At 71.0% G+C, this 112,980-nt stretch carries 110 protein-coding genes and 1 tRNA gene (1 of these 111 only partly in view); 63 read left to right on the forward strand and 48 right to left on the reverse strand.

The genetic code is table 11. The features are described 5' to 3' along the window. Positions 1-74: 74 nt before the first annotated feature. Entirely contained in the window at positions 75-503 is a 429-nt protein-coding gene (locus RWK90_RS13030) for an HIT family protein (protein ID WP_314038050.1), read from the forward strand. Positions 504-528: 25 nt separating this feature from the next. Here the strand turns inward: RWK90_RS13030 and RWK90_RS13035 are convergent, their stop codons facing one another. The 3 genes from RWK90_RS13035 to RWK90_RS13045 form a co-directional block, all read right to left on the reverse strand. After that, on the reverse strand, positions 529-921 hold the full coding sequence (locus tag RWK90_RS13035; RefSeq protein WP_314038051.1) for a nuclear transport factor 2 family protein: 393 nt from the start codon (positions 919-921) through the stop codon (positions 529-531). Positions 922-955: 34 nt separating this feature from the next. Then, complete coding sequence (locus tag RWK90_RS13040) at positions 956-1,333, reverse strand: nuclear transport factor 2 family protein (RefSeq protein WP_314038052.1); 378 nt, start codon at positions 1,331-1,333, stop codon at positions 956-958. 60 nt (positions 1,334-1,393) lie between these two features. Beyond that, a tRNA-Thr gene (locus RWK90_RS13045) sits at positions 1,394-1,466 on the reverse strand. Positions 1,467-1,544: 78 nt separating this feature from the next. Between RWK90_RS13045 and RWK90_RS13050 the strand changes: the two genes are divergently transcribed. From RWK90_RS13050 to RWK90_RS13060, 3 genes are all read left to right on the forward strand, one after another. Beyond that, entirely contained in the window at positions 1,545-2,927 is a 1,383-nt protein-coding gene (locus tag RWK90_RS13050) for a threonine/serine exporter family protein (protein ID WP_314038053.1), read from the forward strand. 69 nt (positions 2,928-2,996) lie between these two features. Then, positions 2,997-3,179 carry a hypothetical protein gene (locus RWK90_RS13055; RefSeq protein WP_314038054.1) on the forward strand — a complete coding sequence of 61 codons (183 nt, stop codon included), beginning with the start codon at positions 2,997-2,999 and terminating at the stop codon, positions 3,177-3,179. Positions 3,180-3,213: 34 nt separating this feature from the next. Beyond that, complete coding sequence (locus tag RWK90_RS13060; protein WP_314038055.1) at positions 3,214-4,662, forward strand: trehalose-6-phosphate synthase; 1,449 nt, start codon at positions 3,214-3,216, stop codon at positions 4,660-4,662. Between the two features lie 37 nt (positions 4,663-4,699). Here the strand turns inward: RWK90_RS13060 and RWK90_RS13065 are convergent, their stop codons facing one another. The 12 genes from RWK90_RS13065 to RWK90_RS13120 all read right to left on the reverse strand — a co-directional run bounded on the left by RWK90_RS13065 (position 4,700) and on the right by RWK90_RS13120 (position 16,360). Beyond that, positions 4,700-5,458, reverse strand: a complete 759-nt coding sequence (locus tag RWK90_RS13065) for a hypothetical protein (RefSeq protein ID WP_314038056.1) — start codon at positions 5,456-5,458, stop codon at positions 4,700-4,702. After that, complete coding sequence (locus RWK90_RS13070; RefSeq protein ID WP_314038057.1) at positions 5,455-5,997, reverse strand: hypothetical protein; 543 nt, start codon at positions 5,995-5,997, stop codon at positions 5,455-5,457. Before RWK90_RS13070 ends, RWK90_RS13065 begins: the two co-directional genes overlap by 4 nt. Continuing rightward, the gene (locus RWK90_RS13075) at positions 5,997-7,415 is read right to left on the reverse strand and encodes an MlaD family protein (RefSeq protein ID WP_314038058.1); all 1,419 of its coding nucleotides are present in this window, start codon (positions 7,413-7,415) and stop codon (positions 5,997-5,999) included. The genes RWK90_RS13070 and RWK90_RS13075 overlap by 1 nt, the downstream gene beginning before the upstream one ends. Further along, positions 7,412-8,668, reverse strand: a complete 1,257-nt coding sequence (locus RWK90_RS13080; protein ID WP_314038059.1) for an MCE family protein — start codon at positions 8,666-8,668, stop codon at positions 7,412-7,414. Before RWK90_RS13080 ends, RWK90_RS13075 begins: the two co-directional genes overlap by 4 nt. Then, positions 8,668-9,933, reverse strand: a complete 1,266-nt coding sequence (locus tag RWK90_RS13085) for an MCE family protein (RefSeq protein WP_314038060.1) — start codon at positions 9,931-9,933, stop codon at positions 8,668-8,670. The genes RWK90_RS13080 and RWK90_RS13085 overlap by 1 nt, the downstream gene beginning before the upstream one ends. After that, complete coding sequence (locus tag RWK90_RS13090; RefSeq protein ID WP_314038061.1) at positions 9,930-11,078, reverse strand: MCE family protein; 1,149 nt, start codon at positions 11,076-11,078, stop codon at positions 9,930-9,932. Before RWK90_RS13090 ends, RWK90_RS13085 begins: the two co-directional genes overlap by 4 nt. Further along, complete coding sequence (locus RWK90_RS13095) at positions 11,071-12,126, reverse strand: MCE family protein (RefSeq protein WP_314038062.1); 1,056 nt, start codon at positions 12,124-12,126, stop codon at positions 11,071-11,073. The genes RWK90_RS13090 and RWK90_RS13095 overlap by 8 nt, the downstream gene beginning before the upstream one ends. Next, positions 12,123-13,361, reverse strand: a complete 1,239-nt coding sequence (locus tag RWK90_RS13100; protein ID WP_314038063.1) for an MCE family protein — start codon at positions 13,359-13,361, stop codon at positions 12,123-12,125. The genes RWK90_RS13095 and RWK90_RS13100 overlap by 4 nt, the downstream gene beginning before the upstream one ends. A gap of 9 nt (positions 13,362-13,370) precedes the next feature. Beyond that, entirely contained in the window at positions 13,371-14,222 is an 852-nt protein-coding gene (locus RWK90_RS13105) for an ABC transporter permease (RefSeq protein WP_314038064.1), read from the reverse strand. A 1-nt stretch (position 14,223) separates the two neighbouring features. Continuing rightward, positions 14,224-14,988: an ABC transporter permease gene (locus RWK90_RS13110; protein WP_314038065.1), complete on the reverse strand. Its 765-nt coding sequence runs from the start codon at positions 14,986-14,988 to the stop codon at positions 14,224-14,226. Between the two features lie 252 nt (positions 14,989-15,240). Beyond that, a complete protein-coding gene (locus tag RWK90_RS13115; protein ID WP_314038066.1) occupies positions 15,241-16,158 on the reverse strand; it encodes a 3-oxoacyl-ACP reductase in 918 nt (305 codons plus the stop codon). Between the two features lie 7 nt (positions 16,159-16,165). Continuing rightward, positions 16,166-16,360 carry a ferredoxin gene (locus RWK90_RS13120; protein ID WP_314038067.1) on the reverse strand — a complete coding sequence of 65 codons (195 nt, stop codon included), beginning with the start codon at positions 16,358-16,360 and terminating at the stop codon, positions 16,166-16,168. A gap of 207 nt (positions 16,361-16,567) precedes the next feature. On the opposite strand from RWK90_RS13120, the gene RWK90_RS13125 reads away from it, so the two are divergent. The 4 genes from RWK90_RS13125 to RWK90_RS13140 are packed head-to-tail and all read left to right on the forward strand — an operon-like array spanning position 16,568 to position 21,350. Beyond that, positions 16,568-17,836 carry an acyl-CoA dehydrogenase family protein gene (locus tag RWK90_RS13125; protein WP_314038068.1) on the forward strand — a complete coding sequence of 423 codons (1,269 nt, stop codon included), beginning with the start codon at positions 16,568-16,570 and terminating at the stop codon, positions 17,834-17,836. A gap of 1 nt (position 17,837) precedes the next feature. Continuing rightward, the gene (locus RWK90_RS13130) at positions 17,838-18,914 is read left to right on the forward strand and encodes an acyl-CoA dehydrogenase (protein ID WP_314038069.1); all 1,077 of its coding nucleotides are present in this window, start codon (positions 17,838-17,840) and stop codon (positions 18,912-18,914) included. Continuing rightward, positions 18,911-20,590, forward strand: a complete 1,680-nt coding sequence (locus RWK90_RS13135) for an AMP-binding protein (protein WP_314038070.1) — start codon at positions 18,911-18,913, stop codon at positions 20,588-20,590. Before RWK90_RS13130 ends, RWK90_RS13135 begins: the two co-directional genes overlap by 4 nt. Positions 20,591-20,612: 22 nt before the next feature. After that, positions 20,613-21,350: a hemolysin III family protein gene (locus tag RWK90_RS13140; protein ID WP_314038071.1), complete on the forward strand. Its 738-nt coding sequence runs from the start codon at positions 20,613-20,615 to the stop codon at positions 21,348-21,350. A gap of 143 nt (positions 21,351-21,493) precedes the next feature. Here the strand turns inward: RWK90_RS13140 and RWK90_RS13145 are convergent, their stop codons facing one another. Both RWK90_RS13145 and RWK90_RS13150 read right to left on the reverse strand, forming a co-directional pair. Further along, entirely contained in the window at positions 21,494-22,600 is a 1,107-nt protein-coding gene (locus RWK90_RS13145) for a nitronate monooxygenase family protein (RefSeq protein WP_314038219.1), read from the reverse strand. Between the two features lie 2 nt (positions 22,601-22,602). Next, positions 22,603-24,240, reverse strand: coding sequence for an acyl-CoA synthetase (locus RWK90_RS13150; protein WP_314038072.1), 1,638 nt, complete (start codon positions 24,238-24,240; stop codon positions 22,603-22,605). A gap of 80 nt (positions 24,241-24,320) precedes the next feature. Between RWK90_RS13150 and RWK90_RS13155 the strand changes: the two genes are divergently transcribed. The 5 genes from RWK90_RS13155 to RWK90_RS13175 all read left to right on the forward strand — a co-directional run bounded on the left by RWK90_RS13155 (position 24,321) and on the right by RWK90_RS13175 (position 29,824). Beyond that, the gene (locus tag RWK90_RS13155; RefSeq protein ID WP_314038073.1) at positions 24,321-25,127 is read left to right on the forward strand and encodes a crotonase/enoyl-CoA hydratase family protein; all 807 of its coding nucleotides are present in this window, start codon (positions 24,321-24,323) and stop codon (positions 25,125-25,127) included. A gap of 63 nt (positions 25,128-25,190) precedes the next feature. Beyond that, positions 25,191-25,568, forward strand: a complete 378-nt coding sequence (locus tag RWK90_RS13160; protein WP_314038074.1) for a response regulator — start codon at positions 25,191-25,193, stop codon at positions 25,566-25,568. A gap of 19 nt (positions 25,569-25,587) precedes the next feature. Further along, a complete protein-coding gene (locus RWK90_RS13165; protein WP_314038075.1) occupies positions 25,588-26,847 on the forward strand; it encodes a HEAT repeat domain-containing protein in 1,260 nt (419 codons plus the stop codon). Then, the gene (locus tag RWK90_RS13170) at positions 26,844-28,286 is read left to right on the forward strand and encodes a glycosyltransferase family 2 protein (RefSeq protein ID WP_314038076.1); all 1,443 of its coding nucleotides are present in this window, start codon (positions 26,844-26,846) and stop codon (positions 28,284-28,286) included. Before RWK90_RS13165 ends, RWK90_RS13170 begins: the two co-directional genes overlap by 4 nt. Continuing rightward, complete coding sequence (locus RWK90_RS13175; protein ID WP_314038077.1) at positions 28,283-29,824, forward strand: HAMP domain-containing sensor histidine kinase; 1,542 nt, start codon at positions 28,283-28,285, stop codon at positions 29,822-29,824. The genes RWK90_RS13170 and RWK90_RS13175 overlap by 4 nt, the downstream gene beginning before the upstream one ends. 13 nt (positions 29,825-29,837) lie before the next feature. On the opposite strand, the gene RWK90_RS13180 is transcribed toward RWK90_RS13175, so the two are convergent. The 3 genes from RWK90_RS13180 to RWK90_RS13190 form a co-directional block, all read right to left on the reverse strand. Next, a complete protein-coding gene (locus tag RWK90_RS13180; RefSeq protein ID WP_314038078.1) occupies positions 29,838-31,298 on the reverse strand; it encodes an aldehyde dehydrogenase family protein in 1,461 nt (486 codons plus the stop codon). 37 nt (positions 31,299-31,335) lie between these two features. Continuing rightward, positions 31,336-32,940 (reverse strand): acyl-CoA synthetase, encoded by a 1,605-nt coding sequence (locus RWK90_RS13185; protein WP_314038079.1) that lies wholly within the window; start codon positions 32,938-32,940, stop codon positions 31,336-31,338. Between the two features lie 113 nt (positions 32,941-33,053). Beyond that, entirely contained in the window at positions 33,054-34,088 is a 1,035-nt protein-coding gene (locus tag RWK90_RS13190) for an LLM class F420-dependent oxidoreductase (protein WP_314038080.1), read from the reverse strand. Positions 34,089-34,192: 104 nt separating this feature from the next. Between RWK90_RS13190 and RWK90_RS13195 the strand changes: the two genes are divergently transcribed. Genes RWK90_RS13195 through RWK90_RS13215 form a run of 5 tightly spaced genes read left to right on the forward strand, consistent with a single transcriptional unit; the run spans position 34,193 to position 38,937 of the window. Further along, positions 34,193-35,224: an OB-fold domain-containing protein gene (locus RWK90_RS13195; RefSeq protein ID WP_314038081.1), complete on the forward strand. Its 1,032-nt coding sequence runs from the start codon at positions 34,193-34,195 to the stop codon at positions 35,222-35,224. Between the two features lie 12 nt (positions 35,225-35,236). Then, positions 35,237-36,298 (forward strand): thiolase domain-containing protein, encoded by a 1,062-nt coding sequence (locus tag RWK90_RS13200; protein WP_314038082.1) that lies wholly within the window; start codon positions 35,237-35,239, stop codon positions 36,296-36,298. Further along, entirely contained in the window at positions 36,295-37,515 is a 1,221-nt protein-coding gene (locus RWK90_RS13205; RefSeq protein WP_314038083.1) for a thiolase domain-containing protein, read from the forward strand. The genes RWK90_RS13200 and RWK90_RS13205 overlap by 4 nt, the downstream gene beginning before the upstream one ends. Further along, the gene (locus RWK90_RS13210) at positions 37,512-38,030 is read left to right on the forward strand and encodes a nuclear transport factor 2 family protein (RefSeq protein ID WP_314038084.1); all 519 of its coding nucleotides are present in this window, start codon (positions 37,512-37,514) and stop codon (positions 38,028-38,030) included. Before RWK90_RS13205 ends, RWK90_RS13210 begins: the two co-directional genes overlap by 4 nt. A 1-nt stretch (position 38,031) precedes the next feature. Further along, positions 38,032-38,937, forward strand: coding sequence for a TIGR03619 family F420-dependent LLM class oxidoreductase (locus tag RWK90_RS13215; protein WP_314038085.1), 906 nt, complete (start codon positions 38,032-38,034; stop codon positions 38,935-38,937). 21 nt (positions 38,938-38,958) lie between these two features. Here the strand turns inward: RWK90_RS13215 and RWK90_RS13220 are convergent, their stop codons facing one another. Both RWK90_RS13220 and RWK90_RS13225 read right to left on the reverse strand, forming a co-directional pair. Then, a complete protein-coding gene (locus tag RWK90_RS13220; RefSeq protein ID WP_314038086.1) occupies positions 38,959-39,981 on the reverse strand; it encodes an alpha/beta hydrolase in 1,023 nt (340 codons plus the stop codon). Positions 39,982-40,180: 199 nt separating this feature from the next. Then, positions 40,181-41,425, reverse strand: a complete 1,245-nt coding sequence (locus RWK90_RS13225; RefSeq protein WP_314038087.1) for a cytochrome P450 — start codon at positions 41,423-41,425, stop codon at positions 40,181-40,183. A gap of 268 nt (positions 41,426-41,693) precedes the next feature. Between RWK90_RS13225 and RWK90_RS13230 the strand changes: the two genes are divergently transcribed. From RWK90_RS13230 to RWK90_RS13245, 4 genes are all read left to right on the forward strand, one after another. Then, positions 41,694-42,860: a steroid 3-ketoacyl-CoA thiolase gene (locus tag RWK90_RS13230; protein ID WP_314038088.1), complete on the forward strand. Its 1,167-nt coding sequence runs from the start codon at positions 41,694-41,696 to the stop codon at positions 42,858-42,860. Position 42,861: 1 nt separating this feature from the next. Then, positions 42,862-43,446, forward strand: coding sequence for a GNAT family N-acetyltransferase (locus RWK90_RS13235; protein ID WP_314038089.1), 585 nt, complete (start codon positions 42,862-42,864; stop codon positions 43,444-43,446). Beyond that, positions 43,443-43,946: a nitroreductase family deazaflavin-dependent oxidoreductase gene (locus RWK90_RS13240; RefSeq protein WP_396230340.1), complete on the forward strand. Its 504-nt coding sequence runs from the start codon at positions 43,443-43,445 to the stop codon at positions 43,944-43,946. The genes RWK90_RS13235 and RWK90_RS13240 overlap by 4 nt, the downstream gene beginning before the upstream one ends. Positions 43,947-44,224: 278 nt before the next feature. Then, positions 44,225-46,567 carry a hypothetical protein gene (locus RWK90_RS13245; RefSeq protein ID WP_314038090.1) on the forward strand — a complete coding sequence of 781 codons (2,343 nt, stop codon included), beginning with the start codon at positions 44,225-44,227 and terminating at the stop codon, positions 46,565-46,567. A gap of 101 nt (positions 46,568-46,668) precedes the next feature. Here RWK90_RS13245 and RWK90_RS13250 read toward each other — a convergent pair whose 3' ends face one another. Continuing rightward, on the reverse strand, positions 46,669-47,586 hold the full coding sequence (locus RWK90_RS13250; protein WP_314038091.1) for an SDR family oxidoreductase: 918 nt from the start codon (positions 47,584-47,586) through the stop codon (positions 46,669-46,671). Between the two features lie 57 nt (positions 47,587-47,643). After that, entirely contained in the window at positions 47,644-48,417 is a 774-nt protein-coding gene (locus tag RWK90_RS13255; protein WP_314038092.1) for an SDR family oxidoreductase, read from the reverse strand. 77 nt (positions 48,418-48,494) lie between these two features. Here RWK90_RS13255 and RWK90_RS13260 point away from each other — a divergent pair, with 77 nt between their 5' ends. The 6 genes from RWK90_RS13260 to RWK90_RS13285 all read left to right on the forward strand — a co-directional run bounded on the left by RWK90_RS13260 (position 48,495) and on the right by RWK90_RS13285 (position 53,545). Further along, the gene (locus RWK90_RS13260) at positions 48,495-49,289 is read left to right on the forward strand and encodes an enoyl-CoA hydratase family protein (RefSeq protein WP_314038093.1); all 795 of its coding nucleotides are present in this window, start codon (positions 48,495-48,497) and stop codon (positions 49,287-49,289) included. Between the two features lie 68 nt (positions 49,290-49,357). Further along, positions 49,358-50,215 carry a CoA transferase subunit A gene (locus RWK90_RS13265; RefSeq protein WP_396230344.1) on the forward strand — a complete coding sequence of 286 codons (858 nt, stop codon included), beginning with the start codon at positions 49,358-49,360 and terminating at the stop codon, positions 50,213-50,215. Then, positions 50,215-50,985, forward strand: a complete 771-nt coding sequence (locus tag RWK90_RS13270) for a CoA-transferase subunit beta (RefSeq protein ID WP_108846657.1) — start codon at positions 50,215-50,217, stop codon at positions 50,983-50,985. The genes RWK90_RS13265 and RWK90_RS13270 overlap by 1 nt, the downstream gene beginning before the upstream one ends. Further along, positions 50,982-52,064 carry a nitronate monooxygenase gene (locus RWK90_RS13275; RefSeq protein ID WP_314038095.1) on the forward strand — a complete coding sequence of 361 codons (1,083 nt, stop codon included), beginning with the start codon at positions 50,982-50,984 and terminating at the stop codon, positions 52,062-52,064. The genes RWK90_RS13270 and RWK90_RS13275 overlap by 4 nt, the downstream gene beginning before the upstream one ends. Before the next feature lie 163 nt (positions 52,065-52,227). Then, on the forward strand, positions 52,228-52,833 hold the full coding sequence (locus RWK90_RS13280; RefSeq protein ID WP_314038096.1) for a hypothetical protein: 606 nt from the start codon (positions 52,228-52,230) through the stop codon (positions 52,831-52,833). A gap of 154 nt (positions 52,834-52,987) precedes the next feature. After that, complete coding sequence (locus RWK90_RS13285; RefSeq protein ID WP_314038097.1) at positions 52,988-53,545, forward strand: hypothetical protein; 558 nt, start codon at positions 52,988-52,990, stop codon at positions 53,543-53,545. A gap of 84 nt (positions 53,546-53,629) precedes the next feature. On the opposite strand, the gene RWK90_RS13290 is transcribed toward RWK90_RS13285, so the two are convergent. From RWK90_RS13290 to RWK90_RS13305, 4 genes are all read right to left on the reverse strand, one after another. Further along, positions 53,630-54,799 carry an acetyl-CoA C-acetyltransferase gene (locus RWK90_RS13290; protein ID WP_314038098.1) on the reverse strand — a complete coding sequence of 390 codons (1,170 nt, stop codon included), beginning with the start codon at positions 54,797-54,799 and terminating at the stop codon, positions 53,630-53,632. A gap of 27 nt (positions 54,800-54,826) precedes the next feature. Then, on the reverse strand, positions 54,827-55,408 hold the full coding sequence (locus RWK90_RS13295) for a TetR/AcrR family transcriptional regulator (protein ID WP_314038099.1): 582 nt from the start codon (positions 55,406-55,408) through the stop codon (positions 54,827-54,829). Positions 55,409-55,549: 141 nt separating this feature from the next. Beyond that, complete coding sequence (locus tag RWK90_RS13300; RefSeq protein WP_314038100.1) at positions 55,550-55,720, reverse strand: hypothetical protein; 171 nt, start codon at positions 55,718-55,720, stop codon at positions 55,550-55,552. 18 nt (positions 55,721-55,738) lie between these two features. Next, on the reverse strand, positions 55,739-55,930 hold the full coding sequence (locus tag RWK90_RS13305; protein WP_314038101.1) for a hypothetical protein: 192 nt from the start codon (positions 55,928-55,930) through the stop codon (positions 55,739-55,741). Positions 55,931-56,055: 125 nt separating this feature from the next. Between RWK90_RS13305 and RWK90_RS13310 the strand changes: the two genes are divergently transcribed. After that, positions 56,056-56,850: a hypothetical protein gene (locus RWK90_RS13310; protein ID WP_314038102.1), complete on the forward strand. Its 795-nt coding sequence runs from the start codon at positions 56,056-56,058 to the stop codon at positions 56,848-56,850. A 48-nt stretch (positions 56,851-56,898) separates the two neighbouring features. On the opposite strand, the gene RWK90_RS13315 is transcribed toward RWK90_RS13310, so the two are convergent. Both RWK90_RS13315 and RWK90_RS13320 read right to left on the reverse strand, forming a co-directional pair. Beyond that, positions 56,899-57,705 carry an SDR family oxidoreductase gene (locus RWK90_RS13315; RefSeq protein WP_314038103.1) on the reverse strand — a complete coding sequence of 269 codons (807 nt, stop codon included), beginning with the start codon at positions 57,703-57,705 and terminating at the stop codon, positions 56,899-56,901. Then, a complete protein-coding gene (locus tag RWK90_RS13320; RefSeq protein WP_314038104.1) occupies positions 57,702-58,949 on the reverse strand; it encodes an acyl-CoA dehydrogenase family protein in 1,248 nt (415 codons plus the stop codon). The genes RWK90_RS13315 and RWK90_RS13320 overlap by 4 nt, the downstream gene beginning before the upstream one ends. 77 nt (positions 58,950-59,026) lie before the next feature. Between RWK90_RS13320 and RWK90_RS13325 the strand changes: the two genes are divergently transcribed. The 8 genes from RWK90_RS13325 to RWK90_RS13360 all read left to right on the forward strand — a co-directional run bounded on the left by RWK90_RS13325 (position 59,027) and on the right by RWK90_RS13360 (position 67,660). After that, complete coding sequence (locus tag RWK90_RS13325) at positions 59,027-59,881, forward strand: mycofactocin-coupled SDR family oxidoreductase (protein ID WP_314038105.1); 855 nt, start codon at positions 59,027-59,029, stop codon at positions 59,879-59,881. A 95-nt stretch (positions 59,882-59,976) separates the two neighbouring features. Continuing rightward, positions 59,977-61,632, forward strand: a complete 1,656-nt coding sequence (locus tag RWK90_RS13330; RefSeq protein WP_314038106.1) for a FadD3 family acyl-CoA ligase — start codon at positions 59,977-59,979, stop codon at positions 61,630-61,632. Continuing rightward, complete coding sequence (locus tag RWK90_RS13335; protein ID WP_314038107.1) at positions 61,629-62,426, forward strand: SDR family oxidoreductase; 798 nt, start codon at positions 61,629-61,631, stop codon at positions 62,424-62,426. Before RWK90_RS13330 ends, RWK90_RS13335 begins: the two co-directional genes overlap by 4 nt. A gap of 79 nt (positions 62,427-62,505) precedes the next feature. After that, a complete protein-coding gene (locus tag RWK90_RS13340; RefSeq protein ID WP_314038108.1) occupies positions 62,506-63,447 on the forward strand; it encodes an enoyl-CoA hydratase in 942 nt (313 codons plus the stop codon). Positions 63,448-63,451: 4 nt separating this feature from the next. Then, positions 63,452-64,621, forward strand: coding sequence for an acyl-CoA dehydrogenase family protein (locus RWK90_RS13345; RefSeq protein ID WP_314038109.1), 1,170 nt, complete (start codon positions 63,452-63,454; stop codon positions 64,619-64,621). Positions 64,622-64,638: 17 nt separating this feature from the next. Then, positions 64,639-65,655 (forward strand): acyl-CoA dehydrogenase family protein, encoded by a 1,017-nt coding sequence (locus RWK90_RS13350; RefSeq protein WP_314038110.1) that lies wholly within the window; start codon positions 64,639-64,641, stop codon positions 65,653-65,655. Next, complete coding sequence (locus tag RWK90_RS13355; RefSeq protein ID WP_314038111.1) at positions 65,652-66,815, forward strand: acyl-CoA dehydrogenase family protein; 1,164 nt, start codon at positions 65,652-65,654, stop codon at positions 66,813-66,815. The genes RWK90_RS13350 and RWK90_RS13355 overlap by 4 nt, the downstream gene beginning before the upstream one ends. A 23-nt stretch (positions 66,816-66,838) precedes the next feature. Then, entirely contained in the window at positions 66,839-67,660 is an 822-nt protein-coding gene (locus RWK90_RS13360; RefSeq protein WP_314038112.1) for an inositol monophosphatase family protein, read from the forward strand. A 22-nt stretch (positions 67,661-67,682) separates the two neighbouring features. Here RWK90_RS13360 and RWK90_RS13365 read toward each other — a convergent pair whose 3' ends face one another. The 5 genes from RWK90_RS13365 to hsaA all read right to left on the reverse strand — a co-directional run bounded on the left by RWK90_RS13365 (position 67,683) and on the right by hsaA (position 72,862). Beyond that, on the reverse strand, positions 67,683-68,876 hold the full coding sequence (locus tag RWK90_RS13365; RefSeq protein WP_314038113.1) for a sulfotransferase: 1,194 nt from the start codon (positions 68,874-68,876) through the stop codon (positions 67,683-67,685). Further along, positions 68,873-70,060 carry a hypothetical protein gene (locus RWK90_RS13370; protein WP_314038114.1) on the reverse strand — a complete coding sequence of 396 codons (1,188 nt, stop codon included), beginning with the start codon at positions 70,058-70,060 and terminating at the stop codon, positions 68,873-68,875. Before RWK90_RS13370 ends, RWK90_RS13365 begins: the two co-directional genes overlap by 4 nt. Before the next feature lie 10 nt (positions 70,061-70,070). Further along, a complete protein-coding gene (hsaB, locus tag RWK90_RS13375; protein WP_063972982.1) occupies positions 70,071-70,655 on the reverse strand; it encodes a 3-hydroxy-9,10-secoandrosta-1,3,5(10)-triene-9,17-dione monooxygenase reductase subunit in 585 nt (194 codons plus the stop codon). A 94-nt stretch (positions 70,656-70,749) separates the two neighbouring features. Further along, entirely contained in the window at positions 70,750-71,652 is a 903-nt protein-coding gene (gene hsaC, locus RWK90_RS13380) for an iron-dependent extradiol dioxygenase HsaC (RefSeq protein WP_314038115.1), read from the reverse strand. A gap of 34 nt (positions 71,653-71,686) precedes the next feature. Continuing rightward, on the reverse strand, positions 71,687-72,862 hold the full coding sequence (gene hsaA / locus RWK90_RS13385) for a 3-hydroxy-9,10-secoandrosta-1,3,5(10)-triene-9,17-dione monooxygenase oxygenase subunit (RefSeq protein WP_063972984.1): 1,176 nt from the start codon (positions 72,860-72,862) through the stop codon (positions 71,687-71,689). Positions 72,863-73,051: 189 nt separating this feature from the next. On the opposite strand from hsaA, the gene RWK90_RS13390 reads away from it, so the two are divergent. The 14 genes from RWK90_RS13390 to RWK90_RS13455 all read left to right on the forward strand — a co-directional run bounded on the left by RWK90_RS13390 (position 73,052) and on the right by RWK90_RS13455 (position 86,229). Next, entirely contained in the window at positions 73,052-74,275 is a 1,224-nt protein-coding gene (locus RWK90_RS13390; RefSeq protein WP_096906053.1) for a Rieske 2Fe-2S domain-containing protein, read from the forward strand. Beyond that, positions 74,275-74,670, forward strand: coding sequence for a hypothetical protein (locus RWK90_RS13395; protein WP_096907350.1), 396 nt, complete (start codon positions 74,275-74,277; stop codon positions 74,668-74,670). Before RWK90_RS13390 ends, RWK90_RS13395 begins: the two co-directional genes overlap by 1 nt. 117 nt (positions 74,671-74,787) lie before the next feature. Continuing rightward, positions 74,788-75,849, forward strand: a complete 1,062-nt coding sequence (locus RWK90_RS13400) for a ferredoxin--NADP reductase (protein ID WP_314038116.1) — start codon at positions 74,788-74,790, stop codon at positions 75,847-75,849. Positions 75,850-76,052: 203 nt separating this feature from the next. Then, a complete protein-coding gene (locus tag RWK90_RS13405) occupies positions 76,053-77,213 on the forward strand; it encodes an acyl-CoA dehydrogenase family protein (protein ID WP_096906055.1) in 1,161 nt (386 codons plus the stop codon). A 47-nt stretch (positions 77,214-77,260) separates the two neighbouring features. Then, on the forward strand, positions 77,261-78,052 hold the full coding sequence (locus RWK90_RS13410) for an enoyl-CoA hydratase-related protein (RefSeq protein WP_185951201.1): 792 nt from the start codon (positions 77,261-77,263) through the stop codon (positions 78,050-78,052). A 33-nt stretch (positions 78,053-78,085) separates the two neighbouring features. After that, positions 78,086-78,820 (forward strand): SDR family NAD(P)-dependent oxidoreductase, encoded by a 735-nt coding sequence (locus tag RWK90_RS13415; RefSeq protein WP_096906057.1) that lies wholly within the window; start codon positions 78,086-78,088, stop codon positions 78,818-78,820. A gap of 1 nt (position 78,821) precedes the next feature. Beyond that, a complete protein-coding gene (locus tag RWK90_RS13420; RefSeq protein WP_314038117.1) occupies positions 78,822-80,492 on the forward strand; it encodes an AMP-binding protein in 1,671 nt (556 codons plus the stop codon). A 3-nt stretch (positions 80,493-80,495) separates the two neighbouring features. Next, positions 80,496-81,689, forward strand: a complete 1,194-nt coding sequence (locus tag RWK90_RS13425) for an acyl-CoA dehydrogenase family protein (protein ID WP_314038118.1) — start codon at positions 80,496-80,498, stop codon at positions 81,687-81,689. Then, a complete protein-coding gene (locus RWK90_RS13430; protein WP_185951197.1) occupies positions 81,686-82,834 on the forward strand; it encodes an acyl-CoA dehydrogenase family protein in 1,149 nt (382 codons plus the stop codon). Before RWK90_RS13425 ends, RWK90_RS13430 begins: the two co-directional genes overlap by 4 nt. A gap of 86 nt (positions 82,835-82,920) precedes the next feature. After that, a complete protein-coding gene (locus tag RWK90_RS13435; protein ID WP_185951290.1) occupies positions 82,921-83,595 on the forward strand; it encodes a TetR family transcriptional regulator in 675 nt (224 codons plus the stop codon). Then, on the forward strand, positions 83,592-84,383 hold the full coding sequence (locus tag RWK90_RS13440; protein ID WP_314038119.1) for an enoyl-CoA hydratase-related protein: 792 nt from the start codon (positions 83,592-83,594) through the stop codon (positions 84,381-84,383). The genes RWK90_RS13435 and RWK90_RS13440 overlap by 4 nt, the downstream gene beginning before the upstream one ends. 5 nt (positions 84,384-84,388) lie before the next feature. After that, positions 84,389-85,282, forward strand: a complete 894-nt coding sequence (locus RWK90_RS13445) for a 3-hydroxyacyl-CoA dehydrogenase family protein (RefSeq protein ID WP_314038120.1) — start codon at positions 84,389-84,391, stop codon at positions 85,280-85,282. 54 nt (positions 85,283-85,336) lie between these two features. Then, positions 85,337-85,858 carry a flavodoxin domain-containing protein gene (locus RWK90_RS13450; RefSeq protein ID WP_314038121.1) on the forward strand — a complete coding sequence of 174 codons (522 nt, stop codon included), beginning with the start codon at positions 85,337-85,339 and terminating at the stop codon, positions 85,856-85,858. Then, positions 85,855-86,229, forward strand: a complete 375-nt coding sequence (locus RWK90_RS13455; protein WP_096906062.1) for a zinc ribbon domain-containing protein YjdM — start codon at positions 85,855-85,857, stop codon at positions 86,227-86,229. Before RWK90_RS13450 ends, RWK90_RS13455 begins: the two co-directional genes overlap by 4 nt. 60 nt (positions 86,230-86,289) lie before the next feature. Here the strand turns inward: RWK90_RS13455 and dmpG are convergent, their stop codons facing one another. The 3 genes from dmpG to RWK90_RS13470 form a co-directional block, all read right to left on the reverse strand. Next, positions 86,290-87,354 carry a 4-hydroxy-2-oxovalerate aldolase gene (gene dmpG / locus RWK90_RS13460; RefSeq protein WP_063972988.1) on the reverse strand — a complete coding sequence of 355 codons (1,065 nt, stop codon included), beginning with the start codon at positions 87,352-87,354 and terminating at the stop codon, positions 86,290-86,292. 5 nt (positions 87,355-87,359) lie between these two features. After that, positions 87,360-88,277, reverse strand: coding sequence for an acetaldehyde dehydrogenase (acetylating) (locus RWK90_RS13465; RefSeq protein WP_314038122.1), 918 nt, complete (start codon positions 88,275-88,277; stop codon positions 87,360-87,362). Positions 88,278-88,359: 82 nt separating this feature from the next. Beyond that, positions 88,360-89,898: an HNH endonuclease signature motif containing protein gene (locus tag RWK90_RS13470; protein ID WP_314038123.1), complete on the reverse strand. Its 1,539-nt coding sequence runs from the start codon at positions 89,896-89,898 to the stop codon at positions 88,360-88,362. A 130-nt stretch (positions 89,899-90,028) separates the two neighbouring features. Between RWK90_RS13470 and RWK90_RS13475 the strand changes: the two genes are divergently transcribed. Then, entirely contained in the window at positions 90,029-90,787 is a 759-nt protein-coding gene (locus RWK90_RS13475) for an IclR family transcriptional regulator (protein ID WP_314038124.1), read from the forward strand. Here RWK90_RS13475 and RWK90_RS13480 read toward each other — a convergent pair. Next, positions 90,784-91,569, reverse strand: coding sequence for a 2-keto-4-pentenoate hydratase (locus RWK90_RS13480; protein ID WP_314038125.1), 786 nt, complete (start codon positions 91,567-91,569; stop codon positions 90,784-90,786). The two genes, RWK90_RS13475 and RWK90_RS13480, sit on opposite strands and share 4 nt — an antisense overlap. Positions 91,570-91,629: 60 nt before the next feature. On the opposite strand from RWK90_RS13480, the gene kstD reads away from it, so the two are divergent. The 8 genes from kstD (at position 91,630) to RWK90_RS13520 (ending at position 100,132) form a co-directional block, all read left to right on the forward strand. Beyond that, entirely contained in the window at positions 91,630-93,336 is a 1,707-nt protein-coding gene (gene kstD, locus RWK90_RS13485) for a 3-oxosteroid 1-dehydrogenase (RefSeq protein WP_314038126.1), read from the forward strand. A gap of 1 nt (position 93,337) precedes the next feature. After that, complete coding sequence (locus tag RWK90_RS13490) at positions 93,338-94,198, forward strand: MaoC/PaaZ C-terminal domain-containing protein (protein WP_314038127.1); 861 nt, start codon at positions 93,338-93,340, stop codon at positions 94,196-94,198. A 154-nt stretch (positions 94,199-94,352) separates the two neighbouring features. Further along, positions 94,353-94,667 (forward strand): hypothetical protein, encoded by a 315-nt coding sequence (locus tag RWK90_RS13495; RefSeq protein WP_314038128.1) that lies wholly within the window; start codon positions 94,353-94,355, stop codon positions 94,665-94,667. An 11-nt stretch (positions 94,668-94,678) separates the two neighbouring features. After that, positions 94,679-95,137 carry a hypothetical protein gene (locus RWK90_RS13500; RefSeq protein WP_314038129.1) on the forward strand — a complete coding sequence of 153 codons (459 nt, stop codon included), beginning with the start codon at positions 94,679-94,681 and terminating at the stop codon, positions 95,135-95,137. After that, a complete protein-coding gene (locus RWK90_RS13505) occupies positions 95,118-96,665 on the forward strand; it encodes a HAMP domain-containing sensor histidine kinase (RefSeq protein WP_314038130.1) in 1,548 nt (515 codons plus the stop codon). Before RWK90_RS13500 ends, RWK90_RS13505 begins: the two co-directional genes overlap by 20 nt. Further along, complete coding sequence (locus RWK90_RS13510; protein WP_314038131.1) at positions 96,662-97,324, forward strand: response regulator transcription factor; 663 nt, start codon at positions 96,662-96,664, stop codon at positions 97,322-97,324. Before RWK90_RS13505 ends, RWK90_RS13510 begins: the two co-directional genes overlap by 4 nt. Beyond that, positions 97,321-98,850, forward strand: a complete 1,530-nt coding sequence (locus RWK90_RS13515) for an SLC13 family permease (protein ID WP_314038132.1) — start codon at positions 97,321-97,323, stop codon at positions 98,848-98,850. Before RWK90_RS13510 ends, RWK90_RS13515 begins: the two co-directional genes overlap by 4 nt. Before the next feature lie 64 nt (positions 98,851-98,914). Further along, positions 98,915-100,132 carry a glycerate kinase gene (locus tag RWK90_RS13520; RefSeq protein WP_314038221.1) on the forward strand — a complete coding sequence of 406 codons (1,218 nt, stop codon included), beginning with the start codon at positions 98,915-98,917 and terminating at the stop codon, positions 100,130-100,132. Positions 100,133-100,224: 92 nt separating this feature from the next. Here RWK90_RS13520 and RWK90_RS13525 read toward each other — a convergent pair whose 3' ends face one another. Genes RWK90_RS13525 through RWK90_RS13535 form a run of 3 tightly spaced genes read right to left on the reverse strand, consistent with a single transcriptional unit; the run spans position 100,225 to position 101,910 of the window. Beyond that, complete coding sequence (locus RWK90_RS13525) at positions 100,225-101,268, reverse strand: LLM class F420-dependent oxidoreductase (protein WP_314038133.1); 1,044 nt, start codon at positions 101,266-101,268, stop codon at positions 100,225-100,227. 10 nt (positions 101,269-101,278) lie between these two features. After that, complete coding sequence (locus RWK90_RS13530; RefSeq protein WP_314038134.1) at positions 101,279-101,623, reverse strand: hypothetical protein; 345 nt, start codon at positions 101,621-101,623, stop codon at positions 101,279-101,281. Further along, a complete protein-coding gene (locus RWK90_RS13535) occupies positions 101,620-101,910 on the reverse strand; it encodes a hypothetical protein (protein ID WP_314038135.1) in 291 nt (96 codons plus the stop codon). The genes RWK90_RS13530 and RWK90_RS13535 overlap by 4 nt, the downstream gene beginning before the upstream one ends. Before the next feature lie 34 nt (positions 101,911-101,944). Between RWK90_RS13535 and treS the strand changes: the two genes are divergently transcribed. Together treS and RWK90_RS13545 are read left to right on the forward strand one after the other, a co-directional pair. Further along, a complete protein-coding gene (gene treS, locus RWK90_RS13540; RefSeq protein ID WP_314038136.1) occupies positions 101,945-103,759 on the forward strand; it encodes a maltose alpha-D-glucosyltransferase in 1,815 nt (604 codons plus the stop codon). After that, positions 103,756-105,147: a maltokinase N-terminal cap-like domain-containing protein gene (locus RWK90_RS13545; RefSeq protein WP_314038137.1), complete on the forward strand. Its 1,392-nt coding sequence runs from the start codon at positions 103,756-103,758 to the stop codon at positions 105,145-105,147. The genes treS and RWK90_RS13545 overlap by 4 nt, the downstream gene beginning before the upstream one ends. A 55-nt stretch (positions 105,148-105,202) precedes the next feature. Here RWK90_RS13545 and RWK90_RS13550 read toward each other — a convergent pair whose 3' ends face one another. Then, positions 105,203-106,855: an AMP-binding protein gene (locus tag RWK90_RS13550; RefSeq protein WP_314038138.1), complete on the reverse strand. Its 1,653-nt coding sequence runs from the start codon at positions 106,853-106,855 to the stop codon at positions 105,203-105,205. Between the two features lie 186 nt (positions 106,856-107,041). Here RWK90_RS13550 and RWK90_RS13555 point away from each other — a divergent pair, with 186 nt between their 5' ends. Beyond that, the gene (locus tag RWK90_RS13555) at positions 107,042-108,121 is read left to right on the forward strand and encodes an alpha/beta hydrolase (protein ID WP_314038139.1); all 1,080 of its coding nucleotides are present in this window, start codon (positions 107,042-107,044) and stop codon (positions 108,119-108,121) included. Between the two features lie 18 nt (positions 108,122-108,139). Here the strand turns inward: RWK90_RS13555 and RWK90_RS13560 are convergent, their stop codons facing one another. The 5 genes in view from RWK90_RS13560 to RWK90_RS13580 are tightly spaced (at most 53 nt apart) and all read right to left on the reverse strand, a layout consistent with a single transcriptional unit that may run on beyond the window. Continuing rightward, complete coding sequence (locus RWK90_RS13560; RefSeq protein ID WP_314038140.1) at positions 108,140-108,970, reverse strand: oxygenase MpaB family protein; 831 nt, start codon at positions 108,968-108,970, stop codon at positions 108,140-108,142. Positions 108,971-109,023: 53 nt separating this feature from the next. Beyond that, a complete protein-coding gene (locus RWK90_RS13565) occupies positions 109,024-110,196 on the reverse strand; it encodes a lipid-transfer protein (RefSeq protein ID WP_314038141.1) in 1,173 nt (390 codons plus the stop codon). Beyond that, positions 110,193-110,642: a MaoC family dehydratase gene (locus RWK90_RS13570; RefSeq protein WP_396230341.1), complete on the reverse strand. Its 450-nt coding sequence runs from the start codon at positions 110,640-110,642 to the stop codon at positions 110,193-110,195. Before RWK90_RS13570 ends, RWK90_RS13565 begins: the two co-directional genes overlap by 4 nt. Next, positions 110,639-111,727, reverse strand: a complete 1,089-nt coding sequence (locus tag RWK90_RS13575; RefSeq protein ID WP_314038142.1) for a bifunctional MaoC family dehydratase N-terminal/OB-fold nucleic acid binding domain-containing protein — start codon at positions 111,725-111,727, stop codon at positions 110,639-110,641. The genes RWK90_RS13570 and RWK90_RS13575 overlap by 4 nt, the downstream gene beginning before the upstream one ends. 42 nt (positions 111,728-111,769) lie before the next feature. Continuing rightward, positions 111,770-112,980, reverse strand: partial view of an acyl-CoA dehydrogenase family protein gene (locus RWK90_RS13580; protein WP_314038223.1) — the 3' portion only. 10 nt of this gene lie beyond the right edge of the window; 1,211 of the gene's 1,221 nt are visible here — the last part of the coding sequence; its start codon lies off the right edge, out of view; it ends in the stop codon at positions 111,770-111,772.

Here is a 112,980-nt window from a genome sequence, read left to right on the forward strand (position 1 = left end):
CGACATCCCCTATTAGACCACTTGTTACCACTCATCCACCGGATGGCGTCGGCACGGGTCCGTAGGCTGTGGTCATGTCGACGGTTTTCAGCAAGATCATCGCCGGTGAACTACCGGGCCGTTTCGTGTGGAAGGACCCGGAGGTGGTGGCGTTCCTCACGATCGCGCCGGTCGCGCCGGGTCACACCCTCGTCGTGCCGCGGGCGGAGGTCGACAAGTGGACGGACCTCGAACCCGCGCTGCTGGCCCGCCTCAACGAGGTCGCCCAGGCGGTCGGCAGGGCGGTGCTCTCCGGGTTCGGGGCCGAGCGGGCCGGTTACCTCATCGCCGGCTTCGAGGTCCCACACACGCACATCCATGTCTTCCCGGCGAACGACATGTCCGGTTTCGACCTGTCACTGGCGAACCCCGACGCCCCGGCGGAGGAGTCGGACGTCGCGGCTGAGACCCTGCGCCGTGAACTCCGCGAGATGGGCCACGGGGAGTTCGTCCCCGAGGCCTGAGCCCCGGGCGCGGTGCTCCGGGCGATCAGTGACCGAACGCCCGGAGCACCGCCTGCGCGTCCTGATAGTCGGTCCACTCGTGCACGAGCCCGTCCCACACCGTGAAGAACGCGCCCACCTCGACGGTGAGCCGGGTGCCGTTGATCGTCACGTGGGTGGTCCGGTTGATGGCCGCCGTCTCGCCGGCACCCAGCACGTGGTGGATCTGCATCTCGCAGTCCGTGCACACCTCGGCCGTCAGCTGCATGATCTCGAGCAGGCCCTCATGGCCCTCGATCAGGTCCTGCCCCTCGATCCTCAGGAGCAGATCGGGGCTGCTGTACGCGCACGCCGTTTCGTAATCCCTCGCGAAGACGGCCTCGAGGAACGCCCGGGCGACCCGACCGGGTTCCAGCTGCACCGACTGTTCGTTACTCATCCCCGCTCGCTCCCCGCCTGCCGCCGACGCCACGTCAACCGATGACCCGGTCGATCGACTCCATGCTCTTGTAGTCCGACCATCTCGTGACCACCCCGTCCTCGACCTCCACGAAGGAGCACCCGCGGATCTCGATCCCCCCTGAGGGAATGGTGTACAGCTCGAGCCGGCGGAACGCCACCACTTCGCCGACCTCGAGGATCTCCCCCTCGACCGAGACGTCGAGGAACCCGGCCAGTCGCGCGAAGTCGGAGGCGATGTCCCGGATCCCCTCGTGTCCCTCGTACCGACGGACCTGACCGGTGGTGTAGATGATCGACGGGTCGGAGAGTCCGACCGCGGTCTCGACGTCTCCTGAGACCACGGCGGCCATCCATTTGAGGGCCACTTCGCGCGGGGACTGGTCTGTCACGGGGATGCCTCCGGGAGAGGGGGTGGAAGGTGGGGGCATCCTACCCGGAAGGTCCGACAGAGCTGGAGACGAGACTTGAACTCGCAACCGCCCGATTACAAGTCGGGTGCGCTACCAATTGCGCCACTCCAGCGCGGGCCCGACGGCGACGACGGACCCGCTGGACATCCTAACCCGCCCGCCTCCCGGGTCCTTGACTACGGTGTGCAGCGTGGAGACCCGCGACGCACCCGCACCGTTCACCCGCCCCCTGGCGTGGCTGGGCCTGCGCAAGTCCGCCATGGACCTCGCGGTCGAGCCGCCCCTGTCGCCCATGGCCCCCGTCGACCTCGACGACGACGGCGCCGTCACCGACGTGCTCAACCTGGCCCTCGAGATCGGCGGCATCCTGCTGTCCTCGGGTGAGGGTGCCGCCGACACCGTGGCCCAGGCCGAGTCCGTGGCCGCGGCCTTCGGCCTGCCGGGCGCGACGGTCGAGGTCACCTTCACCTCGCTCACCATCGGGGTCAACCGCCGGCGCGGCCGCCCGCCGATCTCCGTGATCCGTGTCGTCAACTACCGGACGGTCGACATGACCCGGGTGACCCGCGTGTCGCGTCTCATCGACCTCATCGTCCGGCGCCAGCTCACCGTCGACCAGGCGACCGCCGAGGTCGACAAGATCGTCACCTCCCCGCACCCGCACTCGTTCCGCGTCGCCGTCCTCGGATGGGCGATGCTGGGGTGTGCGGTCGTCATCCAGCTCGGCGGCAGCCCCCTGGCGGGACTCATCTCCATGGTCTCGACCTTCGCCCTGATGTACGCCAACCGCTTCCTGGACCGCCACCGCCTGCCGTCGTTCTTCCAACAGGTTGTGGGTGGGTTCATCGCCGCCGGGTGGGCCCTGGCCGCCTACGTGGCGCTCAGCGACAACTTCATCGAGATCCAGCCCTCGCAGCTGGTCGCGGCGGGCATCATCGTCCTCCTGGCCGGACTGACCCTGGTCGGCGCGATCGAGGACGCCATCACCGGGTTCCCCGTCACCTCCGCCGGCCGCGGGGTGGAGACGCTGATCATGACCGGCGGCGTCATGGGCGGCATCACGATCGCGCTGGCCGTCTTCGCCCGACTCGGGTTCGCCCCTCCCCCGATCGACCCGTCGATCGCGGGGAACGCCGCGGTCCACGTGGCGGTGTTCGCCGCCGGCGTCGGCGCGGCCGGGTTCGCGGTGGCCAGCTACGCGACCGTGCGCGCCACCTGGCTCGCCGCGGGCGTCGGCTCGATGGGCATGCTCATCTACCAGGCGGTCATCGGCACCGGGCTGGGCGTGATCGTGGGCTCGGCCCTCGCCGCGTGCTTCATGGGCCTGTTCGGCGGCATCCTCGCCCGTATCGCGACCGTTCCCCCGCTGGTCGTCACCATCGCCGGCATCACCCCGTTCCTGCCCGGCCTGTCGGTGTACCGCGGCCTGTCGGCGCTGACCAGTGACCAGACGGGGATCGGCCTGGGCCTGATGTTCCAGGCGCTGGCGATCGCGGTGGCGCTGGCCGCCGGGATCGTGTTCGGTGAGTGGGTGACCCGCAATCTGCGCCGGTCGGCCGCCGCCGACCAGTGACGTAGAATCGGCCGCGGACGACGCCGCCCGGCGGCATCCTCGTCCGTCACCGACCTCAGGAGGACACCGATGGCATCCGCCGCCGCCAGCAAGGAACCCGAACTCGACGATCTCGAGCCGGTCGCCGACGAGACGGCCGACCAGGCCCGACTCGTCGTGGCCTCGTACTCCGCCGACGCGGACGAGTGCCGGATGCTCCTGGACATGCTGGGGATCGGCCCGGAGCCGCAGGTGACGGCGGACGCGGAGTAGGCAGCACACGGCGACTCGAAACGAGGACACGCGGATGACGAGCGGAACCGGGCAGACGTCGACCGGGGCGGGAGCGGACTTCGTCGTCGTCGCCAACCGGCTCCCCGTGGACCTCGTCATCGACCGTGACGGCACCGAGCACTGGAAGGCCAGCCCCGGCGGCCTCGTCACGGCGCTGGAGTCGATCCTCAAGGCCAACGACGGCGCGTGGGTGGGGTGGCCGGGCGTCCCGGACGCCTCCCCCGCCCCGTTCGACGCGGACGGTATCCGCCTGCACTCGGTGACGTTGTCGGCGGGCGACGTCGAGCTGTACTACGAGGGCTTCTCCAATGCCACGCTGTGGCCGCTGTTCCACGACGTGGTGGTGCCGGCCGAGTACCACCGCGAGTGGTGGAACGCCTACCGCGAGGTCAACACGCGGTTCGCCGAGGCCACCGCGGAGGCCGCCGCCGAGGGCGCCACGGTCTGGGTGCAGGACTACCAGCTGCTGCTGGTCCCCGCCCTGTTGCGCGAGATGCGGCCCGACCTGACCATCGGCTTCTTCCTGCACATCCCGTTCCCGCCCGTCGAGCTGTTCATGCAGTTGCCGTGGCGCAACGAGCTCGTCGAGGGCATGCTCGGCGCCGACCTGGTGGGCTTCCACCTGTCGGGCGGGGCGGACAACTTCCGGATCCTCGCCAACCGGCTGCGCGGCTACCCGTCCGCACGGTTGCGCTCCGCGCGCGGCCGGGCCTCCGAGATCCGCGTCGACGACCGCGTGGTGCGGGTCGGCGCATTCCCGATCTCGATCGACTCCGCCTCCGTCGACGCCGCCGCCCGCCACCGCGAGACCCGCGCCCGTGCCGACCGCCTGCGGGACGAGCTCGGGTCACCGAAAGTGCTCCTGCTGGGCGTCGACCGACTGGACTACACCAAGGGCATCGACGTGCGCCTGCGCGCGCTGGAGGAACTGCTGGAGGAGGGCCGCCTGGATCCCGCGGACGTCACCCTGCTGCAGCTGGCCACCCCGAGCCGCGAGCGCGTCGAGCAGTACCAGATCATGCGCTCCCGGATCGAGGAGTCGGTCGGGCGCATCAACGGCTCGTTCGGCGAGATCGGGCACCCGGTGGTGACGTACATCCACCGTCCGGTGCCCAAGTCGGAGCTGACGGCGTTCTACGCGGCGGCCGACGTCATGCTGGTCACGCCGGTGCGCGACGGGATGAACCTGGTGGCCAAGGAGTACGTCGCGGCGTGCACGGACGGTGAGGGCGCCCTGGTGCTCAGCGAGTTCGCCGGCGCGGCCGCGGAGCTGCGTCAGGCGTACCTGTGTAATCCCCACGATCTCGACGGGGTCAAGGACGCCATCATGTCCGCTGTCGAGGACCCGGCCGAGGAACGCCGCCGCCGCATGCGGACACTACGTCGACAGGTCCTGGGCAACGACGTCCACGCGTGGGCGCGTCGGTTCTTCCAGACCCTCGACGCGACCTCCGGCGACTAGCGCCTCCCCGCGACCGTGGCGGCGGGGAGGCGCCCGGTCACAGCGCCTCGAGCTCGGCGAGCCTCCACGTCCCGTCCTGGCGGACCATGTCCACGCTCAGTCGTGACGCCGAGCTCGCGGCCTCGGGGTTGTCCTTGGTGGAGACCATCCGGTTGAGCATCACCAGCACGGTGACGCTGTCCTCGTCCACGACCTCCTGCGGTGCCGCCGCGGCGACCGTGGCGTAGACCGTGGCCTCCTGCTGCTTCGCGGCGGAGGCGACGGTCGGCATGGACTGTTCCACGAACTCGGTCAGGGCCGGGTCGGTGAGGCGGTCGCGCACCGCGGCGAGGTCGGCGTCGACCGTCCGGTGGTCGTAGGTGAACATCTGGGTGGTGATCTCACGCGCCGCGTCGGTTGCCGCGCGGGGCGCGTCCGCGATCTGTTGTTCGGTGGCGGTCGCCTCACGCGCCTCGACGTACTGCCAGGCGGCCAGTCCGGTGACGACGACGAGGAGGGCCGACACCACGGACAAGATCGTGATGCGTGTGCGCCGACGGGCGGGGTCGAGCGGCGGGCGGGTGGCCGCCGGCTCCGGGGCACTCCCCTCTGCGGTGGGGGCGGTACCGGGGTCGGGTGCCGCCTCTGTGGCGGCGGTCCGCGGCATGGCGGACATCCCCTCGAACAGGCCACCGGCGCGGGCGGCCTCGAGGGCGCGTTCGCGGGCGGCGTCGGCCTTGCGCTGCGCACGGGCGGCGCGTTCTGCTTCCCGCTGGGCACGGCGGGCGGCGCGGACGTCTGAGGCGGATTCGCTCATGGGATGAAGTTCACCCCCGAGACCTTCATCTGGCCGTCCTCGTGCCGGTTGACGGTCACGCGGACGCGGTACTGGCGGTCCTGGTCCTCGTCGGACTTCGGATTGCCGATGGTCTGGTCGATGGCCATGATCACCTCGGCGCGGTCGGGATAGGAGTGCTCGACGGCGGCCGCCGTCACGACGCCGTCGGCGACGACGTTCGTGGTCTTGACGACCTCCTCGTAGGAGTCCCGGCGGGGGGCGAACTGCTCGGAGAAGTCGCCCTCGATCAGCCCGACGATCTCGTCCACGTCCTCGGTCAGGGTCTCCTGACGGATGGTCATGAGCTTGGTCATGACGGTCGTGGCGAAGTCACGGTACGAGGCGTCGAGCTCGGCGGCGGACGCGCGGTCGGCGCGGACGGAGGCGGCGGCGTTGCGTTCGCTCACCCACAGTCCCGTGGCGACGATCGCCGCGACGAGGCAGACGGCCGCGATCACCGCGGCCACGGTCAGTCCGGTCCGCCCACCCGTGGTGGGGGTCTGGTCCGGCTGTGGCACTAGGTCACTCCGTTCGTGAGGATGTCGGCGAGGGCGGCGTCAGGGGACAGCCGGTCGGAGGTGCCCACGTTCAGCTGACGATACGTCTTGCCGTCGGCACCCAGGTACTCACCGGTGGCGGGGTCGTACATCGCGGCGGACGTACGGACCTCGCGCTCGCCGGTGTCCGAGGACGGCACCACGTTGTACCCGTTCGGGTTGTTCCCCGGCGGACCGACCTCGCTGGTGTCCGGCGGGTTGATGCCCTCCGGGACGTAGTCGTCGGCCGCGCACTCGGCCGGCGAGGCCGCGCGCCGACCGGGGTACTCCATGCACGGGAGGTTGCGCGCGCCGCGGACGACGGTCTGGGAGTCCTTGGGGACCTTGCAGTAGATGCCGTTGATCAGTGGCGGGACGGACAGGTCCGCCGGCGAGCGACGTTCCTCGGCGGACAGGAAGCCCGTCGTGCACGGCGGCGTCTCGTTGATCTGCAGGTTGAAGTCCACCTTGATCTCGCCGGTGTCCTTGGCCCCGTTGATCGCGGTGATCAGCGAGGAGACGAGCGCCGGGTAGATCACCAGGAGCTGCTCGAGGGAGCGGTTGTAGACCACGCCGACCTCGCCGACGCTGACCAGATTGGCCACGAGCACCGGCATCGTCGGCTGTAGGTCGTTGAGCGCCTTGGTCGCGCGACCCAGCGCATCCGGCCCGCGCTCCATGATCGACGTCAGCTGGGGCTCGTTGGTCCGCAGCTGGTCCGTGATGTCCGCGAGGTTCTTCGTCCAGGCCCGGATCGAGTCCGACGACCGCAGCTGGGAGTCCAGCACGGGTTCGGCGTCGGCGATGAGCTGACGGGTGACGTCGGTGTTGGTCCGAGCCTCCTCGAGCAGGAGCTGCGCCGAGTCGAGGAACCGCTGGAGATCGCGTGCGGAGCCGTTGAACGCGTCGAAGGACTCGGAGATCACCCTCCGCATCTTGGCGTCGTCGATCGAGGCCATGAGCACGGTCGCCTGGTCGAGCACCGGGCCGATCCCCTGCGGCAGGTCGACGCGGTCGGGACCCAGGACGGTGCCGTCGGTCAGCTCGCCGCGCGGGGTCCCGTCGGGAACGAATTCCACGAACTGCTCGCCGACGGCGGAGACGCTGCGGATCTGGGCCCGGACGTTCTCGGGGACGCCGGCACGGGAGTCGAAGTGCAGTTCCGCCACGACCCCCGCGGGCGTGAGGGTCACGGAGTCCACCCTGCCGATGGTGCTACCGAGGTACGAGACGTTGGCGTTCTGGTACAGACCGCCGGTGTCGGGCATCTGCAGCGCGACGTCGGTGCGCTGCCAGCCGAGCGCCCGGGGCAACTGGAGGTAGACGACCGACATGATCGCCAGCGAGACGACCGTGACCACCGCGAACACGGTGAGCTGGATACGGACGAGCCGGGTCATCGGGGGGCCTCCTCGGTCGCGGCGTCGGGACCGCCCTCGACGGGTCCGGCCGCCGCCGGGGCGTCGGCCGCGGGCGCCGACGGATCGCCGGCGGCGTCGGGCGCGGCGTACGGGTCGGCCGCCGGATCCGGCCGGGGGATGTCGAGCGAGAACGGGTCCGCGCTGGCCAGCGGGTTGGGCGCCAGCCCCACGTACCCCTCGAGTCCGGCCATGCGGTTCCCGAACTCGGTGCCCAGCAGGAGCGACTCCGCGAGACGTGGCATCGACGCGTCGGCGTGGATGTAGAGGTTGGCGTAGTCGCCGCGGAGGAAGTTGTCGATACCGGCCTGGGGGAACGGGAACGTGATGAGCGAGCTCATGACCCGTGTCAGGTCGCGGCCGGCGTTGGCCAGCCCCTCGAGCACGGGGGTGATGTCGCGGAGGTTGTCCACGAGATCCTGTCCGCCGCCCGCGTCGACGATCTGGTTGGCCTTGTTGCCGAAGTCCCCGAGGGAGACGAGCGCGGTGGTGAGCTGCTGCTTCTGGTCGTTGATCAGCGACACGGCCTCCGGCATCTGCGCGAGGGCCCTGGCGAGCGTGTCGTTCTGCTCGTCGATCTGCCGGGCCAGCCGGTCCAGTCCCTCCATGGCCGCGATGATGTCCGCCCGCTGGTCGTCGAGCCCGCTGACGGTCGTCTCCAGCTGGGTGATGACCTCCTTGGTGTCCACCTCGCGCCCGTCGAGCGCCGTGTTGAACTCCTTGGCGATGGTCTCGAACTGGGCCAGGCCGCCGTCGGTGAGGACGACCGACAGAGCGGACAGCGTCTGCTCCGTGGTGGGGTACACGCCGGCCCGCTCCAGGGGGATCACGTCCCCGGCGGACAGGGTGCCCTGCTCGTCGCCGTCCGGAGGCGGGAAGAGCTCGAGGTGCTGCGACCCGAGCAGGCTGGTCTGGCCGATCTTCGCGTGCGCGTTGGCGGGGAGCCGGACGTCGCCGTTGAGCGAGACCGTGACGAGGGCGGTGTAGTCCTCCACGCGCATCGCCGTGATCGAGCCGACGTTGACGTCGTTGACCCGGACCGGCGAGTTGCGGGTGATCGTGGTGACGTTGGGCATCTCGATCGTGATCTCGTACGCCCCGTCGCCGTTGCCCTGTGCGCCGGGCAGCGGCAGCGAGTTGAGGCCGTCCCACGAGCAGCCCGCCCCGGTGAGCGCCACGGTCGCGCCGAGGGCCCCCGCGGCGAGAGCACGGGAGCGGAACGTCCTGTGGCTCATCACGCACCCCCCGTCACGAGGAGCGTCTCGGTGAGGTTGTCACCACGGTTGACGACGTTGACCAACGGATCCGGACGGTCGGACACGGGCTGGACCCCCGGCGGGGTCTGGGTGCCCGGCTTCTGGGAGTTCCAGATCTGGTGCGGTTCGGCCGTGGGGGTGATCGGCGGGGTGACGGCCCCGTACGGGTAGTTGGAGGTCAGCGAGTTGAACAGCGGTCCCATGTACTGCGCGCACAGCTCGGCGTCGGACTCGGCGCGGTTGTTGGCCAGGCCCGCGATGGCGCCACAGATGAAGTTGGTCGGGTTCGCCATCTGGTTCATCGCGAGCACCCCGTTGAGCACGCCCTGGTAGGGGCGGTAGATGTTGTAGAAGTTGGCCATCGCGGTCGGCCCCACGTGGAGCACCCCCTCCAGTTCGGCCCGCCGGTCCCGGACGACCTCCGTGGCCCGGCCGAGCTTGTCGACGGCGGTGGTGACCCGGTCCCCGTGGTTCTCGAGGAAGCGGTTGATGTCCATCACCGCAAGGTCGAGGTCGCGCAGGGCGGCGTCGATGTCGTCCGTCTGATCCCCCAGGACCTGCGACACGCTGGCGAGCCGGCCACCGAACGACACGATCTGTTCCTCGCTCTGGGACAGCGCGGTGACGAAGAGTTGCAGGTTCTTGAGCGTGGTGAAAAGGTTCTCCCGGCCGTCGGACAGGATCGACATGGTCTGGGAGACCTCGTTGAGGGCGTCGCGGATCTCCGCACCGTTGCCGTCGAACATCGCGTCCGCCGAGTCCACGAACTCACCCAGCGGGCCGGTCTGCTCGCCGGCCGCCGGGCTGAGCGCGGTGGACAGCTTCATGAGCTGTTCCTTGACGCCGTCCCACTCGACGGGCACCGCTGTGCGTTCGACGGGGATGGTGCCCCCGTCGGCGATCTCCTCGCCGCCGGTGTAAGCGGGGGTGAGCTGGACGAACCGCTCGGCGACGAGCGACTGCGCGACGAGCAGCGCCGTGGCGTCGGCGGGGACGGGAACGTCCCGGTCGACCTTCATCGTCACCTTGGACAGGCCGCCCTCGGTGGTGATGTCCGTGATCCGGCCGACCCGGACCCCCAGGACGCGGACGGTGTCGTCCTCATAGACGCCCCGGGTGGATTCGAAGAACGCGGTGATCGTCTTGGTACGGCCGGTGAGGAACCACACGGCGCCCACGACGACCGCCACGACGGCGAGCAGTGCGACCACCTTGGCGGCGGTGGTGGACAGGAACCGGCTCATCGCGGCAACCTCTTCTCGCCCCAACCGGGGAACTCGTCCATGGTCGTCAGGCCCGGGTAACCGGGCAGCGTCGGCTCGGTGACCAGCCCGGGTTCGGGCTGGACGCGATCGTCGATGAGTGGCATGAGGTCACGCAGGATGGTCTGTTGGTACTGGCCGATGGACAAATTGGACACATACGCGTTGAACCACGGTCCGGAGGCGACGGCCTCGCTGAGCGCCGTGGAGAACGGGATGATCCGGCGCAGACCCAGGTCGATGTCGTCCTTGTTGCGGATGAGCAGGTCGGAGACGTTCTCGAGCTTGTCGAGCGCCGGGCCGAGTTGGGCCTCGTTGTCCTGGACCAGACCCGAGAGCTGGCGTGAGAGCTCGTCGATGTTGACCACGAGCTCGCTCAGCGCGCGACGGCGCAGGTCGAGTTGGACGAACAGGGTGTTCCCGTCGACCATCAGCTGGTTGATCTGGTCACTGCGCCGGCCCAGGACGTCGGTCGTCCCCGCCGCCTTGTCGAGGAGCTCGCGGACCGCCTCGTCACGCTCGTTGAGGGACCGCGACAACCGGGTGATGCCGTCGATCGCGCCCCGGACCTCCGGTGAGGAGCCCTCCATGGTCTCCGCGAGCACGGTCAGCGCCTCGTCGACCTTGTCGGTGTCCATGGCCTCGACGGTGTCGCTGAGGTCGCCCAGTGCGGAGGTGAGCGAATACGGCACGGAGGTGCGCTCGAGGGGGATCGTCCGATCCTCCAACTCGCCGCGCCCGTCGGAGTACACGCCGAGCGCCCGACGCCCGAGTATGGAATCGGTCTTGATCTGCGCGGTCGTGTCGGCCCCGAGGTCGACGTCGGTGTCGATGTCGAAGCGCACGCGGACCCGGTCCCCGTCGAGATCGATCCCACGGACGGTGCCGACCTGCATGCCCGCCACCTGCACCTCGTCGCCCGTGTTCAGACCGGCGGCGTCGGCGACGTACGCGGTCGCCCCGCGCGTGCCGTTGACGTACGGGACGCGGTCGTAGTTGAGGGAGACGCCCATGAGGACGACCACCCCGACGGCGCCCCAGATCCCGGTCTTCACCGGGTCGCGGTCGCGGAACCGCAGCTGACCGCGGGGGGCCGTGGGCGGCGTCATTCCTGTGTTGTCACTCATCGGGGAACGAACACCGTCCCGTCGTCTGCTCGTACTGCGGTAGGTAGAGGGGCTGGCCGCTCGCCGGGTTGGTGATCTCGACGATCACCCCGCAGAGGTAGAACTGGAAGAAGCTGCCGTACACACCGAGCCGACCCATCTTCTCGAAATCGCTCGGCAGGCGGTTCATGACGTTCTCCACGAACGGCTCGTCCTCGTTGATCAGCTGGGCCACCCGGTCGATCTGGGCCACGTCCTCCCGCAGTGCGGGGCGCACGTCGGAGAGCAGGGTCGTCATGTTGGCGCTCGCGTCGTTGAGCCGGTTCACGGACTCGCCGATCTGACCCGAGTTGGCCGACAGCCCGGAGACGAGCTGCTGCAGGTCGTCGACGATCGAGTCGACGTTCTCCTGGTTGTCCGCGACCGTGGTGAGGACCGCGTTGAGGTTCGTGATCACGTCCCCGATCAGTTGGTCACGATCGGCGATGGTCCGGGTGAGCGAGGACGTCGAGGCCAACAGGTCCTGCACGGTGCCGGCCTCGCCCTGGAACACCTTGACGATGGATTCCGAGAGCTGGTTGACCTGCCCCGGGTCGAGCGCGCGGAAGAGCGGCCGGAACCCGCCCAGCAGGGCGTCCAGGTCCAAAGCGGGAGAGGTCTGGGAGATCGGCAGGGCACCGCCCGGTTCGAGCGGGGTCTGGTCCCCCTCCCCCCGCCTCAGCTCGAGGTACCGGTCGCCGGTGAGGTTCTCGTAGCGCACGACCGCCTCGGTGCTGACGTGCACGACCTGGTTCCCGGCGACGGAGAAGCGGACGTCGGCGGTGTTTCCCTCGGCGAGCTCGATCCGGTCGACCTTGCCGACCTCGACACCCGCGATGCGGACCTTGTCCCCGGACTCGAGGCCGGAGACGTCCGCGAACGCGGCGTTGTAGCGCTCGTAGTCCCCCGACCGGAACTCACTGAACACCACGACGAGCGCGGCCAGGACGAGAGCCATGACGGTGGTGAAGATCGAGAGCTTGACGAGTGCGGCCCTGCCTCCACGCGTCGAGGCGCGCGCGGCGCTCACGGGGTCCCCCCGTCCATGCCGAGCATGACCTGCAGCAGGGTCGGCGGGGCGGGCTGGCCGGGCTCGGTGGGCCGCAGCGGGCCGAACAAGGGGGCCGGTCGAGAGGTGAACACGTCGGGCATGCCCTCCACGGGGTTGGATCCGGTGTCGGTGACGACGAACGGTGCGTGGACATCGGGGTCGGGGAACGGCAGCCCGTAGCAGTTGGGGCCGGTGCTGGCGTTCACCTTCGGCAGGTCCTTGGGGTACTCGTACGCGCGGGCTCCCTGCTGGAAGCCGGCCTTGAAGACCAGGCCGGGCTGGTCCTTGCCGCCGAAGGCCGACATCGCACCCTCGACGCCCTGGTTCAGGCCCACGATCAGGCAGGTGACCATGGGCGAGTACTCGTTGAGCAGGCTCGCCGAGGCGCGGAGGTCGGACAGCGTCTTGACGAGTTCGTTCCCGTTCTCCTCAAGCAGCCGCCGGCCGGTCTCGCCGGTTCCGATGGACGTGGCCAGGAGCTGCTCGAACCGGGCCTGGTTGTTGACCACGTTCGCACCCACGTCCGTGCCGGAGTCGAGCAGGCGCATGATGTCCGGCGTGGTGTCCGCGTAGAGGTTGGCCACGCGGGATCCCTTGGCGAGATCGCGCTGCAGGGTCTCGATCTGCGGGTTGATCTCCTCGAGGTACGCGCGCAGGTCGGTGATGGTCCGACCGACCTGCTCCCCGCGGCCGTCCACGGCCCCGGAGACCGCCCCGAGCGTGGCGTTGAGCTTCTCCGGCTCGATCGCCAGGAGGAGGTCGGACAGGTCCTCGAACAGGGTGTTGACCTCGGTGGTGACGCGTGAGGTCTGGACGACCGCGCCCGCCTCCAGGGGCGTGGGATCCGGGGTGGCCGGCGGCTCGAAGTCGACCGACTTCGCGCCGAAGACGGTGTTGGAACCGATCGACACCACGGCGTTGGACGGGATGGCCTCGAGCGCGGCCGGGTCGACCTCGATGTCGATCGTCGCGCCGTCGAACTCCTGCCGGATGTCGGTGACGTTGCCGATCTCGACGCCTCGGGAACGGACCTTGGCGTCCGCCTCCATCACCAGACCGGCGCGATCACTGCGTACGGTCAGCGACACGCGGTCGTCGAACGCGCGCACGAAGAGCAGGAGTGACAGCGCGATCACCGCGACGAGAAAGACCGCGAGGCACGCGCCCGCGATGCGCCTGGGCCCCGTGTCGCTCTGACTCACCGTCCTCGCCATGTGCGTCTCCTATCCCGACAGGTTGAAGTTGCCGTCGCCGCCGTAGATCGCGAGCGACACGAGAAGGGTCACCGTCACCACGGCGATGAGCGAGGTGCGCACCGCGTTGCCCACGGCCGAACCGACGCCGGCCGGGCCGCCCGCCGCGTTGTAGCCGTAGTAGGTGTGGATGAGCATGATCGTGATGGCCATGGCTATGGCCTGGACGAAGGACCACAGGATGTCCGTGGGGATGAGGAACGTCGAGAAGTAGTGGTCGTACACGCCGCCGGACTGACCGTAGATCTCGACCGTCGCGAAGCGACTGGCCAGGAACGACGCGATGACGGCCAGCGAGTACAGCGGCACCACCGCGATCATCCCGGCGACGATGCGGGTCGAGACGAGATACGTGATCGAGTCGATCGCCATGACCTCGAGCGCGTCGATCTCCTCGGAGACCCGCATCGCGCCCAGCTGGGCGGTGGCGCCCGCCCCGATCGTCGCGGCGAGTCCGATGCCGGCGATCACGGGCGCCGCGATACGCACGTTGATGAACGCGGCGAAGAACCCGGTGAGCGCCTCGACGCCCACGTCGGTCAGGGATGAGAAGCCCTGGACGGCGATGACGCCGCCGGTGGCCAGCGTGAGGAACGCGACGATGACGACCGTGCCGCCGATCATCGCCAGCGCCCCCGTACCCATGGCGATCTCGGCGATGAGCCGGAGGGTCTCCTTGGGGTACTGGGTCAGCGCCCGGGGCGTGGCCACGAGGGCGCGCCAGAAGAACAGGGCGTGGTCGCCGAAGTCGTCGAAGCTGTTGACCGCGGAGTTGCGGGCCCGCGACAGACGCGGGAACCGGGCGGTCTCGATCACCACCATGTCACGCCCCCAGGACCTTGACGCCGACCGCCGTGATGACCGTGTTGACCACGAACAGGCACATGAACGCGAAGACGACGGTCTCGTTGACCGCGCTGCCGACCTCCTTCGGCCCGCCGCGGACGTAGAGCCCCTTGTAGCAGGCGACGAGACCGGCCAGCATCCCGAAGACGCCGGCCTTGATCTGCGCGAGGATCAGCTCTCCGAGACCGGTCAGCAGCGTGATGCCGTTGACGAAGGCACCCGGGTTGACGCCCTGCAGCAGGACGGAGAAGAGGAAGCCGCCGAGGATGCCGATCGTGCACACCAGACCGTTCAGCAGGAGCGCGACGAACGTCGAGGCGGCGACGCGGGGCACGACCAGCCTCTTGACCGGGTCGATCCCGAGCACCTCCATCGCATCGATCTCCTCGCGGATGGTGCGCGCGCCGAGGTCGGCGCAGATGGCGGTGGCGCCCGCGCCGGCGACGATCAGCACCGTGACCATCGGCCCGACCTGCGTGACGGCACCCAGAGCGGCGCCGGCGCCGGAGAGGTCGGCGGCGCCGATCTCCCGCAGCAGGATGTTGAGCGTGAAGCTCACGAGGACGGTGAACGGGATGGCCACGAGCACCGTGGCCATGGTGGACACGCGGGCGATGAACCAGGACTGCTCGACGAACTCGCGGCCCTGGCGGACGATCGTGGGGAACGAGACGAACGTGTCGAGGGTCATGGCGAAGAACTCGCCGATCCCCTTGAGAGGTGCGTCGAGGACTTTCGCCATGGGTGTCCCCTCCTGTCTGTCATCCCCTGGGACCACGCCCGAACGGCCCGCTGAACAAGTGACCATTTCGATGTGATCGCGGTTACACAGTAGCTAGAACACGTTCTATCCCGCAAGGGCTTCCTCTACCCCCGACCGGATCCCCTGCCCGCGGCGTGGAGGGAATCTAACACGGTGTGGGGACAGACAGGTCGTCCCCGTCACGATCGCGGAACGATCGTGACGGGGACGGCTGTGAGCTGGGGGTGCGGGTCAGAGCTTCATGATCTCCGCGGCGGAGAAGGACTTGCCCTCGGGCCGCCCTGACCAGTGCGAAGAGATCGCGTCGGCGAATCCGCGACGGTCCCACACGCCACCCTCGGCATCGAACCGCTGCTCGACCACGGGCGCCTCCACGAGGGCCACCATTCCGCCGTATACCACGAACAGCTGGCCGTTCACCTGCGCGGCCGCCGGCGACGCCAGGTAGGAGACCAGGTCGGCGACCCGGTCCGGGGACAGCGGGTCCGGACCCTTGGTCTCATCCCACGCCTCGAAGACCGCCTCGGTCATCCCCGTGCGCCCGCGCGGGGCGATGGCGTTGGCGGTGCAGCCGATGCGCTCGAGCACCCGCGCGGCGGACAGCGTCAGGGCGGTGATCCCCGCCTTGGCCGCGCCGTAGTTCGCCTGGCCCGGAGGGCCGAAGAGGCCCGCCTCGGAGGAGGTGTTGATCAGGCGCCCGAAGACGGGCCCCTCCGCCTTCTTGCTCTCGGCCCGCCAGTGCGCCGCCGCGTTGCGGGTGAGGAGGAAGTGCCCGCGCAGGTGGACCCTGACCACCGCGTCGAAGTCCTCGTCCGACATGTTGAACAGCATCTTGTCGCGGGTGATGCCGGCGTTGTTCACCACGACGTGCAGCCCGCCCAGCTTGAGCGCGGCCGCCACCATGGCGTCCGCGGTCTCCCGCTCGGAGACGTCGCCCACCACGAGCTCCGCCCTGGCGCCCGCCGCCTCGATGTCCGCGATCACCGAGTCGGTGGACTCGGAGGCGCGGATGTCGTTGATGACGACCGCGGCCGCACCCGATCGGGCCAGCTCGACGGCCTCCGCGGCACCGAGACCGGAACCCGACCCGGTCACGACGGCGACCCGCCCGTCCAGCGACAGGTCGGCGTCCAGGGACTGCTGCGTCATAGTGATGTCACTCCTTGATCTCGAGTGCCGCCATCGGGCACTTCTCCACTGCCTTACGGGCCCGCTTCTCGAGCTCGTCCGGCACCTCGTCCACGATGACGCGGACCACCTCGTCGTCGTCGTTCAGTTCGAACACCTTGGGCGCGAGACCGACACACACTGCCTGCCCCTCACAGCGGTTGGGATCGACTTCAATCCGCATACCCGTCCTCCTCAGCCGGTCCGGCAGGCTCGGTGCCGCCGGTCTGATTCGATACTATGTGACCCATAGCACTAGAACGTGTTCCTTCTGAACGTCTGCGGCCGACCCGCCACGGCATCCGGGCGGACCACCGCGGACGCGCTCCCGGTGTTAGCGTGACCCCGAGAATTGGAACACGTTCCACTGCCGACGACGAGTATAGGGCCCATGGACATCACCTACACCCCCGACCAGGAGCGTCTGCGCGGCGAGCTGCGCGAGTACTTCGCCACGCTCATGACCCCGGAGCGGCGCGAGGCGTTCACCTCGACGACCGGAGAGTATGGACACGGCAACGCCTACCGGGAGATCGTGGCCGAGATGGGCCGCGACGGGTGGCTCACGCTGGGCTGGCCCGAGGAGTTCGGCGGGAAGAACCGGCCCATGGTCGAGCAGCTCATCTTCACCGACGAGGCCGCCATCGCGGGGGTACCGGTCCCGTTCCTCACCATCAACTCCGTGGCGCCGACCATCATGGCCTTCGGCTCCGACGAGCAGAAGAACTACTTCCTGCCCCGCATCAGCCGCGGCGAGCTGCACTTCGGCATCGGCTACTCCGAGCCCGACTCCGGCACCGACCTCGCCTCGCTGCGCACCCGGGCCGTGCGCGAGGCCGGCACCGGTGAGCTCGAGGGGCAGGACGTCTACCGCATCAACGGCCAGAAGATGTGGACCTCCCTGGTCGCCTACGCCGACTGGATCTGGCTGGCCGCCCGCACCGATCCGGACGCCCCACGGCACAAGGGCATCTCGATGATCGTCGTGCCCACCGACGCCGAGGGCTTCTCGTGGACCCCGGTCCACACCATGGCCGGCCCCGACACCAGCGCCACCTACTACCAGGACGTGGTGGTCCCCGCGAGCAACCTGGTCGGCCCGGAGCACGGCGGCTGGCCGCTCATGACCAACCAGCTCAACCACGAGCGCGTGGCCCTGACCTCCGCCGGCCCGCTCCAGGCCTCGCTGCGTCAGGTCCTGAACTGGGCGCGCACCACCCGGTCGTCCGAGGTGGGCATGCCCGGTGACGGCATGGTGATCGAGCAGGAGTGGGTCCGCACCCACCTGGCCCGGGTCCACGCCATGGCCGAGTACCTGGCGCTGCGCAACTGGGAGATCGTGTCCGCGGACACCGCCGCCCCGACGCGCATCGCCGCCTCCGCGACCAAGGTGTACGGCACCGAGACCGCGACCGAGGCCTACCGGCTGCTCATGGAGGTCCTCGGCACCTCCGGCTACCAGCGCGCGCACTCCCCCACCGCCGCCCTCCACGGGCGGATCGAGCGACTGCACCGGTCGGCGCTCATCCTCACCTTCGGCGGCGGCACCAACGAGGTGCAGCGCGACATCATCGCCACCGCCGGGCTGGGCCTGCCGCCCGCGCCGCGCGTCGCGCCCGCCGGCACCGCCTCCGCCAGCACCGCCCGGAAGGAGCGCTGACATGGACTTCACCATCGACGACACCACCTCGGAGCTCGCGGCCCTCGTCCGCGGGATGGGCGAGCAGCTGGTCACCGACGAGTCGCTGCGCGAGCTCGACTCCCGCTTCGGACCCGGCACGGAGTCCGGCGGAACGGACGAGGACTCGGCCCGCTTCCACGCCCGGTTCTGGGACGAGCTCGTCCGGGCCGGCGTGCCCGCGGCCCTGGCTCCCGAGCGGCTCGGCGGCGCCGGACTCGGCGTCGTGGGCGAGGCGCTGGTCCTGCGCGAACTCGGCCGCGTGCTCGCCCCCGTCCCCCTCTCCCCCGCGATCCGGGCGGCGCACCTTCTCGATGCGGCCGCGGCGCAGGACGGGGCCGTCGACGTCCCGGCGATCGCCGAGGGTCGGCTCATCGCCGCGGTCGCCGATGCCCGCGGCGACGGCCGAGAGGTCGACTGGGCACCGATCGCCCACACGATCCTGCAGCCCGAGGCCGACCAGCTGATCGTGGCCGCCCGCGCCACCGCCGACGTCGAGAGGACGGTGCCCGTCGACTACTCGTGTGCAGGGGTGGTGACCGGCCTCGCAGCAGCGCCGATCCCGCTGCGCGCCGGCGCCGCGGGGTTCGACGCCCTGCGCCGCCGCGTCCACCTGGCCGCCCACCAGTGGGGCGTGCTCGAGGCCGCCCTCGAGCGCACGGCCGCCTACGCGTCCAACCGGCACCAGTTCGGCCGGCCCATCGGCTCCTTCCAGGCCGTCGCCGCCCGTCTGGCCGACGGCTCGATCGACGTCGACGCCGTGCGACTGTCCACCCTGCGCGCGGCGTACGAACTCGACGCCTGCGCGGGCACGCCGGCTGCGGCGGCCCACGCCGCCGTCGCCTCCGCGCACTTCTGGGCGTGCGAGGCCGGCCACCGCCTGGCCCACAGCGCCGTCCACATCCACGGCGGCGTGGGCCTCGACCGGTCCGAGCCCGCCCACCGCTACTTCCTCGCCGCCAAGGCGAACGAGTTCCGCCTCGGTGGCGCCACCCGGCAACTGCTCGACCTGGGCGACGTGCTGGCCACCGCCGGCGACCCGTGGGAGTACTCCGCATGAGCGCACCCATCCGGACGATCGACGAGATCGCGGCCGAACCGTTCACCTCCGTCGCCGACGCGATCCACGCCCTCGCCGGCATCGCCGACCGCGGCATCTGGGCCGACGGCCGGTTCACGCCCTGGTCGCAGGCCACCGAGGAGATCGCCGTGCGGATCGCGGCGCTGCGGGAACTGCTGACCTCGTCGTCGTCGCACCCCCACCCGCACCCTCCGCACCCGCATCCCCACATCGGCCTCCTCATGGCCGGCACCCCGGAGTACCTCCACCTCCTCGGCGCGGCGGCGTGCTCGGAGCTCGTCGTGGCCGGCCTCAACCCCACGCGGCGCGGCGAGGCCCTGCTGCGCGACGCCACGCTGGCGGACTGCGCGCTCATCCTCACCGACGCGGACAACGAGGCGTTTCTCGACGGCCTCGACCCCGGCGTGCCGGTGGTCAACGTCGACTCGCCCGAGTGGACCGCACTGCTCGCCCGCCACGCGGGCGCCACCCTGCCCGCCCCGGGCACGGTCCCCACCGCCGCCGACGACCTGGTGGCGCTGGTGTTCACCTCCGGCACCAGCGGCGACCCCAAGGCCGTGCGCATCACACAGTCCAAGATCTCGGTACCGGGCCGCATGCTCGCCGAGCGCTTCGAGATGGGGCCCGCCGACTGCGTCTACAGCGCGATGCCGCTGTTCCACTCCAACGCCGTGATGGTGGCCTGGCCGATCGCGCTGTTCGCGCAGTGCTCGCTCGCGCAGCGCCGCCGCTTCACCGCCTCCGGCTGGCTGGACGACGTGCGCCGCTACGGCTGCACCTTCGCCAACTACGTGGGCGCGCCCCTGTCCTACATCCTCGCCACCCCCGAGCGCCCGGACGACGCCGACAACCCGATGCGCGTGGTCTACGGCAACGAGGCCCCCGCCGACGTGCGAAGCGAGTTCACCCGACGCTTCGGTGTGCGCGTGGTGGACGGCTTCGGCTCGAGCGAGGGCGGCCTGTCGATCTCGCGCACGCCCGACACCCCGGACGCCGCGCTCGGTCCACTGCCCTCCGGGGTGCGGATCGTCGACCCCGCCACCGGCGCCGAGTGCCCGCGCGCCCGGTTCGACGCCTCCGGCGTCCTGGCCAATCCCGACGAGGCGATCGGCGAGATGGTCGCCGACGGGCCCGGCCTGTTCGCCGGGTACTGGAACGACCCGGCCGCCGACGCCGAACGGATGCGCGACGGCCGCTTCCACTCCGGTGACCTCGCGTATGTCGACGACGACGGGTACGTCTACTTCGCCGGTCGCTCGGGCGGATGGATGCGCGTGGACGGTGAGAACCTGGCGGCCGCGCCGATCGAACGCGTCCTGCGGCGCCATCCCGATGTGGCCGAGGTCGGCGTGTACGCGGTGCCGGCGGCCCTGGTCCGCGGACCGGCGGCGATCGGCGACGCCGTGGCCGCAGGGATGGTGCTGCGCGACGGCGCCGACGCCGACTCGCTCGCCGACGGGTTCCCCGGGTTCCTCGCCGCCCAGCCCGACCTGGGCCCCAAGCAGCGGCCCTCGCTCCTGCGGGTGACGTCGGCGCTCCCACGGACCGCCAGCTTCAAGTTCCGCGCCCGCGACCTCACCGCGTTGGGCGCCGATCCCGCCGGCGACCGGGTCTGGGTCCGCCCCGACGGCGCGGCGACCTTCACCCCCACCTGACGACCTCGGTAGGTTTCATGGCGTGGACCCCGCCGTGAACACCGACCCCCGCCTCACCACCGACCGGGCCGCGCCCGCGGCTGCCGACGGCGTCCCGCCCGAGGACGACTTCGGCATCTCCGCCCCCGTCCCGCCCAAGCCGCTGCTCCGCGGCTGGATCCACGCGGGCACGCTCCCGGTGGCGATCGCGCTCGGCGTGGTGCTCACCGTCCTGGCGGAGGGCACCGCCCTGACGTGGGCGTGCGCGGTGTTCCTCGCCACCTCCACCCTGCTGTTCGGCATCTCGGCGGTGTACCACCGGTGGAACTGGGGGCCCGGGGCGTCAGCGCTCCTGCGCAGACTGGACCACTCCAACATCTTCCTGCTCATCGCCGGCACCTACACCCCGATGACCGTGGCCGCGCTGGACCCCCCGGCCCGCACCATCCTGCTGGCGGTCGTCTGGTCAGGGGCACTGCTCGGGATCGTGTTCCGCCTGTTCTGGCTCTCCGCGCCCCGATGGCTCTACGTGGTGCTGTACATCGTCCTGGGCTGGACGGCCGTGTGGTTCGCCGGAGACCTCATCGAGGCCAACCTCGCCGCCGTCATCCTCGTGCTGGTCGGCGGGATCGCGTACACCGGCGGGGCGGTCGTCTACGGACTCAAGCGCCCCAACCCCTCGCCCGGGGTCTTCGGGTTCCACGAGATCTTCCACACCTGCACGGTGATCGCGTTCGCGTGCCACTGGGCCGCGATGCTGCTGTTCGTGCTGGGCAGCTGACACCTCCGAGATCCGCTACCCCGAGTCCGGATCCGCTACCCCGGTCGGAGTAGCGGATCCGTAGCGGGAGTAGCGGATCTCGGTGGGAGTGTCTCGGTGGGAGGGCCTTCGCAGGCGGGTCTCGGGGGCGGGTGCGCCCGGGCTCAGCCGAGGGTGCCGCGCAGGCGCTCGACGGCCGCCTCGTACTCGGAGACGATCTGCGACATGGTCTCGGCCACCGGCACGACCCCGTCCAGGGAGCCGATGATCTGACCGGCCGGCATGGCCACGACCTCGGGGTCCTGCGCCTCGGAGATCCGCTGGTGGGCCTCCGCCACGAGGATGTTCTGCAGCGGCATGGGCAGCGGGTCCGGCGCGTCGGCCGCCGCCCACGCCTCGGTCCACTTGCTCTTGAGCAGGCGGGCGGGCTTGCCGGAGTAGATGCGGGTGCGGACGGTGTCGCGACTGGTGGCCGCGACCAGGGCCTTCTGCATCGCCTTGGACCCGCCGTCCTCGGCGTACTCCGCGGCGGTGAGCCAGCGCGAGCCCATCCAGGCGCCCTGGGCACCCATACCGACGACGGCCGCGACCTGCGTGCCGTCACCGATACCGCCGGCGGCCAGGACGGGCGCCCGCCCGTCGAGGGCGCGGACGATCTCGGGCACGAGCACCATCGTCGCGACCTCTCCGGTGTGGCCGCCGGCCTCGCCGCCCTGGGCGATGACGATGTCCACCCCGTTCTCCACGTGGGCGAGGGCGTGCTTGGTGGCGCCGGCCAGCGCGGCGACCTTCATCCCGTTCTCGTGGGCGAGGTCGATGATGTGCTTCGGCGGCGAGCCCAGCGCGTTGGCGATGAGTACCGGGCGGTGCTTGAGCGACATCTCGACATGCGACTGCGCCACGGAGTGCAGCCACCCGATCACGCCGGCGTTCTTGGCGGCGTCGTCGCCCAGCGGCGGGACCCCGAGGTCGTCGAGGACGCGGTTGACGAAGGACTTGTGCTCCTCGGGGATCATCGCGGCGATGTCCTCCGGGCTGCCCTCGGTGGGCACCTTGTTGGGCATCACGATGTCGACGCCGTACGGCTTGCCGTCGGTGTTCTCGTCCATCCAGGTGAGGACCTCGTCGAGCTCGGCGGCGTCGTTGTAGCGCACGCAGCCGAGCACCCCCATCCCGCCGGCGCGGGTGACGGCGGCGGCGACCGCCTTGGACGGGGTGAACGCGAAGATCGGGTACTCGATCCCGAACTCCTCGGTGAGGGAGGTGCGAATGCTCACTTGCTGATCTCCTGGCTGTCATCTGCGGGACGGGACGCGGCGATCTCCGCGGCCCAGCGGTAGTCGGGCTTGCCGGCGGGGTTGCGCTTGACGGACGGCTCGACCCACAACGCGCGCGGGCACTTGTACCGTGCGATCTCCTTGCGCGCGTACTCGTTGAGCTCCTCGATGGGCGGGCACTTGCCGTCCCGGGTGTGCAGTACGGCCGCGACCTTGTGGCCCATCCGGTCGTCGGGCACCCCGATCACCAGCGCGTCGAACACGTCGGGGTGCGTCTTGAGGGCGGCTTCGACCTCCTCCGGGTGCACCTTCTCCCCGCCGGTGTTGATGGACACCGAACCGCGACCGAGCATCGTGACGGTGCCGTCCTCCTCCACGCGCGCGTCGTCGCCGGGGATGGCGTAGCGCCGGCCGTTGAACGTCTTGAACGTCTCGGCGGTCTTGGCCTCGTCCTTGTAGTAGCCCAGGGGGATGTGGCCGGTGCGCGCCACCTTGCCGATGACACCCGACCCGGGCTCGACCTCGTTGCCCTCGGCGTCGAGGACGGTGGTCTCCCCGTCGATCTTCACGCGCGGGCCGCCGGTGTGGGTCTTGCCCTTCTCCGCCAGCGCGATGCCCGAGAACCCGGTCTCCGAGGAGCCGATCGAGTCGGAGATCATGGCGTTGGGAAAGGCGTCCACGAACTGGTCCTTGACGGACGGCGAGAACAGGGCCGCCGAGGAGCCGAGGTAGAACAGCGACGACGCGTCGTACTTCTCCGGGTCCCACGCCTCGATCATGGGCCGCGCCATGGCGTCGCCCGTGATGAACATGAGGTTGATCTTGTGATCCGTCACGGCCTGCCAGACCGCCTCCGGGTCGAACTCCGGGATGAGCACGTTGGTGTGCCCGGCGAACAGCGCCATGAGGATCGCCCACTGCGCCCCGCCGTGGATGAGCGGAGGGAGGGCACATCGGACGAGGACGCCGCCGTCGACCGCCTTGTTCGCCAGCTCCCACTCGTCGGCCACCCGCTCACCGGTGAGGAAGTCGATGCCGCCGCCGAGGACCATGAACACGTCCTCCTGACGCCACATCACGCCCTTGGGCGAGCCCGTGGTCCCGCCGGTGTAGAGCATGTAGATGTCGTCGTTCGAGCGCTCGCCGAAGTCACGCTCGGGAGATTGCGCCGCGAGGGCCTCGTCGTAGTGCGCGACCGAGACCCCCTCCGGCACGGACGGGTCGGGCCCGTCGGTGCCGTCCTCGATGACCAGGCAGTGCCGTACGCCCGGTGTGCGGGGCAGGGTCTGCTCCAGGACGTCCGAGTACCGCCGCTCGTGGATCACCGCGACCGCGTCGGAGTTGTCGAGCAGGTACTCGAGCTCGGCCGACACGTAGCGGAAGTTCACGTTGACCATGACCGCGCGGATCTTGAAGATCGCGACCATGGCCTCGACGGCCTCGATGGTGTTGCGACTGTAGACCGCGACCTTGTCATCCGGCCCCACGCCCACCGACTGGAGGTGGTGCGCGAGCCGGTTGGCCCGCTCCTCCAGCTCCTTGAACGTGAAGGACCGGTCCCCCTGGACCAGGACGAGCCGGTCCGGTACGCGGTCCACGCTGTGCTCTACGAGATCCCCGATGGTGTACGCCATGCGATCAAAGTAGAACGTGTTACCGTCCCGTGGGGCGTGTAACTGTGATCCCGATCAAATTTCTCTCCCAGGAGGACTCCATGACCAGCGTCGACACTCCCGAGGACCAGCACCTGCTCACCGAGCGGCGGGGACACGTCCTGATCGTCACCATGAACCGCCCCGAGGCCCGCAACGCGCTGTCCGGGCCGATGATGCGCGGCATGGAGGCCGCCTGGGACCTCGTCGACTCCGACCCCGACATCCGGGCCTGCATCCTCACCGGCGCCGGCGGCTACTTCTGCGCGGGGGCCGACCTCAAGGCGATGAACAAGGAGGCGCCGGGCGACAAGTTCGCCGGCGGCGGCTGGGACCTCACCCGGCTCCCCGCCCTGCTCAAGGGCCGCCGGCTGAGCAAGCCGCTCATCGCGGCGGTCGAGGGCCCGGCCATCGCCGGCGGCACCGAGATCCTGCAGGGCACCGACATCCGGGTGGCCGGCCGGTCGGCGAAGTTCGGTGTCTCCGAGGCCCGCTGGGGTCTGTACCCCCTCGGTGGCTCGGCCGTGCGGCTGGTCCGACAGATCCCCTACACCGTGGCGATGGACGTCCTCATGACCGGTCGCCACCTGTCGGCCGAGGAGGCCGAGCGGTTCGGGCTCGTCGGTCACGTGGTCGACGACGGCACCGCGCTCGACAAGGCCCTGGAGATCGCCGAGGCGATCGCCGCCAACGGCCCGCTCGCCGTCCAGGGGATGATCGAGACGATCCGACGCACCGAGGGGATGCACGAGGAGGAGGCCTTCCGGGTCGACGCCGAGGTCGGTGGTCGCGTCTTCGCCTCGGCCGACGCCAAGGAGGGCCCGCGCGCCTTCGCGGAGAAGCGGAAGCCCGAGTTCCGGGGAGAGTGACTACCCGCGTTCACATCTGCCTATAAGGTCGACTCGACGGAGGTCGAGGAACGAGGGTGGGCAATGGGTGACGTAGGGCCGCGGGTAGTGATCGCCGACGACGACGAGGACATCCGCGAGCTGGTCGCCTTCAAACTCGGCAACGCCGGGTACGAGGTCCGCACGGCCCGCGACGGGGTCGAGGCGCTCGAGGCGATCACCAGCTTCGCGCCCTCGTTGGCGATCCTCGACGTCATGATGCCCGGCCTGTCCGGGCTCGACGTGCTGCGCCGTATGCGCGACGGAGAGGGGCCGGCGGACTGCCGGGCCCTGCTGCTCACCGCGCGCGCCCGCGACGCCGAGGTGGACGCCGGTTTCGCCGCCGGGGCGGACGACTACGTCATCAAGCCGTTCAGCCCGCGCGAACTGCTCCGCCGCGTCGACGCGTTGCTCGGCCGCTGACGTCACGGGACCCTTCGCCGTGCTCCCCACCTACGAGGACTCCTCGCCCTCCCTGCTCGACGACGTCGCCCCCGAGGTCGCCTCCGGAGTCCTCACCGCGTCCCTGTGGATCCTCGTCGCCGCCGTCGTCGTGCTCATCGTGGTGATGATCTGGGCACACGTCGCCCGCGTCACCCGCGCCCGCCGGGTCGAGCGCATCCTCGCGCCACTGCGCCCGCGCCTGCTCGCCCTCGCCGCCGACGAGGAGCCCACCGGCGACTCCCCCGGGGCACTCGGCCGGTACCGCGAGCGGGTCGTCGACCGGGCCGTCCTCGACCTGTTGGGCAAGGTCCGCGGCGGGGCCGCCACCGCACTGGTCGACGTCCTCGACCGCCACGGCACGGTCGACGGCGCACTGCGCGGCACCCGCTCGTGGTCCGCCACCACCCGCGCGCGCTCGGCACAGATCCTCGGCGCCACCCGCCGCCCCGAACACGCCCCGGTGCTCGCCGGCCTGCTCTCCGACCGCGACCGCGCCGTGCGCGCGACGGCGGCCCGTGCCCTCGGGGTACTCGGTGACGCGACCTACTCCGACGCCGTCCTCCGCGCGGTCCGCGAGGTCCGGGGACTGTCCGGAATCCCCGCGTACGTCGCCGCGGACGCCCTGCTCGTCATGGGCGACGACGTCCGCGAGGCGATACGCCGCGGACTCGACGACGCCGACCCAGGGGTGCGCTACGTCGCCGCGACCGTCGCCGCCCGCGGCGGGATGGCCTCGCTGCTGCCCAGGGTCCTCCAGTTGTTCCGGGGCGACCCCGACGAGCGGGTCCGGGCCGCGGCGACGCGGACCCTCGGGGCGATCGGCGACGCCCGCGTCCTCGACGACCTCGGGCGCGCGCTGGCCGCGGACGAACCCGCGGTCGTCCGACTGGCCGCCGCCACCGCACTCGGCGAACTCGGGGCCCCGGCGGGCGTCCCGCTCCTGCGGCCGGTGCTCGCGGACCGCGACCGCCGACTGGCACAGGTGGCCGCCGGCGCGCTGGCCGCCCTGGGCCGGCCCGGCAGGGACGTCCTCGTCGAGACCCTGCAGCAGGGTCTCGTCCCGTCGGAGGTCTCCGTCCGCAACACCGCGACCACCCCGGCGGCGGATCTCGCCGCCCTCGCCTCGCTCGGCGCCGTCACCGCCATCGGTATCCGCGACCGTCAGCCCCACCTCTACGAGCTGGCCGCCACCGCCGCGCGGCGGGCCGACGAGCCCACCGCGGGAGCCGCCCCACAGGACGAGGAGTCCACGTCGTGATCGAGACCCTCCGGGTGGTGATCGCCACGCTGCTCGACGTGATCGCGTGGCCCATCCTCCTCTACTTCCTGCTCATCAACTCCTCCTACCTGGTGCTCGTCATCGCCGCGGCCGTCGACTTCCGCAGCACGCGACGTCGTCGTCGTCACTCCGGTCGTGTCGAGCGCCTCGGCAGCCACACGGCGCCGGGGGTCACGGTCGTCGTCCCCGCCTACAACGAGGAGGCCGGCGTCGTCGAGGTGACCCGGTCCCTCCTCGGGCTGCGCTACCATCGCCACGAGGTCATCGTCGTCAACGACGGCTCCTCCGACGACACGCTCCGGGTCCTCGTCGAGGCGTTCGACCTGGTCCGCGCGGACCGCGAGGTGCCCTACGAGATCCCCACCCGCCAGGTCCCGCGCGGCATCTACGTCCCCCGCGACGGCTACACCCGCCTCACCGTGATCGACAAGCCCAACTCGGGCCGCTCCGACTCGGTCAACGTCGGCATCAACACCTCCGTCGAGGACCTCATCATCTGCGTCGACGGCGACTCCCTGCTCGACCCCGACGCCCTGCTCATCGTCACCGAACCGTTCGCCGACGACCCGCTGCGCACGGCCGCCACCGGCGGCGTCGTCCGCGTGGCCAACGGGTGCACCATCCGCTCCGGACAGATCGTCGACGTCCGGATGCCCCGCAACCTGCTCGCCCAGATCCAGGCACTCGAGTACCTGCGCTCGTTCTTCCTCGGGCGTTCCGGCTGGTCCAGGCTCGGGGCGCTGATCCTCATCTCCGGCGCCTTCGGCTGCTTCCGGCGCGACCTGCTGGTGGAGGTCGGCGGCCTCGACCCCGACTCGATCGGCGAGGACTTCGAACTCGTCATGCGCATCCACCGCCTGCTGCGGGAGCGCGACCAGGACTACAGGGTGACGTTCGTCCCCGAGCCGGTGTGCTGGACCGAGGTGCCCGAGACACTGCCCGTCCTGCGCAAGCAACGTGCCCGCTGGCACCGCGGCCTGTGGGAGACCCTCGTCAAGCACCGCGTCATGTTCGGCAACCCCCGCTACGGGCGCGCGGGCACGCTGGCGGTCCCGTACTACTGGGCCTTCGAACTGTTCGCCCCGCTCATCGAGGCGGTCGGCCTGGTCCTCATGGTCCTCGGCTTCGCGCTGGGCCTGATCAACCCCACCACGTTCTGGTTGTTCCTCGCCGTGGCGTACGGCTACGCGATCGTCGTGGCACTCGCGGCCGCCGCCGTCGACGAGGTCTACTTCGCCCGCTACCACCGGTTCGGCAGCATGCTCTCGCTCATCAGCTCGGCCGTGCTCGAGAACATCGGCTACCGCCAGCTCCACGTGGTGTGGCGCCTCCGCGGCTGGTGGCAGGCCCTGCGCGGCACCGAGCAGCAGTGGGGCGTCATGACGCGTCGCGGTTTCACCACGGAGACGGCGTCGTGACCGCGCCCGCCCGGCCGCCCCGCAGGGTCTCGCAGATCCTGCGGAGCCGCAGCCGGGACATGTTGGTCCTCGTGGTGGCGGTGGCCCTGCTGGGACCCGTCATGCTGCTGGTCCAGTACTTCTTCTCGCAGCGCACCAGCACCCTGTACACGCCGATCGTCGACACCACGAGCCGACTGGTGATCGATATGCGGTGGGCCCAGTCCGACCTGCGCATGGGCCGGGTCTACGACCTGCCGGGGGCCGCGGACCGGCTGCAGGCGCGGCGCACCGACTCCCAGGCGTCCCTCGACGAACTCCGCCGGCTCATCGGGGACGACTCCGAGTTCGCGCCGGCCCTGCAGGAGCTGTCCACCGCCTCCGACGCGTGGTGGCGGTACGCGAACTCGGTCGTCGGGGGCGGGGCGACCGTTCCCGTCGACACCGACCCCGCCGCGCGGGAGGCCTTCACCGCGGCGCTGGCCGACTTCACGACGATGGTCACGGCCGCGGACACCCTGCACGGCCTCGCCGTGGACAAGCGGACGGAGATCCGGGACCTGCGCACCGCGATCCTCGTGGGGGGGTTCGCGCTGGCGGGTGTGATCATCGTCGCCGCCTCGGTCGCGATCGCCCGCGGCACGCGCCGGACGGCCGAGCTGATCGTCGCGCCCGTGGAGGAGCTCGCCGAGGTCGCGCGCAACGACACGGGGGGTGGTCGGGGCACGCGGGCCGGTACGGACACCGGACCGGCGGAGGTCCGGGCCCTGGCCGCCGCGTTCAACAGCCTGCTCGACACGCGCGACGAGTTCGAGACGACCCGCGACGAGCAGCTCGGCAGACTCCAGGAGCTGGACCGCCAGAAGGACGCCTTCGTGTCCACGGTCAGTCACGAGCTGCGCACTCCCCTGGCCTCGATCGTCGGCTACACTGAGATGCTCTGCGACGGAGACGGCGGGGAGCTGACCGACGCGCAGCACCGCCTGGTCGCCGTGGTCCAGCGCAACGCCGACCGTCTGCGGGGCCTCATCGAGGACCTGCTCACGCTCAGCCGCATCGAGGCGCAGGGACTCGACATCGACCACGACCGCCTCAGCCTCGACGCCGTCGTGGCGAACGTGACCGAGTCGCTGCGCCCCGTGGCCGCACGTGCCGGCCTCACGCTCGTCGAACGACTCGAGCCCGCCGAGGTCATCGGCGACGCTCTCCAACTGGAGCGCGCCGTGACCAACCTCGTGAGCAACGCGATCAAGTTCACCCCCGGGGACGGGACCGTCACCGTGACGGTGGGCGCGGACCAGCACGTCGCGACCGTGACGGTCGCCGACACCGGCATCGGCATCCCGGCCGCCGAACAGGAGCACCTCGGAACCCGGTTCTTCCGGTCGAGTTCCGCGCAGCACCGCTCGATCCCCGGCACCGGTCTCGGGCTGAGCATCGTGCAGGCGATCGCCGAGGGGCACGGTGGCACGCTCGAGTGCGACTCGGTGGAGGACGAGGGCACCACGTTCCGGCTCACGGTCCCCCTGTGGAGCGCCGGCGCCGCCCCGACGGCCTGACGCCCGGGCGGCGCTACAACCCCAGTCGCGTGCGGGCCCGCATCGCCCCGAGGTACGCCGAGGCGAGACGCTTCTTGCCGCGGGTGAACGGCGGCACCACGAGCCCGGAGACGTTGGTGTCGAACGAGTGCAGCGCGACCGCCCGCTCGTGGGTGAAGGTCCGGAACCCGTAGTGGCCGTGGTATCCGCCCATCCCCGAGTTGCCGACCCCTCCGAAGGGGACGGCGGAGGAGGCCATCCCTATCCCGAAGTCGTTGCCGTAGATGCTGCCGGAGCGGGTGCGGTCGGCCACCACCTCGAACCGCTCGTTCCGCTCCCCGTACCAGTACAGGACCAGCGGGCTGGGGCGGTCGTTGACGTACCTGATCGCGTCGGCGAGCGTGTCGTAGCCGAAGACGGTGAGGACGGGGCCGAACACCTCGTCGGAGTCGATCTCCATGTCCGGGGTGACGCCGGTGAGCAGGGTGGGTGCGATCTTGCGGGTCACGGGGTCCGGTAGCCGCTCGGCCGCCGGGGCCGCGTCGCGGCGGTGCGCGCCCTTCGCGACGGCGTCCTCGACGAGCCCGACGATCCGCTCGTAGTTCGAGTCGTTGACGGTGGCGGTGTACTCGGGGTTGCCGACGATGGCGGGAAGGGTGGTGCGCCACTGGTCGAGCACGGTGTCGCAGAACGTGTCGAGACGGTCGCGCGGGACGAACACGTAGTCGGGACACATGCACACCTGCCCGCCGTTGACCAGGCGGGCCGCGGCGATGCTGCGGGCCGCGCGGTCGATGTCGGCGCTCGTGTCGACGAGGACGGGGTTCTTGCCGCCGAGCTCGAGGGTGACGGGCGTGAGGTTCTCGGCGGCGTCCCGGGCGACGGACCGGCCGACGCCCGGTGAGCCGGTGAAGAACAGGTGGTCGTACGCGAGTCGGGAGAAGTCCGAGCCGCGGCCGTGCTCGGGACCGGCGACGGCGAGCTCGTCGACGGCGAAGTACTCGGGCGCGCGGCGGCACAGCACCTCGGTCGTATGCGCGGTGACCGAGGAGGGCCGCATCATCACCCGGTTCCCGGCGCCGAGGGCGGACCCGGCGGGCACGATCGTCAGGTAGAGGGGGAAGTTCCAGGGCCCGATGATGCCCACGACGCCCTTGGGGTCGTGGCGGACCTGTTGGGTGAACCCGACCGCCTCGAGGACCCGGGAGGGGCGGGTGGGTCTCATCCACTTGCGGAGGTGTGCGCGCTGGTGGTCGAGGTCCGGGATGGAGGAGGCGATGTCGGTGAGGGTGGAGAAGGTCTCGGGCCGGGAACCGTAGTCCTCGCGGAGCGCCTCGGTGAGCTCCGCGGCGTTGTCCAGGACGAGCTCCTTGAGCCGCTGGATCCGGTCCCGCCGGATCGCGACGCCCGGCTGGGGGTCGGCGAGGAACGCCTGCTGCTGGCGCTCGAGGATCTGCGCGAGGGTGAGATCGCGGGCGGTGGGAGTGCTGGTCATGTGTCCAGACTAGGGGCCACCGCCCGCGCGCGGGGTGCTACTTCGCGTCCGCCCAGTACGGATCCTTGAGCGTGCGCTTCATGAGCTTGCCGTTGGCCTGCCGGGGCAGTTCGTCCACGACGTCGATCGACCGCGGCATCTTGAACTTGGCGAGTCGACCCGCGAGGTCCTCGAGGATCTGCGCCTTGAGCTCCTCGGACTCGGTGTAGCCCTCGGCGAGCTCGATCACGGCCTTGACCTCCTCGCCCCAGTCGGGGTGCGGGATGCCGAACACGGCGGCGTCGCGCACCGCGTCGTGGCGGGTCATCTCCGACTCGATCTCGGCGGGGTAGATGTTCACACCGCCGGAGATGATCATGTCGTTCTTCCGGTCACAGAGGAACAGGTAACCGTCGGAGTCCACGTAGCCGATGTCGCCCATGGTGAACAGCTCGCCGACGTAGGTCTTGGCGGTCTTCTCGGCGTCCTGGTGGTACTCGAACCTCGAACCGTGCATCTGTAGGTACACGTTGCCGGTCTCGCCGGTGGGCAGCTCGTTGCCGTCGTCGTCGAGGATCTTCAGCGTGGTGGTCTTCCACGGCCGGCCCACGCTGCCGGGCTTGCGGAGCCACTCCTCGCCGGTGATGGTGCAGCCGCCGCCCTCGGTGCCGGCGTAGTACTCGGTGAGCACCGGGCCCCACCACTCGAGCATGGCCTGCTTGACGTGCTTGGGGCAGGGCGCGGCGCCGTGGACGATGGTGCGCAGGCTGGACACGTCGTACTTCGCGCGCACGTCCTCGGGCAGCTCGAGCAGGCGCGAGAACTGGGTGGGGACCATGTGCGACTGGGTGACGCCGTGGGCGTCGATGAGGCGCAGCATCTCCTCGGGGGTCCACTTGTCCATGAGGACGACCGTCTGACCGAGGTTGAGCGAGATGGTGACGAAGTTGAGCACGGCCGTGTGGTACAGCGGCGAGCCGCAGATGTGGACGTTGTCCGGGGCCTCGATGCCGAACCCGGCGAAGAAGTAGTAGTTGGGGACGGTGACCTGGTCGGGCGAGGCGCCGGTGAGCGGGCGGCGGACGCCCTTGGGGCGCCCGGTGGTGCCCGAGGTGTAGAGCATCGGGGCACCGAGGGTCCGCGACGACGGCAAGGGGTCCGATCCCCGGGCCGGGGCGGTCAGCTCGGGGAGCGGACGGAATCCGGGGACGTCACCGATGGCGAAGCAGCGCGCGGGGTCGAGCCCGGCCTCGGCGGCGGCGGCGGTCGCGACGTCGGCGAACCGCTCGTCCGCGATGAACACCGTCGACCCCGAGTTCTCGAGGATGTAGGCCACCTCGGGGCCGGTGAGGTGCCAGTTGGCCGGCGCGACGTAGAGGCCGATCTCGATGGCCGCGTAGTACACCTGCAGGAACTCGATGCTGTTCGGGGCGAGCAGGACGATGCAGTCCCCGGTCTCCAGCCCCAGGTCGCGCAGTCCGCGCGCGTAGCCGTGGGCGGTGTCGGCGAGCTCGCCGTAGGTCACCGCGCGGCCGGCCGCCTCGATGACCGCCGTGCGGTCCGGCTCGGCCTCGGCGATCCGGTAGACGCTGGTCACGTGCTCCCCGGTCCGCGGGTCGGGGACGCCGGCGTCGGACGGGACGGTGGGGGTGGGTGCGCTCATGCCGGTCATGGTAGAACGCGTTCTACGTATGCGACAGGGGTTTCCCCGGGGCCGCGGGCGCGCCGCACGGGCCGCGACCGCGACCCGCGGAACCCGGCGCGCCCGCCGCCGGGTCAGTCGATGAGCTGCGCGATCTGTTCGATCTGCTCGACCGTGCGGGCGGTCACCACGAGCATCGTGATGCCGGCGGCCTCCCACTCCGCGACCTGCGACCGCACCGAGGCCAGATCCCCGATGATCGCGGTGGCCTCGATCATCTCGTCGGGCACGGCGGCCGCGGCCTCCTCCTTGCGCCCGGAGCGGAACAGCTCGGTGATCCGGTCGACCTCGGCGTCGAAGCCCATGCGCCGCAGGGCCTCGGCGTGGAAGTTCTTCTCCTCCGCGCCCATGCCGCCGGCGTAGAGGGCGGTGGTCGGCTTGTACGCGTCGAGCACGGCCCGCCGATCGTCGGTGATGTGCAGCTGGCAGAGGAACGCGACCTCGAAGTCCTCGCGGGTGCGGCGCGCGCCGGGCCGGGCGAAGCCCTCGTCGAGCCACGAGTTGAACTCCCCGGCCGTGCGCGGCGAGGCGAGGAAGCCCAGCCAGCCGTCGGCGACCTCCGCGGCCAGCGCCACGTTCTTCGGCCCCTCGGCCCCCAGCCAGATGGGCACGTCCTCGCGCAACGGGTGGACGATGGACTTCAGCGGCTTGCCGAACCCGGAGGCGTCGGGCCCGGCGTAGGGCAGGGTGTACGCGGGTCCGTCGGAGGTGACGGGCGCCTCGCGGGCCAGCACCTTGCGGACGATGTCGATGTACTCGCGGGTCCGGGCGAGCGGCTTGGCGAACGGTTGCCCGTACCAGCCCTCGACGACCTGCGGTCCCGAGACGCCCAGCCCCAGCGCGAAGCGACCGCCGGATAGGTGGTCCAGGGTCATGGTGCTCATGGCCGTGGCCGTGGGCGTGCGTGCGGACAGCTGGACGACGGCGGTGGAGAGGCGGATGCGCTCGGTGAGCGAGCCGTACCAGGCCAGCGGGGTGAACGCGTCCGATCCCCAGGCCTCCGCGGTGAACACGGTGTCGAAGCCGGCCCTGTCCGCCGCGACCACGAGGTCGGCGTGGTTGGTGGGCGGCTGGGCGCCCCAGTATCCGAGCTGCAAGGCGAATTTCATGGGCCTCAGTGTGGCGCACGGCGCGCCGCGGTGGGTGCGCGCCCGTGGAATCCCGGCTCGGGGAAACCCCCACACCGAGCGGTGGAACGTGTTCTACTTGGCCTGTGACATCCAGAGAGATCGTTGTCGATATCACCCCGCCCGCAGAGCCCGTGCTCTCGGCCGCCCTGGCGCCGTCGTTCGACTACACCAGGTCCACCGGCCCGGTGCTGGGAGCGTTCTTCACCGGCCTGAGGGACGGGCGCCTCGTCGGTAACCGCGATTCCCGCGGCACCGTCCACCTGCCGCCGGTCGAGTACGACCCCCACACGCGCGAGGCCCTCACGGAGACCGTCGAGATCGCCTCGGGTCCCGCGATCGAGGGCGTCGTCGTCGTCTGGTCCTGGGTCGCCTCCCCCACCGACGTCAACCCGCTCGACTCCCCGTTCGCCTGGGCTCTCGTACGGTTCGACGGTGCGGACACGGCCATGCTCCTGCCCCTGGCCGCCGACGGCCCCGGCGCGGTGAGCACCGGCATGCGCGTGCGCCTGCGGTGGGCCGCCGAGCGGACCGGGACGATCCACGACATCGCGTGCGTGGTCCCGGCCGACTCCGCGGGCGACGCGGCCGGGAACGGCGACGGCGACGACGACGAGGCCCCGCGGTCGCACGACGAGCCGGTCACCGGCGTGGTGACGCCGATCGGTCTGTCGGTCACCCACACGGCGGGACCCGCGGAGAGCGAGTTCCTCCGCGCGATCGTGCAGGGACGGATGCTCGGGCGGCGCCGTTCCAACGGCCCCGAGGTCTACGTCCCGCCCCGCGACTACTGTCCGTCGGACGGCGTGGCGATGGGCGAGTACGTCGAGGTCTCCGACGTCGGCACCGTCACCACCTTCGGCATCGTCAACGTGCCGTTCGCGGGGCAGCAGATCACGCCCCCCTACGTCACCGCCTACATCCTGCTCGACGGCTCGGACGTGCCCATCCAGCATCTCGTGCTGGGCTGTGAGGCGTCCGAGGTCCGGATGGGCATGCGCGTGCGCGCGGTCTGGGCGCCCGAGGCCGACCGGCCCGCGTCGATGAAGGCGATCACGCACTTCGAGCCGACCGGCGATCCCGACGCCGACCCCGCCACCTACGCCAAGCACCTGTAGAGGACACCACCCGTGACCCCCAACGCACCCCGGGACGTGGCCGTCGTCGGATTCGCCCACGCCCGCCACACCGAATCCACCTTCGGCACCACCAACGGTGTCGAGATGCTCGCCCCGGTCTTCGCCGAGTGCTACCGGCAGACCGGCCTGGACCGCACCGACATCGACTTCTGGTGCTCCGGCTCGTCGGACTACCTCGCCGGCCGCGCCTTCTCCTTCATCTCCGCGGTCGACTCGATCGGTGCGTTCCCGCCGATCGCCGAGTCGCACGTGGAGATGGACGCCGCCTGGGCGTTCTTCGAGGCCTACCTCAAGATCGCCACCGGCCAGGCCGACACCGCGCTGGTGTACGGCTTCGGCAAGGCCTCGGCCAGCACCGACCTCGACACCGCGCTGGCGCTGCAGCTCGACCCGTACACCGTCGCGCCGCTGTGGCCGGGCCGCCACCACCTCGCGGGCCTGCAGGCCCGCGCCGGCATCGACTCCGGCCGCTGGTCGGAGTCCGACATGGCCGCCGTCGCCGCGCGCGCGACCGGCCGCGAGGTCGCCGACCTGCTCGCCGAGCCGTACGTCGCCGACCCGCTGCGCCGCCACGACTGCCCGCCGGTGACCGACGGCGCCGGCGCGATCATCCTCGCCTCCGGCGACCGGGCCCGCGAGCTGTGCGACACCCCGGCCTACGTGGCCGGCATCGAACACATCGCGGACTCCGCGGAGTTCGGCGCCCGCGACCTCACGGACTCCCCGTCCGCACGAGCCGCCGCCGTCCGCGCGACCGGCGCCTCGGGGGAGCGCCCCGACCTCGGCGGCGTCACCGTCGCCGAGCTGCACACCCAGTACTCGCACCAGGAGCTCATCCTGCGCGCGGCGCTGGGCCTGGCCGACGACGTGGCGGTCACCCCGTCCGGCGGCTCCCTGGTCGCCGACCCGCTGTTCTCCGCGGGCCTCGAGCGCATCGGCTACGCCGCGCACAGCATCTGGGAGGGCCGCTCCGAGCGCGCCCTCGCCCACGCCACCAGTGGTCACCTGCTGCAGCAGAACCTCGTCTGCCTCCTGGAAGGACGCCCCGCATGAGCGCCCCCACCTCCGGAACCCGCTCCGGCACCCACGGCTCCGGCCTGCCCGCCGCCGTCCTCGGCACCGGCCAGACCCACCACGTCGCCCGCCGCACCGACGTCTCCATGGCCGGCCTGTGCCGCGAGGCCATCGACGCCGCCATGGCCGACGCCGGGGTGGGCTGGGACGACATCGACGCGGTGATCGTGGGCAAGGCCCCCGACCTGTTCGAGGGCGTCATGATGCCCGAGCTCATGATGGCCGACGCCCTGGGCGCCGTCGGCAAGCCGCTGCTGCGCGTGCACACCGCCGGTTCCGTCGGCGGTTCCACCGCCGTCGTGGCCGCCTCCCACGTCCAGTCCGGCCGCTACCGCCGGGTCCTGGCCGTGGCGTGGGAGAAGCAGTCCGAGTCCAACGCCATGTGGGCGCTGAGCCTGCCCGTTCCGTTCACCGCACCCGTCGGGGCCGGCGCCGGCGGCTACTTCGCCCCCCACGTGCGCTCCTACATCCGCACCACCGGCGCCCCCGAGCACGTGGGCGCGATGGTCGCGGTCAAGGACCGGCTCAACGGCTCGGTCAACCCGTACGCGCACCTCAAGCAGCCCGACATCACGGTCGACAAGGTGCTCGCCGGGCAGATGCTGTGGGACCCCATCCGCTACGACGAGACCTGCCCGTCCTCGGACGGCGCGTGCGCGATCGTGATCGGGGACGCCGAGGCCGCCGAGGCCGTGGAGGCCACCGGCCGGCAGGTCGCCTGGGTCCACGCCACCTCACTGCGCACCGAGCCGGGCACGTTCTCCGGCCGCAACTACAAGAACCCGCAGGCGGGCCGCGACGCGGCCGCCGCCCTGTGGGCCGAGGCGGGGATCACCAACCCCGCCGAGGAGATCGACGCCGCCGAGATCTACGTGCCGTTCTCCTGGTTCGAGCCCATGTGGCTGGAGAACCTGGGCTTCTGCGCCGAGGGCGAGGGCTGGAGGATGACCGAGTCCGGGGCCACCGGCCGCGACGGCTCCCTGCCCGTCAACCCCTCCGGCGGCGTCCTGTGCTCCAACCCCATCGGCGCCTCCGGCATGCTCCGCTTCGCCGAGGCCGCCCGCCAGGTGATGAACCGTGCCGACGAGCACCAGATCCCCGGTGCCCGCAAGGCCCTCGGCCACGCGTACGGCGGCGGCTCGCAGTACTTCTCCATGTGGGTCGTCGGGACCGACCGTCCGGAGCGCCGCTCGTGAGCAACCCCTACCTGGACGAGACCGGTCAGTACCGGCCTCTGCAGATGAGCGAGGCCGCGCTGGCGAGCCCCGCCTACGCCGCCGCGCGCCGCTCCTGGGCCGCGACCAACACCGGCGACCGCGACGCCTGGATCGCCGGGTGGTCGCCCGAGGGCACCATCGAGGATCCCGTGGGTCCGTCGATGTTCGACGCCGAGGGCCTCGGCCACACCGGCACCGAGCGGCTCCTGGAGTTCTGGGAGAAGGCCGTGGCCACCCCGGACCACATCGAGTTCCGCTTCGACCGCGGGATCGCGGTGGGCGACGAGCTGCTCTGCATCGGTACGATGCGCACCCATATGGGAGAGAGCATCATGGAGATCGACATCGCGGTGGACTACCGCGTCGACTCCGACGGCCGCCTGATCTCCCTGCGCGCGTTCTGGGAGCACGACGTGGCCATGGCCACCGGCCTGCGCCCCCTCACCCACGACGACACGGCGGCCATCGCCGGCGCCCTGCGGAAGGACTCCTGACATGACTCGCGTAGCGGACGTCGACTTCTCCGTCCCGGTGTCCTTCTCCCCCGTCGACCAGTACATCGACCTGGCCCGCGGCGCGGAGGCCGCCGGCTTCGACCGGATCGTCCTGCCCGACTCCCTGTTCCACCCCCGCCGCCAGGACGAGGACTACCCGTACACACCGGACGGGTCCCGGATGTGGGACGAGAACACCCAGTGGGTCGAGCCGCTCATCGCCTCCGCCGCCATGGGCGGGGCCACCTCGACCATCCGGTTCTGCCCGCAGGTCCTCAAGGTCGGCCCGCGCAACCCGCTGCTGCTCACGCGGCAGGTGGCCTCCGTCGCCCTCATGACCGGCAACCGACTGGACCTGGGCGTGGGCATCGGCTGGGATCCCAACGAGTTCGAGTGGTGCGGCGCTCCGTTCAAGGGCCGCGGCAAACGCGTCGACGAGTCCCTGGCGATCATGCGCGAGGGCCTGCGCGGTGAGTGGATGGAGTTCCACGGCGACCACTTCGACTTCGACGAGCTCATCTTCACCCCGGCCCCGTCCGAGCAGGTGCCGTTCTACGTGGGCGGCCACACCGAGATCGCGCTCAAGCGCGCCGCCCGCCTCGGCCAGGGCTGGACCAGCGCGATGATGAAGTTCGACGAGATCGTGGCGACCGTGAACCGCCTGGGCGAGTTGCTCGCCGAGCGCGGCCGCTCGCTGGCCGACCGGGGTGACGGCAAGCCGTTCGCCATCCAGGTGGTGTGTCTGGACCGGTTCGGCTCGAAGGGCTTCGCCGAACTGGCCGAGGCGGGCGTCACCGACATCATCGTCCTGCCGTGGCTCATCGAGGGTCTCGGGTACGACGCCACGGCCGAGCAGAAGATCGAGTCGCTCCACCGCTTCGGCGAGAAGTACGGCCTCACCGGCTGACACCCGGCCCGCGGCGCCGCGTCAGGCGGGCACGTGCGCGGCGATGTCCTCGAGGCAGGCCAGCAGTGCGCGGTGCGTGTCCTCGGTGGCCTCGAGGTGCATGAGGTGCCCGGCCGGGGACGGGATCGCCCGGACCATGCGCACGTCGTCGTGGTAGCGGCCGAGCTTGGTCAGCGGATCGCGGCCGTGGAAGCCCTCGAGGTCGGGGTCGTGCTCGGAATACAGGAAGTAGTAGGGCACCGGGTTCGTCTGCCGTTCGAACTCCTTGCGGGCGTGCCAGCTGACGTCCATCGCGCGGTACCACTGCAGGGGGCCGGCGAACCCGGTGCGCGCGTACTCCGCCTCGTAGACGTCCATCTCCTCCACCGAGAGCCACGGCCACGGCAGGGCCGGGGCTTCGGGCAGGGCGTCGAGGTAGGTCGTCCCCGGCGGCTGCTTCCACACGTCGAGGTAGTGGTAGTCGGCGGACAGCGCCCAGAACACGCGGGTCAGGAATTCGCGTTCGCGGCCGGCGAGGTCGGCCTCGGCGACGCCGGGCTGCGCGAAGTAGTGCAGGTGGAGGAAGTGCTGCGCGGCCATCATCGCCGATCCCTCGAGCGGCGGGACGGAGCCGGCCGTGCTCATGAAGGGGTTCTCCATGCCGATCACGGCACGGACCCGCCCGGGTTCGAGGTGGCACGTGTCGTAGGCGACGCCCGCCCCGAAGTCGAAGCCCACCAGCACGACCCTGTCGGCGCCCTCGGCGTCGCAGACGGCCACCACGTCGTCGACGACCTCCCGGGGCGCGTACGCCTCCACGTCGGTCGGGGCGTCGGATCCGCCCATGCCGCGCAGGTCCGGGGCGATGACCCGCCATCCCGCCGCGGTCAGGACGGGGATGAGGCGGTGCCAGGTGAACCAGAAGTGCGGGAACCCGTGCAGCAGCACGACGGTCCCCGGTGCGTCACCGGCCGCGGCGTCGGGGGTCCCGGCGTCGGCCTCGGGCTCGGCGACGACGTAGTGCAGCCGCACGCCGTCCCGGTCGATGTGGCGATGGTCGGGCATGCGTTCACCTTGCCTGGTCGGGCGGTCGTCGGCGGGGGTTTCGGTCGAGGGCGCCGTCCCCGGGGGTCGACGAAGAGAATCTCGACGACGACGAGGTCGATCCCTCGGACACGTGAGCCCCGGCCCTGCCTCGGCGAGCAGGCGGGACCGGGGCTGCGCGGCCGCCCACGGGGTGGGCGGCCGCGGGTGCGGTCTCAGCTCAGTGCATGACGGGGCACTTGAAGTCGACCTTCCAGTCCTGGATGGCGTTGAGCCATCCGGAGCGCAGGCGCGTCGCGTCGCCCATCGAGGTGATGTCGGGCATGTGGTCGGCGATCGCGTTGAAGATCAGCTCGATCTGGAGCTTCGCGAGGTTCGCGCCGATGCAGTAGTGCGGCCCGTTGCCGCCGAACGTCAGGTGCGGGTTCGGGTCACGGAGGATGTTGAAGCTGAACGGATCTTCGAACACGTCCTCGTCGAAGTTCGCCGAGCCGTACATGATGGCGGCGCGGTCGCCCTTCTTCATGGTGACGCCGCCGATCTCGACGTCCTCGGTGGCGGTGCGCTGGAACGAGCTGATGGGCGAGGCCCAGCGGAGAATCTCGTCGTAGGTGGTCTCCGGCCGTTCCTTCTTGAACAGCTCCCACTGGTCGGGGTTCTCGAGGAACGCGATCATGCCGTGGGTCGTGGCGTTGCGGGTGGTCTCGTTTCCGGCCACCGCCAGCAGCACCACGAACCAGCCGAACTCGTCGGAGGTGAGCTTCTCGCCGTCGAGATCGGCCTGGACGAGCTTGGTGACCAGGTCGTCGCGGGGGTCGACCTCGCGCTTGGCCGCGAGCTCCTGGGCGTAGCTCAGGACCATCGCGTTGGCCATCTGCGACTCCTCGACCTTGCCGGGGACGTCGTAGCTGGTCATCTGGTTGGACCACTCGAAGATCTGGTGGCGGTCCTCCATCGGGATGCCGATGAGCTCCGCGATCGCCTGCAGCGGCAGCTCGGAGGCCACGTCGACGATGAAGTCGCCGCTGCCCTTGGCCGCGGCGGTCTGCACGATGTTCTTGGCCTTCTCCTCGAGGTTCTCGCGCATCTTCTCGATGTTGCGCGGGGTGAAGCCCTTGGAGATGATCCGCCGGTACTTCTTGTGGTCCTCGCCGTCCTGGTTGATGAACAGCAGGCGGGTGAGTTCGACGATCTCCCGCTCGGTCCCGGGCGCGAACCGCGGGATCGCGGTGTTCTCGAAGGTGGAGAAGACCTCGTTGGTGCGGCGCGAGATCTCCTTGACGTCCTCGTGCTTGGTGACGACCCAGTACCCGTCGTCGTCGAATCCGTCGGCTCCGGGCTCCTTCGCGCACCACCAGATCGGCTCGGTACGGCGGAGGTGGGCCCATTCGGGATGCGGGAGCCGCTTCTCGTAGAGCTCCGGATCCGTGAAGTCGAACCCCTCGGGAATGGTGACTGGCTGCACTGGCACTCCTTGACCGCGTCGGTTGCGTCATGTGCTCGTCGAACGGACGACGGGGGCCGTGGCGACCGGTCCCCCGAACGGTGATCTAGAACACGTTACAGGCACCATACTGGAACACGTTCCTTCGTGGGCGTTCGTTCTTTGTTCGCCTCACTTCCCGCGCCATCGCCCGCACCGCGGGACCCCCGCCCGCGAACTCCGGGTCGGATCCTCTGGTCGATGACGTAAACTAGAACCCGTTCTAACGTTGCTTCAGGAGGAGCGCCCCATGGGAAATCCCGTCATCGTCGAGGCCGTCCGCACCCCGATCGGCAAGGCTCGCGGCGCCCTGTCCGGTCTTCACCCCGCGCACCTGCTGGGCGCCTCCCAGAAAGAGGTCATCCGCCGCGCCGGGATCGACGCCTCGCTCGTGGAGCAGGTCGTCGGCGGCTGCGTGTCGCAGGCCGGTGCGCAGGCCAACAACGTCACCCGCGGCGCGTGGCTCGCCTCCGGCCTGCCCTGGCAGACCGCCTGCACCACCATCGACTGCCAGTGCTCGTCCGCCCAGCAGGCCAACCACTTCATCGCCAACCTCATCCACGCGGGTGCGATCGACGTGGGCATCGCCTGCGGCGTGGAGTCGATGAGCTGGATCGCGCTGCGTGCGGCCGTGGGCAACGGTGAGAACGGGATGCCCCGGCCGGACGACTGGGAGCTGGACCTGCCGGACCAGTTCACCGCCGCCGACCGCATCGCCGCCCGCCGTGGCCTGTCCCGGGCCGACCTGGAGGAGCTGGGTGTTCGTTCCCAGGCCAACGCGAAGCGCGCCTGGGAGGAGGGCCGCTTCGATCGTGAGACCTTCGCCGTCGAGGCCCCCGAGCGCCTCAAGGACGGCACCTACACCGGCGAGACGGTGACCGTCACCCGCGACCAGGGCCTCCGCGAGACCACCGCCGAGTCTCTCGCCGGCCTCAAGCCCGTGATGGAGGGCGGCCTGCACACGGCCGGCACCTCCAGCCAGCTCTCCGACGGCTCCGCTGCAGTTCTGCTCATGGACGAGGACGTCGCCCGCGCCCACGGGCTGACCCCGCGTGCGCGCATCGTCCACCAGGCCCTGGTCGGCGGCGAGCCGGAGTACCACCTCGACGGTCCCGTCCAGGCCACCCAGCGGGTCCTCGACCGCTCGGGGATGTCCATCTCCGACTTCGATCTCTTCGAATGCAACGAGGCGTTCGCCTCGGTGCTCCTAAGCTGGGCGCAGGTGCACGGGCCCGACATGGACAAGGTCAACGTCAACGGCGGTGCGATCGCGATCGGCCACCCCGTCGGCAGCACCGGGTCGCGGCTCATCACCACCGCCCTGCACGAGCTCGAGCGCACGGACGGCGAACGCGCCCTCGTCACGATGTGCGCGGGCGGCGCCCAGGCGTCGGCGAGCATCATCGAGAGGATCTGACATGAGCGACGTCATCGAGATGGCGACGAGCCGGCGGCGGGAGATCTTCGCCGCCGTGTCGTCGGCCAGCGGCCCCGAGGACGCGGTGGGGGCGGTCGCGAGCCTGCTGTCCGTCTCCGCCGAGGAGGCGCGGCGGGTGCTCCGGGCCCCCCTCGAGGCGTTCGCCGGTTCCGCGGCCGGTGCGTCCTCCGGCGACGCCGGTCAGGGGTTCGCGCTGCGCCCGTTCACGGAGTCCGACGACCACACCGCGCTGTTCCACTCCCGCTCGTCGGACTCCACGTCCGCGACCGGGGGAAGCTGGGACCAGGACAGGACGGAGCGGGAACTCCGCGACGGCCTTGCCCGCATCGAGGCGGAGTCCGCGATGTGGTTCGTCGCCGTCGACACCGCGCGGGACGCCCTGGTCGGACTGGTCTTCGGTGAGCAGATCGACAACGGTGACGTGGACGTGGCGATCTGGATCCGCCCCGAGGAGCGCAAGAAGGGCTTCGGGATGGCGGCGCTCAAGGAGAGCCGGCGTGAACTCGCGGCGTTCTTCCCGGGCAAGCACGTCATCGTGCGGGCACCCCTGGCCGGTGGCCGGTGAGCGGAGCCGATCCGCGGCCCGAGACGGGCGTCGACGACCCGCGGCGTGGTGCGCCGTGGGTCGTCGGCGTCATCAAGGTGATGTCGCGGGTCAACACGTGGGCCTACCGGGTCTCCGGGGGACGGCTCGGTGGGTCGTGGCGGGTGGGGTCGGCGCTCCGCGCGCCGGTGCCCGTGTGCCTGCTCACCACCACGGGCCGCAAGTCCGGGGAGCCCCGGACCGTCCCACTGCTGCACTTCCCCGACGGCGACCGGGTACTGCTCGTCGCCTCCCAGGGCGGGCTGCCCAAGCACCCGCAGTGGTACCTGAACGTTCTCGCCGACCCGGCCGTCACCGTCCAGGTGGGTCGCCGTAGCCGGGCGATGACGGCGAGGGAGGCCACACCGGCCGAGCGGGCCGAACTCTGGCCGAGGCTCGTCGAGCGTTACGCGGACTTCGCCGACTACCAGGCCAACACGAGCCGGGTCATCCCGGTCCTCATCTGCGAACCCCGCCGTTAGCCACACCACGCGCGACCACCCTCCTGCGGCCGAGGACCTCCGACGAGGTCCTCGGCCGTTCGTCATGCCGTGACCAGTTCGCCTAAGAACACACCCATACTTACAGTGCCCATTACCGCCTCTCCAGCCCCACCTGTCCCACCCGCCCCATATCCTGAGTGAACCCTTGACACATGCTGAGGCTTAAGGGATTCTAATCTCCGGAAACGCACAAGACCTGCGCGTATGCCCGCTCAACGCGCGGCGTCAGCGGGCGACTCTCAGGGGAAGGGTATTTTATGAACAAGTCCACCAAGGTTGCCGCGGTCGCGGCATCCGTGGTGCTGGCCGCGGCCGGCACGAGCGGCGTCGCCAACGCGCAGATCATCGACTCCGCCAGCGTCACCAACATGCTCGGTGAGCTCCTCCAGTCCGGCTCCGCGGGGGGCGGGCTCCCCACCGACTCGGCCGGCCTGAACCCCCTCGGTGGGTCGTCCGACGTCCCCGGCGGACTCATCCCGGGTTCCTCCGAGATCCCCGGCTCGTCAGCTCTCAATCCGCTCGCCGGATCCTCCGACCTGCCCGCGCTCAGCAGCGAGCCCCTCGGCGGGTCTGCCACCGCCCCGGGGTCGACCGAGCTCCTGGGCGGGTCCTCCGATCTGCCCGCGCTCAGCACCGAGCCGCTCGCCGGCTCCGCCCAGCTGCCGGGCCTGGAGGGTTCGCTCAGCAACCTCACCCTGTCCGCCGAGGTCGTCGGTGACATCGGCTCCACAGATATGGCCCCGCTGTCCACGGACCTCTTCCAGACCGGTTCGACCGACATGGCCCCGCGGTCCACCGAGCTGGTCGGTGGCTCCGTCGCGGAGACCCCGCTCGCGCGGTCCGTCGATCTGCTCGACGTGGGCTCGACCGACATGGCCCCGCTGTCCACCGAGCTGGTCGGTGGCTCCGTCGCGGAGACCCCGCTCGCGCTGTCCGTCGATCTGCTCGACGTGGGCTCGACCGACATGGCCCCGCTGTCCACGGACCTCTTCCAGACCGGCTCGACCGACATGGCCCCGCTGTCCACCGAGCTGGTCGGTGGCTCCGTCGCGGAGACCCCGCTCGCGCTGTCCGTCGATCTGCTCGACGTGGGCTCGACCGACATGGCCCCGCTGTCCACGGACCTCTTCCAGACCGGCTCGACCGACATGGCCCCGCTGTCCACCGAGCTGGTCGGTGGCTCGACGGCCAGCACTCCCCTGTCCATGGATCTCATCACCACCGGCTCGACCGCCGAGACCCCGCTCGCCCTGTCGGTGGATCTCATCGGCGGTTCCACGGCCACCACGCCGCTGGTCCTGTCCTTCGATCTCATCAACACCGGCTCCGAGGACATGGCCCCGCTGTCGACCGAGTTGTTCACCGTGGGCTCGGACGAGATGGCGCCGCTGTCCACCGCGCTCCTCGGCGGTTCGGCCGAGCTCGCGCCCGGCGGCTCCGCCGACATGGCCCCGCTGTCGACCGAGCTGTTCACCATCGGCTCGACCGAGATGACCCCGCTGAGCTCCTCGGCGGTTCGGCCGAGCTCGCGCCCGTCGGCTCCGCTGTCCACCGAGCTCCTCGGCGGTTCGGCCGAGCTCGCGCCCGTCGGCTCCGCCGACATGGCCCCGCTGTCGACCGAGCTGTTCACCATCGGCTCGACCGAGATGACCCCGCTGTCGACCGAGCTGTTCACCGTGGGCTCGGACGAGATGGCGCCGCTGTCCACCGAGCTCCTCGGCGGTTCGGCCGAGCTCGCGCCCGTCGGCTCCGCCGACATGGCCCCGCTGTCGACCGAGCTGTTCACCGTGGGCTCGGACGAGATGGCGCCGCTGTCCACCAACCTCCTCGGAGGCTCGTCGGATCTGGCTCCCGTGACCGGGTCCACCGGTATGGGGTCGACGGACATGGCGCCCCTCGTCAGCTCTATCGGCATGGAGCCGCTGTCCACCGAGCTCAACCTGCTGGGTGGCTCCGCCGAGCTGCCGGCCCTGTCGGCCGAGTTCCCGGACGGGTCCACCGAGGGCATCGGCGGCTCCGCCGTGCTCGTCGGCAAGGGCCTGCAGGGCTCGCTGACCAACGGCTCTGCCAACGAGATCACGGAGCCCGTGGGCGGGTCCATCACCGACGGCGGTGCACTGTCGCCGATCATCGGCTCCATCGCCGAGGGCGGCGTGCTGCCCGAGATCGCGGGATCGATCGACGACATCTCCGGCTCGGTCTCGGGCAACGGCGGATCGACCGGGCAGAGCTCGGACACCATCAACGGCTCGGCCGGTGGCGGCGCCGGCGTGCTCCTCGGTTCGGTCCAGGAGCTGACCTCGGTCAACGGGTCGCTCACCGCGTTCACGGGATCGCTGGAGAACGGCTCCACGCAGGGCACCACGTCCACGAACCTCGGGTCCACCCTGGGAACCGCGGCCTCTATGGAATCGGGCGGTAGCCTCCTGCCCGTCCTCGCGGTGACCGCCGTGGCCGGCGGCGGCGCCGCCATCGCCACCGCCGCCGCGACCGGGGGCGTCGCCCTCCCGCCGCTGCCGACCCTCTGCGACCTGCCCTCGGCGCAGGTCGACCAGCTGGCCGCGCTCGGATCCGCGGACGCGCAGCGCTGCGTCAACTGAACCGAGCCGACCTCCCCACCGGAGGCCGGTGACCATACGAAGGAGCCCCGCACCACCACGGTGCGGGGCTCCTCCGTGTCCGGGGCGCTACCGGTTAGGGATCAGCGGGCGCCGTAGACCGGGACCGGCGTGGGCGACTCCGTCAGCAGGCGCGGGACGACCGCCCCGAGCTCAGCCGGATCCCACTTCGCGCCCTTGTCCTCGGACGCCGCGCGCTGCCACCCGTCGCAGACGGTGACCTTGCCGCCCTCGACCTCGAAGACACGGCCGGTCACCTCGGCCGACTCCTCCGAGCCGAGCCACACCACCAGCGGCGAGATGTTGGCCGGGTCCATGACGTCGAACGACCCGTCCTCGGGAGCCGCCATCTGCGCGGCCATGGCCTCGCCGGCCGAGGTCGTCATCCGCGTGCGGGCGGACGGGGCGATCGCGTTGGCGGTGACCCCGTAGCCCTTCATCTCGGCCGCGGTCTGGATGGTCAGCAGCGCGATGCCGGCCTTGGCGGTCGCGTAGTTGCCCTGGCCGACCGACCCGAACAGACCCGCACCCGACGAGGTGTTGATGACGCGAGCCTGACGCGGCCGCCCGGCCTTGGACTCGGCCCGCCAGTACTCGGCGGCGTGACGCAGCGGCGCGTAGTGCCCCTTGAGGTGGACGGTGATGACGTTGTCCCAGTCGCTCTCGCTCATCCCGACGAGCATCTTGTCCCGCAGGAAGCCCGCGTTGTTCACCAACACGTCCAGCCCGCCGAACGTGTCGATCGCCTGCTGGACGAGCTCGCGGGCCCCCTCCCACGAGGAGATGTCGTTGCCGTTGACCACGGCGTCGCCGCCGGCGGCCTTGATCTCCGCCACGACCTGCTCGGCCGGGGACTCCCCGACGTTCGACCCGTCGAGGCCGGCGCCGAGATCGTTGACCACGACCTTGGCTCCCTCGGCCGCGAAGGCGAGCGCGTGCTCCCGGCCGATGCCCCGGCCGGCGCCGGTGACGATGACGACGCGTCCGTCGCAGATTCCCATGTCAGTCTCCTTGTTCAGTGTGCGTGCGGTTGTGGTCGCCCGGCGGAGCCGGAGCGATCAGTGCTTGTTGTCGGCCGTGGACGCCGACAGGAAGGCCGGCTTCTCGCCGCCCCCGTGGACCAGCAGTTCCGCGCCCGTGATGTAAGCGGCGAGCGGCGACGCCAGGAACGCGGCGGCCCGGCCGACGTCCCGCGGCTCGGCCATCCGGCCCATCGGGATCGTCGCGTCGACGGCGGCGACCCCCTCGGCGTCCCCGTAGTGCATCTCGGCCAGCTCGGTCTTGACCGGACCCACCACGACCGAGTTCACCCGGACCGCGGGGGCCCATTCCACGGCGAGGGACTGCGTGAGCGAGTCGACACCCGCCTTCGCCGCGCCGTACGAGGCGGTGCCCGGCGACGGCCGGTGGCCGGAGACGGACGAGATGTTGATGATCGACCCGCCGGTCGGCTGCATCACCCGGTTCGCCTCCTGCGCGACGGTCAGCGCCGACAGGAGGTTCAGGGCCACGATCTTGGCGTGGAAGTTGGCGCTCGCGTCGGCGGCCAGGGCGAACGGTGCGCCGCCGGCGTTGTTGACGACCACGTCGAGTCGGCCGTGGCGCTCGACGATCTCGTCCACCATGGTGCGGACCGCGTCGGCATCGCGGAGGTCGACGGAGTGGAACTCGAGGTCGGCGACATCAGACCCCTCCTCGGCGGGACGACGGGCGCACGTGATGACGACGGCGCCGGCCTCCCGGAAGACAGTGCTGATGCCGGCACCCACGCCGCGTACGCCGCCCGTGACGAGGACGACCTTCCCCGCCAGACCCAGATCGATGTTCGTCATGCGTGCTAGCCTACCAAGCAAGCATTTGGTTAGTCACTGCGCAGTCACGGACGGCGGTGGCGCGCGAAGGGAGCTCCATGGGCATCAACGTCGACAAGGGCGCGGACGGGATAGCCACCGTCACGGTCGACTACCCCCCTGTCAACGCCATCCCCTCGGCGGGATGGTTCGAACTCGGTGAGCAGATCCTCGCCGCGGGGCGCGACCCCGAGGTGCACGTGGTGATCCTGCGGGCCGAGGGCCGCGGGTTCAACGCGGGCGTCGACATCAAGGAGATGCAGGACTTCGAGGGATTCGACCACCTGCTCGCCGCCAACCGCGGCTGCTACGTGGCGTTCAACGCCGTCTACGAGTGCGCGGTCCCCGTGATCGCCGCCGTCAACGGCTTCTGCGTCGGCGGCGGGATCGGCCTGGTGGGCAATGCCGACTGCATCGTCGCCTCCGACGACGCCGTCTTCGGCCTCCCGGAGGTCGACCGGGGCGCGCTCGGCGCCGCCACCCACCTGTCGCGCATGGTGCCCCCGCACATGCTGCGCACCCTGTACTACACCTCCCGCAACGTGACCGCGCAGCAGCTGCACTCGTGGGGCACGGTCTACGACGTCGTGCCGCGCGACCAGCTCGACGCCGCCGCGCGCGACCTGGCGGAGGCCATCGCCGCCAAGGACACCCGGGTGATCCGGGCGGCCAAGGAAGCCATCAACCACATCGACCCGGTCGACGTGAAGTCCTCGTACCGCATGGAGCAGGGCTTCACCTTCGAACTCAACCTCGCCGGCGTGGCCGACGAGCATCGTGACGAGTTCGTCAAGACCGGGAAGAACCTGGACAAGCGAGACAACCGAACCGAGAGGACGGGCGAGAACAAGTGACGACGACCCCCACCCCGCGCGACAAGCGCACCAGTCTCGACGAGGCCGTGTCGCGCCTCGAGAGCGGCATGACCATCGGAATCGGTGGATGGGGCTCGCGGCGTAAGCCGATGGCACTCGTCCGCGCCATCCTGCGGCGTGAGGATCTCACCGACCTCACCGTGGTCACCTATGGCGGCCCGGACCTCGGTCTGCTGTGCTCGGCCGGCAAGGTCTCCAAGGCCTACTACGGCTTCGTGACCCTGGACTCCGCGCCGTTCTACGACCCGTGGTTCGCCAAGCGCCGCACCGAGGGTGCGATCGTGGCCCGCGAGATGGACGAGGGCATGGTCCGCGCCGGCCTCACCGCCGCCGCCCAGCGCCTGCCGTTCCTGCCCACCCGCGCCGGTCTCGGCTCCGACGTCGTCCGCTTCTGGGGCGACGAGCTCAAGACCGTCGACTCGCCCTACCCGGTGGACGGCAAGACCGAGACGCTGGTCGCGATGCCGGCCCTGCGCATGGACGCGGCCCTGATCCACCTCGACAAGGCCGACAAGCACGGCAACGCCGCGTTCACCGGCGCGGACGGGTACTTCGACGACCTCTACGCCATGGCCGCCGACACGGTCCTGCTCGAGGCCGACGAGATCGTCGACTCCGCCGATGAGCTGATGAACGAGGTCGGCCCGCAGCGCATGCTCATCAGCCGGATGTTCGTCGACACTGTCTCCGAGGCCCCCAACGGCGCCCACTTCACGTTCGCCGGCGGCTACGGCCGCGACGAGGCCTTCCAGAAGCACTACGCCGCGTCCGCCAAGGACGAGGACTCGTGGAAGGCGTTCGTCGACGAGTTCCTGTCCGGGTCCGAGGAGGACTACCAGAAGGCCGTCACCGCGTTCGCGGAGAAGGCCGCTGCCGAGAAGGCCGCCGAGAAGGGAGCCAAGTGATGTCCGACGTCACCACCCAGTCCGCCACCAGGGCCGAGTACTGCGCTGTCGCGTGCGCTGAGATCTTCGCCGGCGCCGGCGAGATCTTCGCCTCCCCCATGACGCCGATGGCCACCATCGGCGCGCGTCTGGCCCGGCTCACCACCGAGCCCGACCTGCTCATCACCGACGGCGAGTACCGCTTCCTCGGTCAGACCCCGCCGCTGGGCAAGACCATCGACTTCGAGGGGTACATCCCGTTCCCCCGCGTCTTCGACGTCCTGCAGGCCGGCACCCGCCACGTCGTGATGGGCGCCAACCAGATCGACCGGTTCGGGAACCAGAACCTCTCCGCGTTCGGCGACGACGTGCAGAAGCCGACCCGACAGATGTTCGGACTGCGCGGAGCCCCCGGCAACACGATCAACCACGCCACGAGCTACTGGGTCGGCAAGCACTCCTCGCGAGTGTTCACCGAGAAGGTCGACGTGGTCTGCGGCATCGGCTACGACCGCTACACCGAGGGCGACCCGGCGTTCCGCTACCACCACATCCACCGGGTGGTCTCCAACCTCGGCGTGTTCGACTTCGGCGGTACCGACCACAGCATGCGGGCGCTGAGCCTGCACCCGGGCGTGACCGCCGACGAGGTCGCCGAGAACACCGGCTTCGAGATCGAGGGTCTCGCCGACGCCGCGGTCACCCGCGACCCCTCGGCCGAGGAGTTGCGCATCATCCGCGAGGTGCTGGACCCCCGCGGGTTCCGCGACCGTGAGGTGCCGGCCGCGTGAGCGCCCCGACCATCTCCACCGCCTTCACCGAGCTCGTCGGAGTCGAGTACCCGATCGTCCAGACGGGTATGGGATGGGTCTCCGGACCCGAGCTGACCGCCGCGACCGCCAATGCGGGAGGCCTGGGCATCATCGCCTCGGCGACGATGACCTACGCCGAGCTCGAGGACGCCATCGTGCGGACCAAGAAGCTCACCTCCAAGCCGTTCGGTGTCAATCTCCGGGCGGATGCGGAGGACGCCACCGAGCGGTGCGAGCTCATGATCCGGCACGGGGTGAAGGTCGCGTCGTTCGCCCTCGCGCCCAAGCCGGAACTGATCGCGCGACTCAAGGAGAACGGCCTCGTCGTCGTCCCCTCCATCGGGGCCGCGAAGCACGCCGTCAAGGTCGCCTCCTGGGGCGCCGACGCGGTCATCGTCCAGGGTGGTGAGGGCGGCGGTCACACCGGGCAGGTCGCCACCACCCTCCTGCTCCCCAGCGTGATCGACGCGCTCGGCGGCGCCGGGAACACCTCCATCCCGGTCGTGGCCGGCGGCGGGTTCTTCGACGGCCGCGGCCTCGTCGCCGCACTGTCGTACGGCGCCGCGGGCGTCGCGATGGGCACGCGGTTCCTGCTGACCAGCGACTCGCAGGTGCCGGACGCGGTGAAGAAGCAGTACCTCGAGAAGGGCCTGCAGGACACCGTGGTCTCCACCCGTGTCGACGGCATGCCGCACCGCGTGCTGCGGACCGGCCTGGTCAACGCGCTCGAGTCCGGTAGCCCCCTCAAGGGGCTGACCGCGGCGGTGCAGAACGCCAACAAGTTCAAGTCCATGACGGGCATGAAGTGGCAGCAGCTCGCCAAGGACGGCCTCAACATGAAGAAGGCCTCCGACCGCACGTGGCAGCAGATCGTCATGGCCGCCAACACCCCGATGCTGCTCAAGGCCGGTCTGGTCGAGGGCAACACCGACGCGGGCGTGCTCGCATCCGGGCAGGTCGTGGGAATGATCGACGACCTCCCGAGCTGCGACGAGCTGATCCAGCGGATCATGAATCAGGCCCACGAGCGCCTCGCCGCGCTCCGCGCCCTGGGCTGACTCCCCGTTCGACCGTCCCCACCGACGCACCCGCACGGCCGCACCGGCCGGCGGGTGCGTCCGGCATTTCCGGGAGGACCCTTAACATGAGGTATTCCTTGGGATAACCTGAGAGCTGCCCCGCACGCGCGGGCCCGCTCCCCATCCCCCTCGGAGGAACCCCATGACTTCTGCCCGTACCGCCGTCCGCGCCGCCGCCGTCCTCGGCGCCACCGCCGCCCTGACCGTCGCCGGCGCCGGTGCGGCGTTCGCGACCACCGCCACCCCGGGGAAGGACGGCACCACCGTGTCGGTCACGTTCGCACTCGAGGAGGGCGCGGTGCTCGGCGACTTGTGCGGAGCCGCGCTCGTCGAGCCGCAGGCCGCCGCCGAACTCGCAGGCGCCTTCACCGGGGGCGACCTGGAGGACATCTTCACCAGCCTCGCCTCCCGCGACGGCGTCACGCTTCTCCGCACGGGCGGGCTGGTGAGCACCCCGATTGCCACGCTCACCCCCATCGTCAAAGAGGAGGCTTCCGTCTCCGCCTCCGACGTCCCGGCCGGGCTCTACGCCCTGATCTCGGTGTGCGCCTCCGCTCCCAGCGACCCGTCCATCACCACCCAGATGGTCGGCGACCCCATCGAGGTCATCACCGGAAGCCTCGGCGCCATGAGCTCCGGCGAGGGCGCCGGCCTCGACACCCTGTCCTCCGTCCTCGGCGGCGGCGACACGGAGGGTGCGCTCGACCTGGGCACCCTGTCGTCCGCGCTGGGCGAGACCGAGAACTGATCTCTAGCGCGGCGAACCGCGCACCCCGTCGCCCGGCCGGGCCCGCCCCGGCCGGGCGTCGTCGTCTCAGCTGCTTCTGCGGTGGCACGTAACGCGCCGTAAGGGAATATCGACATAGTGGTCGAGCCCACATCCCCCCACCGAAGGAGCCTCCATGAGTTTCGCCAGGAAGACCGCCGCCGGACTCGCCGCCGTCGGCATGGCCGCGGGCCTCACGGTCGCGGGCGCCGGCGCCGCGAGCGCCGCGGTCCCCGTGCCGCACGTGTTCGGCAACCAGGTCGTCGTGGACATCACCCAGCCGCTGCCGGGCCAGACGTGCCTCGGCATGCTCGTCCCGCCCGCCGCGGGCGCGGACGTGGCCGGCGCGGCCATCGCCGGGGGCGGCGATCTCATGGCGATCATCCGGACCCTCGGCAACCGCGGTGACGTCGTGGCGCTGCGCGGCCCGGGCGTGCCCGGCATCTTCACCCTCCCCATGACGCTGCCCGGTCAGCCGGGCCGGCTCGTCGCGGAGAACGTGCCGTCCAACGTCTACGCCCTCGCCGTGATCTGCCTGAGCAACAACGGCCCGGCCGAGCCGCACCTGTTCCCGGCCGTGGTCGGCGGGCCGCTGGACGCCTTCGCCGGCAGTGCGGGTGGGAGCACCGGGGTCGCGCCCGCTCCCGCCCAGGGCGGCGGCACCACCGGTTCCCTCAACGGCCTCGGTTCCTGACGGACCCGGGCCCGGCCTCGCCGGCGCGACGGAAAAGGGCCCCGCACCAGCCGGTGCGGGGCCCTTCTCCTGTCCGTGGAGCGGTCAGGAGTCCAGACGCTCGATGATGGTGACGTTGGCGGTGCCGCCGCCCTCGCACATGGTCTGCAGGCCGTAGCGGCCGCCCGTGCGCTCGAGCTCGTTGAGCATCGTGGCGAACAGCTTGGCGCCGGTGGCGCCGAGCGGGTGACCCAGGGCGATGCCGCCGCCGTTGGGGTTGACGCGGGCCGGGTCGGCGCCGGTCTCCTTGATCCAGGCCAGGACGACGGGGGCGAACGCCTCGTTGATCTCCACCACGTCGATGTCGTCGATCGTCAGGCCGGTCTTCTCCAGGGCCCACTTGGTGGCGGGGATGGGCGCGGAGAGCATCATCACCGGGTCGTCACCGCGGACGGTGAGGTGGTGGATACGCGCGCGGGGCGTCAGGCCGTACTTCTCCACGGCCTCGGCGGAGGCGAGCAGGCCGGCGGAGGCGCCGTCGCAGATCTGGGAGGCGACCGCGGCGGTGAGCGAGCCGCCCTCCGCCAGCACCGGCAGGGAGGCCATCTTCTCGAGGGTGGTCTCGCGGGTGGTCTCGTCGGCCTCCAGGCCCGCGAGCGGGACGTACTCGTTGGCGAAGCGGCCGGCGGCGATCGCGGCGCGGGCGCGCTCGTGCGACTGCAGGGCCCACTTCTCCATCTCCTCGCGCGAGATGTCCCACTTGTCGGCCATCATCTGGGCGCCGTTGAACTGGGAGATCTCCTGCGAGCCGAAGCGCTCCACCCAGCCGGTGGACCCGGTGAAGGGGTCGTCGAAGCCGTACTCGCGGCCGGCGAGCATGGCGGAGGAGATGGGCAAGGCGCTCATGTTCTGGACACCGCCGAACAGGATCACGTCCTGGGTGCCGGACCAGATGGCCTGGGCGCCGAAGTGGATGGCCTGCTGGCTGGAGCCACACTGGCGGTCGACGGTCGTGCCGGGCACGCCCAGCGGCATCCCGGCGGCGAGCCAGGCGGAGCGGGCGATGTTGCCGGCCTGGGGGCCGATCGTGTCGACGCAGCCGAAGATGACGTCGTCGACGACCTCGGGGTCGATCCCGGTGCGCTCGACGACGGACTTGATCACGTGGGCACCGAGGTCGGCGGGGTGCTGCCCGGACAGGCTCCCGCCGCGCTTGCCGACGGGGGTGCGGACGGCGTCGATCACGTAGGCCTCGCGGCCGGTCACGCTGGTCATGGGTCTCCTCGGGGTGGGTGAGAAAGGTCAGCCGACGGTGAGGCCGTCGAGCACGATGTTGAGGTACTGGTCGGCGATCGCCGCGTGGTCGTTGTCGTCGTCGGGCCGGTACCAGCGGACGGCGACCCACACGGTGTCGCGCAGGAAGCGGTAGGTCAGCCGGACGTCGAGATCGCGGCGGAAGTCGCCGGAGTCCATCCCGCGCCGGAGGACGTCGGTCCACATCTCGCGGAACTCGGTGTTGCGCTCGCGGAGGTAGTCGAACCGCGGGTTGCCGCGGAGGTGTTTGAGCTCGTCCTGGTAGATGGCCACCTCGTCGCGGTCGCGGTGGATGGCCTCGAACGAGGCACGGACCAGCGCTTCCAGGGTCTCGCGGGGGCCGAGGCCGGAGTCGACGATCCTGCGGTACTCGCCGAAGAGCGCGTCGAGGAATCCGCGCAGGATCTCGTCGACGATCGCCTCCTTGGAGGCGAAGTGGTGGTACAGACTCCCCGAGAGGATGCCCGCTGCGTCGGCGATGTCGCGGACGGTGGTCGCGCGCAGGCCGCGTTCGGCGAACAGCCCTGCCGCGATGGACAGGAGCTCCTCACGTCTGGTCGTGCTGGTCATTCCCCCACGATACCAACCAAGCACTTGTTAGGTCGATCTTCGCCCTCGTGGGCCCGTGGCCGACCTCCCTCTGAACCCGCCGGGCCCCCGGGGAGACGCTCTCCCCCGGGGCCCGACGTCGGCGCGTGGGCGCCGGCGACCTCAGGAGTTGAAGCCGAGCGCGATGAACTCGATGGTCGCGACGATCACACCGGGGATGTTGAGCACCCCGGCGACGAACCGGCTGACCGGATCGGTGGGCAGGCCGGCGGTGAGACCGTCGACGGATCCGTCGATCGTCTCGTGGAGCTGGTGAAGGGAGCCGCTGAGCATGGGGGGATCTCCGTCCGGTCAGATGAGGGGGGTGGCGGGGGCGGCGGAGCCGAAGCCCCAGAACAGGTTGGCCAGTCCGTAGAGCAGGGCGGCGGGCAGCTTGAGGACGCCGCCGATCGCGTCTCCGAGGGATCCGGGCGGCACCATGCCGCCGACGGAGCCCCACAGGTCCCCGGCTACCCCCGCGAGCGAACCGCTGATGTCAGGCATTTTTCATCTCCTCTGGTGGACCACGGTGGTCGCGCTCAGCATATCCTCAGGGGTCGCGACGGCCGGGACGACTCCGGCTATCGTTGCGCGCCGCCCGCACGGGCGCCGCCGTTAGACTCCGCCGCATGTCGCCCGCCTCGTCGCCCCGGCCCCGCTCCCCGTTCCCGCGCGCGCTCGCCGCGTCGGGAGCCCTGTGCCTCGCGCTCACGGCGGGTGCGTGCACGATCGACGGCGGCGACGACGACGAGGGCGTCACCACGACCACGTCCGCAGCGGCCGCGCCCGCGGAACCGGCCGGGTCGGCGGACCCGGGATCGGCCCCGCCCGCCGGGTCGGTGGACCAGCTCGTCCTCACCGCCGAGGACGCGCCGGAGTGGAACCTGCAGCCCGTGCCCGCCGATCAGATCGCGGGCGGGCTGGACGCGATCGGCGCGTTGACGGCGGAGGTCCGGGTCGAGCCGGAGCGGTGCGCGGAGGTCAACGCGGACGCGGCGGCGGCCCGGTCCGAGCCGGGGTCGATCGCCATCCAGGGCGGTCAGGTCGGCGAGGTCTCCTACGCGGTGGCGGTGTCGCGGGCGACCGACGGACTGGCCGAGCGGGCACGGCAGGTCGAGGACTGTCCGGTGATGTCGGTGGCGTTCCCGCTGCAGGGCGAGGAGTTGGTGACCGAGACGCGGAACTCGCTGCTCGACGTGGGGGCTCCCGAGGGGGTCGAGGACTTCGCGGCGGTGCTGCAGGACAGCTCCGTGGACATGATGGGGCAGACGGTCTCGACCTCGAACCTCATGATCACCGGGGTCGTCCGGGGACTCGCCGTCTCGGTCACGGCCAGCCACGCGGCGGGCCCGGTCCCGGAGGACGCCCGGGCCACGGCCCTCGAGGTGTTCGCCCGGCAGGCGGACAAGATCAGGGCCGCCTGACGGATCAGGCGGCCCTGGTCACCCGGCCGGATGCGCGGCGGGGTCCCGTCAGGCGCGCTGCGAGGAGATGGAGACGACCTCCCCGGTGAGGTACGTGGTGTAGTCGCTGGCGAGCATGGCGATGGTCGCGGCGACCTCCCACACGTCGGCGGCCCGCCCGAAGGCCTCCTTGGCGGCGAGCTCGTCGAGCAGTTCCGCTGAGGCGGACTTCTCGAGGAACTTGTGGCGCGCGATCGACGGGGCGATGGCGTTGATCCGCACCCCGTAGTCGGCACCCTCGATGGCGGAGCAGCGGGTCAGCGCCATGACGCCGGCCTTGGCCGCGGCGTAGTGGGCCTGCGCCCGCTGCGCGCGCCAGCCCAGCACCGAGGCGTTGTTGACGATCACGCCGTTGTGCTCCGCGTCGCGGAAGTACCGCAGCGCCGCGCGCGTCGCGCGGAAGGTGCCGTTCAGGGTGATGTCGAGGACACGGTCCCAGTCCTCGTCGGTCATGTCGACGAGTTCGGTCTCGCCGCCGAGTCCGGCGTTGTTGATGAGCACGTCGATCCGGCCCAGCTTCTCCGCGGCACCGGCGATCAGCGCGTCGACGTCGGAGGTGGACTGCACGTTGCAGGTGATGGCCTCGAACTGCTGGCCGGGGAACTCGGCGGCGAGCGCGTCGCGGGCCTCGTTCATGCGCCGCTCGTGGAAGTCGGAGACCAGCACGTCGGCGCCCTCGAGCGCGGCGCGGCGGGCGGCCGAGAAGCCGATGCCGGTGCCGGCGGCGGCCGTGACGACGACCTTCTTGCCCTTGAGCAGCCCGTGGCCGGGGGTCTCCTCGGGAACCACTGCGAGGGGGGACTTGTGCTGGGTCATGACGGCCTGGCCTCTCGGGGTAGTCCGAGCACGCGCTCGGAGATGATGTTGCGCTGGATCTCGTTGGATCCGCCGTAGATGGTGTCGGAGCGGGTGAACAGGAAGAGGCGCTGCCACAGCGCGAGCTCCACGTTCTCCGGATCACGCAGGTCGTTGGGGGCGCCCTCGGAGGTGTGGGTGGGCCCGGTGAGCGACTCGGCTCCCTGGACCTGCATGGCGAGTTCGCCGAGGTCGCGGTGCCAGTTGGCCCACAGCAGCTTGGCCGCGGAGGCGTTGCCGCCGGTGGCGTCGCGCTCGGCGAGGGTGCGCAGGGCGTGGGCGCGGATCACCTTGAGGCCGATCCAGGCGCGGGTGATGCGCTCGCGCACGGCGGGCACGTCGGCGCTGCCGTTGGCGCGGGCCATCTCGGTGATCTGCTCGAGTTCGCGGGCGAAGCCGACCTGCTGGCCGAGCGTGGACACGCCGCGCTCGAACTCGAGCAGGGTCATGGCGACCTTCCAGCCCTCGCCCCGCTCCCCCACGATCATCTCGGCGTCGGTGACGGCGTCGTCGAAGAACACCTCGTTGAACTCGGAGGTGCCGGTGAGCTGCTGGATGGGCCGGATCTCCACGCCGGGCTGGTCGAGCGGGACCAGTAGGAAGCTCAGCCCCTTGTGGCGGCTCGTCCCCTCCTCGGTGCGGGCCACCACGAACGCCCACTGGCTCAGGTGCGCGAGCGAGGTCCACACCTTCTGGCCGTTGATGTGCCACTTGCCGTCCTCGCGCAGTTCGGCGGTGGTGGCGACGTTCGCGAGGTCGGAGCCGGCACCCGGCTCGGAGTAGCCCTGGGCCCACAGCTCGGTGACGTCGATGATCCTCGGCAGGAAGCGGTCCTTCTGCTCCTGGGTGCCGTGGGCGATGAGGGTGGGGCCGAGCAGGGTCTCACCGAGGTGGGAGACCCGGGCCGGGGCGTCGGCCTTGGCGTACTCCTCGTGGAAGCGCACCTGTTGACTCAGCGACGCGCCGCGCCCGCCGTACTCGACGGGCCAGCCCACGCAGGTCCAGCCGGCGGCCGCCATGTGCCGCTCCCAGGCCAGGCGCTGGGGGAAGAACTCGTGCTCGCTCCCCGGGCCGCCGACCCCCTTGATCTCGGCGAACTCGCCCACGAGATTGGCGTCCAGCCAGTCGCGGAACTCCGCGGCGAATTCGTCGTCGGTCATCTCCGCCGCGGGCGTGCCCTTCTCGGATGCCGTGCTCTCGGTCATGCCGTCACACTACCAAGCACTTGCTTGGTTCGCCGGAACCGCCCTCCCCTCCGGGCGACGTCGAGTTGGATATCGACATGAGCTCATCCTCCAGTCCCCTCGCGGGCAGAGTCGCGTTCATCACGGGGGCCGCCCGCGCCCAGGGCCGGGCCCATGCCGTCCGGCTCGCCTCGGAGGGCGCCGACGTCGTCGTCGCCGATGTCTGCGCGCCGGTCTCCGCCGCCGCCACCTACCCCGCGCCCACGCCGGACGACCTGGCGGAGACGGTCCGCCTGGTGGAGGCGACGGGTCGCCGCGCGATCTCGGCGGTCCTCGACATCCGGAACCTCGCCGCGCTGCAGGACCTGGTCTCCCGCACGATCGACACCTTCGGCCGGCTGGACGTCCTGGTCGCCAACGCCGCCGTTCTCAGTTGGGGCCGGCTGTGGGAGATGCCGGAGGACGACTGGGACACGGTCATCGGCGTCAACCTCAGCGGCACGTGGCGGACGATCCGCGCGGCCGTGCCCGCGATGATCGAGGCGGGCAACGGGGGCTCGATCATCGTCGTCAGCTCGTCCGCGGGACTCAAGGCCACGCCCGGCAACGGGCACTACTCGGCCTCCAAGGCGGGACTGGTGGCACTGACCAACGCCCTCGCGCTCGAGGTGGGCGAGTACGGCATCCGCGTGAACTCGATCCACCCCTACTCGGTCGACACCCCGATGATCGACCCCGGGGCGATGGGTGAGCTCTTCGGCCGGTTCCCCTCGTTCCTCCACAGTTTCTCTCCGATGCCGCTGAAGGACACCCGAGTGGAGGGTGCGAGCACGCTCTCAGACTTCATGCCGCCCGAGGAGGTCTCCGAGGTGGTCGCCTACCTCGCCGGCGACGGATCGCGGTCCGTCTCCGGCGTCCAGCTCACCGTCGACCGCGGAGCGCTGAAGTACTAGCGACCGCGCCCCGCGGACCGTGCCGGACACCCGTACCAAGCACTTGCTTGGTAGGGTTGCCCGCGCCACACCCGCAGCCCACCGAGGAGTCCGCGATGACCGCCACCGTCGAGACCACGCCAGCCGAGACCCCTCCTGTCGAGAGCACGCCCGCCGCCCTGCGCCGGGCCGCCGAGACGTGGCCGGAGCGCGAGGCGATCGCCGACGTCCAGCCGGGCCAGGACACCCGGTGGACGTGGTCGCAGCTGCTCGACGAGGTGCGCCGGTTCGCCGCGGGGCTCGTCGCGCGCGGGGTCACTCCCGGCGATCGGGTCGTCATCTGGGCGCCCAACACCCGGCACTGGGTGGTCGCGGCGCTGGGCGTGCAGTTCGCGGGCGCCACCATGGTGCCGGCCAACACCCGGTACACCGGCAGCGAGACGCTCGAGATCATCCAGCGCACCGGGGCCGTCGCGGCCGTGGTCGCGGGCGCGTTCCTCGGCTCCGAGCGGATCGCCGACCTCGCCGACGCGGCCGGGGCCGACGGGGCCGACGGGGCCGCCGGGGCCGCCGACCGCCCGCTCGCCGGGGCGACCTCGCTGCGGACGATCGTGCGCATCCCCCTCGACGCCGGCGACACGGTCCCCGTGGGCGCGGGCACCGCCGGGGGCGTGGACGTGGTGGACTTCGACGACCTCCGGGCGCTGGCCACCGCGGAACTGCTCGCCGAGGCGGACGCGCGCGCGGACGCGGTGACGGGCGAGGACGTCGCGGACATCCTGTTCACCTCCGGCACCACGGGCAAGAGCAAGGGCGTCGTCGCCCTGCACCGCCAGACCGTCGCGGGCTCGCGCGCGTGGGGCGGCAACAACGGGCTGACCGATCGGGACGGTTACCTCATCGTCAACCCGTTCTTCCACAGCTTCGGCTACAAGGCCGGCTTCCTGCCGTGCATCCTGTTCGGGGTCACGATCGTCCCGCTGTCGGTGTACTCGACCACGGAGACGATGCGCCTGATCCAGTCCGAGAAGGTCACCGTCCTCACGGGCGCGCCGACGATCTTCCAGACGCTGCTCGACGACCCCGCCCGCGGCGAGTACGACCTGTCGTCGCTGCGCGTGGCCGTCACGGGCGCGTCGGTCGTGCCGGTGGTGCTCGTCGAGCGCATGCAGTCCGACCTGGGCCTGGAGACGGTGATCACCGCGTACGGCCAGACCGAGACGATGGGCTTCATCACCACCACCCGCACGGGCGACGACGACGTCACGGTCTCCACCACGTGCGGTCGGGCCTACCCCGGGATGGAGATCCGCATCGGCGAGCACGGCGAGATCCTCACCCGCGGCGAGATGGTCATGCAGGGCTACCTCGACGATCCGGAGAACACCGCCAAGACCATCGACCCGGACGGCTGGCTGCACACCGGCGACGTCGGCGAGATCGACGCGGCCGGCAACCTGCGCATCACCGACCGGCTCAAGGACATGTACATCAACGGCGGGTTCAACGTGTACCCGGCGGAGATCGAGCAGACGCTCGCGCGCCTGGACGGTGTGGTGGAGTCGGCCGTCATCGGCGTGCCGGACGAGCGGATGGGCGAGGTCGGCAAGGCGTTCCTCGTCCGCCGTGAGGGCTCGGACCTCACCGAGCAGGACGTGTTGGACTTCTGTAGGGAGCACCTGGCGAACTTCAAGCGCCCCCGGTCGGTGGAGTTCGTCGAGTCCCTGCCGCGCAACGCCTCGGGCAAGATCCTCAAGACCGAGTTGCGATGAGCGCCCCGGCGGGTCGGCGCGACGGCGGCGCCGTGGTGGTGACGGGCGCGTCGGGCGGGATCGGGGCGGCCGTCGCCCGACGCCTGGCCGCCGAGTTCCCCGACGCGCCCGTGGTGCTGGGGTACCGCTCGACCGAGCCGGCCGCGCTCGCGGCGGAACTCGCCGCTCAGGGCCCGGGAACGCCCCGGGCCGTGGAGTGCGCGCGCCTGGTCCCCCGCGACGAGGGGGACGACGACGAGGTCGCGCACCTGATCGACGGGATCGCCGCCCGGCACGGCGGAATCCGTGTGGTGGTCCACTGCGCCGGTCCGCACGTGCCCATGGTCCACCTGTCGCGGGTCTCGCCGGCCGAGCTCCGGCGTCAGCTCGACGACGACGCGGGGGGATTCTTCGCGATCGTGCGCCCCGCGCTGGCGCACCTGCGCGCGGTGGCGGGCAACGTCGTCGTCGTCACCACCGCCGCCACCACCCGCTACCCGGTGCGCGACGGCCTGTCCGCGGCTCCCAAGGGCGCGGTCGAGCAGCTCGTGCGGGGCCTGGCGGCCGAGGAGGGGCGCTTCGGGGTGCGCGTGAACTGCGTGGGCCCGGGGATGCTCACCGACGGGATGGCGTCCCGGCTCATCGGCTCGGGCGACCTGGACGAGCGGGCGCTGGAGGTCACCCGGTCCAACATCCCGCTGCGCCGCTTCGGCACGGCGGAGGACATCGCCGAGGCCGTGGCGTTCCTCGCCTCGGACCGCGCGGGGTTCATCTCGGGCCAGAAGCTCGACGTGGACGGCGGATACGGCGTCTGAACGACGGCGGCTACGGGGTTTGACCGGGGTCCGGTACAGTACCAACCAAGCACTTGCTAGGTAAGGAGAGTTGCAGGTCATGACCGATGCACCCATCCCTCCGGTCCTCGGGGTCGACGACCTCGGACCGGACACGCAGCCGGTGGCCTACGAGGTCTCCGACGGCACCGCGTACGTCACGCTCAACCGCCCCGACTTCCGCAACGCGCAGAACTCGGTGATGACGTACTCGCTGGACAACGCGTTCATCAAGGCGGTGGAGGACGACTCCGTCAAGGTGATCGTCCTGCGCGCGGCCGGCAAGCACTTCTCGGCCGGCCACGACATCGGCACGCCCGAACGCGACCACCACGTGCAGTACACCAACCGCGCCGCCATCTGGTGGGAGCACACCACCCGCGGCGGCGGCGACCGACGCATGGCCCGGGAGACCGAGGTCTACGTCCAGATGTGCCGCCGCTGGCGGGAGATCCCCAAGCCGATGATCGCCCAGGTGCACGGCGCCTGCATCGCCGGCGGGCTCATGCTCGCCTGGGTCTGCGACTTCATCGTGGCCGCCGACGACGCCTTCTTCTCCGACCCCGTCGTGAAGATGGGCATCCCCGGCGTCGAGTACTTCGCCCACGCCTTCGTGCTCGGCCCCCGCCGCGCGAAGGAGATCCTCTACACCGGTCGCAGGTTCGGCGCGGCCGAGGCGCTCGAGTGGGGCATGCTCAACCACGTCGTCCCGCGCGACGAGCTGCAGGCCAAGGTCGACGAGATCGCGGGCGAGATCAAGGCGATGCCCGCCTTCGGGCTCACCCTCGCCAAGAAGGTGATCAACACCAACGAAGACCAGATGGGGCTGCAGACCTCGCTGGACACCGCGTTCGGCTGGCACATGTTCGCGCACTCCGCCAACGCCGAGCCGGACGACACCGACTCGTTCTCCGCGTCGCTGGGCGGGATGGACGCCCGCTCCATGCGCGACAGCGCCAACACCGGGACGACGGGCACCGCGTCCGAGAAGAAGGAAGGCTGACACCGTGGATCTGGATCTGGACGCCTCGACGCAGGAGTTCCGCCTCGAGGTCCGGCAGTGGCTGGCCGAGAACGTGCCGTCCGAGCCGCTGCCGCACATGGACACCGCCGAGGGCTTCGAGGCCCACCGCGAGTGGGAGCGGAAGATGGCCGACGCCCGCATGTCGGTCGTCTCCTGGCCGGAAGAGTACGGGGGCCGCGACTGCGGACTGGTGAACTGGGTGGTGTTCGAGGAGGAGTACTTCCGCGCCGGCGCCCCGCTGCGGGTGAGCCAGAACGGCATCTTCCTGCTGGCCCCGACCCTGTTCGACCACGCCTCCCCCGAGCAGCTCGCGCACATCATGCCGCGCATGGCCCGCGCCGACGACATCTGGGCCCAGGCGTGGTCCGAGCCGGAGGCCGGGTCCGACCTGGCGTCGCTGCGCTCCACCGCGAAGAAGGTCGACGGCGGCTGGGTCCTCAACGGCCAGAAGGTGTGGTCGACCCGCGCCTCGTTCGCCGACAAGGGCTTCGGCCTGTTCCGCACCGACCCCGACGAGCCCCGCCACAAGGGCCTGACCTACTTCATGTTCGACCTGCGGTCCGAGGGCGTCACGGTACGCCCGATCGACCAGCTGGACGGGCTGCCCGGGTTCGCGGAACTGTTCCTCGAGGACGTCTTCGTCCCCGACGACCCGGCGAACCCCGCCGAGTCCGGCGTGATCGGCGAGGTCAACCAGGGCTGGAAGGTGGCCATGTCCACCGCCAACAACGAGCGCGGCCTCTCGCTGCGCTCCCCCGGGCGGTTCCTGGCCACCACCGACCGGCTGCTCGAACTGTGGGACTCCCGCGAGGCCGAGCTCGACGACCGCACCCGCGGCGGCCTGGCCGACCGCGTGGTGGACGCGTGGATCGGCTCCCGCGCCTACGAGCTGAGCACATGGAACACGGTCACCAAGCTCACGGGCGGCGCCAACCTCGGCTTCGAGTCCTCGATCAACAAGGTCTTCTGGTCGGACTGGGACATCGCGACCCACGAGACCGCCCTGGACGTCCTCGACACCTCCGGCGAGCTCGCCGGTGAGCAGTGGATGGACGGCTACCTGTTCGCCCTCGCCGGGCCCATATACGCGGGCACCAACGAGGTCCAGAAGAACATCATCGCCGAGCGACTCCTCGGCCTCCCGCGCGGCTGAGAAGGCGGTTTTTCATCATGCAGTTCGCACTCGATCCCGAGATCATCGACTTCGCCGGCAGCATCGACTCGCTGCTGGCCAAGTCCGACATGCCCGCGGTGATCCGCTCGTGGGCCGCCGGTGACACCGCCCCCGGCACCACCGTGTGGGGACGCGTCGCCGAGACCGGCGCCGCCGCCCTGCTCGTCGACGAGGCCGCCGGCGGCGCCGGGGCCACCGCCGTGGAGGCCGTCGCCGCGCTCGAGGTGCTCGGCCGCCACGCGGTGCCGGGCCCCGTGGTGGAGACCGTCATGGTGGCGCCGCGTATCGCCGCGTCGCTCGGTGGCGACTCCGACGCCGGGGACGTGGCCGGGGAGATCGCCGGCGGTGCGCTGGCCTCCGTCGCCGCACCCGGGGTGTCGCCGTTCGCGCCGGACCCCCACGTCGCGCAGTACCTGTGGACGGTCGACGACGACGAGGTGTTCACCGCCTCCGCCGGCGAGACCCGTCGGTCGGTCGACCGGGCCCGCACCGTGGCCACCCCGACCGCGGGGGCCCGCGTCGCGGCGGCGAGCACGACCGACCTGATCAACCACGGCGCCCTCGGCACCGCGGCGCAGCTCCAGGGCCTCGGTCAGGCCATGCTCACGATGAGCGTGGACTACGCCAAGCAGCGCAAGCAGTACGGCAAGCTCATCGGCGAGTACCAGGCGCTCAAGCACCAGCTCGCCGAGGTCGCGATCGCGCTGGAGATGGCCCGCCCGCTGCTGTGGGCCGGCGCCCTGGCGATCGCCGAGAACCCCGGTGACCCGGACGCGGCCGTGCGCGACGTCTCCGCCGCCCGCGTGGCCGTGGCGGACGCCGCCTACCTCTCGGCGCGCACCGCACTGCAGGTCCACGGCGCGATCGGCTACACGCTCGAGCACGACCTGGGCCTGTGGCTGACCAAGACCCGCGCCCTGCAGACCGCGTGGGGCACGCAGAGCTACCACCGCGGCCGGATCCTCGACTCGCTGCGCGCCGGCGCCCCGGCCACCGCGGGGGCCGCCCGATGAGCGCCCCCGCCACCGAGGCGACCGCCTCCCCCGGCGTGGACACCGACGAGCAGTCCGCGCTGCGGCAGTCGGTGGCCTCGCTGCTGGAGAAGAAGTCCGACTCCGCGGCCGTCCGCACGGCGTTCGCGTCCGAGCACGGGTACGACCCCGCGCTCTGGTCCACGTTGGTGGAGCAGATCGGCGCCGCCGCCCTGTCGATCCCCGAGGAGTTCGACGGCGCCGGGGCGACCTGGGTCGAGACCCACCTGGTGTGCGAGGAGCTCGGTCGGCGGCTCACGCCGTCGCCGATGCTGGGATCGGCCGTCCTGTCCGCGCAGGCGCTGCTGGCCGCGGGCGACGCCGGGGCGTCGGCCCGCCTCCTGCCCGGCATCGCCGGCGGCGAGGTCGCGGCGCTGTGCTGGGCCGGCCGGGACGGCTGGGCCACCCCCGGCGTCCGCGCCGAGGGCACGGGCCCGGACTCCGCCACCCTGACGGGCACCGCCCACCACGTGCTGGGGGCGGACACCGCCATCACGTTGCTGGTCGTGGCCGTCACCGGCGACACGGTGGGGCTGTTCGAGCTGCCCGCCTCCGCGGACGGCGTCACCGTCACCCGCGTGCCGGTCATGGACCCCACCCGCACCCTGTCGCGCGTGGAGTTCGACGGCGCCACCGCCACCGCGATCACCACCCGCCCGAGCTTCCTGCCACGCCTGCGCGCGGCGGCGTGGGCGGCGATCTCCGCCGAGCAGGTCGGGGCCGCGCGCGCCGTGCTCGACGCGACGGTGCAGTACACGCAGGAGCGCAAGCAGTTCGGCCGCGTCATCGGCTCGTTCCAGGCGCTCAAGCACCGGATGGCCGACATGTACGTCAAGGTCGAGACCGCCCGGTCGCTGTCCTACTCCGCGGCCGCGCTCGTGGCCGAGGCCCAGGCCCTCGGGGACGGCCCCGCTGCCGACGAGGCCGCCTACGCCGCGGAGATCGAGGCCGCCGCCGCCAAGGTCTACTGCTCGGAGGCCCTGCAGTGGATCTCCGGGGAGTCGATCCAGCTCCACGGCGGCGTCGGCATCACGTGGGAGTACGACGCGCACCTGTACTTCAAGCGCGCCCACGGCACCGCGCAGCTCCTCGGCCAGCCCCACGAGATCCTCTCCGCGCTGGAGGTGGCGGCGGGCCTGTAGGGGCGGCCTCTAGAATCGGCCGCATGACCCCCTTCCCCGCGCACGGACGGACCAACGACCAGCGGTCGGCCGAGGACCTCGCCGCCCAGGCCGGGCGGCTGCTCACCGACCTCAGGTTCTCCCGGGTCGCGCCGGAGGACCTCGGTGCGTTCGCCGAGGGCGAGGCCCGGTCGGTCATCCTCGACCGGCTCGCCGTGGCGCGACCCGACGACCTCGTCTACGGCGAGTGGGACCCCGACTCGCGCGCCCGGCTGGACGCGGATCGCGTGTGGTTCGTCGACCCCCTCGACGGTGTGCGGTCGTACGTCACCGAGGGCCGCCCCGACTGGGCCGTGCACGTGGCGCTGTGGGAGTCCGGTCCCGAGGGCGTGGGCGGGATCACCGCCTGCGCGATCGCCATGCCCGCCTACGGTCGCGTCCTCACCGGTCGCGGCGCCACCACCTACCAGCCCATGTCGATCATCCGCGGGCCGCGGCCCGGCCCGCTGGTACCGCCCCGCGTGGACGACCGGCTGCGGATCGCGGTCTCCGAGACCGAACCCCCCGCGTTCGCGGAGGAGCTCGCCGCGGAGCTGGGCGCGGAGCTCGTCCGTCTCCGGTCCGGCGGCGGCAAGACCGCCACGGTCCTCGAGGGTGAGTGCGACGCGTACATCCACACCAGCGGCCACCACCAGTGGGACTCCGCCGCGACCGTCGGCGTGGTGCAGCAACGCGGCCTGCACGCCAGCGCCCTGGACGGCGGCGAGCTGGTCTACAACGTCGAGCAGATCGAGTACCCCGACCTGCTCGTCTGCACCCGCGAGGTCGCCGACCGCGTGCTCGGGGCGGTCGCCCGGTACCTCTAGCGCGGGATCCCCGCCCGGGGCCTCAGGCGTCGAGACCGCGGTAACCGGCGAACCGCTCGGCGATCAGCTCCTCGCTGAGCCCGTAGTCCGCGAGCGTGTAGCGGTGCGCGGGCGCCCGGTCCCCGGACAGGCTGCGCTCGTTCTCCGCGATCACCGCCGCCCGGACGTCGTCCGACAGGTCCGTGCCCACCGCGGCGTACACGCGCTCGACCACGCCGGCGGGGTCGTCCACGAGTTCGTGGTGGTCCACGTCGACGAACGTCGCCCGCGACGCCGGGTCCGCCTCGTGACATGCGCGGGCGGCGTCGAACGTCTCCACGCCCCGCGCCCACAGGTCCAGCTGTGAGGCGCCGATGTACTCCGGGGTGAACCGCGTGGACCAGTCGGCGGCCGTACGGTGCGCGAGCGAACACATCGACGCCATGGACTTGCGGGGGTCGCGGTGCGTCTGCACGACCACCGCGTCCGGATACACCTCGAGCAGCGCGTCGAGCGTGAACAGGTGGCTGGGGTTCTTGAGCACCCAGCGACGGCCCGGGTCGTTCGCCCCGATGAGCTGGAGGTTCCGCTCGTGTCGCCGGTACGCGGGCACCCAGTCGACCTCGGTCAGCCACCGGGAGTAGCCGTCGAGTCGCGCGAGGCACTCGTACGAGACCGAGGTCAGCGACTGGCGCAGCAGCTGCCAGCACTCCTCGAGGTCGTCGGCGGAGATGTAGTGCACGCCCCCGTAGTCGGGGTTCTCGGCCATGAAGCCGGAGTACAGGTCGCGCAGACCGACGTAGGCGGGGTCGTCCTCCCACGTCTCGCGCGGGGGCCGGGGCTGCGGGACCTCGGTCAGCCACAGCTCGAGCCCCTGGTTGGCGGGGTCCGCGCCCAGGAGCCGGTGCAGCGCCGTGGTGCCGGTCCGGGGCAACCCGGTGACGACGACGGGCCGCTCGATCGCCGCCCGCGCCCCCGCCGGGTCCTTCGCGAGCGCCGCCGTCGACAGCAGCCTGGCGGTGAGGGCGCTCTTGAGGACCGAGCGCCAGTACTTGCTGCCCGCCGGGGTCAGTCCCGCGTCGGAGTGCAGGGAGTCCAGCAGGACGCCCAGCGCCTCGCGGTGCCGGTCCTCGCCGTCGTCGAAGTCCTCGAGCCCCACCGTGCGCGACGCGCTCGCGTGCAGGTCCTCGACCGTGCCCACGTGGACGCGGTCGGCGTCCTGCCCGGCGGTGCTCACGACAGGCCCCGCCGCGCGAACGCCAGCTGGCGCGCCGCGATCCGCTCGCGCCACTGCTCCGCCGTCACCCGCAGCTCGTCGTGACACGGCACCTCCTCGGGCAGCCGGTCGAACGGGACGACCTTCACCGTCGGCCCCAGCTCCGGGCCGATCGCCCCGTCGGTGCGCTGCCAGCGGAACTGCATGATGCCCTCGCGGTGGCCCAGCGTCTCGACCCAGTTGGTCAGGCCCGGATCCCGCTCCGACACCACGAGGTGGATGAGCCCGTCCGAGGTCACCTGCGCCTGGTCGGCCGTGAGGCTGGTCTGGTGGTGCACGTACTCCAGCGACGCGTACCACATGCTGCCCAGCTGGAAGCCCTGGTACGGCACGCCGGCCACCGGCACCGAGATGACGATCGCCTCGTCCGGACCCAGCTCGAAGATCCCCGCCGACGAGTACTGCGTCGTCAACCCACCGGGTGTCCGCCGCGGCTCGTTCAGGGTGTTGCGCGGCTGGTCGCCGAAGAACCAGCCGGGGAACGCCAGCCACGTCCGCAGGCGCCCGACGAGCGCCTCGGCGAGCTTGGCGTAGAACTTCTCCTGCCCCGCGAGCGACACGGGCTCCGGCGCGGTGCCCACCGTGTCGAGCCTGCGGAGGATCGCCGACCCGGCGACCTCCGTGTCCCAGTCCGAGAACACCTCGCGGACGGCGATCATCGACGAGCCGGGGTGCAGCACCACGTAGCCGGGGTCGCCCTCGTCGTCGTCGGACCTCGCCGGCCCCAACCGGAAGCGGTACCGGCCCTCGTCGTCGATCTCCAGGGCCCGGTCGTCGAACGCCGCATGCGACGCGGCGCGCTCGTCGGCCGAGTAGTTCCCCGACATGACCTGGAACGACAGGTCGGCGGTCGTGCCGCGCCGCCCCTCGATCTCGTACTCCGCGCCGTCGGCGAGGTTGGCGTAGAAGTACAGGGTGTCCGGGTTGTCCAGGCCCATCTTGGTGTACGGGCCCGTCGCCTGGAACAGCTGCGGGTGCGTGCGGCCGCGGTGCTGGCCCGTCTCGATCGCGCCGCGGACCGTGCCGAGCAGGTACTCGAGCCCCTCCGCGACATCGGCCTCCGTGCGCACGTGCGGCGCCGTCCGGATGAGCTCCTCCGCCTCCGCCAGCGCCTTCGCCAGCGGGCCCGTCGCGTTCCCCGTCATCGCGTCCGCCTCACAGCCAGGTGTACGAATCGGCGGAGGTGATGAAGTTCTCCAGCTCCAACTGCTCGGGCGTCGGATCCACCACGTCCTCCTCGATGCTGAGGTAGGCACCGCGGTAGAACAGCAGCGGGCGGATGTCCCGCTTCGTCGGGCCGATGTTGTCCACCCGCCCCAGCACGATCCAGTGGTCGCCGCCGTCGAGGACCTGGTCGATCTCGCAATCCAGCCACGCCATGACCCCGTCGATCACCGGCGAGCCCATCGGGCTCGGCGACCAGGCGATCTCGGCGAACTTGTCGTCCCCGCGCCGACCGAACGTCGACGAGACGTCCTCCTGGTCCTCGGAGAGGATGTTGACGACGAACTTGCCCGCCTTCTCGATCCCCTTCCACGACCCGGAGGTCTTCATGGGGCAGAACAGGATGAGTGGCGGCTCCAGGGACAACGCCGAGAACGACTGGCAGGCGAAGCCCACCGGCTTGTCGTCCTCGACCGCGGTGATGACGGTGATGCCCGTGCAGAACTGGCCCAGCGCGTCGCGAAGCTCACGGCTGCTGAAGGACTGCCCCTCCGGGCGTTCGTCGGTGCTGCTCATGGGGGTCGGTCCTTCCTGGACTACAGATCTGTGGGGGTGGGTCGCCGAGGCGACGGCCGGGCCCCGCGGGGGGTACGGGGCCCAGCCTAGGGGGCTACTTGAGTCCGACGGAGAAGTCGTGGCCCCAGAGGCTCACGGCCGTGGACTCGCGGGCGACCCACTTCTCGTCGTCCTCCACCTGCTGACCCTCGCAGCCGTACTCGCAGTCGAAGCCGCCGGGCGTCTTCATGTAGAAGCTCAGCATCTTGTCGTTGACGTGACGCCCCAGCGACGCCGACAGGCGGACCTTCTTGCGCATGGCCCGGTCGAGCGCGAGTCCCACGTCGTCCGCCGTGCCGACCTCCACCATGAGGTGGATGATGCCGGTCGGGTTGGGGAACGGCGTGAACGCCAGGGAGTGGTGCCGCGGGTTGCAGCCGAGGAACCGCAGCCAGGCGGGCTCACCGTCGGCCGGGCGGCCCACGATCTCCGGCGGCAGGCTCATCGAGTCGCGCAGCGAGAAGCCCAGCACGTCGCGGTAGAACTCGAGCGCCGCGGCCTCGTCCGGCGTCGACAGCACGATGTGGCCCGCGCCCTGGTCGCCGGTGACGAACTCGTGCCCGTACGGCGTCGGGATGCGGCGGTGCTGCAGCGCGATGGTGTGGTAGATCTCCAGCGTGAACCCGGCCGGGTCCTTGCAGGTGATGAGCCCGCGCACCTTGCGGTCCCGCTTGACCTCCGCCGGCGCGTCCTCCCACGGCACACCGGCCGCGTCGAGCCGCCGCTTGACGTCCTCGAACTCACCCTCGTTGGCGCATTCCCAGCCCACCGCGGAGAGCTTGTCCTCCTCGCCGGGAACGATGATCCACCGGTGGGGGTGGTCGTCCATGCGGAAGTAGATCGCGTCGGGGTCCTCCCCCGAGCCCACGACGAAGCCCAGCACCTTGGTGCCGTACTCGCGCCAGGCGTCCATGTCCGTCGCGAAGACGCGGACGTACCCGAAATTGCTGATGGTCATCTGTTACCCGTCCCTTCGATCCGCCGACGACGGATCAGACCATCGAGTCCGTGACCTTCTCGCCGAACTCGTTCTGTCCATACATGATGTACGCCTTGGTCGCCTCGTTCGCGGCGTGGACCCTACCCGCGTTGGCGTCACGCCAGAACCGCTGGATCGGCGAGCTCACCTCGAGCGCGCGGGCGCCGGAGTTCTGGAACAGCAGACCGATGGCGTCGATCGCGCGCTGCGTGGCGCGGACCTGGTCGCGACGGGCCCGCGTGCGGATGTCCATGCCCGGGAAGTCCCCGGCCTTGATGAGGTCCTGCTCCTCGCGCACGTTGCGCATGAGCTGCAGCCACGCGGCGTCGATGTCGCCGGCGGCCTCGGCCAGACGGACCTTGGCGAAGGGATCGTCCTTGACCTTGGTCCCGAACGCGGCGCGGACCCGGTCCTGCTGGTGCGACCGGTGCACGTCGTAGCAACCGAACGCCATGCCGACGATCGGCGTGGAGATGGTGGTGGGGTGGATGGTGCCCCACGGCATCTTGTAGATCGGGTTGGTGTTGACCTCGAGGCCCGGCGCCTTGGTGGCGGCCATGAGGCCGAAGGACAGGACGCGGTGCTCGGGGATGACGGCGTCCTTGACGACGATGTCGTTGGAGCCGGTGCCCTTGAGGCCCACGACGTGCCACACGTCGACGATCTCGTACTGCGACTTCTCCACGAGGAAGGTGCAGAAGTCCACCATCTTGTCGTTCTCGTCGAGGACCGGGCCGCCCACGAAGACCCAGTCGGCGTGGTCGCTACCCGAGGACCACGACCACTTGCCGTTGAGCACCAGACCGTCGGCGGTCTTCTTCGCCGCGCCCATCGGGGCGTACGAGGAGGAGATCCGCACGGTCGGGTCCTCACCCCAGACGTCCTCCTGTGCCTGCTGCGGGAACAGCGCCAGGTGCCAGTTGTGGATGCCGAGGATGCTCGCGCACCAGCCGGTGGACGGGCACGCGGTCGCGATGGTCATGGCGGCGGTGTAGAAGGTCTCCATGTCCGCCTCGTACCCGCCCCACTGGGCCGGCTGGCAGAGCTTGAAGAAGCCGGCCTCGTCGAGCTCCGCGATGTTCTGCGGGTGGACCTTGCGCAGGTCCTCGGTCTCCTGGGCGCGCTCGGCGAATCCGGGCAGCAGGGCCTTGATGCGGTCGATGACCTCGTGGGAGGCGTACTCGCTCATGTGTACCTCTCTGGCAGTGCGTGGGGGTGATGCGGTCTAGACTAGAACACGTTACAGTTTTGCACCAGGCGACCGCCCTCGGACCGGAGACCCTGGCACCCCGTGCCAGCACTAACGCTCCCTGGTTGTGGCCCGCCACCTCATTCTATAACCTGTTCTCATACGGCTCACGCCCCTCAGGAGGAAGACATGACCGCACCCGGCTCGGCCCCCGGAGCCGTCCGCGAGATCGACACCGGCGAGGTCCGGGATCGATACGCGCGCGGATGGCACTGCATCGGCACCGTCAAGGAGTTCACCGACGGCAAGCCCCACTCCATCCAGGCCTTCGGCACCAAGCTCGTGGTGTGGGCGAACGACGAGGGTGAGATCAACGTCCTCGACGCCTACTGCCGCCACCTGGGCGGCGACCTGTCCGACGGCTCCATCAAGGACGGCAACATCGCCTGCCCGTTCCACGACTGGCGCTGGGGCGGCGACGGCAAGTGCAAGGGCATCCCGTACGCCAAGCGCGTGCCCCTCCGCGCCAAGACCCGCTCGTGGATCACCAACGTCCAGTCCGGCCAGGTCTTCGTGTGGCACGACCACGAGGGCAACCCGCCGCAGCCCGAGGACGCCATCCCCGCGATCCCCGAGTACGAGACCGGCGAGTGGACCGACTGGCAGTGGAACCGCCTCGTGATCGAGGGCTCCAACTGCATGGAGATCGTCGACAACGTGGTCGACATGGCGCACTTCTACTACATCCACTACGCCTTCCCGACGTACTTCAAGAACGTCTTCGAGGGCCAGAAGGCCACGCAGTACCTCAACACCAAGGGCCGCCCGGACCACGACCCCTCCGGCGGCAAGTACGGCGACACCCTGCTCGAGTCGGAGGCCTCCTACTTCGGCCCGTCGTACATGATCAACCCGCTCAAGCAGATGTACGGCGGCTTCGAGACCGAGGCCATCCTCATCAACTGCCACTACCCGATCGACCAGAACTCGTTCGTGCTGATGTACGGCCTGTCGGTGAAGAAGCCCCAGGGCTTCGACGACGCCACCTCCGAGAAGATGGCCGCCAAGATCGCGACCTTCTTCGGGGAGGGCTTCCTGCAGGACGTCCGGATCTGGCAGCGCAAGTCGCAGATCGCCAACCCGCTCCTGTGCGAGGAGGACGGCCCCGTCTACCAGCTGCGCCGCTGGTACGAGCAGTTCTACGTGGACCGCGACAAGGTCACGCCGGAGATGACGGACCGCTTCGAGTTCGAGGTCGACACCACCGCCGCCAACCAGTACTGGGAGAAGGAGGTCGCCGAGAACATGGCCAAGCAGGAGGCCGGCGAGGCCGAGATCTCCGACGAGCAGACCCAGTACACGGGCATGGCCGAGGTCGCCGGCGAGGCCAAGGCGTCGCGGTCCGGCAAGTGATGTTCAAGCAGTTCGATTCGCGGCGCGCTCCCACGTGGGACGAGACCGACCCGGAGCGTGCCGCGAAGCTCCACTCGTACACCGACCTCGACCGCGAGACGTACACCCGGGCGGGCTTCCAGCCCGTGGAGTGCCGCGCCTGCGGCACCTGCGTGAAGGTGCGGAAGAACAGCGAGAAGCACACGTCGATCCAGTGGGCCGACGGGAGTGATCGCGCGTGCCCCGTCCTGACCGACTGGCGGGCGGGCGGCGAGCGACCCGAGGGCGAGGACACGTGTCCCCGGATGCTCGCGAGCATCCGCTACGCCTACGCCGAGGGCCTGATCACCCTCGCCGAGACCGTCGACCCGGCTGACGACGAACACATGGTGAACCCGCTGTACGTACCCGAGTAACCACCCGACGGCCGGCGACTTCCACTGAGCGAGAAAAACTCGGGGGGAGTCGCCGCCGTCTGGGATAGTGCCCCGCGACCCCCGTCCCCGCGTATCAAAGCGATAGGCTCCGCACACATGACCGACACCCCACAGCTCGGCTCCTTCGTCCGCGAACTCACGATCGCCGACGTGATCGAGGAGACCGCCGACGCCAAGTCGATCGTCTTCGACATCCCCGCCGGCTGCGAGGACGACTTCAGGTACACACCGGGGCAGTTCCTCACCCTGCGCATCCCCAGCGACCAGACCGGCTCGGTCGCCCGCTGCTACTCGCTGTCGAGCTCCCCCACCGAGGACTCCCAGCTCAAGGTGACCGTCAAGCGCACGATCGACGGCTACGGCTCCAACTGGCTGTGCGACAACGCCGAGGCCGGCCTGGCCATGCACGTCCTCGCGCCGTCGGGCATCTTTACGCCGAAGAACCTCGACCAGGACTTCATCCTCCTGGCCGCCGGGTCGGGCGTCACCCCGGTGATGTCGATCCTCAAGTCCGCGCTCGCGCAGGGCACCGGCCACATCGTCATGGTGTACGCCAACCGTGACGAGAAGTCGGTCATCTTCAAGGACGAGCTGCAGGAGCTGCAGCGCGCCAACCCCGACCGCCTCACCGTGGTCCACTGGCTCGAGTCCGTCTCCGGCATCCCGACCGCCGAGATGATCGGCAACCTCCTCCAGCCCGTCGCCGCCAAGCGCCACTCCTACATCTGTGGCCCCGCGCCGTTCATGGAGACCGTCAAGAACGGCCTGCGACGCTCCGGCGCCGACATGCACCTCATCCACACGGAGGTGTTCTCCTCCATCGAGGGCGATCCGTTCGCGGAGATCGTCATCGACGACACCCCGTCCGAGGACGGGGCCGGCCCCGCCACCGCGATCGTCGAGCTGGACGACGAGGTCCATGAGGTGTCCTGGCCCCGCCAGACCCCGCTGCTCGACGTCCTGCTCTCCAAGGGCATCAAGGCCCCGTTCTCCTGCCGCAAGGGCGAATGCTCCGCGTGTGCCTGCATCGTCAAGACCGGCGAGGTCGAGATGATCCACAACGGCATCCTCGACCCGGAGGAGGTCGAGGAGGGATACGTCCTGAGCTGCCAACTCCTGCCGAAGACCGACCGCGTCGAGGTGTCGTACTCCGAGTAGTCCCCCTCGCGCCACCAGGGCCACCCGCTCCACTCCCCGGAGCGGGTGGCCCTTGTCGTCGTCGCCCTTCCCTCCCCACCGAATCCCCTGTGACGGTTGACACACCGCTGCCGTGAACGTAGATTCACTGCCAGTGAGTGACCGCTCATTCACCGGACCCGGAGGCATCCCGAACCGGTGGCAGGTTTCCCGGAGGGCCACGAATGGACTTTTCTCTCGACCAGGACCAGCGCGACTTCCAGAAGCTCGCGCGCGACTTCCTCGACGCCGAGGTCGTACCCCACCGTGCGGCCTGGGACCGCGCCGAGCAGGTCGACCGGGACCTGATCCCGAAGCTCGCCGACCTGGGGTTCTTCGGGCTCACCATCCCCGAGGAATACGGCGGCGCCGGCGGGGACTACATCACCTACTGCCTCGGCATGGAGGAACTCGGCCGGGCGGACTCCGCCGTCCGCGGGATCGTCTCCGTCTCCATGGGCCTGGTCGGCAAGTCGATCCTGAGCCACGGGACCGAGGAGCAGAAACACGAATGGCTGCCCCGGATCGCCTCGGGCGAGGTCCTCGGCTGCTTCGGGCTCACCGAGCCGGGCAACGGCTCCGACCCCGGCACCCTCCGGACCCGGGCGGTCCGCGACGGGGGCGACTACGTGATCAACGGGTCCAAGGTGTTCATCACCAACGGCACCTGGGCCGACGTCTGCCTCGTGTTCGCACGGACCGGCGCCGAGGGTGCCCGGGGGATCTCCGCCTTCCTGGTGCCGACCGATGCGCCCGGCTTCGAGCGCACGGAGATCCACGGCAAGCTCGGGCTCCGCGGGCAGGCCACCGCCGAACTCTCCTTCTCCGACGTCCGGGTCCCCGCCTCCGCCCTCCTCGGCGGCGAAGCCGGGGAGGGAAAGGGCTTCGAGGTGGCCATGGCCTCGCTCGACAAGGGTCGCGTCTCGGTGGGAGCCGGCTGCGTCGGCATCGCCCAGGGCTGCCTCGAGGAGTCGGTCAGGTACGCCGGCGAACGCCGCCAGTTCGGGAACCCCATCGCCTCCTACCAGCTCATCCAGGACATGATCGCCCGGATGGCCGTGGACGTGGACGCGGCGCGGCTCCTCACCTGGCGCGCCGCCGACCTGCTCGAGCGCGGCGAGCCCTTCGGCGTCGAGGCCTCGATGGCCAAGTACCACGCCTCCGAGACCGCCGTCCGCGCCGCCAACGACGCGATCCAGATCTTCGGCGGATACGGCTACATCGACGAGTACCCGGTCGCCAAGTACATGCGCGACGCCCGGGTCATGACCCTCTACGAGGGCACCAGCCAGATCCAGAAACTCCTCATCGGACGCGCCGTCACCGGCGTCAGCGCGTTCGTCTGACCCCGCTTCCCCACGACTCACCCGACACCACGTCAAGGAGAACCATCATGAGCAGGACCTACTCGGACATCACCTACACCGTCGAGGACCGCGCCGCGATCATCACGATCAACCGGCCCGACCGCTACAACGCGTTCCGCGCCCAGACCGTCGAGGAGCTCACCTGGGCCTTCCGCGCGGCGATGGCGGACAGCGGCGTCTCCTCGGTCATCCTCACCGGGGCGGGCGACAAGGCATTCTGCACCGGCGGCGACGTCAAGCAGCGTGCGGAGACGGGCGACTACGGCCCCTCGGAGTCCGGCATGTTCGAGATCGGCTACCTCCACAAGCTCATCCGCGACCTGCCCAAGCCCGTCATCGCCGCGGTCAACGGCGTGGCCGTCGGTGGCGGCCACGTCCTCCACGTCCTGTGCGACGTCTCGATCGCCGCCGAGAACGCGCGGTTCGGCCAGTCCGGACCGAAGGTCGGTTCCTTCGACGCCGGCTTCGGCTCGGCCTACCTGGCCCGGATCGTCGGTGAGAAGAAGGCGCGGGAGATCTGGTTCTGGTGCCGCCTGTACTCCGCCCAGGAAGCCCTCGACATGGGGCTGGTCAACAAGGTGGTGCCCGCCGACCAGCTCATGACCGAGGCCAAGCAGTGGGCCGCCGAGGTCGCGGAGAAGAGCCCCACCGCGATCCGCTTCCTCAAGCAGTCCTTCAACGCCGACACCGACCACCAGGCCGGCTTCTCGAACATGGCGATGACCGCTCTCGACCTGTTCGCCTCGACGGACGAGGCCCAGGAAGGCGCCCGGGCGTTCGCCGAGAAGCGCCCCGCCGACTTCGCCAAGTACCTCTGACCCACCAGCCGACCTGACAACCGGGAGACCACCATGACCCACCGAACCGTCCTCGTCACCGGTGCCGCCTCCGGCATCGGGCGCGCCACCGCACTCGCCTTCGCCAGCCGGGGGCACCGGGTCCTCGCCGTCGACCTCGACGGCGAGGGCGCCCGGGCGACCGCCGCCTCGGACCCCGAGCGCATCACCGCATTCGCCTGCGACATCTCCGACCGCGGGCAGGTCGAGGCACTCCGGGACGACGTCACCGCGCAGGTCGGAGCCCCGGACGTCCTGGTCAACGCCGCGGGATGGGACCGCACCGACAAGTTCCTCAACGCGAGCCCTGAATTCGCCGAGAAGGTCGTGTCGATCAACTACATGGGACCCGTCCACCTGGCCTCGGTCTTCCTCCCCGCGATGACCGAGTCCGGCAACGGGGGGCGGCTGATCTACCTCGCCTCGGACGCCGGCCGCGTGGGCAGCTCCGGGGAGACCATCTACGCCGGGGCGAAGGGCGGCGTCATCGCCCTGACCAAGTCCCTGGCCCGCGAGATGGCCCGGTACGGGATCACCTGCAACTGCGTGTGCCCCGGCCCCACCGACACCCCGCTCTTCCGCGCACAGGACGAGAAGCTGCAGGAGGCCCTCATCCGGGCCATCCCGCTCCGTCGGCTCGCCACCCCGGAGGAGGTCGCAGCGCCCGTGCTGTTCTTCGCCTCCGACGACGCCTCCTTCATCACCGGCCAGGTCATCAGCGTCAGCGGTGGCCTCACGATGGCGGGCTGACATGGAATACGATCCCGCACCGTACCGCCGGTTCTTCGAGAAGGACGTCACCTACATCAACGCGTTCTGGCGCAACACGCGCCGGTACGCACACCGGCCCGCACTCACCGAGCCGGACGGCGCGACGCTCACCTACGCCGAGCTGGGCACCCGCGTCCGCCGCGTCGCCTCGGGACTGCTGGCGGCCGGCGTCGGCCCCGGCGACGTCGTCGCGTACCAACTGTTCAACGGCGTCGAGTTCGCCGAGCTGTACCTGGCGACCCAGGCGATCGGCGCGGTGGGCTCGCCCGTCAACTTCCGGCTCGCCGCCGGGGAGACCGCGTACATCCTCGGGCTCAGCGCCCCCAAGGCGTTCGTCTACGACACCTCGCTGAACGAGATGGTCACTGAGGTCTTCGACCACGCCACCCACCGGCCCGCGCTCATCGTCGGCGTGGGCGACCCCCCCGCCGTCGAGGCCGCCGGCAGCACGACCATCGCGTGGTCGGATCTGGCGGCGGAGGAGGTCGATCTCCCGGACACCGGCGTCACGGTGTGGGACGAGACCACCCGGCTCTACACCAGCGGGACGACGGGCATGCCCAAGGCCGTGCCGATGAACAACATGATCGAGGTCTTCTCGGCCCACGACGTGATCATGCACTTCCCCCTCTCGCCGGAGGACACCACGCTCAACATGACCCCGTGGTTCCACCGCGGCGGCCTCTACTCCGGCGGCCCCAACCCGACCTTCTACGTGGGCGGCCGGGTGATCCCCCTGCGTGCGTTCGAACCCGGACTCACTCTGGATCTGGTCGAACGCGAGAGCGTCACGTTCCTCATCGGCGCGCCGACCAACCTCGCCATGCTCGCCGCCGAACAGGAGCGGCGACCTCGCGACCTGTCCTCTCTGCGCGGGATCGTCACCATGGGGTCGCCCCTCGAGCGGGAGGCAGCCCTGCGCTACCAGGAGGTGCTGAACCCCCGGATCTTCAACGGGTACGGCACCACCGAGGGTTTCTGGAACACCTTCCTGCGGCCCGGCGACGTGGCCGCCAAGGCCGGCACGGCCGGCAGCGCCTGTATCGACGACGACGTCCGGGTGGTCCGCCTGTTCGAGGACCGCCTGGCCGAGCCGCACGAGACCGTGGACCGCGACGGCGAGGACGTGGGCGAGGTGATCATCCGCTCCCCCAAGTGCGCGAACACCTACTTCAACGCCTCGGACAAGGAGAACGCGAAGTTCAACAACGGCTGGCTCCACATCGGCGACCTCGCCACCTGGGATGCCGAGGAGTTCGTCACGATCGTCGGCCGGAAGGACGACATGTTCGTCTCCGGCGGGGAGAACGTCCATCCGGTCCAGGTCGAGGAAGCGCTCAACAGCCACGACGGGGTGAGCGACTCACTCGTCGTGGGTGTCCCGCACGCCAAGTGGGGCCGGATGGTCGTCGCCTTCATCGTGCCGGCGCCCGGGGCCGACCTCACCGCGGAGGAACTCGACGCCCACTGCCGTGCCCACCCCATGCTCTCGGACTTCAAACGCCCCCGCGCCTACCGGTTCACCGACTCGCTGCCGGTCACCGCGACGGGCAAGAAGGTCCACTACAAGGCCTCACGCCAGGCCGCCCACGACTACGAAGCGGGCCTGTTCACCGACACACCCGCCGCCCACACCGCCACGAGGAGCTGACCAGTGACGCGCACTCTCTCCGCACCCCCCACCTTCGATCCCGTGGACCCCCTGTCCCTGGACTCGCTGCTCTCCGACGACGAACTCGCCGTCCGCGACACCGTCCGCCGGTTCTGCCAGGAGCACGTGACCCCCTACGTCGCCGACTGGTTCGAGGCCGGGGACCTCCCCGGCTACCGGGAGCTCATGAAGGGCTTCGGCGAGCTCGGCGTCCTGGGCATGCACCTGGACGGTTACGACTGCCCCGGGGCCTCGGCGGTCCACTACGGCCGGGCCGGCCTCGAGCTCGAGGCCGCCGACTCGGGTATCCGGTCGCTGGTCTCCGTGCAGGGATCGCTGGCGATGTTCTCCATCTACAACTGCGGGACGGAAGAACAGAAGGAGCGTTGGCTGCCCGGGATGGCCGCCGGCGAGATCATCGGCTGCTTCGGTCTCACCGAGCCCGACGTGGGTTCCGACCCCGCCGCGATGAAGACGCGGGCCCGCCGCGACGGCGACGACTGGATACTCGACGGGCGCAAGATGTGGATCACCAACGGGTCGATCGCCGACGTCGCGGTGGTCTGGGCCCGGACCGAGGAGGGGATCCGGGGCTTCATCGTCCCCACCGACACCCCCGGGTTCCAGGGCAACACCATCCATCACAAGCTCTCGCTCCGCGCATCGGTCACCGGCGAACTGGTCCTCGACGGGGTCCGACTCCCCGCGGACGCGGTCATGCCGGAGGTCGTCGGCGTCAAGGCCCCGCTGTCGTCCCTCTCCGAGGCCCGCTACGGGATCATCTGGGGGGCCATGGGTGCGGCGCGGTCGGCCTGGGAGGCCGCGCGCGACTACTCAGTCCAGCGCACGCAGTTCGGCAGGCCGATCGCCGGATTCCAGCTCACCCAGGCCAAGCTCGCCGACATGGCCGTCGAGCTGCACAAGGGTCAGCTGCTCTCGCTGCACCTCGGTCGTCTCAAGGACGGGCCGGGACTCAGGCCCGAGCAGGTGAGCTTCGGCAAGCTCAACAACACCCGAGAGGCCCTCGAGATCTGTCGGACCTCGCGGACGATCCTCGGGGGCAACGGCATCTCGCTCGAGTACCCGGTGATCCGCCACATGGTGAACCTCGAGTCGGTGCTCACCTACGAGGGCACGCCGGAGATGCACCAGCTGGTGCTCGGACAGGCCTTCACCGGCCAGAATGCGTTCCGATGAGCGCCCGGGCGGGCTATGAGCCCGAACATCACGCGGTCCGCGAGGTCGCCCGGGGCTTCGTCACCTCGGTGATCGAGCCCCGGCACGAGGAATGGGAGGCCGCACACGGGATCGACCGCTCGCTGTTCACCGAGGCCGGCACGCTGGGACTGCTGGGCTTCTCCGTCCCGGAGGAGCACGGAGGACCCGGCGTCGAGGACTACCGGTACAACGCCGTTCTCATCGACGAGGTCGCACGCTCCGGCGCGGCAGCCGAGGCGATCGCCTTCTCCCTGCAGAACGACGTGGTCCTGCCGTACCTGACGGACCTGACCACGCAGGAGCAGAAGGCGCGCTGGCTCCCCGGCGTCGTGTCGGGCGAGACGATCCTCGGGATCGCGATGACCGAACCCGGCACCGGTTCGGACCTGACCGGGATCCGGACGTCCGCCGTCCGGGACGGCGACTCGTACGTGGTCAACGGCGCCAAGACCTTCATCTCGAACGGCCAGAACGGCGACCTGTTCGTCGTGGCGGTGCGCACGTCGCCTGACCGACACGGCGGGCTGTCCCTGCTCGTCGTGGACGCCGACACCCCCGGCTTCCAGCGGGGCCGCAACCTGGACAAGATCGGGCTGCACGCGCAGGACACCTCGGAGCTGAGCTTCACCGACATGCGTGTGCCGGTGGAGAACCTCCTCGGCTCGGAGGGCGACGGCTTCGGCCACCTGGTCCACAATCTGCCCCAGGAGCGCCTCTCCCTGTCCGTGGGCGCGGTCGCCGCGGCCGAGGGGGTCTTCGCCAGGACCATCGAGTACGTCCGGGATCGCAAGGCCTTCGGTTCGCCCGTCTCGGAGTTCCAGAACACCCGGTTCGTCCTGGCCCAGATCTCCACCGAGCTCGACCTCGCGCGCACCTACCTCGAGGACTGCATCGCCGAGCACGTCTCGGGGCAGCTCTCGCCGGCCCGCGCCGCCAGGCTCAAGCTGTGGACCACCGAGCTGCAGGTCAGCGTCGCCGACAGGTGCCTGCAGCTGCACGGCGGGTACGGGTACATGCGCGAGTACCCGGTCTCCAGAGCCTTCGTCGACGCGCGGATCCAGACCATCTACGGCGGGACGAGCGAGATCATGAAGACGATCATCGCCAAGGACCTGGAGCTCTGATGACGCGCACCGTGGTGCATTACGGTGATGAACCGACCCTCACCACCAGATCAGGCGGGGAGCTCGACGAGAGGACCACACCGCTGATGACCGCCTCATCCAAGGACCACGAAGTCGATGCCGTGGTGCGTCGGGCCCGGGTCTCCTCCCGCCGCCGGCAGCTGCTCGACGCCGCCGTGGCCGTGATGGAGCGCACCGGCTTCCACCAGATGTCGATGCAGGCACTCGCCGATGAAGCGCAGGTCAGCGTGGGCCTGATCTACAAGTACTTCGACAGCAAGGAAGAGATCCTTCTCGACGCCATCGTGGGGATCCTCGAGGCGTTCTCCGATCAGCTCGCCCCGGCCATGGAGGCCGCCGGCGAGGACCCCGTGGACCGGATCGCCGCCGGGTTCGACAGGTACGTCCGGATCATCGACGCCAACCGCCACGCGGTGGCGCTCACGTACCGGGAGAGCCGGACCCTGCCCCCCGAGGGCCGGGCACGGATCATGGAACTCGAGGTGGCCACGGCCGCGCCGTTGCGCGCGGCGGTCGAGTCCGGCATCGCCGCCGGCGTCTTCGCCGCCGTCGACGTGGACCTGATGGTCTACGACCTCGTCATGCTCGCCCACGCCTGGGCGCTCAAGCACTGGCACTTCGGTCGTCTCTACGACCTCGACACCTACATCCACAAGCAGTTGCGGTTCGCGTTCAACACCCTCATCCCCGTTGACGGACGCGGGCCCTACCAGCACTACTTCACCCCGGAGCTGACATGACCTCCACCCTGCCCCAGACCTCCACCCTCGACGTCGCGATCTCGGACGGGATCTGCGTGGTCACCGTCGACCGCCCTGAGGTGCGTAACGCCCTCTCCGCGGACGTCATCGCCGACCTCACCGCCGTACTGGACCGGGTGGGCGACGACGACGAGGTCTCCGTCCTCGTCTTCACCGGCGCCGGCGACAAGGCGTTCATCGCAGGTGCCGACATCACCCAGCTGCAGCACTACACCCCGTCCACCGCGTTGGACTCCGCGATGCAGCGCGCCTTCGACGCGATCGAGGCGTTCCCCAAGCCGACCATCGCCGCGATCAACGGTTTCGCGTTGGGCGGCGGGTGCGAGCTCGCCATGGCGTGCGATATCCGCATCGCCTCCGAGCGGGCGAAGCTGGGCCTGCCGGAGGCCAACCTCGCCGTGCTGCCCGGTGCGGGCGGGACCCAGAGACTGGCCCGGTTGGTGGGAACCGGCCGGGCGATCGAGATGATCCTCACCGGGCGCTTCATCGACGCGGAGGAGGCGTTGGGGATCGGACTGGTGACCTCGGTGACCGCGCCGGACGAGCTGATGGCCGCCGCGTACGAGACCGCGGCGGCGATCGCGGCCAAGGGGCCGCTGGCCGTCCGTCTGGCCAAGTTGGTCGTCCGCTCCGGGATGGACGCCGACCAGCGCACCGGCCTGGTGATCGAGCGCCTGGCGCAGGCCGTCCTCTACGGCAGTGAGGACAAGGCCGAGGGCACCGCCGCCTTCCTCGGCAAGCGGACCGCCGAGTTCGCGGGGCGGTGAGCGGGGTGTCGCCTGTCCGTACCGTCCTCGTGGTGGGTGCCGGGGCCATGGGCTCGCAGATCGCGATGGTCTGCGCCAACGCCGGGTTCGACGTGACGTGCACCGACCTCGACCGGTCCGCCCTCGATCGCGCCGGTGAGATGCTCCGGACACGGATGGACTCCAGCGTCGCCAAGGGCCGGATCACCGCCGAGCAGCGGGACGCCGCCTTCGACCGCCTCACCCTGTCGACCGACCGCGACACGGCCGCGCGGACGGCCGACCTGGTGATCGAGGCCGCGGTGGAGAAACTCGACGTCAAGCGCGCGCTGTTCGCCGAACTGTCCGCGATCGCGCCGACGACGGCGATCCTGGCCTCCAACTCGTCCTCGTTCGTCCCCTCCGCCATGGCGTCGGCGGTGTCGCACCCCGAGCGGTTCTGCAACCTGCACTTCTTCAACCCGGCTCTCGTCATGCGCTGCGTCGAGGTGGTGCGGGGACCGCAGACCTCCGACGCCACCATGGCGACCGCGACGGCGTTCGTCGAGGAGATAGGCAAGACGGCCGTGGTCCTGGAGAAGGAGATCCCGGGCTTCGTCGCCAACCGCATCCTCGGCGCCGTGCGCGACGAGGCGATCCACCTGCTCGAGGGCGGGTACGCGGACGTCGAGGCGATCGACACCGCCTGCCGGACCGCCCTCGGTTACCCGATGGGGCCGTTCGAGCTGATGGACCTCACCGGGATAGACATCGGGTACCTGGTCAAGAAGCAGCGCTTCGCCGACTCCGGGGATCCCGCGGACGCGCCCGCGGACTCGGTGACCCGTCTGGTGGACCGGGGCGACCTCGGCCGCAAGACGGGACGAGGGTGGTACGTCTACTCGGATTCCGGCGAGAAGGTGGCGGTCAACCCCCTGTGAGGCGACCGCGGCGAGGTCTCGTACCGATGGTGCGCGGGTGACAGACTGGGGAGCGTGAACTCCCCGGTCGTCGCCTTCACCTCGAAGTACGGTTCCACGCGCCGGTACGCCGTCGCCCTCGCGGAGCAGCTCAGCACGCCCGCCGTCGAACTGCCGACGCTGACCACCGCCCACGACGCCGACCCGTTGATCGTGCTCGCCCCTCTCTACGCGACACGCATCCTCGGGCGGCGTCGGATCATCCGGGCGCTGCGCTCCGCTCCCGGACGCACGGCCCTCGTCGTCGTCGGACTCTCCCCCGCCGACGACCCCGGGCGCGGAGACCTGGCCGCCAAGCTCGTCGCCTCGACCCGCCGCGCCGTCACCACCTTCCAGCTCCGCGGGGACCTCGACCCGGCGCGGCTCACCTGGCCCGACCGCGTCCTCATGGCCGCCCTGCGCCGCGAACTCCGCAGGACACCCGAGGCTCCCGCCGCGCAGCTGCTGCTGCACTCACGCCGTCTCCGATTGGTCGACGAGGCGACCCTCGAGCCGGTCGTGACCTGGGCACTCGGCGGGGCTAGGGTCGACCCGTGACAGCCACGACGCCCCCGCCCTGCCCCGAGTGCGCCTCGGAGTACACCTACGAGATACCGCCGCTCCTGGTCTGCCCGGAGTGCGCGCACGAATGGCCCGCGGACGGCGGCGGCACGAGCGGCGACGGTTCCGCCGAGTCCGACCCGGCGGTACGCGAGATCCGCGACGCCGTGGGTAACGTGCTCACCGACGGCGACACGGTGGTGGTGGTCAAGGACCTCAAGGTCAAGGGCGGCTCGGGGCCGATCAAGGTCGGCACGAAGGTCCGCAACATCCGGCTGGTCGACGGGCCGGGCGATCACGACATCGACTGCCGCATCGACGGCTTCGGCCCCATGCACCTCAAGTCGAGCGTGGTGAAGAGGGCCTGACACCGCCGCAGCCGCGCACCTGTCGGGACGGGTGCGCGGCTGCGGTGGGCGGAGTGGGGATCAGGCGTTCGCCCGCTCCTTCTGGATCTCCAGCGCGATGTCGATGAGCTGGTCCTCCTGGCCGCCGACCAGGCGACGCTCACCCGCACGGAGCAGGATCTCGGAGGCGGGGACACCGTAGCGCTCGGCGTGGCCCTCGGCGTGCTTCATGAAGGACGAGTAGCAGCCGGCGTAGCCGAGCATCATCGCCTGGCGGTCGACGACACACTCGCTCGGCATGAGCGGGCGGACGACGTCCTCGGCCGCGTCGGCGATCTTGAAGAAGTCGATGCCGGTGCGGATGTCGAGCTTGTCGCAGCAGCCGACCAGCGCCTCGACGGGCGTGTTGCCGGCGCCGGCGCCGAAGCGTCGGGTCGAGCCGTCGATCTGCTGGGCACCCGCGCGGATGGCCATGATCGAGTTGCCGACGCCGATGTCGAGGTTCTCGTGGCCGTGGAAACCGACCTGCGCGTCGGAGCCGAGCTCCGCGACCAGCGCGGAGACGCGGTCCGAGACCTGGTCCATGACCAGTGCGCCGGCCGAGTCGACGATGTAGACGCACTGGCAACCGGCGTCGGCCATGATGCGGGCCTGCTTGGCGAGCACCTCCGGCGGCTGGGTGTGGCTCATCATGAGGAAGCCGACGGTCTCCAGCCCGAGGTCGCGGGCGTAGCCGAAGTGCTGGATGGAGACGTCCGCCTCGGTGCAGTGGGTGGCGACGCGGCAGATCGAGCCGCCGTTGTCGCGCGCCTTGAGGATGTCGTCCTTGATGCCCAGGCCGGGCAGCGTGAGGAACGCGATCTTAGCCTGCTTCGCCGTCTCGGCCGCGGCCTTGATGAGCTCCTGGTCGTAGGACTTGGCGAAGCCGTAGTTGAACGACGCGCCACCGAGCCCGTCGCCGTGGGTGACCTCGATGACCGGGACGCCGGCACCGTCGAGCGCGGCGACGACGTTGCGGACGTCCTCGACCGAGAACTGGTGGCGCTTGTGGTGGGAGCCGTCGCGGAGCGAGGAGTCGGTGATGCGGATGTCGAGCTCGTCGCTGTAGGCGCGGGCCTGAGCGTTCAGGGGGTTGGTCTTGTCCATGTCTGTCACACTCCGAGCTTGCTCTTGGCGATCTCTTCGCCCACCTTCGCGGCGGCGGCGGTCATGATGTCGAGGTTGCCCGCGTACGGCGGCAGGAAGTCTCCGGCGCCCTCGACCTCGGCGAAGATCGCGACGCGGGCCATGCCGCCGGTGATCTCGGTGGGCGGGTCGAACTGCGGCTCCTGGAGCAGCCGGTAGCCCGGGACGTACTCCTGGATCTCCTTCTCCCGCTTGCGGATGGCGGTGGTGATGAGGTCGTGGTCCGCGTCCTCGGGGATCGAGCAGAAGATGGTGTCGCGCATGATCATCGGCGGCTCGGCCGGGTTGAGGATGATGATCGCCTTGCCCTGCTTGGCGCCGCCGACCTTCTCGATGGCCATCTTGGTGGTCTGCGTGAACTCGTCGATGTTGGCCCGGGTGCCGGGGCCCGCGGACTCGCTGGAGACCGAGGCGACGATCTCGGCGTAGTCGACCGGCACGACGGAGGACACGGCGTGGACCATCGGGATGGTGGCCTGGCCGCCGCAGGTGACCATGTTGGTGTTGGGGGCGTCGAGGTGCTCGCGGAGGTTGGCGGGCGGGATCACCATGGGGCCGACGGCAGCGGGCGTCAGGTCGATGGCGACGATGCCGGCGGCCTCGTACTTGGGCGCGTACTCCTTGTGCACGTACGCGCTCGTGGCCTCGAAGAGCAGGTCGGGCTTCTCGCCGCCGGCCTCGATGGAGGCGAGCAGCTCGTCGGCGCCGCCGGCCATGCAGATGAGGCCGTGCTCGGCAGCGCGCTTCATGCCCTCGGACTCGGCGTCGATACCGATCATCCACTTGGGCTCGATGTACTCACTGCGCTCGAGCTTGTACATGAGGTCGGTGCCGATGTTGCCGGACCCCACGATCGCGGCGGTGAGTGTGGTCTTCTCTGTCATACGAGCAGTCTCGCCCGACCCACACACGCGCCACAATCGAATGTGCCACTGAACGGCACGCATCCGCTACCGGCTGCCGCACTCATGCCGGGCGGTTGCGGCGCCAGTGGTCCCGGGCGGCGCCGGGCGGGTTGCGCAGGTATCCGTCGGGGCCGATGAGCCGGTCGGCCCAGGCGTCGAGGTGGCGTTCGAGGATCGCATCGCGCGCCCGCGCCAGCGGCCCGGTGGGCCGGGTTCGGTGCTCGTGTCCGGTGTCGGTGGCGATGATCAGCTCCCCCAGCGGGCCGGTGCGGTAGAAGTTGGTACCGAACGTCTTCTCCCGGTGGTGCTTGCGGCACAGACACACCAGGTTCCACTCCATCGTCGGACCACCCAGCTGCGGCTCCCGCCGGTTGAACGCGATCACGTGATCGATATCGCAGTCCTCGGCCCGGACCGCACACCCCGGGTGGCGGCACGTTCCGTCGCGCAACCGGATCCGCTCGGCCATCGCCGGGGTGATCACGTACCGCAATGCGTGCTCGGGGCCGTCCATCGCGCCGGGGGCCGGGTCGAGGACCTCGAACCGCACCCGGGCCTGCTCCCCTGCGAGCAACTCCCGACACAACCACTCGTAACCGGAGTAGGTGCCGTGCACGAACTCCACCCGGTTCGCCAGCCCCTTCGCGGCAGCGGCGATCACCGAGATGCGGATCGGCTGGCCCGCCGCCGCGGCGTTGGCCAGACCGGGGCGGGGCAGATCCGCCCCCGCGCGCACCTCCCCGAGCTCGATCCCCTCGACCACCTCGCCACCGCCACCCGCGCCCGCGCCCGCGCCCGCGCCGGTGGCGGCATAGACGGCCAGGGCGACCAGGGCGTCCGCCCGCAACTGATCGATGCCGCCCCGGCGCCCGTCGGCGGCCGCGGTGGCCGCGTCGGTCTCGATGCGCAGGCGCAGCAGTTCCGCGTCCTCGGCCGGCAACACGGCCCACAGGGTGGTCATGCCCGCGCGGGCGCGCCGAAACCGCACCGCCCGCGCCCTGACCGCCGCCTCCGTCGCCGCCCGCGCCGCGTCCGGGTCACACCGGGCCACCGCGTCGGCGATCATCGACTCCACCGCGCCGCGACCGGGCCGGTCCCCGCCCGAGAGGTCCTCGGCGATGCGGGCGGTCACCTCGTCCTCGACATCGCCCACGATCGCGTCGGGCACCTCGGCCAACCGGCACGCCAGATCGACCGCCAACGCCTCCGGCACCTCACCGCGCCCGACCACCGCCCGCAACCGCGGCAACCGCGTGTGCACCTGCACCCCCGCGGTCACCAGACGCGCGGCATGCCAGCACGTCAACTGACACGCCGCCACCAGATGATCACGCGCCCGCGCCTGCGGATCCAGCCGCGCGTACCCCCGCCGCGACCGCCGCGCACCAGCGCCTGAGTCGGAGTCGGCCGGAGAGCCCTCCCGGGCCTCGGCATCGCGGCGGAAGTGCTCCACCAGCGCACACGCCGCCTCCAGCCGCATCGCCCCCGCCCGGTTCTGCGCCAGCGTCGCCGACCGCGCCGCCTCGCTCACCGCCGCCCTGTCCAACCCGCCCAGCGCATCCGGCACCGCCGACAGCGGACCCCTCGTCGTCGTCGTCATAATCCCCCCGTCACCCGGCCCCCACCGGACAATCTCGAACTATAGTTCGATACTACCCCCGGGCGCCGGGGCGCACAAGAGTTCGAACACGGCCGGCCCGGCTGTCGGAGTGGCACGCTAGACTCGGCGCATGACAGAACCCCCCGTCTCGCCCGTCGACCGCGCCTTCCGGGTCCTGCGCGTCACGGCCGCGGGGACGGGGATGACGCTGAGCGAGATCGCACGGGAGACCGGGCTGGCAAAGTCCACCGCTCTACGTCTGCTGAACGCGCTCGAGCGCAACGACGCGGTGACGCGGATCGGCCAGCGCTACAGACTGGGGCCACTGGTTCACGAGCTGGACCCGATCCCGGTCTCGCCGGCGTACGAACGGATCCGGCGGGTCCTCACGCCGTTTCTCGCCCACCTCTTCGAGGCCACGCGGGCCACGGTCCACCTGGCCACGCTCCACGGCGACGAGGTCGTCTACCTCAACAAACTGCACGGGCCACGGCCGATCCCGTCGCCGTCCCGGATCGGGGGCGGGCTGCCCGCGTACTGCACGGGGGTCGGCAAGGCGATGCTGGCGTTCGACGAGAACGCCGCCGCCCGCGTCGCGCAGGGACCGATGGTCGCGTGGACCGAGACCACCCTGACCTCGCCCGACGCCCTGGCCGTGGAGCTCGGCGAGATCCGCCGCAAGAAGCGGGCGGTGGACCACGCCGAGCTCACCCCGGGGTTGTACTGCGTGGCCGCGCCGGTGTTCGACGACGACGAGGGCGCCGGTGGCCTGCGAGCAGTCGCGGCCCTGTCCGCCAGCGCGGCGGACGAGAGCGCCCTGGCCCGGCTCGAACCGCTGGTCACCCGCGTCGCCGCGGCGGCCGGCCGCGCGCTGGCGTCGGACCGTTAGCGGAACGCCATCGTCACGTCGCCCAGGCCCGCGAACTCGGCGCGGAACGTGTCGCCCGGCGTCGCGTCCATCGCGCGGATCGCGGTGCCCGGCAGGATCACGTCGCCCTTGCGCAGGCGCACGCCGAACTTCGCGACCGTCGAGGCCAGCCACCCCACCGAGTTCAGGGGGTTGCCCAGCACCGCGTCCGAGCGACCCGAGGCGAGGAACTCCCCGTTCTTGTAGAGCGTCGCGTCGATGGCGGCCACGTCGATGTCGGCCAGGCGCACGCGCTGCTGCCCGATGACGTACCCGCACGAGGACGCGTTGTCCGCGATCGTGTCCGGCAGCTTGATCTTCCAGTCCCGGATGCGGGAGTCGATGAGCTCGATCGACGGGACGACCCACTCGATCGCCGCGGCGGCCTCCTCCTGCGAGCACCCCTCCGGCGGGATGTCGGCGCCCAGGATGAAGCCGACCTCCACCTCCACGCGCGGGAAACAGAAGCGCGCCGCCTCGATCGGCGTGCCCTCCGGGTACTCCATCGTGTCGAGCAGATGCCCGTAGTCGGGCTCGTCGACGCCCATCATCTCCTGCATCGCCTTGGACGCGAGGCCGACCTTGTGGCCCGTGACCACGGCGCCGGCGTCGAGCTTGCGGCGGATGTTGACGAGCTGGATCTCGAACGCGTCGTCCGCGTCCATGTCAGGATGGTCATCGGTCAGGGGGGTGATCGGCGAGACATCGGTCTCGGCGTCCCAGAGTCGCTGGGCAAGAGTGGCGCGGGTCTCCTCAGTGAGCATGACGGGGATGCTACCTGGGGCGTCTGGCGCGACAGCGCGCAGTTCTATAACGTGTTCTACATGGCAGACCAGGAATTCGACGTCGTCGTCGTCGGCAGCGGTGGAGCAGGCATGACGGCCGCCCTCGCGGCAGCAAAGAAGGGCCTCAGCGTGGTCCTCGTGGAGAAGGCCCCGCACTACGGCGGCTCCACCGCCCGCTCCGGCGGTGGCGTGTGGATCCCCAACAACTCGGTGCTCCAGCGCGACGGTGTCCTCGACACCCCCGAGGCCGCGCGCACGTACCTGAAGTCCATCGTCGGTGACGTCGTGCCGGCCGAGCGGATCGACACCTACGTCGACCGTGGCCCCGAGGTCCTGGACTTCGTGCTCGCCAACTCCCCGCTGCAGCTCGAGTGGGTCAAGGACTACGCCGACTACTACCCCGAGGCCCCCGGCGGTCGTCTCGGCGGCCGGTCCGTCGAGCCCAAGCCGTTCGACCTGCGCCAGCTCGGCTCCGAGGCCGAGAAGCTCGAGCCCGGGTACGCCAAGGCCCCGGCGAACATGGTCGTCATGCAGTCGGACTACCGCTGGCTCAACCTGCTGCAGCGGCCCACCACCAAGGGCATCCGCCGCTCGATCAAGGTCTCGGCGCGCATGTTCGCGGCCAAGGCCCGCGGGAAGAACATCGTCGGCATGGGTCGCGCGCTCATCGCCGCCCTGCGCAAGGGCCTGCTCGACGCGGGCGTGCCCGTGTGGCTCGAGACCCCCATGACCGGCCTGGTCACCGAGGGCTCCGGGAACGAGGAGCGCGTCGTGGGCATCACCGTCACCCGCAACGGCGAGGAGATGACGCTGCGTGCGCGCCTCGGCGTGGTGATGGGCTCCGGCGGGTTCGAGCACAACCAGGAGATGCGCGACAAGTACCAGCGTCAGCCCATCCCCACCGACTGGACCGTGGGCGCCGCCGCCAACACCGGCGAGGGCATCGAGGCCATGGAGAAGGTCGGCGCCGAGCTCGCGTTCATGGAGGACGCCTGGTGGGGCCCCACCATCATGCTGCCGCGCGGGCCGTGGTTCGCACTGGCCGAGCGGTCCCTGCCCTGCTCGTTCATGGTCAACCCGCGCGGCGAGCGCTTCATGAACGAGTCGCTGCCCTACGTCGAGGCCGGCCACAAGATGTACGGCGGCGAGTACGGCCAGGGTGAGGGCCCGGCCGAGAACCTCCCCGCCTGGATCATCTTCGACCAGGAGTACAAGAACCGGTACCTCTTCGCCGGCCTGCAGGCCAAGCAGCCGCTGCCCAAGAAGTGGCTCGCGTCGGAGAACTTCCACAAGGCCGACACCCTCGCGGAGCTCGCCGAGCTCATCGGCGTGCCCGCCGACGCCCTCGAGCGCACCGCGGAGCGGTTCAACGGCTTCGCCGAGAAGGGCCGCGACGAGGACTTCCAGCGCGGCGAGTCGGGTTACGACCACTACTACGGCGACCCGACTAACAAGCCCAACCCGAGCCTCGGCCCCGTCCGCAAGGCCCCGTTCTACGCGGCCAAGATGGTGCCCGGCGACCTCGGCACCAAGGGCGGCGCCAACACGGACGTCCACGGCCGGGTGCTGCGTGAGGACGGCTCCGTGATCGAGGGTCTCTACGCCGCCGGCAACGCGTCCTCGCCCGTCATGGGCCACACCTACGCCGGCCCGGGCGCCACCATCGGACCCGCCATGGTGTTCGGTTACCTCGCCGTCGAGCACATGCTCGCCTCCGCCCCCACCACCCAGAAGACGGGAGTCTGACGTGCCGATCGACCTCGACACCGCCCTCGGGGCGCAGCTGCCCTCGCAGGAGTTCTCCTGGACCGCCTCCGACGTGGCGCTCTACGCCCTGTCCGTCGGTGCCGCCGCCGACCCCATGGACACCACGGGGCTGGAGTACATCCACGACTCCGCGCCGAAGGTGCTGCCGTCGTTCGCCACCGTCGCGGCGACGATGAACGTCACCGAGGCGCCGAAGGTCTCGTTCCCCGGCGTGGAGATCGACCTGGCGAAGGTCGTCCACGGCAGCCAGTCCGTCACGCTGCACCGGCCCATCCCGGCGGCCGGGACGGCCACCACGACGACCAGGATCGCCGAGATCCAGGACAAAGGGTCGGCCGCGGTGATCATCCAGGAGTCCGAGACGGTCTCCGCCGACGGCGAGAAGTTGTGGACCTCGCGCTCGGGCATCTTCGCCAAGGGCGAGGGCGGATTCGGTGGCGAGCGCGGCACCTCCGAGAAGGTCGAGTACCCCGAGCGAGGGGCCGACCACACCATCGAGGTGGCCACGCTGCCCCAGCAGGCGCTGTTCTACCGCCTCTGCGGCGACCGCAACCCGCTGCACTCCGACCCCGCCTTCGCCGAGGCGGCCGGGTTCCCGCGCCCGATCCTGCACGGCCTGTGCTCCTACGGCCTGGTCCTGCGCGCGGTCGTCGACGAGGTGCTGGGCGGCGACGTCTCGCGCGTCGGCGGCTACGGCGTCACCTTCGGCGGGATCTTCTTCCCCGGTGAGACCATGCGCATCCGCGTGTGGGAGGAGGGCTCGCGCCTGCTCGTGGCGGCCACCGTCGCGGAGCGCGACGACGCCCCGGTGCTCAAGAACGTGGTGGTCGAGCTCGCCTGACCGGCGCCGCCACCCTGACGTACACCCCGCGGTCGATCACCGCGGGGTGTCGTCGTTCCCGGGACCGGTCACCCGTGACGCTCCCGGGCGCACATGAAGACTCCGTCATGAGGCTTTCATGAGCCCGTCATGCCGGGCCCACAGGATTGCAGTCATGACCGAGAACACCAGCCCCCGCGCCGTCCTGCTGGCCCTGTCCGCCTCCGCCGTCCTCCTGCTGTCGGGATGTGCTGCCGGCGGCGCGGGCCGGTCCCCCGCGGCCGAGAGCCCCGCCGCCGGAACCGCCACCGTGACCGTGACCGCGCCGGCCCAGGCGGACGAGCGCGTCGCGGGCGGGGCCGCCGTGGACAGCGACGACCACGACGACGACAGAGACGACCGGGACGACCGGGACGACGATGATCGTGATGATGACGACCGCGACGACGACCGCGACGACGACGACGACCACGACGATCTCGACGACTGACCGGGCCCGCCATGTCTGAGTTCACACGCAAGCTCGCACTGATCGCGGCGGTGGTGCTCGTCCCCGCCGGCCTCGCGCTCGGCGCCGTGGCCATCAGCTCCGACACCGGGGCCCCGCCGGTCCGGGTGGAGGACGCCTCGATCGACCTGCAGTCGCCGACCGACCGGCAGGGGCGCTCCTCGTCGTCGTCCCCGACCCCGGGTGACCCCGCGGCCGACGGCGACGCGACCCCCGACGACACCGAGCCCTCCGACAGCACCGAGCCCCCCGCCTCGGCTGTCCCGGACCGACCGGCGGCTCCCCCTGCCGCCCCTGCCGCCCCGGCGGCCCCGGCCCGCCCCGCGCAACCCGTCCCGGTCCAGCCGGTCCAGCCGGTGGTGCCGTACTACGGCGGCGACCGGGACGGCGACGACGACTGGGACGATGAGTGGGACGACGACGGGGACGGCGATGACGACTGGGACGACTGAGGCGGGAGCGGCCGGACGGGCGGATGCCACGGCGATACCGGCACGCTGGCGGATCGTCGGGTGGATCGTCCTCACCACCGCCCTCGTGCTGCTCGCGCTGGGGCTCACCCTGCGGGCCCTGTTCATGTCCGACGTCGACCGGACGGCCAACGCGGACGTCGTGCAGGAGCTCGACGAGTTCCGCGCGTTCGTCCGGGAGGGCGTCGACCCCACGACCGCGCGGCCGTTCGACGACCCCGAGCGGCTCCTGCGGCTCTACCTGAGCCGCCAGATCCCCGCCGCCAACGAGGTCCACCTGGGCATGGACGAGGCGCGGGTGTTCGCCGTGGACCGCTCGGCCGGGGACCCCACCCCCTACGACCTCGCCGCCGACCCGGAGCTGCTCGACGTCATCCGCTCGTCGGCGGAACCGTCGGGGGTCACCGACAGCCCCGCCGGCCCGGTCCGGTGGGGCAAGGTCACGATCACCGGCGGCGAGCCCGGCTCCGACCCCGCGGCCGGCGCGGACTCGACGTTCGTGATAGCCGTGTTCACCGGGCCGGAGCGCGCCGAGGTGGACGCCACCATGCGCGTCTACGCGTGGGGCTCGCTCGGCGGGCTCGCGCTGACGGCCCTGTTCGGGTACCTCGTCGCCGGGCAGATCCTCGCGCCCGTGCGGGAGGTGAGGCGCGTGGCCGAGCGGATCCAGGAGAGCGACCTCGACCGGCGCGTGCCGGTCCGGGGCCGGGACGACATTTCCCAGCTCGCCGAGACGTTCAACGCGATGCTCGACCGGATCGAGGGAGCCTACGACACCCAACGCCGCTTCGTCGACGACGCCGGGCACGAACTGCGCACGCCCATCACGGTGATCCGCGGGCACCTGGAGACCATGACCCCCGACGACCCGCCGGCCGTCCGCGCCGAGACGCTGCGCCTGGTGGACTCCGAACTGGACCGGATGTCGCGCATCGTCTCCGACCTGCTCACCATGGCCAAGGCCGAACGGCCCGACTTCGTACGGCCCCGCCCCGTCGACGCCGCCGAGTTGCTCCTCGACATCGAGTCCCAGGCCCAGCAGCTCGGCGACCGCCGGTGGGAGCTCGTCGAGATCGCCGAGGGCGAGGCGGTGGTGGATCCGCAGCGGATCACGCAGGCCGTGCTCCAGCTGGCGTCCAACGCGGTCACCCACACCGCGGACGGTGACCGGATCCGGCTCGGCTCGCGGTGGGTCACGGGCGGCGGACCGGACGGCGGTCCCGCCGACGAGCCCGGCGAGGGGCCCGGCACCGGGTACCGCCTGGTCATCTCGGTCGCGGACGAGGGCCCCGGCGTCGCCCCCGAGGACGCCGAGCGGATCTTCCGGCGCTTCGACCGGGGCGCGGCCGGCACCTCCGGTTCCGGCGGCGCGGGCCTCGGACTGGCCATCGTCTCCGCCATCGCGGCCGCCCACGGCGGCACCGTCACCCTCGACTCCACGCCCGGTCACGGCGCCACGTTCGCCGTCGACATCCCCGCTTCGGACCGCCCACAGGAGGCCACGCCGTGAACCGCATCCTCATCGCCGAGGACGACGCCCGAATCGTGTCGTTCCTGCGCAAGGGCCTGCACGCCGCGGGCTTCGTCACCTCCCACGTCGCCGACGGGCGTTCCGCGCTCGAGGCCATGCGTGCGGGCGACCACGACCTGGTGGTCCTCGACATCGGGCTGCCGCTCATAGACGGGTTCGAGGTCCTCACCACCGCCCGCGGGTCGGGCATCACCACGCCGGTCGTCGTCCTGACCGCCCGCGACTCCGTGGACGACACGGTGCTGGGGCTCGAATCGGGGGCCAACGACTACCTGGCCAAACCGTTCCACTTCGCCGAACTCCTCGCCCGGGTGCGTATCCGGCTGGGCGAGGGCGGCGAGGCCGCGGAGGCGACGCCCGTGCTGCACCACGGGGACCTGTCCCTCGACCTGCTCACCCGGGTCGCGACGGTCGGCGACCGGCAGGTGGAGCTGACGAGCCGCGAGTTCGCGATGCTCAAGGTGTTCCTCAAGCACCCCGGCCAGGTGCTGTCGCGGGAGCAGATCCTCGCCCACGCGTGGGGTTACGACTTCGACCCGGCCTCCAACGTCGTGGACGTGTACGTGCGCACGCTGCGCCGCAAGATCGGTGCGCAGCGCCTCGTCACGGTGCGTGGGGCGGGGTACAAGCTCTCATGACCGTCACCGTTCACCACCGGACCCCGTGGCCCGGTGGCCCGCCCCCGCATGCCCGCAGCACCCCGCCGGGGCGCCGGCGCCCGCTGCCGCGCCCCACCGGCCGCGTCGTCCGGGCGGTCGCGGCGGCTGTCGCCCTCGGCGCGGGCGTCACCGCCCTGGCCGTGGCCGGCCCCGACGCCGGGGCGGCCGCGGTCCCCACCCTCACGGTGTTCGCGGCGGCGGTGTGGTTCTGGGTCTTCACCGACGTCGACGACACCTTCGTCGCGCTCGGTGCGGCGGTGGTCCTCACGGTGCTGGGCGTCTCCGATCCCGACGCCCTGTTCGGCTCGCTCGGGGACGACACGATGTGGCTGCTCATCGCGGCGTTCATCATCGCGTTCGCGGTCTCGGCCTCGGGCCTGGCCACGCGGGCGGCGGCGTTCGTCGTCACCGGCGCCCGGGGGCCGCGCAGCCTGGTGCACCTGCTCACCGCCGCACTCGTCGCGACAGCCTTCGCGGTGCCGGCCACCTCGGGCCGGGCGGCGCTGGCCCTGCCGGTCTTCCTGGCGTTGGCCCGGGTCCTGGCCGACCGCCCGGCGCTGGTGCGGATGCTCGCCCTGCTCTTCCCGACGGTGGTCCTGCTGTCCGCGGTCGCGTCCCTCATCGGGGCCGGCGCGCATCTCATCACCGTGCAGCTGCTCGCCGCCGCGGGGCACGGCGAGCTCGACTTCGCCGGCTGGCTGATCGTCGGCCTGCCGCTCGCCCTGGTCTCGTCCCACCTGGCGGCCGAGCTCGTGCTGATGCTGTTCACCTCGTCCGCCGAGCGCCGGCGGGGCCTGCGGATCGGCGCCGCGGAGTTCGAGGCCGCGGGGGTCGGCCGGGTGACCGGCCCGCTCACCGTGCACCAGTCGCGCACCGCGCTGCTGCTGGCCGCGATGATCGGCCTGTGGTCCACCGAGGCCCTCCACGGTGCGCCGCCGGCGCTGGTCGCGCTGATCGGCGCGCTGGTGGTGACGTCGCCGCGGTACGGCGGGGTCGCCCTGGGCGACGCGGTGAAGAAGATCCCGTGGTCGCTGCTGCTGTTCATGGCGGCCACCGTCACGCTCGGCCACGCGCTGGCCACGTCGGGCGCGGCGGATCTGCTCGCGCGTGTGGCGCTGGCGCCCGTGCCCGATTCGGGCGCGGCGGCCGGGCCGGTGTTCGTGGTGGCGGTCGTCGTGGTGTCGGCCTTGTCGCACCTGGTGGTCCAGTCCCGGTCGGCGCGCTCGGCCGTGCTGGTGCCGATCGTCATCTCCCTGGCCCCGTCGGTCGGGGTGTCCCCGGTCGCGGCGGCGTTGCTGTCGACCGCCGCCGCGGGCCTGTGTCACACCCTGCCGTCCTCGGCCAAGCCGGTGACGATCTTCGCCGGCGTGACGGACGCGCCCACGTTCGGGCGCGGCGACCTGGTGCGCCTGTCGGCGTGGCTGACGCCGCTGATGTGCCTGGTCTTCCTGGCGTTCGCGTGGTGGGTGTGGCCCGTCCTGGGCCTGCCCCTGTTCCTGCCCTGAGCGCGCCCGGGCGCCCCCGCTCCCACCCTGTCCCCCCTTGCCCTTGTCCCCTTCACCCGGAGGAATCACCGTGTACCTGCCCGATCGCATTCTCGTCGCCCCGTCCGGCTTCAAGGAGTCCCTCGACGCCGTGGAGGTCGCCGACGCCATCGCGGCGGGCGTGCGCCGGGCGCTACCGGGCGTGCGGGTGACCGCGCTGCCCGTGCCCGACGGCGGCGAGGGGACGGTGTCCATCCTCGCGGCGACCACCGGCGGCACCGTGCACGAGACCGTGGTGACGGGCCCGGTGGGGCGACCGGTCACCGCGTCGTGGGCGATGCTGGGCGGGTCGGGGCCCCGCACCGCCGTGGTGGAGATGGCCGCCGCCGCGGGACTGTCGTTGGTGCCGCACGACCTGCGCGACCCGGGCGCGACCACGACCCGGGGCGTGGGTGAGCTCATCGCCGCCGCGCTCGACGCCGGCGCCGAGCGGGTCGTGGTGGGCTGCGGGGACTCCGGCACGTGCGACGGCGGCGCGGGCGCCCTCGCCGCGCTCGGGGCGAGGATCCTGGGTGACGACGACGAGGTGCTCCCCGACGGCGGACGTCACCTCCACCGGGTGGCGCGCGTGGACCTGTCCGGGCTGGATCCGCGGCTGGCGCGCGTGCCCGTCGAGCTGGCCTGCAATCCGACCAACGTCCTGTGTGGTGACCGCGGGGTGGCCCGCGTGTTCGGCCCGCAGAAGGGGGCCACCCCGGAGCAGGTCGCGGCCCTGGAGGCCGGGCTGGAGCGCTGGGCCGGGGTGCTGTCCCGGGACGGGATCGGGGCGCCCGGTGGCCCGGACCTGCGCGGCGGGCCGGGCACCGGGGCCTCGGGCGGTCTCGGCGCGGGGCTGGCCGGTGGGCTCGGGGCGACCCCGCGGTCGCGCTTCGACGTGCTGCTCACGCCCGGCATGCTCGGCTCGGACCTGGACGCGGAGATCGCCGCCGCCGACCTGGTCATCACCGCCGAGGGGGCGATCGACTTCCAGACCCCGCGGGGGAAGGTGCCCGCCGAGGTGGCCCGCCGCGCCGGCCTGGCCGGGGTGCCCGTCCTGGCGATCGCGGGGTCGCTCGGGCGGGGCGCCCCGGACGTCCACGACATCGGGATCGGTGCGGTCACCTCCATCATGGCCGTGCCCATGCCGCTCGCCGACGCCGTGGCCCAGGGGCGCCAGCTGCTGGTGGAGGCCACCGAGCGGACGATGCGCATGCTGCTGCTCGGCGCCGCCGTGTCCCGGCGGGCCGGCGAGCGGGCGGCCTGAGCCCGCGTCGACCTGACCAGGGTGGCGGAGGCGGCGGCGCTGCGGGTGCCGCCGAAGTCGACCATCTCCGCCCGCGGCCGGGGCGCGCGGCGTCAGCAGAGGGCGCGGAACCTCTCGACCAACTGCAGGCGCCCCGGGGCGTCCAGGGCCATGGGGACCACCGTGAGGGTGGTGGCACCGGCGGCGCGGAACGCCTCGACACGCTCGGCGACGTACCCGGCCGGGCCGATGAGCGAGACCGAGCGGACCAGCTCGTCGGGCACGGCCGCGGCGGCCTCGGCCTTCTTGCCGTCCAGGTACAGGTCCTGGATGAGCTCCGCCTCGGCCTCGTAGCCGTACCGGCGGGCCAGCTCGTTGTAGAAGTTCTTGCCGCGCGCGCCCATGCCACCGATGTAGAGGGCCAGGTGCGGCCGGACGAGGTCCAGGTAGAAGGGGACCTCGGACTCCTCGCAGATCGCCAGGGCGGGGCCGGCGTACACGTCGAGCTCGCCGAGCGACGGATCGCGCTTCGCCCTCCCCGCGGCCAGCGCGTCGCCCCACGCGACGTGCGCCTTCTCCGGGTGGAAGAACAGCGGCTGCCAGCCGTTCGCGACCTCGGCGGCCAGCTCGACGTTCTTCGGCCCCAGGGCGGCCAGGACGATCGGGATGTCCTCCCGCACCGGGTGGTTGATGAGCTTGAGGGGCTTGCCCAACCCGGTCCCCTGGTCGGCGGGCAGCGGGATCTGGTACTTCTTCCCGTCGTGGACGACCTTCTCGCGGCGCCACACCGTGCGGCAGATCTCGATGATCTCGCGCGTGCGGGCCAGCGGCGCGTCGTACTTCACCCCGTGGAACCCCTCCACGACCTGCGGCCCGGAGGCGCCCAGGCCCAGGGTGAAGCGGCCGTCGGAGACGAAGTCCAGCCCGGCGGCGGTCATCGCGGTGAGGGTGGGCGTGCGCGTGTAGATCTGCAGGATCCCCGACGCGAGCTCCATCGTGGAGGTCTTGGCGGCGAGGTAACCGAGCTGGCTCACCGCGTCGAACGAGTACGCCTCCGGGACGAACGCGATGTCCAGCCCCGCCCTCTCCAGGTCGGCGGCCTCCGCGGCCGTCTCGGCGAACCCGCCGCTGTAGTTCAGAGCCATCCCGATGCGCATGCGGGTCACGCTACCGGGATGTGGGCACACCTCTGACCACCACGTCGACCTCACCGCCGATGCGCACGAACACCCCGACCCGCCGCCGCAGCGGGGTGTCCGCGCGTTCGTACCCGACGAGCCGGTACCCGGCGTCGGCGGCGACGGCCAGGACCGTGGGCTCGGACAGGTCGACGTCCGAGGTGGGGACGACGACGAGGTCCGCACCACCGAGCATCCGGGCCAGCCGCAGGGCGCGCGTGCGCTCGTCCCCCCGGCGCCGCCACCACCGGCGCACGGCCACCACCGCGGCGGCGATCCCCCACGCGAGCAGCGGGAGCAGCGCCGTCAGCGTGAGCGCCCAGCCGGGGCTCACCGCCCGTCCCCCGCCGGGTGCGCGCCCCGGCCGCGGACGAAGTGCATCGGCTCGAGCCACGGGCCACGCTGCACCAGAGCCCGCGGGCCCCCGACCGGTTCCCACCCCCTGCTCCGGGCCGCCGCGTAGACGACCGACCTCGGCAACCGCAGCTCCCACGGGCGGAGGACCACCTCGTCGTCGTCGCCCTCGAGCCTCGACGCGAGCACACGGGCGCGCCGGGCGTGCCGGTCCCGGTACGCCCGCACCACGCCGCGGACCCGCTCGCCGGGGTCGATTTTCCGCATGCACCGGATCGTACGGGGCCGTAGGCTCGCCCACATGGCACCGACTCCGCGCCTACCGTCCGAGTCCCACCCCGCCGACCCGCGCGCCGCCGACCACCGGCCCGCCGATCCCGAGCTCACCGACGACGGCCACGTGGTCGAGCCCAGTGCCGACGACTACCGCCACGCCGCCGAGCTGGAGATCGACCGCGACTGGTACAAGACCGCGGTGTTCTACGAGGTCCTCGTGCGGGCCTTCTACGACTCAGACGGCAACGGGACCGGCGACCTGCGCGGACTCACCGAGAAGCTCGACTACCTGCAGTGGCTCGGCGTCGACTGCCTGTGGCTGCCGCCGTTCTACGACTCCCCCCTGCGCGACGGCGGCTACGACATCCGCGACTTCCGCACCGTGCTGCCCGAGTTCGGGACCGTCGAGGACTTCGTCGAGTTCCTCGACCAGGCCCACAGCCGCGGCATCCGGGTCATCACCGACCTCGTCATGAACCACACCTCCGACACCCACGCCTGGTTCCAGGAGTCCCGCGCCGACCCGGAGGGCCCCTACGGCGACTACTACGTGTGGTCCGACGACGACACGCGGTACCCCGAGGCCCGCATCATCTTCGTCGACACCGAGTCCTCCAACTGGACCTACGACCCCGTGCGCGGGCAGTTCTACTGGCACCGCTTCTTCTCCCACCAGCCCGACCTCAACTACGACAACCCCGAGGTCCAGGAGGCGATGATCGACGTCCTGCGGTTCTGGCTGGACCTGGGCATCGACGGGTTCCGCCTGGACGCCGTGCCGTACCTCTTCGAACGCGACGGCACGAACTGCGAGAACCTGCCCGAGACCCACGAGTTCCTGCGCAAGTGCCGCGCCGTGGTCGAGGAGGAGTACCCGGGACGCGTGCTGCTCGCCGAGGCCAACCAGTGGCCCGACGACGTGGTGGACTACTACGGCGAGCCCGAGGTGGGCGACGAGTGCCACATGGCGTTCCACTTCCCGCTCATGCCGCGGATCTTCATGGCCGTGCGCCGCCAGTCCCGCTTCCCCGTCACCGAGATCCTCGCCCAGACCCCCGACATCCCCTCCTCGGCGCAGTGGGCGATCTTCCTGCGCAACCACGACGAGCTCACCCTCGAGATGGTCACCGACGAGGAACGCGACTACATGTACGCCGAGTACGCCAAGGACCCGCGGATGAAGGCCAACATCGGCATCCGCCGCCGCCTGGCCCCGCTGCTCGACGGCGACACCAACCAGCTCGAGCTGTTCACCGCCCTGCTGCTCAGCCTGCCCGGCTCGCCGATGCTCTACTACGGCGACGAGATCGGCATGGGCGACAACATCTGGCTCGGCGACCGCGACGCCGTCCGCACGCCCATGCAGTGGAGCCCCGACCGCAACGCCGGATTCTCCCGCTGCGACCCGGGCCGCCTCTACCTGCCGGTGATCATGGACCCGCAGTACGGCTACCAGGGCGTCAACGTCGAGGCGCAGATGAACTCCACCGCGAGCCTGCTGCACTGGACCCGGCGGATGATCCACGTCCGCAAGAGCCACCGCGCGTTCGGCCTCGGCGAGTTCACCGACCTCGGCGGATCCAACCCCTCGATCCTGTCCTACCTGCGCACGCTCGACGCCGCCGGCGACGGGCCCGACGTGATCCTGTGCGTCAACAACCTGTCCCGCTTCCCCCAGGCCGTCCGCCTGGATCTCACCGAGTTCGCGGGCCGCCAGCCCGTCGAGCTCACCGGCGGGGTGCCGTTCCCCGAGATCGACGCCGACCCCTACCAGCTCACGCTGCCCGGGTACGGCTTCTACTGGCTCGAGCTGCGCAGCCCGGAGGAGGGACCGTCATGAGCATCACCCCGGTCGACGACACCACCCTGGCCCGGCTCCTCACCGACTGGCTGCCCGAACAGCGCTGGTTCGCCGGCAAGGGGCTCGAGCTGACCGGCGTGCGGGTCACCCGGCGGGCCGTCATGCTCGACGATCCCGAGGTCCTCGTGGAGCACCTGCTCGTGGACCTCGAGGTGGACGGCCGCCCCCAGCGCTACCAGGTGCCCATCGCCACCGCCCACGAACTCCCCGGTGACCGCCGCGCGTTCCCGCTGACCCCCGAGGGCGCCACCCCGGTGGTCTACGACGGGCTGCGTGACCCCCGCGGCACCGCGTCGCTGCTGCGCCACCTCGGCGAGCAGGCCGAGGTCGGGGGTCTGCGTTTCCGTCTCGCCGGCGACGCGGGCGTGCCCGAACCCACGTGGGGGCGGCTGCTCGAGGGCGAGCAGTCCAACTCCTCGCTCGTGTTCGGCGACGACCTCATGGTCAAGCTGTTCCGTCTGGTCCAGCCGGGGGTCAACCCCGACGTGGAGCTCCACGCCGCGCTGGCCGACCGGGACTGCCCGGCCGTGGCGCCGCTGCGGGGCTGGGTGGAACTGCGCGAGGACGGCGACGACGACGGGGTGGGCGAGGCCGGGGCCGGGCCCACCACGCTGGCCATGGCCCAGGAGTTCATGGCGGGCGCGGCCGACGGGTGGGCCATGGCCACGGCGAGCGTGCGGGACCTGTTCGCCGAGGCCGACCTCCTGGCCGAGGAGGTGGGCACCGACTTCGCCGACGAGGCCCGTCGGCTCGGCGCGGCGGTGGCGCAGGTGCACGAGGACCTCGCGGCCGCGACGGGCGTGACGGCCCGGGACGGCACCGACCTCGTGGCCTCGATGCGGGCGCGGCTGGACGCGGCGATCTCCGAGGTGCCGGACCTGGCGCCGTTCGCCGACGCGGCCCGTGCGGTGTTCGACGAGGTCGCCGGTTCCGGGCCCGTGCGGGTCCACCGCATCCACGGGGACCTGCACCTCGGGCAGACCCTGCGGGCGCCGGATCGCTGGATCGTGATCGACTTCGAGGGCGAGCCCGCCGCGCCGCTGGCCGAGCGGCGGGTGCCGGACTCGCCGGCCCGCGACGTGGCGGGCATCCTGCGCAGTCTCGACTACGCGGCCCAGCACACGCTCGTCGGCGTGGAGGACCGCCAGTTGCGCTTCCGGGCCCGCGAGTGGCGGGACCGCAACGTGGACGCCTTCTGCTCGGGGTACGCCGAGGTCAGCGACTCCGACCCCCGGGACACCGGCGCCCTGCTGCGGGCGTACACGCTGGACAAGGCCCTGTACGAGGTGGTCTACGAGTCGCGCAACCGCCCCGGGTGGGTGCCGGTGCCGATGGGCGCGGTGGAGCGCATCCTCGCCGAACGATGACCGCGGCCGGGCCCGCTGCTGCGGACCCGGCCGGGTGAGGCGTCGCGGTGCGACGTCAGTCGGTCGAGATCGTCTCCTTGGCCCACTTGTAGTCGGCCTTGCCCGCGGGCGAACGGCGGATCTCGGGGACGTCCACGATCACCTTGGGGACCTTGTAGTTGGCCAGGGACTCGCGCAGGAACGCGGCGAGCTCCTCGTACTCGGCGTGCTGGCCCTCGCGGAAGGACACGACGGCGGCGACCTTCTGGCCGAACCGCGGGTCGGGGGCGCCGGCGACCAGCGCGTCGTGGACGGCCGGGTGCGCCTTGAGCGCCTGCTCGACCTCCTCCGGGAACACCTTCTCGCCGCCGGTGTTGATGCAGCCGGAGCCGCGGCCGAGGAACACGATGGTGCCGTCCTCGCGGAGCTGGCCCATGTCACCGAGCACCGCGACCCGCTGACCGTCGACCTCGGGGAAGGTCTTGGCGGTCTTCTCAGGGTCGTTCCAGTAGCCGAGCGGAACGTGGCCGCGGCGGACGATGTACCCGATCACGTCGGAGCCCGGCTCGACCGGCTGGTTGGACTCGTCGATGAGGCCGAGGCGCGGGGAGGGCGCCAGCAGCATCTCGCCGTCCTCGTTGAGGTTCATCTCGCCGTCGTTGCCCGTCTCGGAGGCGCCGAAGTTGTCGCGGATGATGATGTTGGGGAACGCCTCGTGCAGGCGGTCGCGCGAGGGCTTGGACCAGATGCCGCCGCCGGAGGCGACCATGAACAGCGCGCTGAAGTCCTTGGTCTTGTTGGCCTCGAGCAGCGCGTCGGTGATGGGCACGCCCATGCCGTCGCCCACGAACACGAGCATCTGCGCCTTGTACTCGGCGAGCGCGTCGACGATCGCCTCCGGGTTGAAGTCCCGGAACATGATGAGGTGGCCACCCAGGTTGACGAAGGTCAGCAGAGTGAACAGGCCCGCGCCGTGCATGAGCGGGGCGGAGATGACGATGCGGAACCCGCCCTCGGGCGAGACGTTGTCCGCGACCTCCTGCGGGCTGTGCCGCTTGTCGCCGTAGGGGTTACCGCCCGACAGGCACGCGTAGTAGTAGTCCGACATCTTCCACTGGACGCCCTTGGGGAACCCGGTGGTGCCGCCGGTGTAGACGATCCAGTGGTCGTCACCGCGGGCGGGCTCGAAGTCGCGCTCCGCCGACTGCGCCGGCAGCTCGGCGTCGACGTCCACCAGGGTGAGCCCGGCGGCCTCACACGCGTCGGCGAGGACCTGCTGGACGCCGCCCACGGCGAGCACGGTCCTGGTCGCGGTCAGCTGGGGCACGGCCGCGGCCATCGTCTCGGCGAACTCGGCGTCCACCAGCACGGCGACCGACTGCGAGTCGTTGAACAGGTAGACGAGCTCCGCCGGGGTGTAGCGGTAGTTGACGTTGATCCCGGCCACGCGGATCTTCTTGGAGGCGACGATGGCGGCGAGGTGCTCCGCGCTGTTCTTCATGTACAGCGCCACGTGGCTGCGCGGCTCCGCGCCGTGGGCCTTGAGCAGGTGACCCAGCCGGTTGGCGAGATCGTCGATCTGCCGGTACGTGTGATCGACGCCGTCCATGGTGAGCAGGAGGTTGTCCGGGATCTTGTCGACCACGGCCTCGAACACGGCGGCCTCGTTCATGTCCGGATTGGTTCCGGCGAGGGGGTCGGTGGACTGAGCGGCAACGGCGTCGGTCATCGGGGCTGGTCCTTAAAGGGCGGGGGTGTGTGTCTGCTCTCACATTGTGGCCTGAACTTGTTCTCATGTCCAGACCAGCGGCTGAGCAGCGCTAATCGCGGATAACTGTAACAAGTTCCAGGATCAGACATACCCTCGGGCACGGTGAGGGGTGACCCACGTCGGTCAAGCGTCTACATTGCGCACATGAGCGGAACACGGCCCCGTCACCCCGGCCCGCCGTACGACGGCGGCCTGAGACTGCCTCGCTCGACCGGGTCCGGCGACGTCCCCCGCGACGGCCGCCGGTCGTCCGAGCCGGAGGCCGACCGCCCGTCCCGGCGGGGCCCCGTCCTCCAGGGCCCGGCCCGGCAGGGCACCCTGCGCTCCCGCGGGCTCGCCGAGGCGTTGCGCGTGTTCGTGCGGCCGGCACTGGACCGGATGCCCGCGACCGACGCCTCGCTCGGCAGGCTCCGCACCCTCACCTCGGGCGCCGGGCGCGCGGCCGCCCTGGAGAGCACGAACGACTGGTCGTCCGACGGGCCGGTGCCCGGACTGTGGGTCGGACGGAAGCGGTTCTTCGACTCCGACACCGTGATCTACCACATCCACGGCGGCGGCTTCACGTTCGGATCGCCCTGGTCACACAAGGCGCTGGCCTCGCGGATCGCGAGCGAGACCGGCGTCCCGGTGTTCCTGCCCGACTACCGTCTCGCCCCCGAGCACCCGCACCCCGCGGCGACCGAGGACACCATCGCCGGGTGGGACTGGTTGACCGAGATGGGCTTCCCGCCGGAGAACATCGTGGTGGCGGGGGACTCGGCCGGGGGCAACCTGGCGATGCAGCTCGTGGCCCACCTCGAACGGACGGGGGCCCCGATGCCGGCGGGCGTCGTCCTGCTCTCGCCGTGGATCGACCTGGACTTCACGGACATGTCCGCGCGGGACCGGGAGCGCAAGGACCCGTTCCTCGCGCTGGGGCTGGCGGAGCTGTGCCGGCGGCAGTACGCGCCCGGCGTGGACCCCTCGGACCCGGCGATCTCCCCGATCAACTACGAGCCGTCGCCGGCCTGGCCGCCGTTCCTCATCCAGTGCGGGGGCCAGGAGATCTTCCGCGGCGGGATCGAACAAATGGCGGAGAACTTCGCCGAGCACGGCGTCCGGCACGAGTTCCAGCTGTGGCCCGACCAGTTCCACGTGTTCCAGGTGTTCCACCCGCTGGTGCCCGAGGCGCGCGTGGCGGTGCGTGACATCGGCTCGTTCGTGCGGGGCTGCCTCCGCGGCTGAGCGGGCGCCCGGCCCGGGTCAGGCGTGCGCGGCCACGGATTTCCGCGACGCCCGCAGCAGCAGGTCCTTGGGCAGTTCGCGGATCCTCCGCGGCGTCCGGCGGTGCAGCCGCGCGCCGACCGCCATGAGCCTGGCGAACCGGCGCTCGTCAGCCGGGCTCCACGCGAAGCCGTACGCGTCACGCAACTGCGCCGGGAGCAACCCGATGGTGACGAAGCGCAGGAGACGGAACACCGGCCGGACGGGCAGCGGATGCCCCGAGGGGTCCAGCAGCCGGGCGCCGTAGTCGCGGACCCGCTCGTCGATCCGGATCCCGTCCAGGGTCCGGGCGACATAGGCGTCATAGGCGGCGCGGTCGGCCGGCCACGCCTCCGGCGGCACCTGTAGCGAGGTGCCGTAGGTCTGGAACTCGCGGTACAGACGCTCCGCCGCCGCGTCGTCCAACGGTCCGAACATGCGCTGCCACATGTCCCGGCCGCCGTAGTACATGCACCCGGCCACCCAGAGCTGCAGCTCGGGGTCGAAGGCCGAGTACCCGACCTCGGCCCCGGGCGACGACCGGACGGGCCGGTGGGCGCGGTTGACCATGCGGATGACGGCCTCCCGCTCGGCCGGGGTGCCGAACGCCACGAGGTAGATGTAGGCGGTGGTGTTGCGGAACCGGCCGACCGGGTCGCGGAGCGCCCTGCTGTGGTCGGCCACCCCGTGCCCGACCGGCCGCAGGGCGATCTCCATGAGGAAGCGCCGGGGCGCCCCGACGAGGAACGCGGCGTCCCCCACGACGTCGTGGAGGGTGGGGCCGCGGACCTCCCCGGGGGCGGGGGCGGAGGCCGGGCTGAGGGTGGTCATGGGACCACCATAGCCCGATCACATATATGTGATGTGCGTTCCCGCGGAGTCGCTCAGACGGTGAGGACGAGCCCGGAGGTGGGCACGCCGGTGCCGGCGGTGACGAGCAGCTTCTCCGCGCCCGGCACCTGGTTGACCGAGTCGCCGCGCAGCTGGCGCACGCCCTCGGCGATGCCGTTCATCCCGTGGATGTACGCCTCGCCCAGCTGGCCGCCGTGGGTGTTCAGCGGCAGCCGGCCGCCCACCTCGAGTGCGCCGGGCTCGCGGACGAAGTCCTTGGCCTCGCCACGCCCGCAGAAGCCCAGCTCCTCGAGCTGCATGAGGACGTACGGGGTGAAGTGGTCGTACAGCACCGCCATGTCCATGTCCTCGGGCCGCAGGCCGGACTGGTTCCACAGCTGGTCGCCCACGATCCCCATCTCCGGCAGTCCCGCGAGCTCGGGGCGGTAGTACGAGGTCATGATGTACTGATCCGGCCCGGAACCCGACGCCGCCGCAGCGATCGAGACCGGCGTGTGCGGCAGGTCGCGGGCCCGCTCGGGCGTGGTCACGACGATCGCCTGGCCGCCGTCCGACTCCTGGCAGCAGTCCAGCAGGTGCAGCGGCTCGGCGATGTAGCGCGAGGCCTGGTGCTCCTCCAGCGTGATGGGCTTGCCGTGGAAGAACGCCGCCGGGTTGACCGCGGCGTGCTTGCGGTCCACCACCGCGACGCGACCGAAGTCCTCGCTCGTGGCGCCGTACTCGTGCATGTACCGCTGCGCGACCATCGCCACGAAGCCGGCCGGGGTGGACAGGCCGTGCGGGTAGGAGAACGCGTTGTCCGTGCCCGAGGAGTTGACCTGGTGCACCAGCGCCGAGTTGACCTGGCCGAACCGCATCCCGGAGCGCTCGTTGAACGCTCGGTAGCAGACCACGACCTCCGCGACACCCGTCGCGACGGCCATCGCCGCCTGCTGCACGGTCGCGCACGCGGCGCCGCCGCCGTAGTGGATGCGGGAGAAGAAGTTCAGGTGCCCGATCCCGGCGGCGCGGGCCACGGCGATCTCGGTGTTGGTGTCCATGGTGAACGACACCAGGCCGTCCACGTCCGAGGGCTCGAGCCCGGCGTCCGCCACGGCGGCCTGCACGGCCTCGGCGGCGAGCCGCAGCTCGGAGCGTCCGGAGTCCTTGGAGAAGTCGGTGGCACCGATCCCGACGATCGACGCCTTGTCCGCGAGGGAGCTCACTGCGGGTCTCCGTTCATGTAGAGGGTCGCCGTCGAGGTGACGTGCGCGCCCAGCGAGTCGGTGCCGACGATCTTCACCGTGACCAGCCCGTCGTCGGCGACGTCCGTGACCTCGCCGGTGAGGGTCAGCGTGTCGTAGGCGTACCAGGGCACGCCCAGGCGCAGCTTGATGGAGGTGATGCGCGCGCGCTGGCCAGCCCAGTCGGTGACGAAGCGCTGCACCAGACCGGTGTCGGTGAGGATGTTGACGAAGATGTCCTTGGACCCCTTGGCGTGGGCCAGGTCGCGGTCGTGGTGGACGTCCTGGAAGTCCCGGGTCGCCAGGGCGGAGGCCACGATGAACGTCGGCGTCCCCTCGATGGTCAGCTCGGGCAGCCGGTCCCCCACCCGCGCGGCGGGCGGCTCGGCGGGGCAGATCACGTCGGTCACTGCACTGTTCTCGCTCACTTGACGGCCCCTTCCCGGACCTCGGGCATCTGACGATCCACCGTGGGTGCGCCGGCCGGTCGCCAGGCGTACAGCGTCCACGGATCGGTGCCGAAGGCCGCGTCCTCGGACTCGTCGCCCGGCATGTCGAGGAACTCCACCTCGACCTCCATGCCGATCTTCACCTCGGCCGGGTCGACGTCGCGCAGCTCACCGAGCATGCGCACGCCCTCCTCCAGCTCCACCAGCGCGATCACGAACGGGAACCTGGTCCGGCCCGGCACGCGCGGGGCGTGGTGGACCACGAAGCTGAACACGGTGCCGCGACCGGAGGACACGACGTAGTCGGTCTGCTCGGACTTGTCCTTCCACAGCGCCGGCACCGGCGGGTGCTGCAGCGAGCCGTCCTCGCGCTGCTGGATGCGCAGCTCGTGCGCGCGCACGCCGTCCCAGAAGAACTGCGTGTCGTGCGAGACCGAGGGGCGCAGGACCTTGCCCACCACCAGGTCGTCGGTGGCCGAGCCGGAGCTGGCGACGATCTTCTCCTCGGTCGCGGCCGGGGCCGCCGCCGTGGCCGGCGGGCGGAACTTGAGGATGCGGAAGTCCATCTCCGCCACGACCTCGTCGCCGACGCGCCAGTAGTTGCGGGTGGTGAAGAACCAGCCCTCGCCCAGGCCCGTGACCTTGGGGCCCACCACGTCGACCAGGACCGACTGGATGGTCACCTCCTCGCCCGGGCGGGTGTAGCGGTGGTACGTCGAGTCGCAGTTGGTCGCCACGACGGAGGTGAAGCCCTCGGCGTCGAGGATGTCGGTCATGCGGCCCAGCGGGTCGTCGGCCTCGCGGGTCTTGCCGAGCCCGCGCATGGTCCACACCTGCGCCATCGCCGGCGGGGCCACCAGCCCGTCGTGGCCGGCCTCGCGCGCCGCCTCGTCGGACTCGTAGATCGGGTTGGTGTCCCCGATGGCCTCGGTCCAGTTGCGGATCATCGGCAGGTTGATGGGGTCGCGGCCCGCCCGGCGGGCGCTGCCGCCGGAGGCCTTGACCTCCTCGGCCGCCGCGAGGATGCGGGCGGCCCGCTCGTCGGTCACGGTGTCGTCACTCATGGTTGCCTTCTCGTTCCGGGAAAGAGGGTGCGGCGGGCGGGGTCAGCGGGCCGTGCGGGGCATGCCGAGGCCGCCCATGCAGACCAGCTCGCGCATGACCTCGTTGACGCCGCCGCCGAAGGTGATCACGACGTTGCGCTTGTTCATCATGTCGAACCAGCGCTGCAGCGCCGCCGTGTCGGGATCGGTGGGATCGCCGAAGCGGCCGAGCAGTTCCTCGACGATCCGGCCGACGTGCTGGATCTTCTCCGTGGAGAACACCTTGGACGCGGCGGAGTCACCCATCGACGGGTTGTCACCGGTCGAGGAGACCTGCCAGTTGAGCAGCTCGTTGAGCCGGACGATCGCGAAGATCTCGGCCAGGCCGCGACGCACCTCGGGGCGGTCCAGGTGCCGCACGCCGTCGGCGCCGGTGCCGCGGGCCCACCGGGCGAGCTCGTCGTAGTAGCCGCCGGGCCGCCCGGACGGGGCGAGCATGACGCGCTCGTGGTTGAGCTGGGTGGTGAGCATCTTCCAGCCCCCGTCGACCTCACCCACGACCATGTCCGCCGGCACCCGCACGTCGGAGTAGTAGGTGGCGTTGACGTGATGGGCGCCGTCGCAGGTGATGATCGGCGTGTAGGAGAAGCCGGGGTCGGTGGTGTCGACGATGAAGATCGTCAGCCCGCGGTGCCGCGAGTCCGGGGTGCCGGTGCGGGCGGCGAGCCAGATGTAGTCGGCGTGGTGCCCGCCGGTGGTCCACATCTTCTGGCCGTTGATGATCCAGTCACCGGTCGCCTCGTCCCTGCGCGCCGTGGTGCGCAGGGCGGCGAGGTCGGTGCCGGCGTCGGGCTCGGAGTAGCCGATCGCGAAGTGGATCGTCCCGTCGAGGATCCCGGGGAGGAACTTCTCCTTCTGCTTCTCGGTGCCGTACTTCTGCAGGGTCGGCCCGACCGTCTGCAGGGTCACCGAGGGCAGCGGCACGTCCGCGCGGGTGGCCTCGTTCGTGAAGATCTGCTGCTCGATGTGGCCGAAGCCCTTGCCGCCGTACTCGGTGGGCCAGCCCACTCCCAGCCAGCCGTCGCGGCCCATCCGCTTGATGATCTCCGCGTACGTGTCACCGTGGCGCGTGGTCGCGATGTCGGCGGCCTCCTCCGGCGAGATGAGGGTGGAGAAGTACTCGCGCAGCTCGGCCTGCAGGGCGCGCTGGGAGGGCGTGAGGTCGATGAACGCGGCGTCGTCGTCGGTGCCGGCGGCGTCGGCGTCACCGGAGG

Source organism: Dietzia sp. CH92, from assembly GCF_032248695.1.
GTDB lineage: Bacteria > Actinomycetota > Actinomycetes > Mycobacteriales > Mycobacteriaceae > Dietzia.

Excerpts from the sequence above, each read along its gene's own strand:
- RWK90_RS13030 (WP_314038050.1), top strand. The coding sequence starts at position 75 with ATGTCGACGGTTTTCAGCAAGATCATCGCCGGTGAACTACCGGGCCGT.
- RWK90_RS13035 (WP_314038051.1), bottom strand. The coding sequence starts at position 921 with ATGAGTAACGAACAGTCGGTGCAGCTGGAACCCGGTCGGGTCGCCCGG.
- RWK90_RS13055 (WP_314038054.1), top strand. The coding sequence starts at position 2,997 with ATGGCATCCGCCGCCGCCAGCAAGGAACCCGAACTCGACGATCTCGAG.
- RWK90_RS13060 (WP_314038055.1), top strand. The coding sequence starts at position 3,214 with ATGACGAGCGGAACCGGGCAGACGTCGACCGGGGCGGGAGCGGACTTC.
- RWK90_RS13065 (WP_314038056.1), bottom strand. The coding sequence starts at position 5,458 with ATGAGCGAATCCGCCTCAGACGTCCGCGCCGCCCGCCGTGCCCAGCGG.
- RWK90_RS13075 (WP_314038058.1), bottom strand. The coding sequence starts at position 7,415 with ATGACCCGGCTCGTCCGTATCCAGCTCACCGTGTTCGCGGTGGTCACG.
- RWK90_RS13080 (WP_314038059.1), bottom strand. The coding sequence starts at position 8,668 with ATGAGCCACAGGACGTTCCGCTCCCGTGCTCTCGCCGCGGGGGCCCTC.
- RWK90_RS13085 (WP_314038060.1), bottom strand. The coding sequence starts at position 9,933 with ATGAGCCGGTTCCTGTCCACCACCGCCGCCAAGGTGGTCGCACTGCTC.
- RWK90_RS13090 (WP_314038061.1), bottom strand. The coding sequence starts at position 11,078 with ATGAGTGACAACACAGGAATGACGCCGCCCACGGCCCCCCGCGGTCAG.
- RWK90_RS13100 (WP_314038063.1), bottom strand. The coding sequence starts at position 13,361 with ATGGCGAGGACGGTGAGTCAGAGCGACACGGGGCCCAGGCGCATCGCG.
- RWK90_RS13105 (WP_314038064.1), bottom strand. The coding sequence starts at position 14,222 with ATGGTGGTGATCGAGACCGCCCGGTTCCCGCGTCTGTCGCGGGCCCGC.
- RWK90_RS13110 (WP_314038065.1), bottom strand. The coding sequence starts at position 14,988 with ATGGCGAAAGTCCTCGACGCACCTCTCAAGGGGATCGGCGAGTTCTTC.
- RWK90_RS13115 (WP_314038066.1), bottom strand. The coding sequence starts at position 16,158 with ATGACGCAGCAGTCCCTGGACGCCGACCTGTCGCTGGACGGGCGGGTC.
- RWK90_RS13120 (WP_314038067.1), bottom strand. The coding sequence starts at position 16,360 with ATGCGGATTGAAGTCGATCCCAACCGCTGTGAGGGGCAGGCAGTGTGT.
- RWK90_RS13125 (WP_314038068.1), top strand. The coding sequence starts at position 16,568 with ATGGACATCACCTACACCCCCGACCAGGAGCGTCTGCGCGGCGAGCTG.
- RWK90_RS13130 (WP_314038069.1), top strand. The coding sequence starts at position 17,838 with ATGGACTTCACCATCGACGACACCACCTCGGAGCTCGCGGCCCTCGTC.
- RWK90_RS13135 (WP_314038070.1), top strand. The coding sequence starts at position 18,911 with ATGAGCGCACCCATCCGGACGATCGACGAGATCGCGGCCGAACCGTTC.
- RWK90_RS13150 (WP_314038072.1), bottom strand. The coding sequence starts at position 24,240 with ATGGCGTACACCATCGGGGATCTCGTAGAGCACAGCGTGGACCGCGTA.
- RWK90_RS13155 (WP_314038073.1), top strand. The coding sequence starts at position 24,321 with ATGACCAGCGTCGACACTCCCGAGGACCAGCACCTGCTCACCGAGCGG.
- RWK90_RS13160 (WP_314038074.1), top strand. The coding sequence starts at position 25,191 with ATGGGTGACGTAGGGCCGCGGGTAGTGATCGCCGACGACGACGAGGAC.
- RWK90_RS13180 (WP_314038078.1), bottom strand. The coding sequence starts at position 31,298 with ATGACCAGCACTCCCACCGCCCGCGATCTCACCCTCGCGCAGATCCTC.
- RWK90_RS13185 (WP_314038079.1), bottom strand. The coding sequence starts at position 32,940 with ATGAGCGCACCCACCCCCACCGTCCCGTCCGACGCCGGCGTCCCCGAC.
- RWK90_RS13190 (WP_314038080.1), bottom strand. The coding sequence starts at position 34,088 with ATGAAATTCGCCTTGCAGCTCGGATACTGGGGCGCCCAGCCGCCCACC.
- RWK90_RS13205 (WP_314038083.1), top strand. The coding sequence starts at position 36,295 with ATGAGCGCCCCCACCTCCGGAACCCGCTCCGGCACCCACGGCTCCGGC.
- RWK90_RS13215 (WP_314038085.1), top strand. The coding sequence starts at position 38,032 with ATGACTCGCGTAGCGGACGTCGACTTCTCCGTCCCGGTGTCCTTCTCC.
- RWK90_RS13220 (WP_314038086.1), bottom strand. The coding sequence starts at position 39,981 with ATGCCCGACCATCGCCACATCGACCGGGACGGCGTGCGGCTGCACTAC.
- RWK90_RS13230 (WP_314038088.1), top strand. The coding sequence starts at position 41,694 with ATGGGAAATCCCGTCATCGTCGAGGCCGTCCGCACCCCGATCGGCAAG.
- RWK90_RS13235 (WP_314038089.1), top strand. The coding sequence starts at position 42,862 with ATGAGCGACGTCATCGAGATGGCGACGAGCCGGCGGCGGGAGATCTTC.
- RWK90_RS13245 (WP_314038090.1), top strand. The coding sequence starts at position 44,225 with ATGAACAAGTCCACCAAGGTTGCCGCGGTCGCGGCATCCGTGGTGCTG.
- RWK90_RS13250 (WP_314038091.1), bottom strand. The coding sequence starts at position 47,586 with ATGGGAATCTGCGACGGACGCGTCGTCATCGTCACCGGCGCCGGCCGG.
- RWK90_RS13255 (WP_314038092.1), bottom strand. The coding sequence starts at position 48,417 with ATGACGAACATCGATCTGGGTCTGGCGGGGAAGGTCGTCCTCGTCACG.
- RWK90_RS13260 (WP_314038093.1), top strand. The coding sequence starts at position 48,495 with ATGGGCATCAACGTCGACAAGGGCGCGGACGGGATAGCCACCGTCACG.
- RWK90_RS13265 (WP_396230344.1), top strand. The coding sequence starts at position 49,358 with ATGACCATCGGAATCGGTGGATGGGGCTCGCGGCGTAAGCCGATGGCA.
- RWK90_RS13270 (WP_108846657.1), top strand. The coding sequence starts at position 50,215 with ATGTCCGACGTCACCACCCAGTCCGCCACCAGGGCCGAGTACTGCGCT.
- RWK90_RS13280 (WP_314038096.1), top strand. The coding sequence starts at position 52,228 with ATGACTTCTGCCCGTACCGCCGTCCGCGCCGCCGCCGTCCTCGGCGCC.
- RWK90_RS13285 (WP_314038097.1), top strand. The coding sequence starts at position 52,988 with ATGAGTTTCGCCAGGAAGACCGCCGCCGGACTCGCCGCCGTCGGCATG.
- RWK90_RS13290 (WP_314038098.1), bottom strand. The coding sequence starts at position 54,799 with ATGACCAGCGTGACCGGCCGCGAGGCCTACGTGATCGACGCCGTCCGC.
- RWK90_RS13295 (WP_314038099.1), bottom strand. The coding sequence starts at position 55,408 with ATGACCAGCACGACCAGACGTGAGGAGCTCCTGTCCATCGCGGCAGGG.
- RWK90_RS13300 (WP_314038100.1), bottom strand. The coding sequence starts at position 55,720 with ATGCTCAGCGGCTCCCTTCACCAGCTCCACGAGACGATCGACGGATCC.
- RWK90_RS13305 (WP_314038101.1), bottom strand. The coding sequence starts at position 55,930 with ATGCCTGACATCAGCGGTTCGCTCGCGGGGGTAGCCGGGGACCTGTGG.
- RWK90_RS13310 (WP_314038102.1), top strand. The coding sequence starts at position 56,056 with ATGTCGCCCGCCTCGTCGCCCCGGCCCCGCTCCCCGTTCCCGCGCGCG.
- RWK90_RS13315 (WP_314038103.1), bottom strand. The coding sequence starts at position 57,705 with ATGACCCAGCACAAGTCCCCCCTCGCAGTGGTTCCCGAGGAGACCCCC.
- RWK90_RS13320 (WP_314038104.1), bottom strand. The coding sequence starts at position 58,949 with ATGACCGAGAGCACGGCATCCGAGAAGGGCACGCCCGCGGCGGAGATG.
- RWK90_RS13325 (WP_314038105.1), top strand. The coding sequence starts at position 59,027 with ATGAGCTCATCCTCCAGTCCCCTCGCGGGCAGAGTCGCGTTCATCACG.
- RWK90_RS13330 (WP_314038106.1), top strand. The coding sequence starts at position 59,977 with ATGACCGCCACCGTCGAGACCACGCCAGCCGAGACCCCTCCTGTCGAG.
- RWK90_RS13335 (WP_314038107.1), top strand. The coding sequence starts at position 61,629 with ATGAGCGCCCCGGCGGGTCGGCGCGACGGCGGCGCCGTGGTGGTGACG.
- RWK90_RS13340 (WP_314038108.1), top strand. The coding sequence starts at position 62,506 with ATGACCGATGCACCCATCCCTCCGGTCCTCGGGGTCGACGACCTCGGA.
- RWK90_RS13350 (WP_314038110.1), top strand. The coding sequence starts at position 64,639 with ATGCAGTTCGCACTCGATCCCGAGATCATCGACTTCGCCGGCAGCATC.
- RWK90_RS13355 (WP_314038111.1), top strand. The coding sequence starts at position 65,652 with ATGAGCGCCCCCGCCACCGAGGCGACCGCCTCCCCCGGCGTGGACACC.
- RWK90_RS13360 (WP_314038112.1), top strand. The coding sequence starts at position 66,839 with ATGACCCCCTTCCCCGCGCACGGACGGACCAACGACCAGCGGTCGGCC.
- RWK90_RS13370 (WP_314038114.1), bottom strand. The coding sequence starts at position 70,060 with ATGACGGGGAACGCGACGGGCCCGCTGGCGAAGGCGCTGGCGGAGGCG.
- hsaB (WP_063972982.1), bottom strand. The coding sequence starts at position 70,655 with ATGAGCAGCACCGACGAACGCCCGGAGGGGCAGTCCTTCAGCAGCCGT.
- hsaC (WP_314038115.1), bottom strand. The coding sequence starts at position 71,652 with ATGACCATCAGCAATTTCGGGTACGTCCGCGTCTTCGCGACGGACATG.
- hsaA (WP_063972984.1), bottom strand. The coding sequence starts at position 72,862 with ATGAGCGAGTACGCCTCCCACGAGGTCATCGACCGCATCAAGGCCCTG.
- RWK90_RS13390 (WP_096906053.1), top strand. The coding sequence starts at position 73,052 with ATGACCGCACCCGGCTCGGCCCCCGGAGCCGTCCGCGAGATCGACACC.
- RWK90_RS13395 (WP_096907350.1), top strand. The coding sequence starts at position 74,275 with ATGTTCAAGCAGTTCGATTCGCGGCGCGCTCCCACGTGGGACGAGACC.
- RWK90_RS13400 (WP_314038116.1), top strand. The coding sequence starts at position 74,788 with ATGACCGACACCCCACAGCTCGGCTCCTTCGTCCGCGAACTCACGATC.
- RWK90_RS13405 (WP_096906055.1), top strand. The coding sequence starts at position 76,053 with ATGGACTTTTCTCTCGACCAGGACCAGCGCGACTTCCAGAAGCTCGCG.
- RWK90_RS13410 (WP_185951201.1), top strand. The coding sequence starts at position 77,261 with ATGAGCAGGACCTACTCGGACATCACCTACACCGTCGAGGACCGCGCC.
- RWK90_RS13415 (WP_096906057.1), top strand. The coding sequence starts at position 78,086 with ATGACCCACCGAACCGTCCTCGTCACCGGTGCCGCCTCCGGCATCGGG.
- RWK90_RS13420 (WP_314038117.1), top strand. The coding sequence starts at position 78,822 with ATGGAATACGATCCCGCACCGTACCGCCGGTTCTTCGAGAAGGACGTC.
- RWK90_RS13430 (WP_185951197.1), top strand. The coding sequence starts at position 81,686 with ATGAGCGCCCGGGCGGGCTATGAGCCCGAACATCACGCGGTCCGCGAG.
- RWK90_RS13435 (WP_185951290.1), top strand. The coding sequence starts at position 82,921 with ATGACCGCCTCATCCAAGGACCACGAAGTCGATGCCGTGGTGCGTCGG.
- RWK90_RS13440 (WP_314038119.1), top strand. The coding sequence starts at position 83,592 with ATGACCTCCACCCTGCCCCAGACCTCCACCCTCGACGTCGCGATCTCG.
- dmpG (WP_063972988.1), bottom strand. The coding sequence starts at position 87,354 with ATGGACAAGACCAACCCCCTGAACGCTCAGGCCCGCGCCTACAGCGAC.
- RWK90_RS13465 (WP_314038122.1), bottom strand. The coding sequence starts at position 88,277 with ATGACAGAGAAGACCACACTCACCGCCGCGATCGTGGGGTCCGGCAAC.
- RWK90_RS13470 (WP_314038123.1), bottom strand. The coding sequence starts at position 89,898 with ATGACGACGACGACGAGGGGTCCGCTGTCGGCGGTGCCGGATGCGCTG.
- RWK90_RS13475 (WP_314038124.1), top strand. The coding sequence starts at position 90,029 with ATGACAGAACCCCCCGTCTCGCCCGTCGACCGCGCCTTCCGGGTCCTG.
- RWK90_RS13480 (WP_314038125.1), bottom strand. The coding sequence starts at position 91,569 with ATGCTCACTGAGGAGACCCGCGCCACTCTTGCCCAGCGACTCTGGGAC.
- kstD (WP_314038126.1), top strand. The coding sequence starts at position 91,630 with ATGGCAGACCAGGAATTCGACGTCGTCGTCGTCGGCAGCGGTGGAGCA.
- RWK90_RS13495 (WP_314038128.1), top strand. The coding sequence starts at position 94,353 with ATGACCGAGAACACCAGCCCCCGCGCCGTCCTGCTGGCCCTGTCCGCC.
- RWK90_RS13500 (WP_314038129.1), top strand. The coding sequence starts at position 94,679 with ATGTCTGAGTTCACACGCAAGCTCGCACTGATCGCGGCGGTGGTGCTC.
- RWK90_RS13505 (WP_314038130.1), top strand. The coding sequence starts at position 95,118 with ATGACGACTGGGACGACTGAGGCGGGAGCGGCCGGACGGGCGGATGCC.
- RWK90_RS13515 (WP_314038132.1), top strand. The coding sequence starts at position 97,321 with ATGACCGTCACCGTTCACCACCGGACCCCGTGGCCCGGTGGCCCGCCC.
- RWK90_RS13525 (WP_314038133.1), bottom strand. The coding sequence starts at position 101,268 with ATGCGCATCGGGATGGCTCTGAACTACAGCGGCGGGTTCGCCGAGACG.
- RWK90_RS13535 (WP_314038135.1), bottom strand. The coding sequence starts at position 101,910 with ATGCGGAAAATCGACCCCGGCGAGCGGGTCCGCGGCGTGGTGCGGGCG.
- treS (WP_314038136.1), top strand. The coding sequence starts at position 101,945 with ATGGCACCGACTCCGCGCCTACCGTCCGAGTCCCACCCCGCCGACCCG.
- RWK90_RS13545 (WP_314038137.1), top strand. The coding sequence starts at position 103,756 with ATGAGCATCACCCCGGTCGACGACACCACCCTGGCCCGGCTCCTCACC.
- RWK90_RS13550 (WP_314038138.1), bottom strand. The coding sequence starts at position 106,855 with ATGACCGACGCCGTTGCCGCTCAGTCCACCGACCCCCTCGCCGGAACC.
- RWK90_RS13555 (WP_314038139.1), top strand. The coding sequence starts at position 107,042 with ATGAGCGGAACACGGCCCCGTCACCCCGGCCCGCCGTACGACGGCGGC.
- RWK90_RS13560 (WP_314038140.1), bottom strand. The coding sequence starts at position 108,970 with ATGACCACCCTCAGCCCGGCCTCCGCCCCCGCCCCCGGGGAGGTCCGC.
- RWK90_RS13575 (WP_314038142.1), bottom strand. The coding sequence starts at position 111,727 with ATGAGTGACGACACCGTGACCGACGAGCGGGCCGCCCGCATCCTCGCG.